This is a genomic window from Micromonospora sp. NPDC051300, from assembly GCF_044455315.1.
Lineage (GTDB): Bacteria > Actinomycetota > Actinomycetes > Mycobacteriales > Micromonosporaceae > Micromonospora > Micromonospora robiginosa.
The window spans coordinates 333280-443920 of record NZ_JBITEP010000001.1; the positions used below are offsets into that span (position 1 = coordinate 333280).

Consider the following 110641-nt stretch of genomic DNA (forward strand, 5'->3'; position numbering starts at 1 on the left):
CGCCGCTGCGCGTTGCTGCTGGCGGACCGCGGCGGCGTCTACGGCGCCCGCGTGCTGGTGCTTGTCGGCTCCGGTGACAACGGCGGCGACGCGCTCTACGCGGGGGCCCGCCTGGCCGGCCGCGGCGCGGCTGTCGACGCCCTGCTCCTCACCCCGGAGCGGGCGCACGCCGAGGGTCTGGCCGCGCTGCGCGCCGCCGGCGGGCGGGTGGTCGACCGGCCGGCCGGCGTGGTCGACCTGGTGCTCGACGGCATCGTGGGCATCGGCGGCGCCGGCGGGCTGCGGGAGACCGCCGACCAGCTCGCCGCGAGCCTGACCGGTCGCCTCGGCCGGGACGGCGCCCGGGCGACGGTGGTCGCGGTCGACGTACCGAGCGGCGTCGAGGTGGACACCGGCCACGTCCCGCTGACCGACTCCGGGCGGCCCCGCGCGGTCCGGGCCGACGTGACTGTCGCCTTCGGCGCGCTCAAGCCGGCCCTGGTGGTCGGTCCGGCCGCCGAGCTGGCCGGGCAGGTCGACCTGGTCGACATCGGGCTGACGCCGTGGCTGCGCGGCTCGCCGGCCGTGCGCGTGACCGAGTGGTCCGATCTGGTCGACTGGTGGCCGGCGCTCGGCGCCTCGTCGGAGAAATACTCCCGGGGCGTCGTCGGGGTGGCCACCGGCTCGGCGACCTACCCCGGGGCCGCGGTGCTCTCCGTCGGTGGCGCGCTGGCCGGCCCCACCGGCCTGGTCCGCTACGCCGGCGGCGCGCGGGCCGAGGTGGTTCACCAGCACCCGTCGGTGATCGCCACCGGCGGGGTCGCGGACGCCGGCCGGGTGCAGGCCTGGGTGTGCGGCTCGGGGCTGGGCACCGGTGACGAGTCCGCCGCCGAGCTGCGCGCGGTGCTGGCCGCGCCGGTGCCGGTGGTGCTCGACGCCGACGCGCTGACGCTGCTCGTCGACGGCAAGCTCGCCGACCGGCTGCGCGGGCGCGACGCCCCGATCGTGGTGACCCCGCACGACCGGGAGTTCGCCCGGCTCTGCGGCGAGACGCCGGGCGAGGACCGGGTCGCGGCGGCCCTGCGACTGGCCGCCTGGATGAACGCGGTGGTGCTGCTGAAGGGCGACCGGACGATCGTCGGCACGCCCGACGGCCGGGCCTTCGTCAACCCGACCGGCACTCCGGCCCTGGCCACCGGTGGCACCGGCGACGTGCTGGCCGGGCTGCTCGGCTCGCTGCTCGCCGCCGGGCTGGCCCCCGAGCGGGCGGCCGCCGCGGCGGCGTACCTGCACGGGCTGGCCGGGCGGGAGGCGGCGCGCGGCGGTCCGGTGACCGCGCCCGACGTGGCCGCCGCGCTGCGTCCGGTGCTGGCCGGTCTGGGCTGATCGGGGTCCGGCCCGCGGGCCCGGCCGGGCGGCTCACGGCCACGATGATCACCGGCGGAAGTAGGCTGGGGGCATGTGGCAGTCGGAGGTGCGTGTCGATCTCGACGCGATCCGGGAGAACGTGGCCCGGCTCAAGGCCGGCACCAGCGCCGAGCTGATGGCGGTGGTGAAGGCCGACGGTTACGGGCACGGCATGGTGCCGGCGGCCCGCGCGGCGCTCGACGCCGGCGCGGACCAGCTCGGTGTCTGCACCCTCGACGAGGCGCTCCGGCTGCGTCAGGAGGGGATCACCGCCCCGGTGCTGGCATGGCTGCTCGATCCGGGCCTGCCGCTGCACGACGGGATCGCGGTCGGGGTCGACCTCGGCTGCGCCAGCCTGACCCAGCTCGACGAGATGATCGAGGCGAGCCGCCGGGCCGGTCGGCCGGCCCGGCTGCACCTCAAGATCGACACCGGGCTGTCCCGGGGCGGCGCCACGGTCGCCGACTGGCCGGCGTTGCTGGACGCCGCCGCGAAGGCCCAGGCCGACGGCCTGGTCGAGGTGGTCGGCGTGTGGAGCCACTTCGTGTACGCGGACTCGCCCGGCCACCCCACGACGGACCGTCAGCTCGCGATCTTCCACGAGGGGCTGGAGATGGTGACGCGGGCCGGCCTGCGGCCCCGCTACCGGCACCTGGCCAACTCGGCGGCCACGCTGACCCGGCCGGACACCCACTTCGACCTGGTCCGTCCCGGGATCGCGGTCTACGGGCTGTCGCCGATCGAGGGTGAGCGGTTCGGGCTGCGCCCGGCGATGACCGCCCGGGCCCGGGTGATGCTGACCAAGCGGGTCCCGGCCGGCACCGGCGTCTCCTACGGCCACACCTACCTGACCGACGCCGAGAGCAACCTGGCGGTGGTGCCGCTCGGCTACGCCGACGGGGTTCCCCGACACGCCTCGAACACCGGCCCGGTGCTGCTCGGCGGCGAGCGGCGGACCATCTCCGGCCGGGTCTGCATGGACCAGTTCGTGGTCGACTGCGGCGACGACGAGGTGGCCGCCGGCGACGTGGCGACGCTGTTCGGCAGCGGCGCGGACGGCGAACCCACCGCCGACGACTGGGCGGAGGCGGTCGGCACCATCAACTACGAGATCGTCACCCGGTTCGGCGGCGTGCGGGTGCCGCGCGTCTACGACGGCGAGCGGGCATGAGTCCCCGGGTGCCACGTCCACGGGGTGCCGCCGGCAAGGTCGCCGGGCTGGTCGGCGCCGCCGTCGGGGTGGCCGCCGCCGGGCTCGCGGCGGGCGTGGTCAGCGAGCGGGTGCTGGTCCGCCGGCTCAAGAACGACCCCGCCGACCGGTACGCCCACGAGGTCTTCGGCCAGCAGCGCCACGACGAGGCGTACCGGCTGGAGATGCCGGACGGCACCGACATCCACGTGGAGGTGGTCGAGCCGACCCGGCCGGTGGCCGGGCACCCGACAGTGGTGCTGGTGCACGGCTTCTGCCTGGACATGGGGACGTTCCACTTCCAGCGCGAGATGCTCGCCGAGCGGGGCGACTACCGGGTGGTCGCGTACGACCAGCCGGGGCACGGCCGGTCCGGGCGGCTGGAGACCGGCGAGTACGACCTGACCGCGCTGGGCCGCACGTTGCGCCGGGTGCTCGACGAGGTGGTCCCGGAGGGGCCGCTGGTGCTCATCGGGCACTCGATGGGCGGCATGACGATCATGGCGTTGGCCGAGCTGTACCCGGAGCTGTTCGGTGACCGGGTGGTCGGCACCGTGCTGATGGCCACCTCGGGCGGCCTGGCGGCGGAGACCAAGCTGGTGGCGCCGGCGCTGCTCGGCCGGGTCGGCGCGCCGGTGCTCTACATGATGAGCAACGCCACCCGCTACGGCGGCACGGTGATCGACAAGGCTCGCAAGTCGACCTCGAACGTGGCCTGGCTGCTCACCCGCAAGTACGGCTTCGGCACCCCGAAACCCAGCCCGGCCCTGGTGTCGTACGTGGAGATGATGAACTCCCGCACGTCGGCCGACACGGTCACCCGCTACCTGCGGACGCTCGCCACCCACTCGCGGTTCCCGGCGCTGGCCGCGTTGGCCGGCACGCCGGTGCTGGTGATCGTGGGGGACAAGGACATGATCACGCCGGTGACCCACTCGGAGGAGATCGTCCGGCGGCTGCCGGAGGCCGAGTTCGTGAAGATCCACGACAGCGGGCACGTGGTGATGCTGGAGCACGCCGACGAGGTCAACGCGGCGTTGGCACGGTTCCTGGAGTCCCTGTGAAGGTGGAGCTGAGGACCGTCGAGGACACCCACGCGTTCGGCAGGCGGCTGGCCGGCGTGCTGCGCGCCGGGGACCTGCTGCTGCTCAGTGGCCCGCTGGGCGCCGGCAAGACCGCGTTGACCCAGGGCGTCGGCGCGGGTCTCGGCGTACGCGGTGACATCACCTCGCCGACGTTCGTCATCGCCCGGGTGCACCGGCCGGACCCGGCGCGGGGCGGCCGGGTGACGCTCGTGCACGCCGACGCGTACCGCCTGGGGGAGTCCGCCGACCCGCGGGCCGAGATCGACGACCTCGACCTGGACGCCTCGGTGGACGACGCGGTCACCGTGGTGGAGTGGGGCGAGGGGATGGTCGAGCAACTCGTCGACACCCACCTGCGGGTGCGTATCGACAGGCACGACGACGACACCCGGGTGGTGACGCTGGAGCCGGTCGGCGGCGACTGGTCCGCCCGGCTGGCGACCCTCGACTGAGCGCTGTCGTACCCGCTGCCTAGAGTCCCGGGGACGACTGCGAAAGGTTGCCGATGCCCGACGACGCCCCCGCCCTCGACCTGTTGGCGCTCCTGCCCGAGCCGTGGCGGGAGGTCCTCGCCCCGCACCTCGACCCGGCCCGCACCGCGGCGCTCGCCGAGTTCGTCGCCGGGGAATACGCGACCGCCACGGTCTTCCCGCCGCTGGCGGACCTGTTCTCCGCCTACCGGCTGTGTGGGCCGGCGGAGACCCGGGTGCTCATCCTCGGGCAGGACCCCTATCACAAGGCCGGGCAGGCGCACGGGCTGAGCTTCAGCGTGCGTGAGGGCGTGTCGGTGCCGCCGTCGCTGCGCAACGTCTTCAAGGAGCTGGAGGCGGACCTGGGCGTGCCGAAGCCGCGCAGCGGCAACCTGGACGGCTGGGCGGCCCAAGGCGTCCTGCTGCTCAACTCGGTGCTGACGGTCCGCCAGGCCACGCCCGGCTCGCACGCCAACCGGGGCTGGGAGGAGTTCACCGACGCCACCATCAAGGCGCTCGACGCACTCGACCAGCGGGTGGTCTTCCTGCTCTGGGGTGGCTACGCGCGCAAGAAGGCGGCGCTGGTCACCAACCCGCGGCACGTGGTGCTGGAGGCCGGGCACCCCAGCCCGATGAACCCGAAGGGCTTCCTCGGCAGCCGACCGTTCAGCGCGGCCGACAAGGCGCTCGCCGACGCGGGCCTGCCCCCGGTGGACTGGTCCCGCTCAGCCGGCTGACCCGCCGGCGGCGTCCGCCGCCAGACGTTGCCGGTGCCGGCGCAGCAGATCGGCCGCACGTCGGTCGGTCACCTCGACCTGGACCAGCGGCTCGACCGGATAGGTCCGCCCGCCCAGTCGCACCTCGATCGGCGCGGGCAGTTCCTCGACCATCCGGGCCCGCAGCTCACCGTGGCGGGTCCGCCAGCGGTGCGCGCCCGGCTCCTCGGGCTCGTGGCGCACGCCGCCCCACTCCTCCCAGCGGGCGTTCCACCGTTGCGCGTGGGTTCGTTCCAGGAACGCGGCGAACGCCGGGGAGTCCCGCCAACGCGCCGCGATCTCGACCGCCTCCACCGGAATCGGCGCGCCCTGCAACACCGCCGCCGTGCTCCCGGTCAGCACGTACGGCAGGTCGCCGAGCGCGGTCAGCAGGCGGTCGAGCCCGAGATGGTCGAGCCGCTCGGCCAGGTCGACCCCGGCCGTCTCGTCGAGCGCCGCGTCGAGGTGGCTGTCCAGTGGCTCGACCTCGACGCGGAGCTGACGGTCGAGCGCGGTGAGCAGGCGCTCCGCGGTGGTCAGGCTGGGCAGCCGGTCGCCTCGCTCGATCCGGGCGATGGCGGCCTGGCTGAGCCCGGCGCGGGCGGCCAGCGCCTGCTGGGTGAGTCCGGCCCGTTCGCGCTCGTGCCGTAGGGCGTGGGCGAACTGCCGAACCAGGCGACTCTCCGTCATCCCCGCAGAATGGCAGTTCACTTTCGAGCGGTATACCTCTGGGTCATAATTATGACCCAGAGGTATACCGCTGAAAGGCGATGTCTTCCCCAGCGGCGCTACCGAGCGTGACGGCATGGGGCAGGAGAGGCCGGTCGGAGCGGCGGCTAGGCTGGTTCACCGTGCTCGTACTGGTGGTTGACTCCTCGACGCCCGCGGTGACCGCGGCGCTGGTCGAGGTCTCGGCGGTGGGCGTCGCGCTCCGCGCGTCCCGGTGCACCGTCGACGCCCGGGCCCACGGCGAGTTGCTCGCGCCGCAGGTCGACGCCGTGCTCGCCGACGTCGGCGCGCGCCCGGCCGACCTGGCCGCGATCGTCGCCGGGCTCGGCCCCGGCCCGTTCACCGGGCTGCGGGTCGGCCTGGTCACCGCCGCCACCATGGGCCAGGTGCTCGGCGTCCCGACGTACGGCGTCTGCTCCCTGGACGGCCTCGGCCGGCCGGCGGAGGACGGCGACGAGACGGTGCTGGTGGCGAGCGACGCGCGGCGGCGCGAGGTCTACTGGGCCGTCTACGACGGCGCCGGCCGGCGTGTCGCCGGGCCGGACGTGGCGGCCCCGGCGGTCGTCGCCGAGCGGGCCCGCGAGATGGCGGTCACCGTCGCGGTGGGCGACGGCGCGCACCGGTACGCCGACGTGCTCGGGCTGCTGGTGCGGGACGAGCCGCGCTACCCCGACCCGCTGGCGCTGGCCGGGCTCGCCGCGTCGCGGATCCGCGCGGGCGGGCCCGGCGAGGCGCTCACCCCGCTCTACCTGCGCCGCCCGGACGCGGTGGCGGCCACCGGCCACAAGCCGGTCCTGCGATGAGGCTGGGCCGGTTCCGCTGGTGGCACGTCGAGGAGGTGCTGCCCATCGAGGCGGACCTGTTCGGCGCCGAGCAGTGGACCCCTGGCATGTTCTGGAACGAGCTCGCCAACGGGCACTTCTACCTGGTCGCCACCGACGACGACGGCAGTGTGGCCGGCTACGCCGGGCTGGCCGTCGCCCCGCCGGACGAGGCGTGGGTGCAGAACATCGCGGTCCGCCGGGACGCCCAGCGCCTGGGGATCGGCCGGCTGCTGCTGGAGGCGCTGCTCGCCGAGGCGGCCCGGCGGGGCGTCCGCAGCACACTGCTGGAGGTCGCGGCGGACAACGCCCCGGCGCAGCGGCTCTACGCCACCCACGGCTTCGAGCCGATCGGGGTACGGCGCGGCTACTACCAACCGAGCAACACCGACGCGCTGGTCATGCAGCGCACCGAGGACTGACGGGCATGGCTGACGAACCACTGGTCCTCGGCATCGAGACCTCCTGCGACGAGACCGGCGTGGGCATCGTGCGCGGGCACACGCTGCTCGCCGACGCGCTGGCCTCCAGCGTCGAGGAACACGCCCGGTTCGGCGGCGTGGTGCCCGAGGTGGCCAGCCGGGCCCACCTGGAGGCGATCGTGCCGACCATGGACCGGGCGCTGCGCGAAGCAGGCGTCACCATCGCCGACATCGACGCCATCGCGGTGACCTCCGGACCGGGCCTGGCCGGGGCGCTGCTCGTCGGCGTCGCCGCCGCCAAGGGGTACGCGGTGGCCGCCGAGAAACCGGTCTACGGCGTGAACCACCTCGCCGCGCACGTGGCCGTGGACACGCTGGAGCACGGGCCGCTGCCCGAGCCGGCGATCGCGCTGCTGGTCTCCGGTGGGCACTCCTCGCTGCTGCGCGTCGACGACCTGGCCCGCGAGGTCGTCCCGCTCGGCGCCACCATCGACGACGCGGCCGGGGAGGCGTTCGACAAGGTGGCCCGGCTGCTCGGGCTGCCGTTCCCCGGCGGGCCGTACATCGACCGGGAGGCGCGGGCCGGCGACCCGGCGTCGATCGTGTTCCCGCGCGGCCTGACCGCCGCGAAGGACCTGGCCGCCCACCGGTACGACTTCTCCTTCTCCGGCCTGAAGACGGCGGTGGCCCGCTGGGTGGAGGCGCGGCAGCGGGCCGGCGAGCCGGTGCCGGTGGCCGACGTGGCGGCCTCGTTCCAGGAGGCGGTCTGCGACGTGCTGGTCGGCAAGGCGCTGGACGCCTGCCGCAGCAGCGGGATCGACACGCTGGTGATCGGCGGCGGGGTGGCGGCCAACTCGCGACTCCGGGCGATGGCCGAGCAGCGGGCCGCCAAGCACGGCGTCCGGGTGCGTACGCCCCGGCCGAAGCTCTGCACGGACAACGGCGCGATGGTGGCGGCGCTCGGTTCGCACCTGGTCGCCGCGGGGGTCGCCCCGAGCCGGCTGGACCTGCCGGCCGACTCGGCGATGCCGCTGACCGTGGTCAGCGTCTGACCGGGGAGGAAACCGACATGATCGTCCGGATGTGGGAGGCGAAGGCCGAGCCGTACGGCTTCGCCGACCTGATCACCTGGGTCTGCGAGACCGCGCTGCCCGAGTTCGAGCACGACCCGATGCACGTGGCCAGCGAGGTGTTCTCCTCCACCGACCACCGGCTGGTGGTGATCTCCAAGTGGCGGAACAACCCGCGCGACCTCCCCGAGCCGCCCATGCGGCTGGTCGCCCGCCCGCCGCACAGCTGGGACTTCACCGAGGTCGACCGCTAGAGCTGTCCCGCGGGGCGGGCCGGCGCGGCGGCCCGGAATTGGTTGGCGTCCTGGACGGACCGCCACCTAGCGTCGGTGGGTCATGCGCTTCTCACCGGCCGGCGATCCCGGCACCCCCGACGCGCGGTCCGCCACCCGCTACCTGGTGTGGCTCGCCGGGCGACATCCCGTCTACTTCGGCGGCGGCATCACGCTGGGCGTGATCTGGATGCTGGCCCAGGCCCTGGTGCCGGCCGCGATCGGGCGGGCGGTGGAGGCCGGGCTGGCCCAACGCGACCCGGACGCGCTGCTGCGCTGGGCCCTCGCCCTGCTCGGGCTGGGCCTGGTCCAGGCCGGCGCCGGCATCCTGCGGCACCGCTGCGCGGTGCACAACTGGCTCGGCGCCGCCTACCGCACGGTCCAGGTCACCGTGGACGCCACCAACCGGCTCGGCGCGGCGCTGCCCCGCCGGGTCGCCGCCGGCGAGGTGGTGAGCATCGGCACCTCCGACATCGAGCACATCGGCGGCGCGATCGACATCACCGCCCGGGGTGCCGGGTCCGTGGTCGGCATCGTCACCGTCGCGGTGATCCTGCTCGACGCGTCCCTGCCGCTCGGTCTCGTGGTGGTGCTCGGCGTGCCGTTGCTGATGGCGCTGGTCGGGTTGCTGATCCGGCCGCTGCACCACAAGCAGGCGGCCTACCGGGAGTCGACCGGCCGGCTCACCGCCCGGGCCGCGGACATCGTCTCCGGCCTGCGGGTGCTGCGCGGGGTGGGCGGGGAGCCGGTGCTGGCCGCTCGCTACCGGGAACGGTCCCAGGCGTTGCGCGCGGACGGCCTGCGGGTGGCCCGGGTGGAGTCGCTGCTCCAGGCCGCGCAGATCCTGCTGCCCGGCGTCTTCGTGGTGCTGGTGACCTGGCTCGGCGCCCGGTTCGCGCTGCGCGGCGAGATCACCGCCGGCCAGCTCGTGTCGTTCTACGGCTACACCGCGTTCCTGGTCAGCCCGCTGCGTAACCTCACCGAGGCGGCCGACAAGCTGACCCGGGGGCACGTCGCGGCCCGCCGGGTGGTCCGGCTGCTGCGGCTCGCGCCGGAGTTCACCGACCCGGCGCGCCCGGTGCCGGTGCCGGCCGGCCCCGGTGAGCTGGTGGACGTGCGCTCCGGGCTGGTGCTGCGGCCGGGCCGGCTCACCGCGCTCGCCGCCACCGCGCCGCAGGACGCCGCCGAGATCGCCGACCGGCTCGGCCGGTACGTCGACGGCGACGTGACGCTGCACGGCGTACCGCTGCGGGACGTGGCGCTGGCGACGGTGCGCGAGCGGATCCTGGTGGCCGACAACGACGCGCAACTGTTCAGCGGCGTGCTCCGCGCGGAGCTGGACCCGCACGACCGGGCCGATCGGGCCACGGTCGAGGCGGCCCTGGTCGCGGCGAGCGCGACAGACGTCGTCGAGGCGTTGCCCGGCGGCCTGGACGGCGCGGTCGCCGAGCGCGGCCGGGAGTTCTCCGGCGGGCAGCGGCAGCGGTTGCGGCTGGCCCGTGCGCTTGTCGCCGACCCGGAGACGCTGATCCTCGTCGAGCCGACGAGCGCGGTGGACGCGCACACCGAGGCGCAGGTCGCCGACCGGTTGGGCGCGGCCCGGCCCGGTCGCACCACGCTCGTCTGCACCACCAGCCCGCTGGTGCTCGGCCGGGCCGAGCACGTGGTCTTCGTGGAGGACGGCAAGGTCGTCGCCGAGGGCCGGCACGAGGATCTGCTCGCCACCGAGCCCCGGTACGCGGCCACGGTGAGCCGGGAGGAGGACCGATGAGCAACGCGCTGCCCGTCGCCGACGGCGCGCGGGTCCGCCGGTACGTACGGGAGCTGGTCCGCCGGCACCCGCGCGGCCTGGCCACCGTGCTCGGCCTGCACGCGCTGGCCGCGGCGGCCGGGCTGGTCACCCCGCGCCTGCTCGGCGACCTGGTCGAGGGCATCTCCCGGGGTGTCGCGGCGACCACGGTCGACCGGGTGGTGGCCGCCATCGCCGTGTTCGTGGTGGTGCAGTCGGTGCTGGTCCGCTTCGCGCACCTGGCCTCCGCCCGGCTCGGCGAGCGGGTCCTCGCCGAGCTGCGCGAGGAGTTCGTCGACCGGGTGCTCGCGCTGCCGCTGTCCACCGTCGAACGGGCCGGCACCGGTGACCTGCTCACCCGCACCTCGCGGGACGTCTCCGCGCTGTCCCGGACGGTCCGCTTCGCCGGGCCGGAGACGCTCATCGCGGCGCTGACCGTCCTGTTGATCCTCGGCGCGCTGGTGCTGACCGGGCCGCTGCTGGTGCTGCCCAGCCTGCTCGCGGTGCCGGTGCTCGTCGCCGGCACCCGGTGGTACCTGCGCCGCGCACCGCAGGGCTACCTGCGGGAGAACGCCGCCTACTCGGACATCACCGACGGGATCAGCGAGACGGTCGAGGGGGCGCGGACCACCGAGGCGCTGCGCCAGGCCGTCCGCCGCCGGGCCCGGGGCGACGCGGACATCGAGCGGTCGTACGCGGCCGAGCGCTACACGTTGTTCCTGCGCACCGTCTTCTGGCCGGTGGCGGAGTTCGGCTATCTGGTGCCGATGGTGGCCACCCTGCTCATCGGCGGCTGGTTCCACCTCAAGGGCTGGGCCAGCCTGGGTCAGGTCACCGCCGCCACGCTCTACGCCCAGCAGCTCACCGACCCGATCGAGCGGTTGCTCGGCTGGCTGGACGAGTTCCAGGTGGGTGGCGCCTCGCTGGCCCGGCTGCTCGGTGTGGCCGTCGAGCCGGACGACCGGCCCGCGGCGCTCACCCGCCCGGGCCGGCGGGACGTCGACGGTCGGCTGGCCGCGCACGACGTCCGGTACGCGTACCGGCCCGGCCACGACGTGCTGCACGGCGTGACGCTGGTGCCCCGGCCGGGGGAGCGGCTGGCCATGGTGGGTCCGTCCGGCGCGGGCAAGTCGACGCTGGGCCGGCTGCTGGCCGGCGTGCACACCCCGAGCGCCGGCACGGTGACCGTCGACGGTCGACCCCTCGCCGACCTGCCCCTGGACGGGCTGCGGACCCATGTCGCGCTGGTCAGCCAGGAGCACCACGTGTTCATCGGCACGCTCGCCGACAACGTGGCGATGGTCCGCCCGGCGGCCGACCCGACCGAGGTGCGTGCCGCGTTGGCGGCCGTCGACGCGCTGGACTGGGCGCGGGCGCTGCCGGCGGGGCTGGACACGGTCGTGGGCGCGGGCGGGCACCCGCTCACGCCGGCGCAGGCGCAGCAGCTCGCGCTGGCCCGGCTGGTGCTGGCCGACCCGCACACGCTGGTGCTGGACGAGGCCACCTCGCTGATCGACCCGCGGGCCGCCCGGGCCCTGGAGCGGTCGCTGGCCGGGGTGCTGCACGGGCGGACCGTCATCGCCATCGCGCACCGGCTCTTCTCCGCGCACGACGCGGACCGGGTAGCGGTGGTGTCCGACGGCCGGATCGTGGAGCTGGGGTCGCACGACGAACTGGTCGCCGCCGACGGCTCCTACGCCGCCCTCTGGCGCTCCTGGCACGGCTGAGGGGTAAGGAGGGGCCCCTTCCTAACGCCTGGCGTAGAGGAAGGGGCCCCGCTTGACACCGCTTGCTCACGAGCGACGCATCAGCCGCCAGGTCGTGTACCCGCCGGTGCCCAGCGCGATCAGGAAGACCGCCCACACGATCCCGGTGCTCACCTGGAGGCCGCCGCCGCTGGAGGCGTTGGCCTGGGCGGCGGCGACGAGCGAGTCGCTCTGCGCCGCCGGAATCGCGGGCGGCGGGAGCTGCTGCCAGCGGACCAGTCCGGTGCTCTCCAGCATGGTCATGTGGTCGTTGACGAACTTGTTGGCGTCCTCGGCGAGCTTGCGCACGACCGGGTCCTTGGTGCTGGCCCGGACCGCCCCGATCACCGGGAAGATGTTGCCGTGGGCGACCCGGAGCCGGGTGACGAAGATCTGGTCGAACTGGGCGCCGTTGGCGTTCTGCATCTCCGTCAGCCACCCCTTCTGCTGGGTCGTCGGCTCCGCCGGCAGCACCGCGCCCAGCTTGTTGGCCGCCTCGACCACCAGTTGGTCCAGCACGCCGTGCTGGCGGGCGATCTCCGCGCCGACCTCCCGGACCCGGGGGGACTTGCCCTTCTCGGCGGCCATCGTCCCGGCCGGCATCTCCCAGAGCCCGGCCAGCCGGACGCCGTTGAGCAGCGTCATGTCGGCGGCGTTCATCTGCACGCCGGGATTGGGCGCGGCAAGTGCCGCGCCCGGAAGAACGCCGATCCCCGCGCCGATCACGACGAGCAGCAGGGTCACCCGGCGCGCCAGCCGGCGACGTGCGGATTCCAGCGATGCCATGGTTGGGTTGCCTCCTCGGTCCGGACCGCTACGCGGGTCGCGGACGACCGAGCCGACCGGCCGTCCGCACACTGGTACGGATCACCGCGCCGATCAGTTCAGCGGGTCGGCCAGGAGGCGTTCGAAGGCCAGCTCGGCGGCGCCGACCAGCGCCGCGTCGTCGCCGAGTTCCGGGGTACGCAACCGCACGTGCTCCAGGCAGGCGGGCAGGCCGTTGCGGTTGAGCCGGCTGCGCACCTGGGCGGCGGCGGCCAGGTAGAGGTCGCGCATGGTGCCGCCGAAGATGACCATCTCCGGGTTGAAGATGTTGACCAGGTTGGCCACGCCGAAGCCGAGCCAGTCGCCGGCCTGCCGGACCGCGCTCTGCGCCCGCGCGTCGCCCCGGTCGGCCGCGTCGAAGACGCCCAGCAGCGCGTCCCGCCCGCGCGCCTCGGCGTGCCCGGCCGCGCGCAACAGCCCGTACTCGCCGATCTCGGTCTCCCAGCAGCCGCGCCGGCCGCACTCGCAGCGCGCGCCGTCGCGGACCACCACCATGTGGCCGACCTCGCCGCCGTAGCCGCCGTGCCCGGTCAGCCGCCGTCCGCCGGCGATGATGCCGGCGCCGACGCCGACGTCCCCGTACAGGTAGATGACGTTGTCGCAGCCGGTGGCCGCGCCCCGGGCGTGCTCGGCGAAGGCGGCCACGTCGGCCACGTTGCCCACCGTTATCGGCACGTCGATGCCCAGCTCGGCGGCGAGCGCCGCGCCGATCGGCTCGTCCACCCAGCCGGTGGTGGGGCTGAGTCGCACCAGCCCGTCGTCGCGGCGGACCATGCCGCACACCGCGACCCCGGCGCCCACGCACAGCGAGTCCGGCGGCACCCCGTGGTGCATCTCCTTGACCGCGCCGGCCAGCAGCGGGGCGGCCTCCCCGGCGACCAGGTTGCGCGGCCGGTCCAGTTCGCGGCGATCGAGCACCTCGCCGCCGAGACCGACCCGTGCGGCCCGCAGCCGGTCCACCTCGACGCTGTACGCGTACGCGTAGACCCGGCCCGACTCGGGCCGGACGACGAGTGACGGTCGTCCGGCCCGGCCGGTCTCCTTCGGCGTCCCCTCGCTGACCAGACCGGCGCCGGCCAGGTCCGCGGTCAGCGCGCCGATGGTGCTGCGGTTGAGCCCGAGCGCGGTGGTCAGCTCCGCGCGGGTGGTGGCGCCGTGCACGTGCACGTAGCGGAGCAATGCGCCCAGGTTCTGCCGGCGGATCTCGTCCTGGCTGGGACCCGCGCGCATTGCCACTGCCATGGTGTGTCCGTACCCGGGGTCAGCGCACGCCGGTGGCGGCTGCCCGCCGCCTCGACAGCGCGTCGATGGTCGCCGCGGCGAGCAGGACCACGCCGGTGACCACGAACTTGACGCCCGAGCTGTACCCCATCAGTCCCATGCCGTTGTCGATCACCGCGACCACCGCGCCGCCGAGCACGGCGTCGAGGACGCGGCCCTTGCCGCCGAAGAGGCTGGTGCCACCGATCACCGCCGCGCCGACGGCGTAGAGCAGCACGTTGCTGCCGCCGGTGTTGGGGTCGACCGAGTTGGCCCGGCTGGCCGCCACGATGCCGCCGACGGCGGCCATCCCGGAGCAGATGACGAAGACGGAGATGCGGATCCGGTCCACGTTGATGCCGGCCCGGCGGGACGCCTCGGCGTTGCCGCCGACCGCGTAGATGTGCCGGCCGTAGCTGGTGCGCTGGAGCACGAACGTCCAGATCACCAGCAGCAGCGCGATGATCGGCACCACGATCGGCACGCCCTTGAGCGACACCACCAGGACGTTGCGGCTGCGCTCCAGGTTGAGCACGTAGACGGCGACGCCGAGGATGACGGCGAGGCCGCCGATGCGGGCGGCGACCACCGCGATCGGGTCGGTGAGCAGGCCGCGGGCGGACCGGTTGCGGTGGCGCAGCAGTTGCACGGCCGCGTACCCGCCGACGGCCAGCGCGGCCAGCACCCAGCCCAGCACCGGGGAGAGGTTGCGGTTGGCGATCGCGACCAGGGTGTCGTCCCGGACGGCGATGTTGGCGCCCTCGTCCATCAGCGTCAGCACCACGCCCTGGAAGGCGAGGAAGCCGGCGAGGGTGACCACGAAGGAGGGGATGCCGACCTTCGCGACCAGCAGGCCGAGCACGGTGCCGATCACCACGCCGGTGACGACGGCGGCGAGCACCGCGACGTACCAGGGGTAGCCCATCACGGTGACCACGTTGGCCAGGATCGCCGCGCACACGCCGCTGGCGAAGCCGGCGGAGAGGTCGATCTCGCCGAGCAGCAGGACGAAGACCAGGCCCATCGCGATCAGCGTGACGGCCGCGCCCTGGGTGAACAGGTTCGCCAGGTTGCCGGCGGTGAAGAACGACGGGCGGGCGATCGAGAAGCCGACGGCGAGCACGAGCAGCATGACCACCGCGGGCAGCGCGCCGATGTCGCCGCCGCGTACCCGGCGCCAGTAGTTGTTCACGTGGCTGCCCACGGTCGGCGCCGGCGTGACGCCGGCCGGGCCTTCCTTCTTCACGACGGTGGCGGTCATCGGACGGCTCCTGGGGTGGTGTCGGCGGGCGCGGCGCCGGTGCCGTTGCTGCCCGGTTCGCCGGCGAGGCCGAGGTCGCCGGAGCGACCGGCGGTGATCAGCTCGACCACCTGCGAGTGGGTGATGTCGGTGGTCTTCACCTGGGCGACCATCTGGCCGAGGTAGAGCGCGGCGATCCGGTCGGAGACGGCGAAGACGTCGTTCATGTTGTGCGAGATGAGCACCACGGCCAGGCCGTTGTCGGCCAGCCGGCGGACCAGTTCCAGCACCTGGGCGGTCTGCGCGACGCCGAGCGCGGCGGTCGGCTCGTCCAGGATGACCAGCCTGCTGTTCCAGAGCACGGCCTTGGCGATGGCCACCGTCTGCCGCTGGCCGCCGGAGAGGCTGGAGACGTGCTGGCGCAGCGACTTCACGGTGCGCACGCTCAGGCCGGCCAGGGTCTCGGCGGCCATCTGCTCCATGGTCGGCTCGTCGAGCACGATGCCGCTGCGCTTCTCCCGGCCGAGGAACATGTTCTGCACGATGTCGAGGTTGTCGCAGAGCGCCAGGTCCTGGTAGACGACCTCGATCCCGAGCGCGGCGGCGTCCCGGGGGCTGCTGATGCTCACCGGCCTGCCGTCGAAGAGGAACTCGCCGGCGTCGGTGGGGTAGATGCCGCTGATGCACTTGACCAGGGTCGACTTGCCGGCGCCGTTGTCGCCGACAAGCGCGGTCACCTCGCCGGGGTGCGCGGCGAAGGCGACGTCGCGAAGCACCTGGACGGGACCGAAGCTCTTGTCGATCCCGCGTAGCTCCAGCAGGGGGGTTGCGGACACGGGGGTCTCCTTTGGGCGGAGGGAGGTCTCGGATCCCGTCCGGCGTGGGCGCCGCCCGGCACGGGAGTCTTCCCGTACCGGGCGGCGCCGCCTGAGGCGGGGTGGGTCAGCTCACGCCGGCGTCGGTGCAGAGCTTGGCGAAGGCACCGGTGCAGAGCTCGTCCTTGGTGACGTAACCGTCGGCCACGACGTCCTTGACGTTGTCCTTGTAGATGGCCTTCGGCTCCAGCAGCACGGCCGGCACGTCCCGGTTGCCCTCCGGGTCCTTGACGGTCTGGCCGGTGTCCTTCTTCTCGCCCTTGGCGAGCGCGATGGCCAGCTCGGAGGCGGCGTCCGCCTCCTTCTTGACGGCCTTGTAGACGGTCATGCACTGGTCACCGGCGAGGATGTTCTGCAGACCCTCCTTGGTGGCGTCCTGACCGGTCACCGGGACCTTGCCGTTGAGCTTGTTCTTCTTCAGCACCGAGATGGCCGCGTTGCCGAGACCGTCGTTGGCGGCGAGCACACCGTCGATCTTGCCGCCGGCCTTGGTGAGCTGCTGCTCGAAGATCGTGGCGGCCTGGGCGTTGTCCCACGCCGGCACCGAGTCGTCGGCGACCTTGGTGTATTCCTTCGAGTCGAACTTCGGCTTGAGCACCGAGTCGTACCCGTTCTTGAACAGGGTGGCGTTGTTGTCGGTCGGCGAGCCGTTGAGGTACGCGATCGACGGGTTCTTGGCGCCCTTGTCGGTCAGGCACTTGCTCAGGCCCTCGCCCTGGAGCTTGCCGACGGCCTCGTTGTCGAAGCTGACGTAGTACTGGGCGGAGCCGCCCAGGGTCAGCCGGTCGTAGTCGATGGTGGCGACGCCCTGCGACTTGGCCTTGTCGAGCACGGCCTTGCCGGTGCCGGAGTCCAGGTTGACGATCATCAGGACGTTGACGCCGTTGGTGATCATCTGGTCGGCGATGGTCTGGAACGCGGTCTTGTCGTTCTGCGCGTTCTGGATGTCCGACTCGACCCCGGCCTTGTCGAACGCCTCCTTGAGGAACTTGCGGTCCGCGCCCTCCCAGCGGGCGGAGGACTTGCTGTCCGGCAGGATCACGCCGATCTTCGGCTTCTTGTCGTTCGAACCGCCGGCCTGGTCGGAAGAACCGCCGTTGTCACCGCAGGCGGCCATGCTGCCGGTCGCGAGGAGACCGACGGCCGCGAAGGTGAGGAAGCCCTTGCGCATGTGCACGGGTCCTTTCGGGGGGTGGGGGGAGTTGCGTTCGGTTGTTTTGTTGTGTCCGGCAACGTATTCCGCGCTTCCCGGGCTCCGCAAGAGTGCCGAGGTCAGAAGTTTGTTGGCGGCGGTAACAATTCAGCAACGCGGTTGTCACCTCACGGACACCGGCTGCGGAAACGCTCCCAGGTGTCCGGTTCAGCCGGCCGCGATCGGGGCGGTCACGGCACCGGTCAGCGCCACCAGATCGGCCGGCGCGAGCCGCAACTGGAGACCCCGGCGCCCGGCCGAGACGTACACCGCCGGAAACGCCGACGCGGAGGCGTCGACCACCGTCGGCAGCCGCCTCCGCTGCCCCAGCGGGCTGATCCCGCCCCGCACGTACCCGGTGGCCCGCTCGGCCGTGACCCGGTCGGCAAGCGCGGCCCGCTTGCCGCCGACGGCCGCGGCCAGCGCCTTCAGGTCCAGCTCCCCGGTCACCGGCACCACCGCCACGGTCAGCCCGCCGTCCACCTCGGTGACAAGCGACTTGAACACCTGCCCCGGCGGCACCCCGAGTGCGTCGGCGACGAGCGCGCCGTAGTTCGGCGCGTCCGGCGACACGTCGTACGGATGCGTGGTGAACGCGATCTTCCGCCTGGTCAGCAGCGCGGTCGCCGGAGTGCCCTGTCCCGCCATGACCGTCAAGCTAACCCGGCCGCCGGGTCGCGGCGACTCGGAACCGGCGGGCGCCACGGGTCAGCCGGCGGCCGGCACCGGGCGGCAGATCAGCACGGTGGGCGCGCCGGCCACCCGGGTCAGCACCAGACTGGCCGGCTCGTCGCCGGCCAGCCGCAGGTCGCGGCGCAGTTTCTCCGGCTCCAGCGCCGACCCCCGCTTGAGGATCTCCACCCGGCCGACCCGGCGCTCCCGCAGCAGGGCGCGCAGCCGCTTCAGCGAGAACGGCAGCACGTCGGTGATCTCCAGGCAGCGGGCGAACGGGGTCAGGTGTGCCGCGTCCGCGTAGAGGTAGGCGATCGACGGGTCGGCGAGCGTGGCGTCGAGATCGGCGGCCAGCTCCGCGACCAGGTGCGCGCGCACCACCGCCGGGTCCGGGTCGAACAGGAACCGCCGCACCGCGCCCACCGCCGCCTCCTCCGCCCCGCTGCCCGTCAGGTGGTGAGAGGGGGCCCCTTCTCTACCGGAGGCGTTAACAGGGGGCCCCTCCTTGCACCGGAGCACGGTGGCGCGGCGGGGGACGCCGGCGAGCGGGCCGCACCAGAGCGCGGCCTCCACCAGGTCGCCGTCGACGCTCACCCACTCCGCCTCGGCGCCGGCCGGGATCAGCGCGTGGTCCAGGCCCGGCGCCACCTTGACCACCGTTCGCGGCACCCGCGCGGCCAGCCCGGTGACGAAGTCCCACGGCGGGGAGTAGGCGTTCGGGTCGAAGATCCGCCGGCCGGTGCCGGCCCGCCGCCGCGCCGGGTCGCAGAACGCGCCGTCCACCCGGGACACGTCGAACGCGGTGGCGTCGCCGCACTCGACCGTGACCAGGTCGGCCAGCCCGGCCGCCTCGGCGTTCGCGGCGGCCATCGCGGCGGTCACCGGGTCGGCCTCCACGGCGTGCACCCGGAGGCCGGCCCGGGCCGCGGCGAGCGCGTCGGCGCCCAGCCCGCACCCCAGGTCGGCCACTGTCGTCACGCCCGCGGCGCGCAGCCGCTCGGCCCGCCGGTCGGCGACCACCCGGCGGGTGGCCTGTTCCAGCCCGGCCCGGGTGAGGAACATGCCGGCCGCCGCCGGGCCGAACTTGCCGGTCGCCCGGCGGCGCAGCTCCGCCTGGGTCAGCGCCGCCGCGGCGAGCCCGCCCGGGATCCCGGCCGAGCGCAGCGCGGCCGCCGCCGCCAGCGGGTCGCCGCCGGCCACCTCCGCCGCCGCGGCGAGCGCCGCCGACCCCTCGGGGGTACGCAGCGCGGTGAGCTGGTCGAGGTCCACCGGTCCATTCTCCCGACCTCGGGAGGCGACACGGTGGGCGGGGCGCTGGCACTCTCCTTGACGGAGTGCTAGCCGAGGAATAACCTGCGATTAGCACTCTCACCCTGAGGGTGCCAACCTCCGGGCCCTGGTGCCCGAGGGTTGAACGCCAGGCGGACCGGCACCCGCGACGACGGCCCCGCCCGGTGGCATGTGGCAGATTGACGCTGGTCGGCACGCCGACCGGTAACGACACCAAGTACCCCAGGAGGGTATGCCCGTGACTACCGCGACCAAGGTTGCGATCAAGCCGCTCGAGGACCGCATCGTGGTCCAGGCGAACGAGGCCGAGACCACCACCGCCTCGGGCATCGTGATCCCCGACACCGCCAAGGAGAAGCCGCAGGAGGGCACCGTCCTCGCTGTCGGCCCGGGCCGGATCGACGACAAGGGCAACCGCGTGCCGGTCGACGTGAAGGTCGGCGACACCGTTCTCTACTCGAAGTACGGCGGCACCGAGGTCAAGTACGCCGGCGAGGAGTACCTGGTGCTCTCCGCCCGCGACGTCCTCGCGGTCATCGAGAAGTAAGCAACCGATCAGTGTCGTTGCCCCGGTCCGGCTCGCCGGGCCGGGGCAACGTCGCTTCGAAGGGATACCGATGGCAAAGATCCTGAGCTTCTCGGATGACGCCCGGCACCTGCTCGAGCACGGTGTCAACGCCCTGGCGGACGCGGTCAAGGTCACCCTCGGGCCGCGCGGGCGCAACGTCGTCCTGGACAAGAAGTTCGGTGTGCCCACGATCACCAACGACGGCGTGACCATCGCCAAGGAGATCGAGCTCACCAACCCGTACGAGAACCTCGGCGCGCAGCTGGTCAAGGAGGTGGCGACGAAGACCAACGACGTCGCCGGCGACGGGACCACCACCGCGACCGTGCTGGCCCAGGCCATGGTCCGCGAGGGCCTGCGCAACGTGACCGCGGGCACCAACCCGACCGGCCTGAAGCGGGGCATCGACGCGGCCGCCGCCAAGGTCTCCGAGGCGCTGCTCGGCAAGGCCGTCGAGGTCGCCAGCAAGGAGTCGATCGCGCACGTGGCGACCGTCTCCGCGCAGGACGCCACGATCGGCGAGCTGATCGCCGAGGCGATGGAGCGGGTCGGCCGCGACGGTGTCATCACCGTCGAGGAGGGCTCCGCGCTCACCACCGAGCTGGAGGTGACCGAGGGCCTCCAGTTCGACAAGGGCTTCATCTCGCCGAACTTCGTCACCGACGTGGAGGGGCAGGAGGCGGTCCTGGAGGACCCGTACATCCTCATCACCACGCAGAAGATCTCGGCGATCGAGGAGCTGCTGCCGCTGCTGGAGAAGGTCCTCCAGAACAACAAGCCGCTGCTCATCATCGCCGAGGACGTCGAGGGTCAGGCCCTGTCCACGCTCGTGGTCAACGCCATCCGCAAGACCGTCAAGGTCTGCGCGGTGAAGGCCCCCGGCTTCGGCGACCGCCGCAAGGCGATGCTGCAGGACATGGCGGTGCTGACCGGCGCCGAGCTGGTCGCCCCGGAGCTGGGCTACAAGCTCGACCAGGTCGGCCTGGAGGTGCTCGGCACCGCCCGTCGCGTCGTGGTCGACAAGGAGAACACCACCGTCGTCGACGGCGGCGGCCAGTCCGCCGAGGTCAGCGACCGGGTCGCCCAGATCCGCAAGGAGATCGAGGCCTCGGACTCCGAGTGGGACCGCGAGAAGCTCTCCGAGCGGCTGGCGAAGCTCTCCGGCGGCATCGCGGTGATCAAGGTCGGCGCGGCCACCGAGGTCGAGATGAAGGAGCGCAAGCACCGCATCGAGGACGCCATCGCCGCGACCAAGGCCGCGGTCGAGGAGGGTACGGTCCCGGGCGGCGGCGCCGCCCTGGCCCAGATCCTGCCGGTGCTCGACGACGACCTGGGCTTCACCGGCGAGGAGAAGGTAGGCGTCTCGATCGTGCGCAAGGCGCTCGTCGAGCCGCTGCGCTGGATCGCCCAGAACGCCGGCCACGACGGCTACGTGGTGGTGCAGAAGGTCGTCGCCCAGGACTGGGGCACCGGCCTGGACGCGGCCACCGGCGAGTACGTCGACCTGGCCAAGGCCGGCATCCTCGACCCGGTGAAGGTGACCCGCAACGCGGTCTCCAACGCCGCCTCGATCGCCGGCCTGCTGCTCACCACCGAGAGCCTCGTGGTGGAGAAGCCGGCCGAGCCGGAGCCGGCCGCCGCCGGCGGGCACGGCCACTCGCACGGCCACGGCCACCAGCACGGCCCGGGTTTCTGACCCAGGAGCGCGGCCCGACATCAGGGCACACCGCCACCCGGCGGTGTGCCCTGACGCGTATCCGCCTTACGGAATGCTGACGAGATTGGCGGCCGGGCCGACCGGTCGACCACACTGGGCCGGGTGAGCCCGATCTCCCGCCGCCACGCGGCACTGTCCGGTGTCGTCGCCGCCGCGGTGGCGCTCGGTGTCGCCGAGCCGGTGGCCGTCCTGACCGGTCCCCGGTCCGCCCCGCTGATCGCCGTCGGCGGCCTCGTGGTCGACCTGGTGCCCGAGCCGCTCAAGCAGTTCGCCATCGACGTCTTCGGCACCTACGACAAGATCGCGCTGCTGACCGGCACGGCGGTGCTGCTGGCCGGCTTCGCGGCGCTGCTCGGCCTGGCCGCGGCCCGGCGGCTGGCGGTCGGCCTGGCCGGCATCGCCGCGTTCGCCGTGCTCGGCGTCGCCGCGGCGCTGACCCGGCCCGGCGCGGACGCGTTCGACGCGCTGCCCTCGCTTGTCGGCGCCGGCCTCGGCGGACTGACCCTCTGGGCCTTCGTGGCCGGTCCGCTGCGCGCGGACCGCGCCCCGGCCGGCTCCGCGACGTCCTCGGGTGTCACTGCTGCGACGGCGACGCGACCGGGGCCCGCGCCGCACCCGGGCGACCCGGAGCCGGTGTCGCCTCCCGGACCGACGCCGCCGCCGATGGTCGCCGCGCTCGCCCGCGAGGAGGAGAAGCCGGGTGGTTGGGAGCCGTCGGAGAGCGGAGGTGACCAGGAGTCGCGCCGCCGGTTCCTGCGCGGCGCCGGCCTGCTGACCGGCGCGGCGGCGGTGGCCGGCCTCGGCGGGCACTGGCTGGCCGGCCGGCGCGGCGTCTCGGCGGCCCGGCGGGCGGTGACGTTGCCCGCGCCGGCCAATGCCGCCCCGCCGGTGCCGACCGGGGCGGACCTGTCGCTGCCCCGGCTCGCCCCCTACGTCACCCCGAACCGGGAGTTCTACCGGATCGACACCGCGCTTGTGGTCCCGCAGGTGGACCCGGTCACCTGGAAGCTGCGCATCCACGGCCGGGTCCGCAAGCCGATAGAGCTGAGCTTCGACGACCTGCTGGCCCGGCCGATGGTCGAGCGCTACGTGACGCTCGCGTGCGTCTCCAACGAGGTCGGCGGCGACCTGATCGGCAACGCCCGCTGGCTCGGCGTACCGCTCAAGGAGCTGCTCGACGAGGCCGGGCCGGAGGAGGGCGCGGACCAGGTGGTCGGGCGGGCGGCCGACGGCTGGACCTGCGGCGCCCCCACGTCGGCGTTGCGCGACGGGCGGGACGCGCTGCTCGCGGTGGGGATGAACGGCGAGCCGCTGCCGGTGGAGCACGGTTTCCCGGTGCGGATGGTGGTGCCCGGCCTCTACGGGTACGTCTCGGCGTGCAAGTGGCTGACCGAGCTGGAGCTGACCAGTTTCGCCGACTTCGACGCGTACTGGGTGCCGCGCGGCTGGTCCGCCGAGGGCCCGATCAAGACGCAGTCGCGGATCGACACGCCCCGCGCCCGTAGCCGCCCGGCCGCCGGCCCGGTGACGGTCGCCGGCGTGGCGTGGGCGCAGCACCGTGGCGTCCGCCGCGTCGAGGTACGCGTCGACGGCGGTCCGTGGCGGGAGGCGACGCTCGCCCCGGCCGTGTCGTCGGACACCTGGGTCCAGTGGTCGTGGCGCTGGGACGCCACCCCGGGCGAGCACCGCCTCCAGGTGCGCGCCACCGACGCCGCCGGCGAGACGCAGCCGGAGCAGCGCAGCCCGGTCGCCCCGGACGGCGCGACCGGCTGGCACACCGTCACGGTGACCGTGGCCTGACCCACCGACGCGGTCGTCCGCATGCCGCCGCCGTTACCGCTGACCGGCCCGGCCGGCGGAGCGAGGCAGGACGGTCCGGCTTCCGGCAGGGAGGTGGTCGAACCCTGGGCGGCAAGCCCGCACGCGACTGCCTGGCAACTTGATGACGAGAACGGATCGCCGAGATCTGGTACACATCGGCCCGGGCGGAGCGTCCATACCCAGGTCTCGTGTCCAGCAGCATGCGGAGCGGCGAGCTCACGAGGTGGGGGCCCGGTCCGTTGGTCGGATGGGTCTCGTGCGCCTGTCCACCTCGGTCGCGTGCGCACCGGCGCGGAAGGCAGGCAGCCGCGACCCGTGCCGGGCGGCAGCACCGGCCAGGTGCCAGTGGCTCTCGTCGCTTGAATCGTTTCCGTCATCAAGTTGCCAGGCAGTCGCGCGGGGACCTGTCCTCCCTGTCCAGGCGGGCAAGCCCGACCGGCGTTGCGGGGCAGAACGGCACCTACCGGCGGCCGGTTCCGGCGCGGGCGGTTGCCAGGGTTCGCCTCGTGACGACGCGACGCCGCGCCCCGGGGTCCGGGGCACGGCGTCGGGAAGTGAGCGGGTCAGGCGACCTTGCGCTGGTCGGGGACGGCGGTCTTGTGCGCGCGGCCGAGGCGGGCCTCCAGCCGGGCGATGTCCACCCGGGACTGCCGGCGGTCGGCCGCGTCCTCCCAGCCGAGGGCGAGCAGCCGCAGCCGCTCGGACTCGCTGAACCCGCCCCAGACGCCGTACGGCTCGCGGACGGCGAGGGCGTGGGCGGCGCACTCGGCGCGCACCGGGCAGGCACCGCAGACCGTCTTCGCGCCGGTCTCGCGGCGCAGTCGGGACGAGCCACGCTCCCCGTCGGGGTGGAAGAACTGGGCGCTGTCGCGGCCCCGGCACGCGCCGAGCCGCTGCCAGTCCCACAGGTCGACGATGGGTCCAGGCAGCCTACGTACGTTCGACATCAGCACCCCTCCTCCCGCGCGGCACCGCGGAGAATGTTCGTGGCCAGCTACCGGGCGGCGGTCCGCGCGGGATGCCGGTTCCGGATGAACGCTTCGGTACCCGAGCCGTCCCCGGCTCACACATCTGTGATCGAAAAGCTCGGACAGTAGGTGGCATATGCCCCATCTGTCGGAAAAGTTCGGATGATTGCTCGGAACCCCCTCCCGACCCCACTCGCACGTGGTCTGCTCTGAGGCGGAGAGGAGACCACAGTGCGTAGCGTTCTTGTATGCGTACGGACACCATTGGCGGCCCAGCATCTGACCTCCGCGGCGGCGCGGCTCGGGCTGTCCGGCGTCGTCCGGACGGCCGTCTCCGATCCCGAGGTGATGCTGCGGCTCGCCGAGCGCCCGGTCGACGTGGTGCTGGCCGACACCGCCCTCACCCGACCGGACAGCGCCGGCTTCGTGCGCCGGGTGCTCGCCCGCGCGCCGCAGGCCGCGGTGCTGCTGCTCGGCGCCGAGGAGTCGGAGTCGGCGGCGGCCACCATCAGCGCCGGGGCGCGCGGTCTGATCCAGAACGCCGACCACGACCTGACCAGCGCGGTGGCGAAGGCGCTGCTGCTGCTCTCCGCCCCCGGGCGGGCCAACCGGCACCGGGTGGCCGACACCGCCCGGGACGCGGCGGCGGTCGGCGGGCCGACCCGCACGACGGTGCCGGGGCGTACCCCGGGCGGGCCGAACTGGCCGGCGGCGCCGGTGGACGCCGCGGGCCTGCCCACGGTGGTGCCGGTGCAGCGGGGCGAGGACGCCAACGACCCGGAGGGGGCGGAGGCGCCCGCGTCGGGCCCCGGCCAGCGCCCGGCGCGCACCCCGCGCAGCGCGATCGGGCTCACCGAACGTGAGCTTCAGGTGCTGCTCGGCATGGCGGAGGGCAAGAGTAACGCGGAGATCGGGCGGGAGCTGTTCGTCTCCGAGGACACCGTCAAGACGCACGCCCGGCGGCTGTTCCGCAAGCTCGGGGCGCGCGACCGGGCGCACGCGGTGGCGGCCGGTTTCCGGGCCGGCCTGGTCGCCTGACCGGCGGCCGGGTCACTCCTGGGCGGCGTCGTCCGTGCCCTCGGTGAGCGTGTCGTGCACGCCGTCCGCGTAGCCGCGGGCGTAGTCCCAGCTCACGTAGTGGTCGGGGTCGGGGTCGTAGGCCGGCTCGTGCACCCGGGGACGCCCCGAGTTGAGCAGGTGGCGCAAGTTGCCCCGGAGCAGGTCCCAGTCGAAGTAGTGCGGCTCGCGGCAGTCCTCGCACTCGATCACCAGGCCACGCACCCCGATCGGCTGGAGCAGGGCCTGGTAGATCTCCAGATCGGCGAGATCCTCCAGGACGTCCTGCCGCTCGACCTCGGTCAGCGGGTCGAGCGTCTCCTCCTCGCCGGAATCGTGCAGGCCGGCAGCCGGATCGGCCGGGTCGCCGTTGAACGGGTCGATGGGCTCGTCGTGCACCCCCTCACCGTAGACCCCGCGCCGCCGGAAAGCCCGCCCCCGGCCGTGCTGTGGCCCGGCCTACCCCCGGCCCGCCGCTGCCCGGGGGCGGCCGGGCCAGTGGGTACGATGAGGCGACGCGCCGTCACACCGGTGCGCGCCGGTGCCCGCGCGCGCCGCCTCGCTGCAGCCCGTTCGACCAGCTCAGGGGAGCAATCGTGGAGAATTCGCCCAGCACCGAGACCCCGACCGGCCCCGACGGCGGCGAGCTGGGCGGCCATCTGCCCGAGCTGCCTGCCGGTTCCGCCCGGGTGGTGCCGCTCGGGCTGACCTTCGACGACGTGCTCCTGCAGCCGGGCGAGTCGGACGTCGTGCCCAGCCGGGTCAACACCCGCACCCGGCTCACCCGCAACATCGAGCTGACCGTGCCGCTGCTCTCCAGCGCGATGGACACCGTCACCGAGGGTCGGATGGCGATCGCCATGGCCCGCCAGGGCGGCATCGGCGTGCTGCACCGCAACCTCTCCGTGGAGGACCAGGCGCTCCAGGTCGACCTGGTGAAGCGCTCCGAGTCCGGCATGATCACCAACCCGGTGACCGCCAGCCCGGACGACACGCTGCGTGACGTCGACGCGCTCTGCGGCCGCTACCGCATCTCCGGCGTGCCCGTGGTCGACGGGCAGGGGCAGCTCGTCGGCATCGTCACCAACCGCGACATGCGCTTCGTCTCCGACCCCGCCACGCCGGTCCGCGACATCATGACCCGGACCCCGCTGATCACCGCCTCCGTCGGCGTGAGCAAGGACGACGCGCTCGACCTGCTGCGCCGGCACAAGGTCGAGAAGCTGCCGATCGTCGACGAGTCCGGCAAGCTGCGCGGCCTGATCACGGTCAAGGACTTCACCAAGAGCGAGCAGTACCCGAACGCCACCAAGGACGACGCGGGCCGGCTCCGGGTCGCCGCCGCGGTCGGCGTGGGCGAGGACGGCTACAAGCGGGCGCGCACCCTTGTCGACGCCGGCGTCGACGTGGTCATCGTGGACACCGCGCACGGCCACCAGCGGGCCGTGCTGGAGATGGTCGCCCGGCTCAAGCGGGACGTGGCCGTCGACATCGTCGGCGGCAACATCGCCACGTACGCGGGCGCGAAGGCGCTCGTCGAGGCCGGCGCCGACGGCGTCAAGGTGGGCGTCGGCCCGGGCGCCATCTGCACCACCCGGATCGTGGCCGGGGTGGGCGTGCCGCAGGTCACCGCGATCATGGAGGCGGCCCGGGCCGCCCGGCCGGCAGGCGTGCCGGTGATCGGTGACGGCGGCATCCAATACTCCGGCGACATCGCCAAGGCGCTGGTGGCCGGCGCCGACACGGTGATGCTGGGCAGCCTGCTGGCCGGCTGCGAGGAGAGCCCCGGCGAGCTGATCTTCATCAACGGCAAGCAGTACAAGGCGTACCGGGGGATGGGCTCGCTCGGCGCGATGCAGTCGCGCGGCCAGGGCAAGTCGTACTCCAAGGACCGCTACTTCCAGCAGGACGTGATGGCCGAGGACAAGCTGGTCCCCGAGGGCGTCGAGGGGCAGGTGCCCTACCGGGGCCCGCTCGCCCAGGTCGCCCACCAGCTCACCGGCGGCCTGCGTGCCGCCATGGGCTACGTCGGCGCCGAGAGCATCCCCGAGCTGCACCGGCGTGGCCAGCTCATCCGGATCACCGCGGCCGGGCTCAAGGAGAGCCACCCGCACGACATCCAGATGACCGTCGAGGCGCCCAACTACCACTCCCGCTGACCTCTCCCTCCACCCCCGAACACACCTGGAGTCCCCATGCGTGACGTGGTCGAGATCGGGCTGGGCAAGACCGCGCAGCGCGGTTACCACCTGGACGACATCGCCATCGTGCCGAGCCGCCGCACCCGGGACGTCGACGACGTCTCCACCGCGTGGCAGCTCGACGCCTACCCGTTCGGCGTCCCCTGCGTCGCGCACCCCTCGGACGCGACCATGAGCCCCGCCTCCGCGGTGCGCCTCGGCGAGTTGGGCGGCCTCGGCGTGCTCAACGTCGAGGGTCTCTGGACCCGCTACGAGAACCCCACCAAGATCCTGGAGGAGCTGGCCGGCCTGGGCGAGGGCGCCCGGGCGACCAAGCGCCTCCAGGAGGTCTACGCCGAGCCGATCCGGCCCGACCTGATCGCCGAGCGGGTCCGCGAGCTGCGGGCCGGCGGCGGCACGGTGGCCGTCCGGGTCTCGCCGCAGCACACCCTGGCGCTGGCCCCGGTGATCCTCGACGCCGGCGTGGACATCCTGGTCATCCAGGGCACGCTCGTCTCCGCGGAGCACGTCTCAACCACCGACGAGCCGCTGAACCTCAAGGAGTTCATCGCCGACCTCGACCTGCCGGTCATCGTCGGCGGCTGCACCGACTACAAGACGGCGCTGCACCTGATGCGCACCGGCGCCGCAGGCGTGATCGTGGGCATCGGCGGCGACGACTGGTCGACCACCGAGTCGGTGCTCGGCATCCGGGTGCCGATGGCCACCGCCATCGCCGACGCCGCCGCGGCCCGCCGCGACTACCTCGACGAGACCGGCGGCCGGTACGTGCACCTGATCGCCGACGGCGACATGCAGACCTCCGGCGACATCGCCAAGGCGCTCGGCTGCGGCGCGGACGCGGTGATGCTCGGCGAGCCGCTCTCGCTCTGCGAGGAGGCCCCGGCCGGCGGCGCCTGGTGGCACTCCGCGGCCAGCCACCCGTCGCTGCCCCGGGGCGCGTTCGAGGTGGCCGGCGAGCCGATCGGCTCGATGGAGCGGCTGCTGTTCGGCCCGGCCGACGAGCCGGACGGCCAGCTCAACCTCTTCGGCGGCCTGCGCCGGGCGATGGCCAAGTGCGGCTACCGCGACCTCAAGGAGTTCCAGAAGGTCGGCCTGGTCCTGGACCGCTGAGCGGACGCGCACCGTCGGCGCGGGCGCGGGTTCCGGCCCCGCCCGCGCCGACGCGCGTCTAGGCTCGCCGGGTGAGCTGGCGGCGGCGGTGGTGCGGGGCGGCGCTGGCCGTCGCGCTGACGGCGGGCGGGTGCACCGCGTGGCACGACGACCGCGACGGGTTCCATCCTGGTGCGGCGGACGCCGGTGACCCGTACGTGCCGGGGGCCGGCAACGGCGGCTACGACGTCGGGCACTACACGCTGGACGTCCGCTACGAGCCGGCGGACGACCGGCTCACCGGCACCGCCACGCTGACCGTCACCGCCACCCGGGCGCTGTCGCGGTTCCAGCTCGACCTGGCCGGTCTCACCGTGGACCGGGTCCGGGTCGACGGCGAGCCGGCGACGCACCGGCACGACGGCGCGGAACTGGTCGTCACCCCGGCGCGCGGGCTGCCGGCCGGGAAACGGTTCACCGTCGAGGTCGCGTACGGCGGGGTGCCCCGCCCGCTGCCCGTCGCCGAGCTGGGCGACGGCGGGTTCCACCACACGCCGGACGGGGCTGTCGCGCTCGGCCAGCCGGAGTCGGCGAGCACCTGGTACCCGGTCAACGACCACCCGTCGGACAAGGCCACCTACGACGTGGCGGTCACCGTGCCGGACGGGCTCGCCGCCATCTCCAACGGCGTGCCCCAGGGGAGGACCAGCGCCGGCGGCCGGACCACCTGGCGCTGGTCGGAACGCTCGCCGATGGCCAGCTACCTGACCACGCTGGTGATCGGCGACTACCGGGTCACCAGCGGCACGCACGCCGGCAAGCCACTCGTCACCGCCGTCGCCGCGGCGCTGCCCGCGGACGGTCCGGCCGCCGCGTCGGTGGCCCGCACCGGCGAGGTCGCCGACTTCCTGGCCGCGCGCTTCGGGCCGTACCCGTTCGACGCGTACGGCGGCGTGATGGTCGCCGACGACCGGATCCGGTACGCGCTGGAGACCCAGACCCGCCCGGTGTACGGGCCGGGCTTCTTCCGGTCCGGCCGGCCGAACACCGAGGTGGTCGCGCACGAGCTGGCCCACCAGTGGTTCGGCGACAGCGTGTCGGTGGCCCGGTGGAGCGACATCTGGCTCAACGAGGGCTTCGCCACGTACGCCGAATGGCTCTGGGCCGAACACGACGGCGGGCCGAGCGTGGCGCGGACCGTCGCCGACCGCTACGCCGCCACCGACTGGTCGAAGCCGTCGGTGGACCCGGGCCGGGCCGGGATGTTCGGCGACGCGGTCTACCAGCGGGGCGCCCTCGCGGTGCACGCGCTGCGCCGGGCGCTCGGCGACGAGGCGTTCTTCCGCGTCCTGCGCGGGTGGCTGGCCGAGCGCCGCGACGGCAACGCCACGACCGCGGACTTCGTCGGCTACGCGGAGCGGGCCGCCGGCCGGCCGCTGCGCGCGCTGCTCGACGCCTGGCTGATCGGCGCGACGCCGCCGGGTCTGCCGTGACGCCGGTGTGCCCGGACTCGGCGGTCGCCGCGACACCGGGCCGGGCGGCCGGCGGGCGGGCCGGCCGTGACGCGGACGTGATCGACAGTCGGTAGGCTGCCGCGGGCGGAACGGCCCGCGGGCAGGGCCGCCGTTCGGGGCCCCGGGAGGGATCGAGGCGATGGCGCGGCGCGGCGGACGACGACGGCTCGGGCTGCTGGCCTGCGGGACGCTGCTGCTGGCCGGCTGCGGGTCGGCCGAGCCGGACCGGAGCGCGGCGGCGCCCAGCGAGCCCGGACCGACGGCGAGCCGCAGCTTCGCGCCCGGGGCGGCCGGTGCCGGCGACAGCTACTTCCCGAGCTACGGCAACGGCGGCTACGACGTCGCGAACTACACGATCAAGGTGCGCTACGACCCGGCCACCGACAAGCTGACCGGCACCACCACGGTGCGCGCCACCGCGACCGCCGACCTGTCCGCGTTCAACCTGGACCTGGCCGGGCTGACGGTCCGCGCGGTCACCGTGGACGGTGTCGCGGCCCGGCACGCCCGCGCCGACGACGAGCTGGTCGTCACGCCTGCCACCGGCCTCACCTCGGGCAACGGCTTCGTCACCGAGATCCGGTACGACGGCAGGCCGGCGGCCCTGAGCACCGAGGCGCTCGGCGAGGGCGGCTGGCTGCACACCACCGACGGGGCGATCGCGCTCGGCCAGCCGGAGTCGGCGAGCACCTGGTTCCCGGTCAACGACCACCCGTCGGACAAGGCCACCTACGACGTCGAGATCACCGTGCCGAAGGGACTCACCGCGGTCTCCAACGGCGTGCCGAAGGGAAAGTCGACGGCCGGTGACTGGACCACCTGGCGCTGGGCGGAGGGCTCGCCGATGGCCAGCTACCTGAGCATGGTGGCGATCGGGAAGTTCCGGGTCACCACCGCCGAGCACAAGGGACGGCCGGTCTTCAGCGCGGTCGCCGCGGCGCTGCCCGAGGGCGGCGCGCCGGACCGCTCGATCGCCCGCACCGTCGAGGTCGCCGACTACCTGGAGAGCATCTTCGGGCCGTACCCGTTCGACGCGTACGGCGGCGTGGTGGTCGCCGACGACCGGATCCGGTACGCGCTGGAGACGCAGGCCCGCCCGGTCTACGCCGCCAGCTTCTTCCGGCGCGGCGACAACACCGACGTGGTGGCGCACGAGCTGGCCCACCAGTGGTACGGCGACAGCGTCTCGATCCAGCGCTGGCAGGACATCTGGCTGAACGAGGGGCTGGCCACGTACGCGGAGTGGCTCTGGGCCGAGCACACCGGATCGTCGACCGTCCAGCGCACGTTCGAGCAGACGTACGCGGCCGCGTCCGGCCTGGTGTGGCGGACGCCGCCGGGCAAGCCGGGGGTGGAGAACCTCTTCGGCAGGTCCGTCTACGACCGGGGCGGGATGACCGTGCACGCGTTGCGGGTGGCGGTGGGCGACGCCGCGTTCTTCACCATCCTGAAGACGTGGGCGGCGGAGCGGAAGAACGGCAACGCCACCACCGCGGACTTCGTGGCGCTCGCGGAGCGGGTGTCCGGCAAGAAGCTCGACAAGCTCTTCGACGCCTGGCTGTTCGGCACCGAGCGGCCCGCCCTCCCCAAGGCGAAGTAAGGGCAGCTCAGGTCTTGACGCGCAGGGAGGGGTGGGCGGCCAGGTAGGCGTCGACCTTGCCACCGCGCAACGCGGTGAGGAAGTCGCGGCCCGCCTTCTGGAGTTGCTCGCCGCGGTAGGCCCCGCCGCTGCCCACCCCGGAACCGGGGAGCCCGACCAGGGTGATCCGGCCCGCCGGCATACCACCCAGGGCGTACGCGAAGTCGACGAGCTTCCGCCCGCCGCCGACGTACACCAGGGTCCTGCCGAGCGCGGCGACCACCTGCTCGACCCGCTGCGGGTCGCGGGGCGCGCCCTGGCCGAGGAGCTTGCCGGCGAGCGCGCGGATCAACTGCTGCTGGTGCCGCTGCCGGGTGTAGTCGCCGCCCGCGGTGTAGCGCTGCCGGGCGTAGTCGAGCGCCTGCCAGCCGACCAGGTGCCGGTCGCCCTTCTGGTAGACCATCTGCGGCCCGGTGTAGCCGCCGCCGCCCAGCGGTCGCATCTTTCCGTCCGGCCGGCGGTGCCGAGACTCGACCTTCTGGTCGACGTAGAGGTCGACGCCGCCGAGCGTGTCCACCAGCTTGTCGAAGCCGCCGAAGGTGATCACCGCGCCGGCGTCGATGCGCAGTCCGGTGTAGCGGGAGACGGTGGCGCGCAGCAGCTCGTACCCCTGGGCGGTGCTGGGGTGGGCCTTGTCGCCCGGCACCCGGCTGCCGTAGCTCATCGCGTGGGTGAGCTTCGTCTTCCCGCCCGGGTAGCGGGCCTTGGGGAAGGCCGGGATGTCGACCACCAGGTCGCGGGGGAGCGAGAACAGGTACGCGCGGTCCAGCCCGGCGGGCACGTGCAGCACCAGCACGGCGTCGGCGTGCGGTTCCCAGCCGGGGATGCTGACCCGGGTGTCGACGCCGACGAGCATCAGGTTGAGCGGGCCGGTCAGGTCGGCACCGGGCGGCGGGGTGGGGCTGGCGCTTGTCGGCGCCGGGGTGGGCGAGCCGGGTGACGAGGTGGCCGGCGCGGCGGCCCGGGTCGGCGCGTGGTTGCCGACCAGCCGGGTCGTCACCACCGTGCCGCCGGCGACCAGCAGTGCCGCCACCAGGGCGGCCAGGCCGAGCAGGCGTCGTCTCGTCACGCGTTCTTTCCTCTCCCCGTGGTGTTCGACGCGTCCGGGCACCCCGAAGGTTGCACCGGTGGCCGGAGCGCTCTGCATGATCTGCGAAAAACCCGTGCTGGCGCCATAGCTACCCGTCGGTAATGATGCGTTCATGCGCTATGACGTGGTCGTCATCGGGTCGGGCTTCGGCGGCAGCGTCACCGCGCTCCGGCTGGCCGAGAAGGGCTACTCGGTAGGCGTTCTGGAGGCCGGCCGGCGCTTCGCCGACGACGAGTTCCCGAAGACGTCCTGGCAGGCGCGGCGGTTCCTCTGGGCGCCGAAGCTCGGCTGCTTCGGGCTGCAACGGATCACCCTGCTCCGCTCCGCCGACCGGAAGGCCGGCGGCGGGGTGATGGTGCTCTCCGGCGCCGGGGTCGGCGGCGGGTCGCTCGTCTACGCCAACACGCTCTACGAGCCGCTCGACGCGTTCTACGCCGACCCGCAGTGGCGGGACATCACCGACTGGCGCGACGAGCTGGCCCGCCACTACGACCAGGCGAAGCGGATGCTCGGCGTCACCACGTACCCGATCGACACCGGCGCGGACCGGGCCATGCGGGCGGTGGCCGAGCGGATGGGGGTGGCCCACACGTTCCACCCGACGCCTGTCGGCGTGCACATCGGACGGCCGGGGCAGCGGGTGGCGGACCCGTACTTCGGCGGCGTCGGGCCCGACCGCACCGGGTGCAGCCACTGCGGCTCGTGCATGACCGGGTGCCGGCACGGCGCGAAGAACACGCTCGTGAAGAACTACCTCTGGCTCGCCGAACGGCTCGGCGTCCAGGTGCACCCGCTGACCACCGTCACCGCCGTGCGGTCGGAGGAGGCCGGCGGCTACGCGGTGCACACCGAGCGGACCGGGGCCTGGCTGCGCAAGCGCCGCGCGGTGATCCACGCCGACCAGGTGGTCTTCGCGGCCGGCGCGCTCGGCACCCAGCGGCTGCTGCACGAGATGAAGGCGACGGGCGCACTGCCGGCGCTGTCGCCCCGGCTGGGCGAGCTGACCCGGACCAACTCGGAGGCGATCCTCGGCGCGTCGGTCGGGTCGGGCGCGGCCCGGCGGCGCGGCCTGGACTTCTCCGAGGGGGTGGCGATCACCAGCTCGTTCCACCCGGACCCGCAGACCCACATCGAGCCGGTCCGCTACGGCAAGGGCTCCAACGCGATGGGCCTGCTCCAGTCGCTGCTCGTCGACGGCGGGCCGCACCGGGTCCGGCGGTGGCTGGGCAGCATCGTCCGGCAACCGGGGCTGGCCGCGCGGATGCTGTCCGTGCGCGGGTGGTCCGAACGCACCGTCATCGCGCTCGTCATGCAGTCGGTCGACAACTCGCTGACCACCCGCTGGCGGGGGAGCCGACTGGTCTCCGGCCCCGGCCACGGCGCGCCCAACCCGACCTGGATCCCGGCCGGCAACGAAGCGGTCCGGATGCTCGCCGAGGAGATCGACGGCACCCCGGGCGGCGCGGTGACCGAGCCGTTCAACATCCCGATGACCGCGCACATCCTCGGCGGCGCGGTGATCGGCGCCACGCCCGACGACGGCGTGGTCGACCCCTGGCACCGGGTGTACGGCCACCCGGGGCTGCACGTGGTGGACGGCGCGGCGGTCTCGGCCAACCTCGGCGTCAACCCGTCGTTGACGATCACCGCGCAGGCGGAGCGGGCGATGTCGTTCTGGCCCAACAAGGGCGAGCCCGACCCGCGCCCGGCGCCCGGCTCCCCGTACACCCGGGTGGCCCCGGTGCCGCCGCGCACGCCCGCGGTCCCCCCGCACGCTCCCGCCGCGCTGCGGTGAAAGGAGGGGCCCCCTTTTAACGCCTCCGGTAGAGGCGGGGCCCCTTCTTAACACCTGGCGAGCGACGCGCCGCCGGGGCGCGTCCGCGTGGCCGGTGACTGTCGGTAGGCTTTGCGCACATGAGCACGCCTCGCCCCGTCCTCGTGGTGGACTTCGGAGCCCAGTACGCCCAGCTCATCGCGCGCCGCGTACGCGAGGCGAAGGTCTACTCGGAGATCGTCCCGCATTCCATGCCGGTGTCCGAGATGCTGGCGAAGAACCCGGCCGCGATCATCCTGTCCGGCGGCCCGGCCAGCGTCTACGCGCCGGACGCGCCGCAGATCGACGCCGGGATGTTCGACGCCGACGTGCCGGTCTTCGGCATCTGCTACGGCTTCCAGGCGATGGCCCAGGCGCTCGGCGGCACGGTCTCGCGCACCGGCAACCGCGAGTACGGCGGCACCCCGCTGCGCCCGCGCCTGACCGAGCCCGGCGTGCTGCTGCGTGACCTGCCGGCCGACCTGCCGGTCTGGATGAGCCACGGCGACTGCGTGACCGAGGCGCCGGCCGGCTTCACGGTGACCGCCGAGTCGGCGGGCGCCCCGGTCGCCGCGTTCGAGGACCTGGCCGGCCGGCGGGCCGGTGTGCAGTTCCACCCCGAGGTGGGGCACACCGCGCACGGGCAGGAGATGCTGACCCGCTTCCTCTACGACATCGCCGGCGTCGCGCCGACCTGGACGCCCGAGAACATCATCGACGAGCAGGTGGCCCGGATCCGCGAGCAGATCGGCGACAAGGAGGTCATCTGCGGCCTCTCCGGCGGCGTCGACTCGGCGGTCGCGGCGGCGCTGGTGCACCGGGCGGTGGGCGACCAGCTCACCTGCGTCTTCGTCGACCACGGGCTGCTGCGCGCCGGCGAGGCCGAGCAGGTCGAGAAGGACTACGTGGCGGCGACCGGCATCAAGCTCAAGGTGGTCGACGCCCGGGAGCGGTTCCTCGGCGCGCTCGCCGGGGTGACCGATCCGGAACAGAAGCGCAAGATCATCGGCCGGGAGTTCATCCGGGTCTTCGAGGCCGCCGCCCGGGAGGTCGCCGCGCACGGCGACGTCGAGTTCCTGGTGCAGGGCACGCTCTACCCGGACGTGGTGGAGTCCGGCGGCGGCACCGGCACCGCCAACATCAAGAGCCACCACAACGTCGGCGGCCTGCCCGAGGACCTGAAGTTCTCGCTGGTCGAGCCGTTGCGCACGCTGTTCAAGGACGAGGTCCGCACGATCGGCCTGGAGCTGGGGCTCCCCGAGGCGATGGTGTGGCGGCACCCGTTCCCCGGCCCCGGCCTGGCCATCCGCATCATCGGCGCGGTCGACGAGGAGCGCCTCGCCCTGCTCCGCAAGGCCGACCTGATCGCCCGGGAGGAGCTGACCGCGGCCGGCCTGGACCGGGGCGTCTGGCAGTTCCCGGTGGTGCTGCTGGCCGACGTCCGCAGTGTCGGCGTGCAGGGCGACGGGCGCACCTACGGGCACCCCGTGGTGCTGCGCCCGGTCTCCAGCGAGGACGCGATGACCGCCGACTGGTCCCGGCTGCCCTACGAGGTGGTGGCCCGGATCTCCACCCGGATCACCAACGAGGTCGCCGAGGTCAACCGGGTGGTCCTGGACGTGACAAGCAAGCCGCCGGGCACCATCGAGTGGGAGTGACGCCGGGTCAGGCGGCGGGCGGCGGCCCGGCCTGCGGCCCCGGGTCGGCCGGCGGGACCGGCGGCCAGCCGGGCGCGGTGCCCGGCGGGTGCGGCCAGGCGGGCGCGCCGGCCGGCTCCTCGGGCATCAGGAACCACATGATCGGGTACGCGAGCGTGGCGAGCCCGCCGGTGAGCACGGTGGCGGTCGCGAAGACCACCCGGACGAGCGTGGGGTCGAGGGCGAAGTAGCGGCCGAGCCCGCTGGCCACCCCGGCGACGATGCGGTCGCTGACCGGGCGGCGGAGCTGCTTGTACGGCGCCTGCGAGGGGTTCGTGGAGGTCATGTCTCCACGGTCCCGCGCCGGCCGGCGGGTGACCTCGGTGACCGCCCGGAGGCCTACCCTGACCCGCCCCTGAGACGCCAGCGAAGAGTCAGGAATCTGACTCTTTTCGATGGAGGTAACCCGGTCCGGGGAGAATTTGCTTCCGTGACCACCTCGCTGGAGCCGCTGCGCAGGATCGCGGCATACGCAGTTTGTGCTGATTCAAACGGCCGAGTGTTGCTGGTCCGCGCATCGGAGCGCTCCGGCACCCCCGGCACCTGGTCCCTCCCCGGAGGGGCGGTCGACCACGGTGAGGACCCCAAGCACACAGTCGTCCGGGAGACCGCGGCCGAGACCGGGCTCTCGGTGGCCGTCGCCGGCCTGCAGGACGTGCTCGCCGACATGCGGGCGCTGCCCGAGCGACGCATCACCATCCACACCGACCGCCTGCTCTACACCGTCTCGGTGCGCGGCGGGACGCTCACCGAGCGGGTGGACCGCCCCACCGACCTGGCCCGCTGGTTCACCGTCGACGAGGCCCGGAAGCTGCCGCTGCGGTCGTTCACCGCGCGCGCCCTGGGCCTCCCCACCTCCAGCGCCGACATCGTGCCGGAGGAGGTCCCCGAGTTCCCGTCGTTCTACGCCGTCCCCGGCCCGGACGGGCTGCACCGGGCGCAGCGTTTCGCCGCGTACGCGGTGGTGACCGACCCGGAGGAACGGGTGCTGCTGACCCGGGTCTCCGACGGCTATCCGGGCGCCGGGTGCTGGCACCTGCCCGGCGGCGGCACCGACTACGGCGAGCAGCCGGCCGCCGCGCTGATCCGGGAACTGGTGGAGGAGACCGGGCAGACCGGCCGCCTGGTCGAGCTGCTCGGGGTGGCCAGCCACCGCGACGCCGCCTCGCTCGGCCCGGAGGGCTACCCGATCGACTGGCACGGCGTCCGCGCCTTCTACCGGGTGGTGGTCGACCAGCCCGCGCCGCCCACCGTGGCCGACGTCGGCGGCTCCACCTGCGAGGCCCGCTGGTTCCGCCGCGAGGAACTCGGCGCCCTCCCCACCGACCGCCTCACCGAGGTGACGGCCGAGGCCGTCCAGGCCGCCCACCTCCTCTGACCCGCGCCCCCACCGCCCTGGCCCGGCGATCATGAGGTTGACAGGACGAAATGTCCGTCCCGGGACCGCTAACCTCATGATCGACGCAGGGACGGACGGGGAGGCGCGGGGTGGAGCAGCGGCGGCGGGTGGCGGCGTTCGGGGTTCTGCGGGACGTGGGCGGGCGGGTTCTGCTGGCGCGCGGGGGAGCCCGCTGCCCGTACCCGGGGGTGTGGCAGCTTCCCGGCGGCGGGGTCGAGCACGCCGAGCACCCGGCCGACGCGGTGGTCCGTGAGTTCGCCGAGGAGACCGGGCTGACCGTGGCGGTCGTCCGGCTCGCCGACGCGGTCGCCGACGTGGCCGTCGACCAGCCCGGCGGCGTCGCGATGCACACGGATCGGTTGATCTTCCAGGTCGAGGCCCGGGGCGGGCGGCTGCGGCCCGAGCCGGACGGCGGCAGCGACGAGGTGGGCTGGTTCGAAGCCGAGGAGGCGGCGGCCCGCCCGCTGATGCCGTTCACCGCCGAGCTGCTCGGCCTGCCGGTGACGCCGTTGCCTGCCGACCTGCCCCGGGGGCTGCCCGCCGCGCCGACCGGCCCGGCCGCCGACCGCCGGCAGCGCTTCGCCGCGTACGGGCTGGTCACCGACCCGGAGGACCGGGTGCTGCTCACCATGATCGCCGAGGGCTATCCGGGCGCCGGCCGGTGGCACCTGCCCGGGGGCGGCACCGACCACGGCGAGCAGCCGGCCACCGGGCTGCTGCGCGAGCTGGTCGAGGAGGCCGGTCAACTGGGCCGGGTGGTCGACCTGCTGGACGTGGACAGCCGGCACACGCCGGGCGCGCTGGGGCCGGAGGGACGCCCGCTCGACTGGCACGGCATCCGGGTGGTCTACCGGGTTCGGGTGGACGTGCCGACCGAGGCCGTGGTGACCGAGCAGGCCGGCGGCTCCACCGCCCGGGCCGCCTGGTTCACCCGCGAGCAGGTGGGAGGTCTGTCGATGACCGAGGTGGCGGCCCGAGCCGTCCGGCGACGGGTGACGTGAACCGCTCACCGAGCCGCCCTGGGCCACCTCCGGTACAGTCAGGAGTTGGGACAGGCCGATAAAATTGGGCGTTGAGGCCCGAGATGGGAATGATTGAGCGGTTCGCGCGGTTAAGGGAGTTATAAGTACCGCCGGCAGCTATACCCAAGCCCTTGTTCCCTGTGCAATGGTGTACTCCGCAAATGGGCTGCCGGGCCCGAAAGGTCCGGCACGAGACAGCCGGACACCCGCCCCGACGTGGGCGGCCAGTCGATCCGGTGATGGAGGAAACGTGCCGAGAGCCCCATGGCGCCGGCGTCGTACGACTGACAGTCCGCGCCCCGCAGGGCGTCGCTGGGCGGGCCGGTTGCGCCGCAGCAGCACGTTCGCCCGCCAGGTGCTTCTGGTCCGGGTGGGCCGCCGTGACGGCCTGGCCGGTTCCGGGGTCGACCTGGTCACCCCCGACCACCGCTACGCCGACCGCCAGCGCATCCGCTACCCCCGGCTCGACGCCGAGATCGAGGCGATCCGCCCGATCAGCCCGGCGCTGCCGGTGACCGCGCCGGTCGACGACTCGCCGGCGATGTCGATCCCGCTCCTGCCGGGTGAGCGCACCAATGCCCGGCGCGCCAAGTTCGCGCTCGTCAACGCGTGCACCCTGAGCAGCCTCATGCTCGGCATGCTGGCCATCTTCCTGGCCATGCAGGGCGAGGTGCGGCTGGCCGCGGTCTGCCTGATCGCCTGCGTCGCGTTCGACGGGCTCGACGGCGCGCTGGCCCGCAAGCTCGGCGTGGCCAGCCCGTTCGGCGCGCAGATGGACTCGCTCGCCGACATGTGCTCGTTCGGCCTCGCCGCGCCGGTGGTGGTCTACGCCTCACTTGCCGGTTCGGTGCCGCCGGCGGCCGCCGCGGTCGCCTGCGCCCTGGTCGCGGCCTGCGCGGCGATCCGGCTCGCCCGGTTCAACGTCTCGCCGAAGGACGGCCGCTTCTTCTGCGGCGTACCGACCACCATGGCGGCGGCGGTGCTCGCCCTGACCGTGGCGATCGGCGTACCGGTCCCCGGGCTGGTCATGGTCGCCGGCGTGGCGCTGCTCGCCTTCGCCATGGTGTCGAGCTTCCCCTACGCCAAGCTCGCCCGGCTGCTGAAGCTGCCGCCGTGGCTCTGGTTCGTCCCGGTGGTCGGCGCGCTCGTCGACATCCGGCTCACGTTCGCCCTCGTGGTGGTGGGCTACCTGGTCAGCGGCCCGCTGCTCTGGCTGCACCAGCGTCGCGCCGCCTGAGCCGACCGACACGTACGACGCGAAGGGGCGCCGCTCTCGCGAGCGGCGCCCCTTCGTCGTGTGCTCCCGGTGTCAGCGCCAGCGGGCCATGACCGTGGACCCGCCGACCACCTTGTCGCCCGGGCCGACAAGCGGATCCGCGGCGTCGGCCGGCAGGTAGACGTCGGTACGCGAGCCGAACCGGATCAGACCGAACCGCTCACCCTTGGCCAGCAGCGAGCCGACCGGCGCCCGCTGCACGATCCGGCGGGCGATCAGGCCGGTGCGCTGCGCCACGACCACCGTGCCGCGGTCGGTGTCCAGCACCGTGTACGCCGCCACGTTGTGCTCGGCGTCCGGCTTCATGGCGTTGACGAACCCGCCGTCGGCGACGAAGTAGTCGACCACCTTGCCGGCCACCGGCGCGCGGTTGACGTGCACGTCCAGCACCGACAGGAAGACCGCGATCCGGAGCCACTCGCCGTCGCCGAAGCGCTCGTCGGTCAGCCGCTGCACGGACAGCACCTGACCGTCCGCGGAGGCGACCACGGCCGACGGGTCCTCCGGGACGTCCCGCTCCGGGTCGCGGAAGAACGCGGCCACCGGGCCGACGGCCAGCGCCGGCACCAGCCACAGCTTGGACTTCGGCCGGGCGGCCCGGGCCAGGGCGGCCAGGCCGAGCGTGATGCCGGCGGCGGCCACCCCGTTGGAGTCGATGTGCATCTGCCGGGTCACCGGCACGCTCGACGGCCGGTACGCCGGCGAGAGCGACGCGGCCAGCGCGGCCGGCGCCGGGGTGAAGCGCAGGTGGTGTACGCGTACCGGCGGCGAGTTGCGCAGCACCACGTCGGTGCGGACGCCGTGCAGCACGCCCTGCCGGTCCAGCTCGGCGCCGGCGCCCTCGGTGCGGAACAGCGGCGCGGCGACGCTCAGCACCGCGCCCTCGGCGAGATATTTGGACAGCCCGTCCACCGCGGCGCGGGCCTCCTCGGCGGTGCCGGTGAACGGCTCGGCGACGACCACCACCGCGGCGGCGTCCGCCTCGGCGAGCGTGTCGACCACGCGTACCCGGTCGGCGACCCAGCGACCCTGGGCGGTCACGTGCTCGCGCAGCGCCGCCGCCGCGGCCCCCTCGGCCGGCACGACGATCAGCCGGTCGCCCGGGAGCAGCGCCTCGATCGCCGCGGCCAGCACCGCGGACTCCGGCGTCGCGCCGACCAGCAGGCCGGCCTTCGAGTCGTTACGCCGGGCGAACTCGGCGACGAGCGTACGGGCGGCACGCTCGCCGAGGCGGACCGCACCGGACGGACCGGTGACGCGCACGGCGGGGGACTGGGTCATCTCGGATGAACTCCTGACGAGGTAGAGACGGACGGGGGACCGCCGGTGTCGCGACCGGCCGGGACCGGGAACGCCGGGCACGGTCACCGGTGGCACGGACCGGACGGCAGCGGCGAGATCTCCCGCGACCAGCATAGGCCGCGCCGCCGGGCTCCCGCACCGGCGAGGTCAGACCGTCGGCTCCCCGGAGGACCGCCGCCCGGCGGGCGGTTCCCCGGCCCCCGGGTCGACCGGCGGCAGCTCGCGGGTGACCGGGTCGGACCGGTCCCCGGGGTCGAGGACGGGCGGTTCGCCGGCCGGCGGCCACGTCGTCTCCGGGTCGGCGGGCCGGTCCTCCCGCACCGGGACGGGCACGTCCCCCACGGCGTCGGTGGCCCACTCGTCGGCCCCGTCCGGGAGCGTGGCGGCGCCGGTCGAGGTGCCGTCGCGGTACGGCGCGGCCACTGTCGCCTCCGCCTCGCCCGGCTGGTCCGCCTGGTCCGGCCGTGCCGACGGGGTGCGGACCGAACGCAGCGCGCCGACCAGGCCGAGCAGCCCGACCACCACCAGCCCGCCGGCCAGGAACCAGCCGACCGGCGGCACGGCCAGCCCGAGGATCCGGGCCAGCAGCCACCAGAGCGCGAGCCCCAGGAAGACGAGGCCGAAGGCGAACGAGACGATGTCCGTCCGGTGGGCCTTCACCGGGTCACCTCCAGATTTCCGGCGTTCAGGTGGACGTAGAGACGCAGGGCGCCCCCGCCGGCGCCGTCCGCGCCGGTGTCGGTGCTCTCCCAGTGGCGGCCGTCGAGCCCGCCGGTGTGCCGGCCGAAGACGGACGCCTCGCCGGCGTTGACGTCGGCCACCGTGGTCACGTCCACGTCCGGTGGCACGACCACTGTCGCGTTGCCCAGGTTCACCTCGACGGTCACCTGGATGTCCTGCTTGTCGAAGTCGATCCCGCGCAGGTCGAGCACCGCGTCGCCGAAGTTGTTCTCGTACCGGTCGGCGAGGTCGCGTCGGTCGGTCGGGGCCCAGGTGACGTTGCCGTCGATGCCCCGGACCCGGTCGTAGGACTCGGCGACGGTGGCGACGCCGAGCGCCGCGGCGGTCACCAGACCGAGAGCGATCAGCCACCGCGCCCGACCGAACCAGGTGCCCACGAGCAGCCCGAGGCCGATGGTGGCCAGCGCCGCGGCGAAGTAGCCGGCCGCGCCGACCGGGAACACGTCCATCAGGTCGAGCATCGCCACCACGCCCAGCGCCAGGAAGATCAGCGAGAAGGTGATCGCGCCGAGCGGGGAGCGTTCCTTCGGCCGCTTCGGCGGCCGGGGCGGCCGGGCGGGCGGGACGGCGGGGGGCGACCCGGCGTACGGGCCGTGCGGGGCGAACGGCGGTCGGTAGCCGCCCGGCGGCAGCGGGGCGCCGATCGGCGCGGGCGGCGGCACCGCGGCCGGCTCGCCGACCGGGGCGCCGGTGGTCGGCGCGGCGGGCCAGGCCGGCGCGGCGCCGGAGGTCGGCCACGCGCCGGTGTCAGCGGCCGGCGCGGAGACCCCGGGAAGCGCCGCGGTCGCCGGCTCGGACCGGACCGGCCGGGTGCCGGCCGCGGCGGGCCACCCCGGCGCCGGCAGCGGCGTGGCCGGATAGCCGGGCTCGACCGGACCGGACGGCGTGGGCGGGTAGCCGGGCTCGGCCGGGCCGGACGGCGTGGGCGGGTAGCCGGGCTCGGCCCGGCCGTACGGGATGGGCGGATAGCCCGGCTCGGCCTGGACGCCGGACGGTGCGCCGCCGCCGGGCGGGGCGGCGGGCCACCCCGGCGGGGTGACCCCGACCGGCTCGCCGGAGCGGGGGCGGGCGGCGGCGCCGGGCGGCGTCACGTGCCCGCCGGGCCAGGGCGTACCGGCCGGCCCGCCCCAGGGCGGCGTGGCCGGCGGCACCGGGCCCGGCGCGGCGCCGCCCCGGGAGGCGAGGCCGCGCTGCTCGCGGTTGAGCATCAGCGCGCCGCCGATCAGGATCACCGCGCCCAGCAGGATGGCCCGGAAGCCGTCGGTGACGACGTACGCGAAGCCGACCGCGACCACGATGCCGAGCACGATCACGGTGATCGGCGACATGCTGGAGCGGCCCCGGCCGAGCATCGACTCCACCGGCGAGGCGGTGTCCCCCTCGCCCGGGATGATCAGCCAGGCGGCGAGGTAGACGAGCAGCCCGATGCCGCCGAAGAAGCCGAGCACGGCCAGCAGGACGCGCCAGAGCACCGGGTCGGTGTTGGTGGCCCGGCCGACGGCCGCGCACACCCCGGCCAGGTAGCGGCCCTCCCGGGGGCGGACCAGCCCGTAGCGGGTGGTGAAGCCGGCGGCGCCGGGCGGCGGAGCGTACCCACCGGGTGGTGGGTCGGCGAACGGCGCGCCGCCGGGTGGCGGCGGGGCGGTGTCGTCGGCGGTGGGTGCCGCCCCGGGCGGGGGCGGCGGCGGATCGTCCTGTGCTGCCGCCCAGGGACGGGGCGGACGGGCAGCGTCGTCGGTCATGCCTCCGATACTGCGGCCCCGGCCGGCCGGACGACCTCAGGAACCGACCCTGACCCCACCCTGAGATCCGCCGATGGTGAATGTCCGGGGCGTCCCCGTGGTCCGGGGCCTGCCCAGCGTGTGACGATCGGTTCGTCGGCCGCCGCCGGCACCTCCGCGCCGACCCGGGAGCCTGAGATCACCAGCACCGTCACGCCGCACCCCCCACGTCTCTACCGGGCCACCGAGCACCGGTTGGGCGCCGGGGTGGCCGCCGGCATCGCCGAGCACCTGGGCATCCCGGTGCTCCGGGTCCGGGTGGCGTTCATGGTGCTGCTCGGGCTGAGCGGTCTCGGCCTGTTGCTCTACGCCGCCTTCTGGGCGGTGGTCCCGCCCCGGCCCGGCGACACCGCCGTCCCGCCCCGCCGCGATCTCGCCCAGTTGCTGCCGTTCGTGGCGATCGGGCTGGGCGTGCTGCTGCTCCAGGTGGTCGCGTTCGACTCGGTCGGCGCGGCCGGCACCGCCGGTTGGCTGGTGGCGATCATCGCGGTCGGCGCCGGTGTCATCTGGCACCAGTCCGGGCCGGAGCGGCGCCGGCAGTGGGGCGACTCCGCGGTGCCCTGGCTGGGCGCGGTGGTGGAGGAGAGCGACCGGCGGGCGTTCGTGCTCCGCTTCATCGGCGGCGGGGTGCTCGTCGCGGTCGGCATCATCGGCGTGGCCGCGGTCTACTCGCCGGCGCAGAACTTCGACGCGGTGCTCAACGGCGTCATCTTCGCGCTGGTCGGGCTGGCCGGCGTGGGTGTGGTGACCGGCCCGGTGCTCTGGCGCACCTGGAACCAGCTCCGCTCCGAGCGGGAGGGGCGCATCCGCGAGCAGGAGCGGGCCGAGCTGGCCGCGATGGTGCACGACCAGGTGCTGCACACGCTCGCCCTGATCCAGCGCAACGCCAGCGACGTCAAGACGGTGCAACGGCTGGCCCGGGGTCAGGAGCGGTCGCTGCGCAACTGGCTCTACAAGCCGACCGCCTCGCCGACCGAGCGCTTCGCGGCCGCCCTGGAACAGGCCGCCGCCGAGGTGGAGGACACGTTCGCGATCACCGTCGAGGCGGTGGTGGTCGGCGACCGGGAGACCGACGAGCGGGTCGGCGCGCTGGTCGCCGCCGCGCGCGAGGCGCTCGTGAACGCGGCCCGGCACGCCGGGGTGCAGACCGTGTCGCTCTACGCCGAGGTGGAGCCCGAGCAGGTCAGCGCGTTCGTCCGCGACCGGGGCAAGGGCTTCGACCCCGATACCGTGGAGAATCACCGACACGGCGTCCGGGGCTCGATCATCGGACGGATGAAGCGGCACGGCGGCCGGGCGGAGATCCGGTCCGAGCCCGGAGAGGGGACCGAGGTCCGGCTGATCCTGCCGATCAGCGGCTCCGGCTCCACGGCGGAAAGGGACAAATGACCATGTCCGAGCAGGAACCGGTCGAGGGCGCGACGCCGCGCGGGCCGCTGCGGGTGTTCCTCGTCGACGACCACGCGATGTTCCGCGCCGGCGTCCGCGCCGAGCTGGGCACCCGGGTCGAGGTGGTGGGCGAGGCCAGCTCGGTGGCCGAGGCGGTGATCCGGATCGCGGCCACCCAGCCGGACGTGGTGCTGCTCGACGTGCACATGCCCGACGGTGGCGGCCGGGCCGTGCTGGAGGCGATGCGGCGGTCCCACCCGCAGGTGAGGTTCCTGGCGCTGAGCGTGTCGGACGCGGCCGAGGACGTGATCGGGCTGATCCGGGCGGGCGCCCGGGGCTACGTCACCAAGACCATCTCGCCGGACGAGCTGACCGACGCGATCCGCCGGGTGGCCGACGGGGACGCCGTGTTCAGCCCGCGCCTGGCCGGGTTCGTGCTTGACGCGTTCGCGTCCCGGCCGGACGCGCCGGTCGCCGACCCGGAGCTGGACCAGCTCACCAACCGGGAGCGCGAGGTGCTGCGGCTGCTCGCCCGGGGCTACGCGTACAAGGAGATCGCCAAGGAGCTGTTCATCTCGATCAAGACGGTCGAGACGCACGTCTCCAACGTGCTGCGCAAGCTCCAGATGTCGAACCGGTACGAGTTGTCCCGCTGGGCCGCCGACCGCCGGCTGGTCTGAGCCCGCGACTCCCGGGGCTCATCCACCCGGGCGGTGACCCTGTCCGCACAGCCGAAGGTGCCATCGGCCGGACGGGCAGAACTGTCCGTGGCGGAGGCCGGTCCGGGAGGCGTCGTCGCGCGTCTGGGCGTGCTCCCCGCGCCGGAGGTACCGGATGGTGTCGATCGGTGTGGGCACGTCTTACCTGTTCAGGGACGTGCGGTGCGCGACGTTTGTGATCTTTTCTCAAGTATCGGCAACGTGGCGAGCAACTAACGGCTTGATAACGGCACCTTCACGGAAAGGGCCGGTGGGTGTCACAGTGGCAGCACCTCACCCCCCGGTGTGAGGCATCTCGTCGGGCCTGCCGACCACGTGACGCCGCCACCAGCGCCGCCCCGTGGTCGTCGCCCCTGCGCGATGTCCTCGTCGAAGGGTGTGGCGCCCGGCGGATCGGTACCCCTGGGGTGTCCCGATTTCCTCTGCGGTAAACCGGCGTCCTGTGGTTCGGGACGTCGGCGGTGTCACCCCCCACACGTGCGTGAAACCCACGACGGAACCAGGTTAAGAAAGAGGAGGCCCCTCGGAATGAGAGTCTCGAAGCGGGCGAGCGGCGCGCTCGCGGTGGGCGCGGCATTCGCGCTCATCGCGTCCGGCTGCTCCAGCGGGAACAACGACGGTGGCGACGCCGGCGCCAGCTCGGACGGCGCGATCGTCATCGACGGCACCCAGCCGGAGAACCCCCTGGTTCCGGCGAACACCACCGAGACCGGTGGCGGCAAGATCATCGACTGGCTGTGGAGCGGCCTGGTCGAGTACCCCAACAACGGTGGGGCGCCGCAGAACCTGCTGGCCGAGTCGATCGACACGAGCGACTCGAAGGTCTTCAAGATCAAAATCAAGCAGAACACCAAGTTCCACGACGGCACCACCGTCAAGGCCGAGAACTTCGTCAAGGCCTGGAACTGGGCGGCCTACGGCCCGAACGGCGCGCAGAACGCCTCCTTCTTCTCCGACATCCAGGGCTTCGGCGACGTCTACACCGAGGACCCGGACGGCCCGGACGGCCCGAAGAAGGCCCCGGAGCCGAAGGCCAAGGAGATGACCGGTCTCAAGGTCGTCGACGACTGGAACTTCGAGGTCACCCTCGGCGCCCCGACCGCCGTGTTCCCGACCAAGCTCGGCTACAGCGCCTTCATGCCGCTGCCGGACGCGTTCTTCTCCACCACCCCGGCGGAGTTCGGCAAGAAGCCGATCGGCAACGGCCCGGTCAAGCTGACCGCCTGGCAGGACGACGTCGAGATCAAGCTGACTCGTTTCGACGACTACAGCCTGCGCGACAAGATGAAGATCAAGGACGTCACCGTCAAGATCTACCAGGACGACACGGCGGCGTACAACGACCTGCTCGCCAACAACCTGGACTTCCAGCAGCAGGTCCCGGTCTCGTCGCTGGCCGGCGACAAGTGGAAGACCGACCTGGGCGATCGGGCGATCTCCACGACGATCCCGTCGACCGGCATCATCGCCTTCCCGATCTACGACAAGCGCTTCACCAACGCGAAGCTGCGCAAGGCGATCTCGCTCTCCATCGACCGGCAGGCCATCACCGACAAGATCTTCTTCGGTAACCGCAAGCCGGCCGACAGTTGGGCCAACCCGCTGACCCCGGGCGCCGCGCCCGGCAACTGCACCGCCTGCAAGTTCGACGTGGCGCAGGCCAAGCAGCTCCTCCAGGAGGCCGGTGGCTTCCAGGGCAAGCTGACCCTGTCGTACAACGCGGACGCCAGCCACAAGGAGTGGATGGAGGCCGTCGCCCAGCAGATCAAGACCAACCTGGGCATCGACGCGGTCGCCGTCGGCGTGCCGACCTTCGCGGTCTTCCGCGCCAACATCAACAACTACAAGATGACCGGCATGTACCGCGCCGGTTGGCAGCAGGACTACCCGGACGTGGAGAACTGGATCAACCCGCTCTACGTGACCGGCGGTTCCTCGAACGACGGCAAGTACAGCAACCCGCAGGTGGACGCCCTCGCCAAGGAGGCCTCCGCGGCCCCCAGCATCGAGGAGGCCCACAAGAAGTTCGCCGAGGCCGTCAAGCTCATCGACGAGGACGTCCCGACGATCCCGATCTACTTCAGCGGCGAGCAGTCCGGCCACTCGGAGAAGATCAAGAAGCTGGAGCTGACCAACGTCGGCGAGCTCGACATCACCTCGGTCGAGCTCTGATCCGAACGGTCTGACCCCGGGTCGGGCTCGCCTCACCGGTGAGCCCGGCCCGGGGCCGTTCCGCGAGGGGGTGTACAACAAACCCCTCGCACGTTGTCGTCACCGCGTCGGGTGCCCGGCGCTCCCTGTCTGGAGGACCACCCCATGGGCCGTTATCTCTTGAGACGGCTGCTGCAACTCGTGCCGGTGTTCATCGGCACGACGTTCCTGATCTACTGGCTCGTCTGGTCGGTGCCCGGTGACCCCTTCGCCGGCAAGTGCGGCGACCGTGGCTGCCCGCCGAACTACCGGGCCATGATGACCGAGAAGTACCATCTCGACGACTCGATCTGGGTGCAGTACGCCAGCTACATGAAGAACCTTTTCCAGGGTGACTTCGGTATCACGTTCGGCGGTCGCGAGATCAGCGACATCATCGCCACGTCGTACCCGAACACCCTGAAGCTGGCGGTGGTCGCCCTCGCCATCGAGGCCGTGATCGGTCTCGGCGCGGGCATCCTGACCGGTCTTCGGCGCAACGGCTTCCTGGACAACCTGGTCCTGGTCTCCACCCTCTTCCTGATCGCCCTGCCGGTCTTCGTCATCGGCTTCGTGCTCCAGTGGGTGCTGGGCGTGAAGTGGGGCATCGTCAACCCGACCGTCTCCAACGAGATGCGGTTCAGCGAGCTGATCGTGCCCGGCTTCGTGCTCGGCAGCGCCTCGATGGCCTACATCGCCCGGGTGGCACGGACGAGCATCGCCGAGAACCGGCGGGCCGACTACGTGCGTACCGCGATCGCCAAGGGCCTCCCGATGCGCCGGGTGGTCGGCGTGCACCTGCTGCGCAACTCGCTCATCCCGGTGGTCACGCTGCTCGGCACCGACCTGGGCGCCCTGATGGGCGGCGCGATCGTCACCGAGGGCATCTTCGGCATCAACGGCATCGGCCGGCAGGTGCTCCGCTCGATCGTCACCAAGGAGAGCGCTACCGTTGTCGGCATCGTGGTGGTGCTGGTGGTCGTCTACCTCGTGATGAACCTGCTGGTGGACCTGCTCTACGCCGCCCTCGACCCGAGGATCCGCTATGAGTGACCGGCGCAGCGAACGAATCGTCCCAGCAGTCTGCGCGGGCAACCACGCCCGCGCCGAGCGCAGCGAGGTGCGGGCATGAGTGACCCGAGTACCGCGTCGATCGTGTCGACGCCGCCCGCGACCATGCCCACCGAGGCCGGGTCCGGCGCGCCCACCAACGCCGGCCTGCCGGAGAGCGCCAAGCAGCAGAAGCCCCGCGGCCTGCTCGGCGACGCCTGGATCGACCTGCGGCGCAAGCCGCTGTTCTGGATCTCGGCGGCGTTCATCGTGCTCTTCCTGGTGATGGCCGCGTTCCCGTCGCTGTTCACCTCCGGCGACGCGGTCAACGGCGCGCTGGAGCGCAGCCGGGTCGAACCGTCCTCGTCGGCCTGGTTCGGCTACGACGTGCAGGGCCGCGACGTCTACTCGCGGGTCATCTACGGCGCCCGCGCGTCGATCGTGGTGGCCGTGGTCTCCACGATCCTCACGCTGCTGTTCGGTGGCGCGATGGGCATCATCGCCGGCTACCGCGGCGGCTGGGTCGACGCGGTGCTCTCCCGCGTCGCGGACATCTTCTTCGGCCTGCCGTTCGTGCTCGGCTCGATCGTCATCCTGACCACGTTCAACGGCTCCGGCACCGACAACGGCGAGTGGACGATCATGGGGCTGGTCATCCTGTCCCTGAGCGTGCTGAGCTGGCCGGTCGTGATGCGGCTGATGCGCTCCTCGGTGCTCGCCACCAAGGAGGCCGACTACATCGTCGCGGCCCGCGCCCTGGGCGCCGGCACCGGCCGGATCATCCTGAAGCACCTGCTGCCGAACTGCCTGGCGCCGCTGCTGGTCTACGGCACGATCATGGTCGGCTCGTTCATCGGGGCCGAGGCCACCCTGTCGTTCCTGGGCATCGGCCTGAAGAGCCCGGTGGTCTCCTGGGGCATCATGATCAGCGAAGCCCAGAACTACATCCGGGTCTCGCCGTTCCTGCTGTTCTTCCCCTCCGCGTTCCTCGTCACCGCCGTGCTGAGCTTCGTCATGCTCGGCGAGGCGGTCCGCGAGGCCCTCGACCCGAAGCTCCGATAGGGGAACTGAGTTGTCCGACATTCTCGTGTCCGAGCAGTCCGCGGCGGGCGCCGACGGATCCGGCCGCCCCTCGGGTCGCCTGCTCGAGGTCGACGACCTGCGGGTGGAGTTCCGCACCCGGGACGGCGTCGCCAAGGTCATCAACGGTGTGACGTACCACGTCGACGCGGGGGAGACCCTCGCCGTGCTCGGCGAGTCCGGCTCCGGCAAGAGCGTCACCGCGCAGACCGTCATGGGCATCCTGGACACCCCGCCCGGGTTCGTCACCGGCGGCCAGGTGCGCTTCCACGGCAAGGACATGCTCAAGATGTCCGCCGAGCAGCGGCGACGGATCCGTGGCGAGGGCATCGCCATGATCTTCCAGGACTCGCTCTCGGCCCTCAACCCGGTTTTCACCGTCGGCTTCCAGATCGCCGAGCAGTTCCGCATCCGGCGCGGCCTCAGCCGCTCGGACGCCAAGAAGCGCGCGATCGAGATGCTCGACCAGGTGAAGATCCCCAACGCCAAGGGTCGGTTCAGCAACTACCCGCACCAGTTCTCCGGCGGTATGCGGCAGCGCGCGATGATCGCCATGTCGCTGGCGCTGGACCCCGAGGTGCTGATCGCCGACGAGCCGACCACCGCGCTGGACGTGACCGTGCAGGCCCAGATCATGGACCTGCTCGGCGAACTCCAGCGGGAGCGGCAGATGGGGATGATCCTGATCACCCACGACCTCGGCGTGGTCGCCGACGTCGCGGACCGGATCGCGGTCATGTACGCTGGCCGGATCGTCGAGCACGCCGACGTCTACGAGCTGTACGCCAAGCCGGCGCACCCGTACACGCTCGGCCTGCTCAACTCGATCCCGCGGATGGACGAGAAGGGGCAGGAGCTCCGGACCATCAAGGGCCTGCCGCCGAACCTGATGAACATCCCGCCGGGCTGCGCCTTCAACCCGCGCTGCCCGATGGCGCAGCCGGTGTGCCGGGAGAAGGTCCCGCCGCTGCTGCAGCTGGGCAACGGCCGGGCCAGCGCCTGCCACTTCGCCGAGGAGCTCGTGAACCGTGACTGAGAACATCATCGAGGTTCGTGACCTGGTCAAGCACTACCCGGTGACCCAGGGCATCGTGTTCAAGAAGACCATCGGCCAGGTCAAGGCGGTCGACGGCGTCTCCTTCGACCTCAAGGCCGGCGAGACGCTGGGCGTGGTCGGCGAGTCCGGCTGCGGCAAGTCGACGCTCGCCCGGGTGCTGATGAACCTGGAGAAGCCGACCGCGGGTCAGGTGCTCTACAAGGGCCAGGACATCTCCAAGCTCTCCGGTGGCGCGCTGCGGCGGCTGCGCCGGCAGATCCAGCTGGTGATGCAGGACCCGTACACCTCGCTCAACCCGCGGATGACCGTCGGTGACCTGATCGGCGAGCCGTTCGAGATCCACCCCGAGGTGGCGCCGCGCGGCAGCCGGCGGGGCAAGGTCAAGGAACTGCTCGATCTGGTCGGCCTCAACCCGGAGCACATCAACCGGTACCCGCACCAGTTCTCCGGCGGCCAGCGGCAGCGCATCGGCATCGCCCGGGCGCTGGCCCTGCGGCCCGAGGTGATCGTCTGCGACGAGCCGGTGTCGGCCCTGGACGTGTCCATCCAGGGCCAGGTGATGAACCTGCTGGAGAAGCTCCAGGCCGAGTTCGGCCTGTCGTACGTCTTCATCGCCCACGACCTGTCGGTCGTGCGCCACCTGTCCGACCGGGTCGCCGTGATGTACCTGGGCAAGATGGTGGAGATCGGCACCGAGGACGAGATCTACGAGCGGCCGACCCACCCGTACACCCAGGCGCTGCTGTCGGCGGTGCCGGTGCCGGACCCGACCGTGCGGGACAGCAAGGCGATCATCCGGCTCCAGGGTGACGTCCCCTCGCCGATCAGCCCGCCCTCGGGTTGCCGGTTCCGCACCCGGTGCTGGAAGGCGCAGGACGTCTGCGCCCAGGAGGTCCCGCTGCTGGAGATCCGGCCGGGCTCGGACCACCCGAGCGCCTGCCACTTCGCCGAGAAGCGGGAGATCGTCGTCACCCACGAGGTGGCCTGATCCAGCTCGGACCGCCTGCCGGTGTCACCTCGACGCCGGCAGGCGGTTCGTCGTTTCCGGCGCCGCGCCGGTCCGGTCACAGCGGGCCGCGGCCGGCGCGCAGCAGCAGCAGCGCGAGCTGGGTGCCGTCGGCGCCCAGCTCGGCCCGGAACCGCTCCAGGATCTCCCGCTCCCGGGAGAGCACCAGCCGGGTCCCGCCGGAGGCCATCCGCGTCGCGCCGACCTCCTGGGAGAGCGCGGCCCGTTCCTGCCAGAGCGTGACGAGCGTGCGGTCGATCTCGTCGATGCGTCGCCGGATCTCGCCGATCCGCTCGGCCGCCGCCGAGTCGTCGGTGCCGGTCCGCGACGCCGCGGCGCCGGTCGGGTCGCTGCCGGTCGGCCGGTCGTGCCGCGCCAGGCTGCCGCTGGACTCCACCACGTCAGTCATCATCGTCGTCCCTCTCAGGGCTCGGGCCCGGTACCCGGATCCCGGGACGGAAAAGCCCCGGGCTCTGGGAGCCCGGGGCTTTTTCGTAGGTCTGACGATCAGGCGCGACCCACGGCTGCCGGACTCCCGGAGCCGTAGTAAAAGGAGCGCTGATCGAACACGCCGTCGAGTATGCCGACCGCCGGGGCGGGCGCGCAAGGAAACCGGCCAACAGGTGAGACGCGACGCCGTACGCGGACCGGCGGCGCGGGCGGGGAAGTGTCCGGGCGGCGGCATAGACTCGGACTGCGATGCATCCTCTCTTCGACATTCCCGCGTCCCCGCCCGCGCCGGAGTCCCGGCCGACCCCGCCGCGCCGTTCCGGGGGCGCGCGGTCGGATCCGCAGGCCCTCCTCGACGGCCTGAACGGCCCCCAGCGGGACGCGGTGACCCACGCCGGCTCGCCGCTGCTGATCGTGGCCGGCGCCGGCTCGGGCAAGACCCGGGTGCTGACCAACCGGATCGCCTACCTGCTCGGCGCCCGCGACGTGCACCCGGGCGAGATCATCGCGATCACCTTCACCAACAAGGCCGCCGGCGAGATGAAGGAACGGGTGGCCGCGCTGGTCGGCCCGCGTGCCCGGATGATGTGGGTGTCGACGTTCCACTCGGCCTGCGTCCGCATCCTGCGCGCCGAGCACGAGCACGCCGGCCTCAAGTCGACCTTCTCGATCTACGACGCCGACGACTCCCGGCGGCTGATGCAGCTCGTCGCCCGCGAGCTGGACCTGGACCCGAAGCGCTACCCGGCCCGGGGGCTCGCCGCCCAGGTCTCCAACCTGAAGAACGAGCTGGTCGACCCGGAGGAGTTCGCCGGCCGGGCCAAGGGGCCCAACGAGCGGGCGCTGGCCGAGGCGTACGCGCTCTACCAGCGACGGCTGCGCGAGGCGCACGCGCTGGACTTCGACGACCTGATCATGACCACGGTGCACCTGCTCCAGTCGCATCCGCACGTGGCGGAGAGCTACCGGCGCCGGTTCCGGCACGTGCTGGTGGACGAATACCAGGACACCAACCACGCCCAGTACGTGCTGATCAAGGAGCTGGTCTCCGGCACCGAGGGGATCCCGCCGGCCGAACTGTGCGTGGTGGGTGACGCCGACCAGTCCATCTACGCCTTCCGCGGCGCGACCATCCGCAACATCCTGGAGTTCGAGCGGGACTTCACCGACGCCCGCACCATCCTGCTGGAGCAGAACTACCGCTCCACCCAGACCATCCTCAACGCGGCCAACGCGGTCATCGACCGGAACACGTCGCGCAAGCCCAAGCGGCTGTGGAGCGACGCCGGCGCCGGTGAGCAGATCGTCGGCTACGTGGCCGACACCGAGCACGCCGAGGCGGACTGGGTGGCCCGGGAGATCGACCGGCTGGTCGACGCCGGCGAGACCCGTCCGGGCGACGTGGCCGTCTTCTACCGCACGAACGCCATGTCCCGGGTGTTCGAGGAGGTGTTCATCCGGGTCGGCCTGCCCTACAAGGTGGTCGGCGGGGTGCGCTTCTACGAGCGCAAGGAGGTCCGCGACGCGCTGGCCTACCTGCGTGCCGTGGTGAACGACGACGACACGGTCAGCCTGCGCCGGGTCCTCAACACCCCGCGCCGGGGCATCGGCGAGCGGGCCGAGGCGTGCGTCGAGGCGCTGTCCGCGCGCGACCGCGTCTCCTTCGGCGCCGCGCTGCGCCGGGCCCGGGAGGCGCCGGGCATCTCCACCCGGGCGGCCAACGGCATCGCCGAGTTCGTCGCGCTGCTCGACTCGGCGCGCGAGCTGGCCGCCACCGGCACCCCGGAGGAGGTGCTGGAGGCGGTGCTGACCCGCTCGGGCTACCTGGCCGAGCTGGAGGAGAGCCTCGACCCGCAGGACGCCGGCCGGGTGGACAACCTCCAGGAACTGGTGAGCGTCGCCCGGGAATACACCGAGCGGATCGAGGCGCTGGGCGCCGACGACGAGCGGGCCACCCTGGCCGGGTTCCTGGAGCAGGTGGCGCTGGTCGCCGACGCCGACCAGATCCCCCGTGACGACCCGGACCACCAGGGCGTGGTCACCCTGATGACGCTGCACACCGCCAAGGGGCTGGAGTTCCCGGTGGTCTTCCTGAGCGGCCTGGAGGACGGCGTCTTCCCGCACCTGCGGTCGCTCGGCGACACCCGCGAGCTGGAGGAGGAGCGCCGCCTGGCCTACGTGGGCATCACCCGCGCCCGGCAGCGGCTCTACCTGTCCCGGGCGGTCACCCGGTCGGCGTGGGGCGCCCCGGCCTACAACCCGCCGTCACGGTTCCTGGAGGAGTTGCCGCCGGACCTGCTGCGGTGGGAGCGCACCGAGGGGTCGTACACCTCGTGGGGTGGCGGCGGGGGCGGCGTCGGCGGCCGGGCGGACCGGATGTCGGGCGGCTTCACCGGCGGCACGCCGAAGGCGACCCAGCTCGCCAAGCGGCTTGGGGTGGACGCCAGCCGGTTGGCCACCGCGAGCGAGCTGAAGCAGGCGCCCAAGGTCTCGGCCGGCGACCGGGTCAACCACCAGCGCTACGGCCTGGGCCGGGTGCTGGCGGTGGAGGGCGCCGGGCCGGGCGCCCGCGCCCAGATCGACTTCGGGGACCAGACCATGTGGCTGGTGCTGCGGCACGCCCCGATCGACAAGCTCTGACCGACGAGCGGGGCCCGGTCCGGCAGCGCGCCGGGCCGGGCCCCTCCTCGTGCCGTGGCCGTCAGCAGGCCACGTCGATGCCCCGGGCGCGCAGGAACGGCGCCGGGTCGATCTGGTTCCACATCGCGCCCTTGTGCACCTCGAAGTGCAGGTGCGGTCCGGTGGCGTCGCCGGTGGCGCCCTCGTAGCCGATGACCTGGCCGGCCTTCACCCGGTCGCCGACGTCGACGAGGAGCCGGCTCTGGTGGGCGTAGTGGGTCAGGTAGCCGTTGTGGTGGTCGACGAAGACGGAGTTGCCGTAGCCGTCGCCCACGTCACCGGCCTTGACCACGGTGCCGGCCGCGGCGGCCCGGATCGGGGTGCCGGCGGGCATGGCGAAGTCGATGCCGGCGTGCAGGGTGCCCCACCGCTGCCCGTAGCAGGAGGTGATGTCGGCGCCCTTCATCGGGATGACCCAGCTCGGCTTCGGCGCGGCCTGCTTCTTCGTCGGCTTCGGCTTCGCCGTCTTCCGGGGCTTGGGGCTGGTAGCGCCGGGGCTCGGCGTCGGGCTGGCCGGGGTGGCGGACGGGGTGACCGGGCTGACCGACTCACGGGCCGACCGGTCGGCGCGGGCGGCGGCGTCGGCGCGCGCCCGCGCGTCGAAGTCCACCGCGGCCGGGGTGGGGGCCGGGTCGTCGCCGGTGGCGACCACGACGCCGCCGAGGCCGAGGCCGAGCAGGGCGACCGCGCCGGTCACCAGGTACGCGGTACGCCGGCGGCCGGTGCGGCGGTGCCGGGCGGGGGCGTGGTCCGGGGTGTTGCCGTTCGGGACGGGGCTGCTGTGCTGCACGAGATCCTTCACCGGTCGAGGGGCACGCGGGATCTGGAAATACTGGTGTCGGTCCCGGCCTCGGCGGGTGGCGGGTTCGCGGCCCGGGCGTGGGCCGCGCTGGCGACTGTCCGGCTACGCGTCGGGTGGGCGGTTCCCGACAAGAGTCGATCACGAGGTGATGTGTGGGCGCTCACATCCGTCGGTGTGACGCGCCAGACTTGCCCGGACGCGAAACCGCCCGGATCGCATGATCCGGGCGGTCATCGGGCGGTGCGCAGCGTCAGGAGGCGGCTACGTCGCTGTAAAGTGCCTCGGTTTCGAGCTTGATGTCCACTCCGCGGTCCTGGAGCCACGGCACCGGGTCCAGCGGCTGGCCGTTGACATGCACCTCGAGGTGCAGGTGGGAGCCGTAGGAGTGGCCGGTGTTGCCGACCAGGCCGAGCTGGTCGCCGGCCTTCACCTCCTGGCCCTCCTTGACCGTCACCGCCGAGGAGTGGCCGTAGATGGCCTCGCTGCCGTCGGCGTGCTTGACGACCACCGCGTAGCCGTAGCCGCCGAACCAGCCGGCCTTGGTGACCGTGCCGGAGTGGATGGCCTGGTAGGGCGTGCCCTCCGGGGCGACCAGGTCGACGCCGGTGTGCAGCTTGCCGAAGCGCACGCCGTAGGGCGACTTGAAGTCGTAGCCGTGCAGGGGGAGGAGCCAGGGGTCCTGCTGGGTGGCGGCGGTCTCGTCGCCCGACCGCTCGTCACGGGTGGCGCGGTCGCCGGTGCTCGCCCGGTCGGCGGCGTCCTGGCTGGCGACCGAGGCCTGCCGGAGCTCGTCGAGGACCGAGGGGCTGACGCTCTTGGCGTCGGGGAGGGCGTTCGCGCCGAGGGCGACGATGCCGGCGCCGACGAAGGCGGTGGTGACGACCGCCGCGTAGCGGCTCCGCGGGGGGGTGGGTACGCGGCGACGGCCGCGATATCTATCGGGCTCAGACGACAGGCGCTGGCGCACGCACACCCTCCGTTGTCGGGGATCCGATGCGACCTCGGACCGTTCGGTGAAGCTCGGTCGAACCTCCGGTGTCGCGTCGTCACCCGTCCGTGGACTCGATGACAACCGTGGACACGTTAGCCAACCGCCACTCCTGTCACAAGCCGAAGCGCCGAACCGGCGATTCTTTATGTCCGTTTCCGTCCGAGCTTGTCATAGGTCGTGCCCCCGGACGGATGGCCCGTCGACCGTCCATTCGTCGCGGACGGTGACCATTCGGCGGAGGTTTCCGGCTTCCGGCGCGCGCGATCGGGCGGTAGGGGCCGGGCCGGCTTCCGGCCCACCGTCCGCCCGGGTTACCGTTCGTTCAGGTCAGGAGTGCCGGTGCCGGTGAAAGGTGTACGCGAATGAGCTCTCGTATCCGGGTCGTCGTCGCGAAGCCCGGCCTGGACGGCCACGACCGGGGCGCGAAGGTCGTCGCCCGTGCCCTGCGCGACGCGGGCATGGAGGTCATCTACACCGGCCTGCACCAGACCCCGGAGCAGATCGTCGAGACGGCGATCCAGGAGGACGCGGACGCGGTCGGCCTCTCGGTGCTCTCCGGCGCGCACATGACCCTGTTCAAGCGGGTCCTCGAACTGCTCACCGAGCGCGAGGCGACCGACATCGTGGTCTTCGGCGGCGGCATCATCCCCGAGGGCGACATCCCGGAGCTGCAGCGGCTCGGCGTCGCGAAGATCTTCACCCCGGGCGCCACCACCGGCTCGATCGTCGACTGGGTCCGGGAGAACGTGGCGCAGCCGGTCGGCTGAGCGCCGCCGGAGGCCGATCGCGGGCAGGGGGAGGGGCCGGACGCACCCCTCACACGCCCGGCCCCTCTATGCACGATGCCCCGCCGCCACCCCTCGACCGACAGGGCATCGGCCGCTCCCGTCATCGCGCTTGACCAGCGCTCCGACATCAGACTCAACGACGCCCCCGACGGGGGGTTACGCCCCGGTCCGGAGATCCCCCGGACGGCTGACGCGCGACCCCGGCCCGGACGTGCCGGCACGCGCGGTTCCGTCGACGGCTGTGCATTACCGCACACCACGCACCCGCTCGGTTGCCGCCGGTTCCCATCTCGTTAGGCTGCGGCAAATGGCCTGTCTGTTCTGAAGACAGGCGTCAAACTGATTTTTCCAACGCTGGTGGCGGCGCGACGGCGCGCCGCGGAGACGGGACGGGACGCGCAATCGTGGACCTGTACGAGTACCAGGGGCGGGACCTGTTCGAGCGGCACGGCTTGCCCGTGCTCGCCGGCGGCGTCGCCACTACCCCGGAGGAGGCCCGCGCGATCGCCGAACGCCTCGGCGGCCGGGTGGTCGTCAAGGCGCAGGTGAAGGTCGGTGGCCGCGGCAAGGCCGGCGGCGTGAAGCTGGCCGAGGGCGCGGAGGAGACGGTGGCCCGCGCCACCGACATCCTCGGCATGGACATCAAGGGTCACACCGTCCACAAGGTCATGATCACGGTGACCGCGGACGTGGCCGAGGAGTACTACTTCTCGTACCTGCTCGACCGGGCGAACCGCACCTTCCTCTGCATCGCCAGCGTCGCCGGCGGCATGGACATCGAGGCGGTCGCCGCCGAGACCCCGGAGAAGGTCGTCAAGGCCCCGATCGACGCCAACACCGGCGTGGACGAGGCCAAGGCGCGCGAGATCGTCGACGCGGCCGGCTTCCCGGCCGAGGTCGCCGACCAGATCGTCGAGGTCGCGGTCGGGCTGTGGCAGGCGTTCGTCGCCGAGGACGCCACCCTGGTCGAGGTGAACCCGCTGGCCACCACCAAGGACGGCAAGCTGCTGCTCCTGGACGCCAAGATCACCCTGGACGAGAACGCCGCGTTCCGGCACCCGGACCACGAGGCCCTGGTCGACCAGGCGTCGGTGGACCCGCTGGAGCAGGCCGCCAAGGAGAAGGACCTCAACTACGTCAAGCTCGACGGCGAGGTCGGCATCATCGGCAACGGCGCCGGCCTGGTCATGTCCACGCTCGACGTGGTCGCGTACGCGGGCGAGCGGCACGGCGGCGTCAAGCCGGCCAACTTCCTCGACATCGGCGGCGGCGCGAGCGCCGAGGTGATGGCGAACGGCCTGGAGATCGTCCTCTCCGACCCGTCGGTGAAGAGCGTCTTCGTCAACGTCTTCGGCGGCATCACCGCCTGCGACGCGGTCGCCAACGGCATCGTGCAGGCGCTGGCGCTGCTGGAGCAGCGCGGCGAGAAGGCCACCAAGCCGCTCGTGGTCCGCCTCGACGGCAACAACGCCGAGGCCGGTCGGGCCATCCTCGACGGCGCGGCCAACCCGCTCATCCAGCGGGTCGACACCATGGACGGCGCGGCCGAGCGGGCCGCCGAGCTGGCAGCTGCGGGGGTCTGACAATGGCTATCTGGCTGACCAAGGACTCCAAGGTCATCGTGCAGGGCATGACCGGTTCCGAGGGTTCCAAGCACACCCGGCGGATGCTCGCCGCCGGCACCACGGTCGTCGGCGGCGTGAACCCGCGCAAGGCCGGCACCACAGTCGACTTCGACGGCACCGAGCTGCCCGTCTTCGCCTCCGTCGCGGACGCGATGAAGGAGACCGGGGCGGACGTCACGGTCATCTTCGTGCCGCCGCAGTTCACCAAGGCCGCGGTGGTCGAGGCGATCGACGCCGGCATCGACCTGGCCGTGGTGATCACCGAGGGCGTGCCGGTGCACGACACCGCCGCGTTCTGGGCGTACAACGTGTCCAAGGGCGAGCGGACCCGGATCATCGGCCCCAACTGCCCGGGCATCGCCTCGCCGGGCGCGTCGAACGCCGGCATCATCCCGGCCGACATCACCGGCGCCGGCCGGATCGGCCTGGTCAGCAAGAGCGGCACGCTGACCTACCAGATGATGTACGAGCTGCGCGACATCGGCTTCTCCACCTGCGTCGGCATCGGCGGCGACCCGATCATCGGGACCACCCACATCGACGCGCTCGCCGCGTTCGAGGCGGACCCGGAGACCGAGGCCATCGTGATGATCGGTGAGATCGGCGGCGACGCCGAGGAGCGTGCGGCCGAGTTCATCAAGGCCAACGTCACCAAGCCGGTCGTCGGCTACATCGCCGGCTTCACCGCCCCGCCCGGCAAGACCATGGGGCACGCCGGCGCGATCATCTCCGGTTCGGCGGGCACCGCCGACGCCAAGAAGGCGGCGCTGGAGGCGGTCGGCGTCAAGGTCGGCAAGACCCCGACCGAGACCGCCGAGCTGATGCGGGAGATCATGTCCGGTCGCTGAGCGGCCGCGTGACGTGCCGAGGGGGTCGACCGGTTCTCCGGTCGGCCCCCTCGTCGCTCAGCGGTACCAGTACGGGTAGTAGTAGCTGCCGCGCGCCCGCACGACGGCGCTGGCGATGATGTTGATCACGCCGAACGCGATGGCCAGCCAGCCGAGCAGCTGGGACTTGCCGTTGCGCCGCGCGTCCCGGATCGACAACCAGCCGAAGACGATGCCCAGGATGCCGCAGCAGAACAGGCCGAACACGATGCCGAGGACGCCCCAGAGCGTGGTCCGGTCCCGGCCGGCGGCCGGTGGCGGCGGGGGCGGCGGGTACGGAGCGTTCACGGCTTCCTCCGAGCGGTCGGTGCCGCGACAGGAAAGGTCGCGCCTCAAGCCGAGGCTAGACCGGATCACCGGCGCCGATCCTCGGGTTCGGCGAACTCGCCACCGCCGCGGCCCGGTATCGGACTGCCGTCCTCAGCGCGGCGTGCCAGAGTAGACGGCGATGCCACGTGTCACCCCTGACCAGCCCCGCCGCGCGGCCGCCGGCCCGACCGCCGGCGCCCGGCCGCGCGGCCGTGCCCGCCCCGCCGCGCGGGTGCCCACGCCCCGGGCCGGCGAGCCGTCCCGCAACCGGGCCCCGCTTCCCGTCGCCGCCGGGGTGGCCGCGCTCTGGGCCGCGGTGACCTCCTGGCTGCCGGTCACCGTGGTGCTCGGCCTCGCCCAGCTCAGCGAGGACGCCGGCTCGCTCGCCGGCGCGTTGCGCGCGGGGCTCGCCGGCTGGCTGCTCGGGCACGGGGTGCCGTTACAGACCGCCGCCGGGCCGCTCGGCCTAGCCCCGCTCGCCCTGAGCGCGCTCGTCGTCTGGCGGCTCACCCGCGCCGGGGTGCACGTCAGCCGCGCCGTGGGCGCCCGCGGCGCCGGCTCGCCCCGCCAGGCGCTCACCGTCGCGGTCGCGGTCGGCATCGCGTACGCGCTGCTCGGCGCGCTCGCCGCGCTGGCCGTCAGCGTCGGCGGCCTGCGGGTCTCCCCGGTCACCGCCGCGCTCACGTTCGCCGCGTTCGGCGCCCCGGCCGCCCTGGTCGGCGCGCTGCGCACCACAGGGGTCTGGGCGATGCTGGCGAGGCGCTGCCCCGCGCCCGTGCGCGACGGGCTGCGTGCCGGGCTGGTCGCCGCGCTGCTGCTGTTCGGGGCGAGCGCCGGTGCGGCCGGGCTGTCGGTGGCGACCGGCGGCGGGGACGCGGCCGACATGATCGGGGCGTACCGGACCGGGGTGGCCGGGCAGGCGGGGATCACGCTGGTCAGCCTCGCCTACGCGCCGAACGCGACCGCCTGGTCCGCCAGTTACCTGCTCGGTCCCGGGTTCGCCGTCGGCACCGACACCGCGGTTCGCACCAGCGAGGTGTCGGTCGGCGCGCTGCCGGCCGTACCCCTGCTGGCCGGCCTGCCGCGCGGCCCGGTGGACGGGCTCGGTGCCGGGCTGCTCGCGGTGCCGGTGCTTGTCGCGATGGCGGCCGGCTGGCTGCTCGCCCGCCGGTTGCTGCGCGCCGCGGCCGAGGAACGCGTCGAGGTCGGCTGGCGGGCGCTCCTGGTCCCGGCCGTCCTCGCCGGGCCGGTCGCCGGCGCGTTGCTGGGGCTGGTCGCGGCGGCCTCCGGCGGCCCGCTCGGCGGTGGCCGGCTGGCCGAGGTCGGTCCGTCGCCCTGGCCGGTGTTCGGCGTGGCCACGCTCGTGGTCGGGGTCGGCGCGATGCTCGGCGCCGCCGCCACCCGCACCCTGACCAGGCCGGCCGCGCCGGGCCGCCCGTCCGCCCCGCCGCGCGTCACCCCGGGCCGCCCGTCCACTCCGCCGCGTGTCACCCCGCCCCGCGCCGACCCTGCTCCGCGCTGACGCGGCCCGGGGCTGACCTCGTTCGGCGCTTCCGCCGTGGCCGTGGGCGACAGCACGCCGGAGACGCGCGAGGGGCGTCCGGCGAATCGCCGGACGCCCCTCGTGGGCACCGCTCAGGAACCGAAGTTGCCCATGTTGATCGCGGCGCCGGCGATGGCGCTGATGATGCCGACGACCACGCCGACCCCACCGCAGATCAGGGCGGCCTTGGCCTGGCCGCCGTTGCTGGCCTCGCCGGCCTGGACCTTCTTCTGGCCGAGGACGCCGAGCACCACGCCGGCGATGCCGGCCGGGACGCCCAGCAGCGGGCAGCACAGGCCGAGCACGATCGACGCGATGCCGACGATCATGCCGATCAGGCCCATGGTGTTGTTCTGGCCCTGACCCGCGGCCGGGCCGGTCGGGTATCCGGCGGCCGGGTACTGCGGCGCGGCACCGTAGGGCTGCTGCTGCGCGTACGGGTCCTGGCCGTAGGGCTGGCCGGAGGTGGGCTGGCCGTAGGGCTGGCCGGAGGTCGGCTGCTGCCCGTACTGCGGCTGCTGCCCGTATTCCGGCTGCTGGCCGTACTGCGGGGCCTGCGGCGGCTGGCCGTACGGGTCGTGCGGCTGGGCGGTCGGGTCCTGGTTCGGCTGCTGGCCGTACGGGTCCTGTCCGGGGTAACCGGGCTGCATGTCAGGGAACTCCTCAGATTGGGTCGGCTGTCGGTCAGTTCGTGCCGGTGCTGCCGCCGACGAGACTCGCCAGGCCACCGAACAGGCAACACACCACAATGATGGCGATCCAGACCACGCCGACGATCAGGGCCCACTTGGACCACTTCTTGGACTCGGCGGCGGCGGCCTGGGCGCCGGCGTAGTCGCCCTGCTGGATCAGCGGGTTGACCTTGGAAGCGTTGATGATCGCCGGGATCGCGAGCGGCCAGAACAGGAAGATCGCGACGATCGACATCGTCATGTTGTTGTCGATCTGCTGCGGCGGCTGCTGGGGGTAACCGGGCTGCATGGGGGTGACTCCTCGGTCCGGCGGCACGGGCGACGTGCCGGGTTCTCTTCGGAAGCGGGTCGGCCGTGGGCCGGACACCGGGCGACCGGCAGCGTACCGCGACGCCGCCACCCGGGAGATCATCCGACAAGCCGCCGCCCGACGGCCGGACCGGCCGCCCTGCCCGATAGGGTTGCCGCGTGACCGAGCCCGCGTCCGTCGCCCGCCTCGTCGTCCTCGTCTCCGGTTCCGGGAGCAACCTCCAGGCGCTGCTGGACGCCGCCGCCGACCCCGGCTACGGGGCCCGGGTGGTGGCCGTGGGCGCCGACCGGGACGGGATCGCCGGCCTGGACCGGGCCGCCGCCGCCGGCGTGCCGTCCTTCGTCGAGCGCGTCAAGGACCACCCGACCCGTGGCGACTGGGACAAGGCGCTCACCGCCCGGGTCGCCGAGCACCGGCCCGACCTGGTGGTCAGCGCGGGGTTCCTCAAGCTGGTCGGTCCGGAGTTCCTGGCCTCGTTCGGCGACCGCTACCTCAACACGCACAACACGCTGCTGCCGGCGTTCCCCGGCATCCACGGCCCCCGCGACGCGCTGGCCTACGGCGTGAAGGTCACCGGAGCCACGCTGTTCTTCGTCGACGCCGGGATGGACACCGGCCCGATCGTCGCCCAGGTCGCCGTTCCGGTGCGCGACGACGACGACGTGGAGACGCTCACCGAGCGCATCAAGTCCGCCGAGCGGCGCCAGCTCGTCGAGCAGGTCGGCCGCCTGGTCCGTGAAGGTTGGACGATCACCGGCAGAAAGGTCAGCATTCCGTGAGCACCACTGGGGAAGGACGCCGCCCGATCCGGCGCGCGCTGGTCAGCGTCTACGACAAGGCCGGCCTGGTCGAGCTGGCCCAGGCCCTGCACGAGGCCGGCGTGGAGATCGTGTCGACCGGCAGCACCGCCTCGACGATCGCCGGCGCCGGGGTGCCGGTCACCCCGGTCGAGCAGGTCACCGGCTTCCCGGAGATCCTCGACGGCCGGGTGAAGACGCTGCACCCGAAGATCCACGGTGGTCTCCTGGCCGACCTCCGCAAGGACGCGCACGCCGCCCAGCTCGACGAGCACGGCATCGGCGGCATCGACCTGCTGGTCTCCAACCTCTACCCGTTCCAGGCCACGGTCGCCTCCGGCGCCGACCAGGACGAGTGCGTCGAGCAGATCGACATCGGCGGGCCGGCGATGGTGCGGGCGGCCGCGAAGAACCACGCCTCGGTGGCGGTGGTGACCGACCCGGCCGCGTACCCGGCGGTGGTGGCCGCGCTCGCCGACGGCGGCTTCACGCTGGCCCGGCGGCGCGCGCTCGCGGCCCGGGCGTTCGCCGACATCGCCGACTACGACGTGGCGGTGGCCGACTGGTTCGCCTCCACCGTCGCTCCGGCCGAGGACGGCTGGCCGGAGTTCGCCGGCCTGGCGCTGCGCCGCCAGGCGGTGCTGCGCTACGGCGAGAACCCGCACCAGGCGGCGGCGCTCTACACCGACCCGGGCGCGCCGGCCGGGCTGGCCCAGGCCGAGCAGTTGCACGGCAAGGAGATGTCCTACAACAACTACGTCGACGCGGACGCCGCCTGGCGGGCCGCACACGACTTCCCGGACCAGCCGGCGGTGGCGGTCATCAAGCACGCCAACCCGTGCGGCATCGCGATCGGCGCGGACGTGGCCGAGGCGCACCGCAAGGCGCACGCCTGCGACCCGGTCTCCGCGTTCGGCGGGGTGATCGCGGTGAACCGGCCGGTCAGCGTGGAACTGGCCGGTCAGGTGGCGGAGATCTTCACCGAGGTGCTGGTGGCGCCGGGCTTCGACGACGGCGCGTTGGAACTGCTGCGGGCCAAGAAGAACATCCGGCTGCTGCGGGCGCCCGCGTTCGCGCCGCGGCCGGCGGAGTGGCGGCAGGTCACCGGCGGCGTGCTGGTGCAGGCGCGGGACGCGGTCGACGCGCCCGGAGACGACCCGGCCGGCTGGACGCTCGCCACCGGCGACCCGGCCGACGAGGCGATGCTGCGCGACCTCGCGTTCGCCTGGCGGGCGGTACGCGCGGTGAAGAGCAACGCGATCCTGCTGGCCCGTGACGGCGCCACGGTCGGCGTCGGGATGGGCCAGGTCAACCGCGTCGACTCGGCGCGGTTGGCGGTCAGCCGGGCCGGCGACGAGCGGGCCCGCGGCTCGGTCTGTGCCTCGGACGCGTTCTTCCCGTTCGCCGACGGCCCGCAGATCCTCATCGACGCCGGCGTCCGGGCGATCGTGCAGCCCGGTGGCTCGATTCGCGACGAGGAGACCATCGCGGCCTGCAAGGAGGCCGGCGTGACCATGTACCTCACCGGCACCCGGCACTTCTTCCACTAGGCCGGTTCCGCGCGCCGCGCCGCACCGCCGGTTACCGTGCGTGAGCCCCTCAAAAGGAACAGTCGGATTTGAGCGGTATACCTCAGAGGCATAATTATGCCTCTGAGGTATACCGCTTTCCCCGCTTCAACGTCGCCGGCCCCGACACGCCCGGGGTCGGTGGTCCCCGGCGGCCAAGGCGGCACCCGGACCCGGGTGGGCCTGCCGTTCCGGCGTCCGTCGGGTCGCCGTTGCCGGCCGCCGTGGCCGGTTGCTAGCGTGTGCCCGGCGACGGTCGATCGACCGTCTCCACTGTTCGTGAGCCTCCCGGCAGGTGTGCCATGCGCGTGCGCGACCGGTCGACCACCGTCGTCGTCACGCTGGCGTTCGTCCTGGCCGCGCTCGTCGGCCCGCCCGCCGCCGCACCGCTCGCCGTCCAGCCGAGCGCCGCCGCGCCCCCGGAGACCGCGGCGGACCGGGTCACCGCGCCTGGCGCGCCGCCGGAGACCGCGGCGGACCGGGTCACCGCGCCTGGCGCGCCGCCGGAGACGGGAGCGGACCGGGTCGCGGCGCCGCCCGTACCCGACTCCGGGTGCCGGTCCGGGTCGGAGCCGGTCGTAGCGGTCGGGGCGTACCCGCGACGGCCCTGCGCGGAGCTGTCTCGCGGGTGGTGGGGCGACCGGCGCGGTGGCCTCGCCTACGGCGACGGGCCGGACGAGCCGCTCCCGGCCGCGCCCCCGAGTGTGGCCGGCCCGGTCGTGTCGGCGCGGTCCGCGCCCGCGCACCGGTCGCCGGCCCCGCCGCTGCCGCCGCGCGGCGTACGTGCCGCGCGGGCGCCGCCCACCGCCTGAGCCGCACCGGAGCCCGCCGCGTCGACCCGGCGGTTCCGTCGCGGGCCGTCGTCACCCACGGGGGCGCGCCTCACGTACCCCGTCCGCGTCTGGAGAGGCCTCGTCCCCACTTCCTCCGGGGGACGGGGCCTCAGACGTCCGTGCGTACCTCGGCGAAGTGGCAGGCCGACGGGTGCGGGTCGGCCGCCCGGGGCACGGTCTGCGGGTCCTGGACGGCGCACACCTCCTCCGCCTTCCAGCACCGGGTGCGGAACCGGCAGCCGGACGGCGGGTCGGCCGGGCTGGGCACGTCGCCGCTGAGCCGGATGACGGTCCGCCGGTCGCGGGCCTCCGGGTCGGGCACCGGCACCGCGGAGAGCAGCGCCTGGGTGTACGGGTGGGTGGCGCGCTGGTAGATCTGCTCCTCGGTGCCGATCTCCACGATCCGGCCCAGGTACATCACCGCGACCCGGTCGCAGATGTGCCGGACCACCGACAGGTCGTGCGCGATGAAGATGTAGGAGAGCCCGAACTCGTCCTGGAGCTGCTCCAACAGGTTGATCACCTGGGCCTGGATGGAGACGTCCAGCGCGGACACCGGCTCGTCGCAGACGATGATCTCGGGCCGCAGCGCCAGCGCCCGGGCGATGCCGATGCGCTGCCGTTGGCCGCCGGAGAACTGGTGCGGATAGCGGTTGATGTGCTCCGGGTTGAGTCCGACCACGTCCAGCAGTTCCCGAACCCGCTGCCGGCGGCTGCCCTTCGGCGCGGCGTCGGGGTGGATCACGAACGGCTCGCCGACGATGTCGCCGACGGTCATCCGCGGGTTGAGCGAGGTGTACGGGTCCTGCATCACCATCTGCATGTTCCGCCGCAGCCGGCGCAGTTCCGCACCGGAAGCCCGGAACAGGTCGCGCCCCTCCAGCGTGGCCCGGCCGGAGGTCGGCGTCTCCAGCCGCATGAGCAGCCGGGCCAGCGTGGACTTGCCGCAGCCGGACTCGCCGACCACGCCGAGCGTCTCGCCGCGGCGCAGCTCGAAGCTCACCCCGTCGACCGCCCGCACCGCGCCGATCTGTCGCTTGAACAGCACCCCCTGGGTGATCGGGAAGTGCTTGACCAGGTCGTCGACGGCGAGGACGGTCTCGCCCCGGACCTTTGTGGAGTCAGCCTGCGCGGTCATCGTGGACCTCCTGCGCGAAGTGGCACGCGCTGGTCCGGCCGTCACCGAGGACCAGGTCGTGCGGCACCTCGTCGACGCAGACCTGCCGCGCGTACGGACAGCGGGGGTGGAACGGGCAGCCGGACGGGATCCGCATCAGGTTCGGCGGCAGCCCCCGGATGGTCGACAACGCCTGGCCGCGCACGTCGAGCCGGGGAATCGACTCCAACAACCCCTTGGTGTACGGGTGCGCGGGCGCGCGGTAGAGCGGGCGCACGTCGGCGTGCTCGATGATGCGGCCGGCGTACATGACCGCGATCCGGTCCGCCACGCCGGCCACCACGCCCAGGTCGTGGGTGATCAGGATCAGCGCCATGCCGAGGTCCCGGCGCAGGTCGGCCAGGAGGTCCATGATCTGCGCCTGCACGGTGACGTCGAGCGCCGTGGTGGGCTCGTCGGCGATCAGCACCTTCGGGTCCAGCGCCAGCGCCATGGCGATCATGACGCGTTGCCGCATCCCGCCGGAGAACTGGTGCGGGTAGTCGCCGAGCCGCTTCGCCGCGGCCGGGATCCGGACCAGGTCCATCAGCTCGACGGTGCGCCGGCGCGCGTCGGCCCGGGACATCCCGGCCCGCTCGCGCAGCGACTCGCCGATCTGCCAGCCGACCGGGAAGACCGGGTTCAACGCGGACAGCGCGTCCTGGAAGATCATCGCGATCTCCGCGCCGCGGATCCGCCGGCGCTCCTCCTCGCCGAGCCTGAGCAGGTCTCGCCCCTGGTAGCGGATCTCGCCGGAGCGGACGTGCGCGGGCGGGGTGTCCAGGATGCCCATGATCGCCTGGGCGGTGACCGACTTGCCGGAGCCGGACTCGCCGAGCACGGCGAGCGTCTCGCCGGCGTCCAGGTGGTAGCTCACCCCGTTGATCACCCGGGCCACGCCCTCGCCGGTGCGGAACTCGACGTGCAGGTCCCGTATCTCCAGCAGGTGCCCGTCGGGCGGGGTGGGGGTGGCGGGTGTCGGCATGGGTCTCACCGCAGCTTCGGGTCGAAGGCGTCGCGGATCGCGTCGCCGAGCATGATGAAGGCGAGCACGGTCAGCGCGAGGAAGGTCGACGGGACGATCAGCGGCGTCGCCGACTCGCGCATGTGCACCCGGCCCGCGTCGATGTCGATGCCCCAGGAGATGGTGGGGGCCTTCAGGCCGATGCCGAGGAAGCTCAGCGTGGCCTCGGCCGCGATGAACGACCCGAGCGCGATGGTGAGCACCACGATCGCCGGGGCCAGGGCGTTCGGCAGGATGTGCCGCCACATGATCCGGCCGTTGCCGGCGCCGAGCATCCGTGCGGCGGCCACGTAGTCCTGCTCCCGGGCGGTGATCACCGAGGAGCGCACCACCCGGGCCGCGGTGGTCCAGCCGAGCAGCGCCAGCACCAGGATGACCGCGAACAGGCGTACCGTCTCGCCGCTGGTGCTGACCCGCTTGAGCAGCACGATCGCGGCCAGTAGCAGCGGGATGCCGAGCACGATGTCGATCACCCGGGAGAGCACCGCGTCCACCCAGCCGCCGAAGAAGCCGGCCAGCATCCCGACCAGGAGCGCGATCGCGCCGGTGATCAGCGCCGAGAGCGCGCCCACCAGCAGCGAGGCGCGCGCGCCGTAGACCGCCCGGGCGAACGTGTCGCAGCCCTGGAAGTCGTACCCGAAGATGGCCCCGCCGGACGGCCCGGCGTGTTGCCGGGAGAGCACGCAGTCGCGCGGGTCGTTGGACGTGAACAGCCCGGGGGCGACGGCCATCGCGGCGACCAGCACGACCAGCAGCAGGCTCAGCCAGAAGACCGGATTGCGGCGCAGGTCGCGCCAGGCGTCGCCGGCCAGGCTGCGCGGCCGGCCCGGCTCGCCGGCCCGGTCCGGGGTGCCCGGCTCGCCGGAGACGCCCCGCCGCGCCGACTGGTCCTCGGTCGCGGCGACCGTCTCGAAGTCACTCATATCTGATCCTCGGGTCGAGTACGGCGTAGAGCACGTCCACCACCAGGTTGGACAGCAGGTAGACCACGACGAGCACGCTGACGATGCCGACCACCAGCGGGCCGTCCTCGGTGCGGATGCCGCGGAACAGGTTGAAGCCGACGCCGGGGATGTTGAACACGCCCTCGGTGATGATCGCGCCGCTCATCAGGTTGCCGAGTTCGACGCCGAGGAAGGTGACCACCGGGATGAGCGAGTTGCGTAGCACGTGCACGCCGACGATGCGGCGTCGCACCAGGCCCTTCGCGCGGGCGGTCCGCACGTAGTCGGCGCGCAGGTTCTCCGACACCGACGTCCGGGTCAGCCGCAGCGCGGTGGCCAGCGACAGCGAGCCGAGCACGATGCCGGGCAGCAGCAGCGCCCAGAGCGACGGTTGCGCGCCCGCGGTGGGCGGGAAGATCGGCCAGCGTACGCCGAGGAAGTACTGGGCGAGCGGGGCCAGCACGATGGTCGGGATGCCGAGCACCAGCAGCGTGAGGACGAGCGTCGAGTGGTCGAAGACGCCGGCGCGCCGGATTCCGGCGATCACCCCGGCGGTGACCCCGACCAGGATGGTCACGGCCATCGCGATCAGGGCGAGCTTGACGGTGACCGGCCAGGCGGCGGCGAGGATGTCGCCGATCTGCCGGCCGGTCAGCGACTGGCCGAGGTCGCCCCGGAGCAGGCCGCCCAGGTAGTTGAGGTAGCGGTAGAAGAAGCCGCCGATTCCTGTCGCGTCCAGGTGGTACTTCTCGGTGAGGTAGGCGCGTTGCGCCGCGGTGACAGGTCGTTCCCCGGCGAGCGCCTGGATCGGGTCGCCCTGCCCGGCGAACATCAACGCGTAGACGATCAGCGTGGTCCCGAAGAAGGCGAGGACCATCTGGAGCAGTCGCCGCAGGATGAACCGGAGCATGCTGGCCAGTGTGCCGAAAACGGGCCAAATGCGGGCCAATGCCAGGGCCGGGCCACCCGGTGGGGGTGGCCCGGCCCGTGGGTCGGTCAGGTCAGGCGCGTTCGATCTTCAGCAGGTCCACCCGGTCGAAGAGGTCCACGTGGACGTTCTTGACCTTGGTCGAGTGGCCGAAGTTGTTCTGCCCGAACCGCAGCGGGATCACCGGCATGTCCTGCGCCAGCAGGTCCTCCGCGGCCTGGTACTTCTTGACCGCCTCGTCCTGGGTCGCCGCGCGGGCGCCCTCGGCGAGCAGCTTGTCGAACTCCGGGTTGCTGTAGCCGTAGTAGTTCGACGAGCCGTTGGTGCTGTACAGCGGGCCGAGGTAGTTCTCCATCGACGGGTAGTCCATCACCCAGCCCATCCGGAACAGGCCGACCGACTGCTTCTGCTTGAGCTTGGTCAGCAGGTCCGCGAACTTCGGCTCGGCGGTGCCGACGCACTCCACGCCCAGATTGGTCTTGAGCTGGTTGCAGGTGGCGTCGATCCAGTCCTTGTGGCCGCCGTCGCCGTTGTAGGACAGCTCGATCTTCTTCGGGCCGCCCGCGGCCTCGTACATGGACTTGGCCTTGGCCGGGTCGAACGAGCCGGCGGCGCCGATGGTGTTCTCCCGGTAGCCGGCGACCACCGGCGAGACGAACGAGCGGGCCGGCTGCTGCGAGTCCTTGAAGATCGACTTGGTGATCTCGTCCCGGTCGATCGCCATCGAGATGGCCTTGCGCACCTCGGGCTTGCTGAACTCCTTCTGGAACGTCGGGAACGCCAGCACCTGGAGCGACGAGGCTGGGCTCTGCTGGAACCGGTCGCCGAGGTCGGTGGCGGCGGTCGACAGGTTCTCGGTCGGGATCGTCTTGATCACGTCGAGGTTGTCCGACAGCACGTCCGCGTACGCGGCGGTCGGCTGCTGGTAGATCCGGAACTCGACGCCGCCCACCTTGGGCTGCTGGCCCGGGAACGCGTCGTACTTCTCCACCTCGACCTTGGCGTCGTGCTGCCAGCTCCCCTTCATCTTGAACGGGCCCTGGCCGATCGGCGCCTGCTCGAAGCCCTCGGCCAGCACGCCCGGCGCGGAGAACGCCGCCTTGGGCAGCGGGTAGAAGGCGGTGTAGCCGAGCATCGTCTTGAAGTCCACGTACGGCTCGGTGAGCGTCACGGTGAAGGTCAGGTCGTCGACCTTCTTCAGGCCGCTGAGCGTCTTCGCCTTCGGCGTCTCGCCCTGCAGGTCGTCGTAGCCGGCGATCTTCTCGAAGAAGTAGCTGGAGTTCTGGCCGTTCGGCGCGTACGCGCCGTAGTTCCAGGCGTCGACGTAGTTGTCGGCGGTGACCTTCTCGCCGTTGTGGAAGGTGTAGCCGGGCTTCAGCTTGACCGTCCAGACCTTGTTGTCCGACGACGTCACCGAGTCCGCCGCCACCTCGTGCGGCTTGTTCGCCTCGTCGTAGTCGACGAGCGGGCTGAACAGGGCCGACAGCACCTGCGAGCCACTCGTCTCGTTGGTGTTGGTCGGCACCAGGTGCTGCGGCTCGGCGATCTCGATCCGCACGGCCGCGTCGGGGTCGCTTGCGCCGCCGCTGCCGCCGCCCGAGCCGCAGGCCGCCAGGCCCAGGGTCACCGCGAGCGGGAGCGCGGTCCAGGCCGCGAGCCTACGAACACGCATGGAGTCTCCTCATCTCCTCACGCTGCGCGGTCGGCCCGGCGCTGGGTGACGCTGCGCAACGAGCCGTAACGGTAGGTCGCGATGCGGCGGGTCGACAACGGTTGGGTAACGGAGTGGTGACTCATCGTGCCCGAATGTTCCGTTTCGAGGGATGTCCCGTGACTCTGAGTGACGAAGGCCACGCGTCGACGCGATGTCGGCGGGCGTCGCGGTCCCGCCTCCCGGACGTGAGACGATCACCTGGTGACGGCGACGATCCTGGACGGCAAGGCCACGGCGGCGGAGATCAAGGACGAGCTGCGGGCGCGGGTCAAGGCGCTCGCCGAGCGGGGCATCACCCCCGGCCTCGGCACGGTCCTGGTCGGGGAGGACCCCGGCTCCCAGGCGTACGTCAACGGCAAGCACCGCGACTGCGCCGAGGTCGGCATCGCCTCGCTGCGGGTGGCGCTGCCCGCCGACGCGAGCCAGGAGCGGCTGGACGCGGCGCTGGCCGAGCTGAACGCCGACCCGGCCTGCCACGGCTACATCGTCCAGCTCCCGCTCCCGGCCCACCTGGACACCCAGCGGGCGCTGGAGTCCATCGACCCGGACAAGGACGCCGACGGCCTGCACCCGGTCAACCTGGGTCGGCTGGTGCTCGGCTACGACGCCCCGCTGCCCTGCACCCCGCGCGGCATCGTCGAGCTGCTGCGCCGGCACGACGTGCCACTGCGCGGCGCGAACGTCGCCGTCGTCGGCCGGGGCAACACGGTCGGCCGGCCGCTCGGCCTGCTGCTCACCCGGCGCAGCGAGAACGCCACCGTCACGCTCTGCCACACCGGCACCCTGGACCTCGCCTCGCACACCCGGGCCGCCGAGGTGGTGATCGTCGCCGCCGGGGTGCCCGGGCTGCTCACCGCCGACATGGTCGCCCCCGGCGCGACGGTGGTGGACGTCGGCATCACCCGGGTGATCGGCGACGACGGCAAGGGCCGCTACACCGGCGACGTCGACCCGGAGGTGGCCGAGGTGGCCGGCCGGATCGTGCCGATGCCGGGCGGCGTCGGTCCGATGACCCGGGCCATGCTGCTGACCAACGTGGTCGAGCGGGCCGAACGGGACAGCTGACCACCCAGACAGGTCATAACCGTCCGCCCCTCGCCCGTTCGGTGCCAGGATGGCTGATACGGTCCGGGAAACCGACTGGTATCAGGGAGTGGGACGACCATGGGTAAGAAGGTCACTGTCGTCGGGGCCGGCTTCTACGGCTCCACCACCGCACAGCGTCTGGCCGAGTACGACGTCTTCGACACCGTCGTCATCACCGACATCGTGGAGGGCAAGCCGGCGGGTCTCGCGCTGGACCTCAACCAGTCGCGGCCGGTCGAGGGCTTCGAGACCACGATCGTCGGCGTCACCACCGGCCCGAACGGCGAGGGCTACGAGGCCATCGAGGGCTCGGACGTCGTCGTCATCACCGCCGGCCTGCCCCGCAAGCCGGGGATGAGCCGGATGGACCTGCTGGAGACCAACGCCAAGATCGTGCGCCAGGTCTCCGAGAACGTCGCCAAGTACGCCCCGAACGCCGTCGTCATCGTGGTGTCGAACCCGCTCGACGAGATGACCGCGCTGGCCCAGCTCGCCACCCAGTTCCCGAAGAACCGGGTGCTCGGCCAGGCCGGCATGCTGGACACCGCCCGGTTCACCAACTTCGTCGCCGAGGCGCTGAGCGTACCGGTGAAGTCGGTGCGGACCCTGACCCTCGGCTCGCACGGCGACACCATGGTCCCGGTGCCGTCGAAGAGCACCGTGAACGGCAAGCCGCTGCGCGACGTCATGCCGGCCGAGCAGATCGAGGAGCTGGTCGTCAAGACCCGCAACGGTGGCGCCGAGGTCGTCGCGCTGCTCAAGACCGGCTCGGCGTACTACGCCCCGTCCGCCGCCGCCGCGCGGATGGCGAAGGCCGTGGCCGAGGACTCCGGCGACGTCATGCCGGTCTGCGCCTGGGTCGACGGCGAGTACGGCATCTCCGGCGTCTACCTCGGCGTGGAGGCCGAGATCGGCGCCCAGGGCGTGAAGCGGGTCGTCGAGACCGACCTCGACGCCGACGAGCTGGCCGCCCTGAAGGAGGCCGCCGAGGCCGTCCGCGCCAAGCAGAACGACATCTCCTCGCTCTGACCCACCCCAGCACCACCCGCGGAAGGGCGGCCGGCGTCCCGCCGGCCGCCCTTCCGCGTCCCCCGTCCCCGGCCCCTCACCGCGTCGATCATGAAGTTGGCGGCGTTCTCGATCTCCGAAGCTGCCGCCAACTTCATGATCAACGGGGGCGGGCGGGGAAGGCGGGGGGAGGGGGTCGGAGGACCTGCTCGACGGGTGCGGCGGGCCCGGGGTGGGTTCTCGACCACCCGGAGCCGGCCGGCGGCGCGTAACGGCCGTGCTGTCGACCAGCGCGGTGATCGTGATAGACCCGAGCGTGTGCGTCGACGGCATCCGGGAAGGATGCCACCGCGAGGCCGGCTGGGGCACCCCGGTCGGTTTCCAGTACGCTCGTACTGCTTGAGCACGTGTCCCCCGAGAGGAGCGCCGGCCGATGGCGAAGATCAAGGTAAACAACCCGGTCGTGGAAATCGACGGCGACGAGATGACCCGGATCATCTGGAAGCAGATCCGGGAGCAGCTGATCCTGCCCTACCTCGACGTCGACCTGCACTACTACGACCTGTCGATCCAGTACCGCGACGAGACCGACGACCAGGTCACCGTCGACGCCGCCAACGCCATCAAGGAGCACGGCGTCGGCGTCAAGTGCGCCACCATCACCCCGGACGAGGCCCGGGTGGAGGAGTTCGGCCTGAAGAAGATGTGGCGGTCGCCGAACGGCACCATCCGCAACATCCTCGGCGGCGTGGTCTTCCGCGAGCCGATCATCATGTCGAACGTGCCGCGGCTCGTCCCCGGCTGGACCAAGCCGATCATCATCGGCCGGCACGCGCACGGCGACCAGTACAAGGCCACCGACTTCGTCGTCCCCGGTCCGGGCAAGGTCACCATCACCTACACCCCGACCGACGGCTCGGCGCCGATGGAGATGGAGGTCGCCAACTTCCCCGGCGGCGGCATCGCCATGGGCATGTACAACTACGACGAGTCGATCCGGGACTTCGCCCGTGCCTCGTTCCGGTACGGCCTGGACCGCAACTACCCGGTCTACATGTCGACCAAGAACACCATCCTCAAGGCGTACGACGGCCGGTTCAAGGACATCTTCGCCGAGGTGTTCGAGGCCGAGTTCAAGGCCGAGTTCGACGCCGCCGGCCTCACCTACGAGCACCGGCTGATCGACGACATGGTCGCCGCCGCGCTCAAGTGGGAGGGCGGGTACGTCTGGGCCTGCAAGAACTACGACGGTGACGTGCAGTCCGACACCGTCGCGCAGGGCTTCGGCTCGCTCGGCCTGATGACCTCGGTGCTGCTCTCCCCGGACGGCCGCACCGTCGAGGCCGAGGCCGCGCACGGCACGGTCACCCGGCACTACCGGCAGTACCAGAAGGGCGAGAAGACCTCGACCAACCCGATCGCCTCGATCTACGCCTGGACCCGGGGCCTGGCCCACCGGGGCAAGCTGGACGGCACCCCGGCGGTCACCGAGTTCGCCGACACGCTGGAGAAGGTCATCGTGGAGACCGTCGAGGGCGGCCAGATGACCAAGGACCTCGCGCTGCTCATCTCGCGGGACGCCCCGTGGCTGACCACCGACGAGTTCATGAACGCGCTCGACGAGAACCTGGCCCGCAAGCTCGGGGCCTGATCCTCTTCGACCACCACGGAGCCCGCCGGCACGCGCCGGCGGGCTCCGTCGTGTCCCGGGGCGGGCGTCACCCGGGCCCGGCCGGACTCGTTGTGCCAGGTGGACGCGATGCCAGTCGGCGTCCAGCTGTCCCTTCCCTGCGGGGGCCCGGTCTCCGGGCCCCCGCGCCCTGTTTCCGGGGTGCGGGGACAAGCGCTGTTCCCGGGCGCGGGACGCGCGTTAAGAAGGGGCCCCGCCTCTACCGCAGGCGTTAAGAAGGGGCCCCGCCTTTCACGCCGCGCGGAGCAGTTCGGCGGCGCGCTCCGGGGCGATGTCGTTGATGAACACGCCCATCCCGGACTCGGAACCGGCCAGGTACTTCAGCTTGTCCTTGGCCCGCCGGACGGTGAACAACTGCAGGTGCAGGTGACCCAGCTCGCGGTCGACGCGCACCGGCGCCTGGTGCCAGGCCGCGATGTAGGGCATCGGCATGTCGAACAGCCCGTCGAAGCGGCGCAGCAGGTCCAGGTAGAGCGGACCGAAGGCGTCCCGCTCGGCGTCGTCGAGCGCCGGGATGTCCGGCACCGGGCGGTGCGGCGCCACGTGCACCTCGAACGGCCAGCGGGCCGCCGCCGGCACGTACGCGGTCCAGTGCTCGTTGCTCGCCACCACCCGGTCGCCGGCCGCCCGCTCGGCGGCCAGCACGTCGGCGTAGAGGTTGCCCCCGGTGCGCTCGGCGTGCCGCCGGGCGGCGGCCAGCAGGCTCCGGGTCCGCGGCGTGACGAACGGGTACGCGTAGATCTGGCCGTGCGGGTGGTGCAGCGTCACCCCGATCTCCACCCCCCGGTTCTCGAACGGGAACACCTGCTCCACGCCGGGCAGCTCGCTCAGCGCGGTGGTGCGGTCGGCGAGCGCGTCCAGCACGGTCCGCACCCGCAGCGGGGAGAGCCGGGCGAACGAGGCGTTGTGGTCGTCGGTGAAGCAGACCACCTCGCAGCGGCCGAGCCCGGGGCGTACCGGGGTGAACGGCGTGATCTCGGCCGGCTCGTCGGCCGGGCGTTGGCTCAGCGACGGGAACCGGTTCTCGAAGACCACCACGTCGTAGTCCGGCGCGGGGATCTCGCTGTGCCGGTCGCCCCGGGACGGGCAGAGCGGGCACTGGTCGGCCGGGGGCAGGAAGGTGCGGGTCTGCCGGTGCACCGCCACCGCCACCCACTCGTCGGTGAGCGGGTCGTACCGCAGTTGCGAGGCGGGTGGCGGCGGGGGCAGGTCCCGCCGGTCCGGCTGGTCCCGCACCGCGTCGTCCCGCTCGTCGAAGTAGATCAGCTCGCGGCCGTCGGCCAACTCGATCTGCGTACGCTTCACTCCGCCCCCTTCGTCGCCGGCACCGTCACCAGCTCGCCCACCCTGTCCTCGAGTACCCGCCGTGCGTCGGGTGCCAACCGGTCGTCGGTGACCAGCACGTCCGCGGCCTCCAGGCCGACGATCGACGAGATGCCGACCGTGCCCCACTTGGTGTGGTCGGCGAGCACCACGAGCGCGTCGGCGGCCGCCACCAGCGCCCGGTTCGTGTCCGCCTCCATCAGGTTGGGCGTGGTGAACCCGGCCCGCTCGCTGATCCCGTGCACGCCGAGGAAGAGCAGGTCGAGGTGGAGCGCGGCGACGGCGGCCACGGCCAGCGGACCGACAAGCGCGTCGGACGGGGTGCGGACCCCGCCGGTGAGCACCACGGTCTGGTCCGGGCGTCCGCCGACGTGCAGGATCTCGGCCACCGGCAGCGAGTTGGTGACCACCGTGAGGGCGGGCACGTCGACCAGGCGGCGGGCCAGCTCGGCGGTGGTGGTGCCGGCGGAGAGCGCGATCGCCGCGCCGGGACGGACCAGACCCGCGGCGTGCGCGGCGATGGCCGCCTTCTCGGCGGACTGGCGGACGGACTTGGCCCGGAAGCCGGGTTCGTCGGTCGAGCCGGGCCCGGCCAGCGTCGCCCCGCCGTGCACCTTGGCCAGCAGCCCCTGCTCGTGCAGCGTCTCCAGGTCCCGCCGGATGGTCATGTCGGACACGCCGAACTCGGCGGCCAGCTCGGTGACCCGCACCCCACCGGCGGCGCGGACCCGGTCCAGGATGGCCGTCTGCCGCTGTCGCGCCAGCATCCCGCGTCGCCTCCCGAGCGTCACCGACCGAGCGAACGCGGTCGAACGTGTTCCAACAAAGACGAACACTACCGCGCAGGAGAAGGGGACGCGAGGTGGGACGACGACGCCGACGGGTCGGCGACGAGAAAGGTCAGGCCGGCTGGAGGCGGGGCTCCACCCAACCGGTCTCGCCGAGGTGCTCCATCACCCGCTGGACCGCCTCGTCGACGGTCAGGTCCGAGGTGTCCACCATTAGATCGGCGTCGGTGGGCTCCTCGTACGGGTCGTCGATGCCGGTCATGCCGGTGATCAGGCCGGCCCGGGCGCGGGCGTAGAGGCCCTTGCGGTCGCGCTGCTCGCAGACCGCCAGCGGGGTCGCCACGTGCACCAGCAGGAAGCCCGCCCCGGCCGCCTGGGCCATCTCCCGGGCGGTCGCCCGCGCCGCCGCGTACGGCGCGATCGGGCAGCAGATGCCGACGCCCCGGTGCCGGGCGATCTCGGCCGCCACCCAGCCGATCCGGCGCACGTTGAGATCGCGGTCGGCCTTGCTGAAGCCCAGCCCGGCGGAGAGCTCCCGCCGCACCACGTCACCGTCGAGCAGCGTGATGCTCCGGTCACCCTGCTCCCGCAGCGCGTCCGCGAGACCCCGGGCGATCGTCGACTTGCCGGAGCCGGACAGCCCGGTCAGGAAGATCACCAGACCGCGGTGCCGCCGGGGCGGGCGGGCCCGCGCCAGCTCTCGGGCCACCGCCGGCGGGGTGTGCCACTCGGGCAGCGGGAAGCCCCGGTCGAGCAGGTCGTCGATCTCGTCCTGGCTGAGCGCCAACCGGCGGTTGCGCGGCGGGATGTCCTCGCGCCAGCGCCACTGGCCGTCCCGGTTGTCGTAGGCCAGCTCCCGGGGCACCAGCACCCGCAGGCCCGCGCCGGAGAGCATGCCCTCGGTGGAGAGCAGGTGGCTCACGCCGTAGGCGGCGGCGACCCGCGCCCGCAGCAACGCGTCGCTGATCTCGTCGGACCGGCGGGCCAGCGGCACCGCCACGAGCGTCGCCGGGGGCATCCGGTCGCGTGCGGCGAACACGCTGCGCACCAGCGCCTCGGCCGGCAGGCCGCCTGTCGACTCCTCGCCCACCGGGATCAGCACCAGCAGGTGCGCGCCGAGCGTGCGGGCCGCGTGCGCGATCTGGGCCAACTGCGGGCGGTGCAGCGGGCGGTCGGCGAACACGCCGAGCACCCGGCCCGGCGGCAGCAGCCCGCGCACCTCGTCCGGGCTGCGTCGCAGCCGCTGGAACGGACCGTGGCCGCCGTCGCCCAGCCGGCGGACCGCGCCGCCCACGCCCGCCGTGCCCTCGCGCGCCGGCCAGACGTCGGTCACGTCCATCGCCGCCACCGGGGCGCCCTCGCCGTCGGTGAGCACCAGCGCCCGGCGGGCCGGGTCGGCCGGCTCCAGGCCGTCGGCGAGCGCCGCCGGCACCTGGAGGGTCACCGGCACCGGCCACGGCGTGCCGTCGGCGAGCCGACCACGCCGGCCGAGCGCCGCCAGGTCCGCCCGGGTCATGAAACCGGTCAACGGCGCGTACGCCCCGGTCAGCAACAACTCGAGATCGGCCAGCTCAGTGGGTCTGGGCGCGTACGACGGCGCATCCCGCAGCACATCCTCGGGCAGGATCCACCCGTTGCTCATCGAACCCCCAACTCGCCGGCCGGCACACAGTTTCGCAGCCCACCGGCGATCGGTCGAGAGCGCCACTCCACCTCGCGGCCACCGGCCGGTCGACCGGGTGTCGCCGGCCGCTCAGCCGGCGGGCGCCAGCGCCGCCGCGCCGAACGAGACGGCGAACCGCTCGCACCAGATCGAGACGCTGGTCAGGCCGGCGAGATCGGTGCCGGCGGGAATCGCGTACGCCTGATCGCCCCGGTTGCCCTTGAGCGCGCCGAGCGCCACATGCCGGCCGTCGTCGAACACGTGCCACCCGGACGGCCCGGTCCGAACCGGCTGGTCGGTCAGCCAGACCTGAAGATCCGGACCGTTCGAGGTGTCCAGCCCGACCAGTTCCAGCCGGTGCCGCCCGTCGGCGGTGCGGACGATCCGGGCGGCGCCGCGGGTGTCGTGCTCGTGGCTGACGAACTCGCCGCCGGCGAGCAGCACCGGGCCGGCCGGCGTCGAGGCGGGCGCGGTCGAGGCGGGCGCGGCCGACGGCGACGGGGCCGGCGCGGTGACGGACGGCACCGCCGCCAACTCCTCGTGCACCTCGGTGTCGGTGACCAGCTTCCAGGGCTGGAACCAGTAGAGCGCGGTCGCCGCGCCGAGCGCGAGGACGGCGACGGCGACCCAGGTCAGCGGGGCGCAGGAGACGCATCGGCATGTGTCGAGTCTGCCGGGGCCGGGCCGGGCGGTCACCGGCCCGGCCGGTTACGGAAGCCTTACCGGTGCGTCCGGGCGGAATCAGGGACAACCCCGAGCGTTTCCCGGTGCACCGGCGGGCCCCCGCTTCCTACGCTGGCAGCGTGACACTGCTCGCGACCGAGTCGCTGACCAAGACGTACGGAGGCCGGGTCACCGCGTTGGCCGACCTCACCGTGTCGGTCGAGCCCGGGATCATCGGTCTGGTCGGCGCGAACGGCGCCGGCAAGTCCACCCTGATCAAGATCCTGCTGGGCCTGCTCCCGCCGACCACCGGCCGGGTGCGGGTGCTCGGCCTCGACCCCACCACCGACCCGGCCGCGGTCCGCGCCCGGGTCGGCTACATGCCCGAGCACGACGCCCTCCCGCCGGACCTCTCCGCCGCCGAGCTGGTCACCCACCTGGGCCGGATGAGCGGCCTGCCGCGCACCGTCGCCCGGGAACGGGCCTCCGAGGCGCTGCGCCACGTCGGCCTGCACGAGGAGCGGCACCGGGCCGTCGGCGGCTACTCCACCGGCATGAAGCAGCGGGTCAAGCTCGCCCAGGCCCTGGTGCACGACCCCGACCTGCTGCTGCTCGACGAGCCCACCAACGGCCTCGACCCGGCCGGCCGGGACGCCATGCTCGCCCTGGTGCACCGGATCGGCACCGAGTTCGGCATCTCCGTGGTGGTCTGCTCGCACCTGCTCGGCGAGGTGGAACGGATCTGCGACACGCTCGTCGCGATCGACGGCGGCCGGCTGCTGCGCGCCGACCGGGTCGCCGCGATGACCACCGCCACGGACGTGCTCGCCGTCGAGGTGAGCGAGGGCACGGACGAGTTGGCCGCCCGGCTGGCCGCGCTCGACCTGGCCGTGTCCCGGGACGGGCGGCTGCTGCTCGTCCCGCTCACCGACGAACACACCTACGACCTGATCCTCGGTGCGGTCGCCGAGCTGGACCTGCCCCTGCACCGGCTGGACCAGCGGCGGCACCGGGTGGCCGAACTCTTCGCCCCGAGGGAGCCCAGCCATGCCTGAAGCCACCGGCGTCATCCACGACATCGGCTACCAGCGCTACACCGGCCCGCGGCTCGGCCGCCGGCAGGTCTTCGGCGCGCTGTACGGCCACGGCGTGCGTACCGTCTTCGGGCTGGGCCGCAGCGCCAAGTCGAAGATCTTCCCGTGGCTGGTGGTCGCCGTGGTCACCGTGGTGGCCGCCGGGCTGACCGCGGTACGCAGCCAGATCGGCCAGGTGGTGATGACGTACGCCCAGTTCGCCGACGCGATGAGCTGGCTGGTCATCTTCTTCGCCGCGGTGGCCGCGCCCGAGCTGGTCTCCCGCGACCTGCGCAGCGGCGTGCTGCCGCTCTACTTCTCCCGGCCGCTGCCGCGCGGAGACTACGCGCTGGCGAAGCTGCTGGCGCTCGTCACGTCGCTCTGGCTGCTGCTCGGCGGCCCGCAACTGGTGATGTTCCTGGGCGCCGCGTTCACCACCTCCCGGGGCATGCGCGGGGTGTGGGACGAGCTGCTCGACCTGCTGCCCGGGCTGCTCTACGCCGGCTTGTGGGCGGTGGTCTTCGCCTCGATCGCGCTGCTCGTCGCCTCGCTCACCGGCAAGCGCGCCTTCGCCGCCGGTGGCATCGTGGCGGTGTTCCTGATGACCACACCGGTGGTCGGCGTGCTGAACATCATGCCCTCCCGGACGGTGAACGAGCTGTCCTTCCTCGCCTCCCCGTCGACGCTCGTCGGCGGCGTGGGCAACTGGGCGCTCGGCGACAAGCTGACCCAGGGGCGCGGCGGCATGCCGATCGGCGACTTCGGCCCGGTCTACGCCGTGGTCGCCGTGCTGCTGGTCGCCGCCTGCGTCAGCCTGCTGCTCCTGCGATACCGGAAGGTGGCCGCCCGATGACGGCGCTGCACACGCAACCGGCGGCCGACGTGCCCGCCGCGACGACGAGCACCCTCGACCTGGCCGGCGTCTCCCGCTGGTACGGCAACGTGGTGGCGGTCAACGACGTCACCATGCGGCTCGGCCCCGGCGTGACCGGCCTGCTCGGCCCGAACGGCGCCGGCAAGACCACGCTGCTGCACATGATGGCCGGGTTCCTCGCCCCGTCCCGGGGCACGGTGACGCTGGACGGGGAGCCGACCTGGCGCAACCCGGGCGTCTACCGGCGGCTGGGCCTGGTCAGCGAGCGGGAGGCGGTGCACACCTTCCTCAGCGCGTACGAGTTCGTGCTGGCCAGCGCGAAGCTGCACAAGCTGCCCGACCCGGAGGCGGCGGCCCGGCGGGCGATCGAGCTGGTCGAGATGGAGAGCGCGCAGGGCCGCCGGATCGGCACCTACTCCAAGGGCATGCGGCAGCGCACCCGGGTGGCCGCCGCGCTGGTGCACGACCCGCAGGTGCTGCTGCTCGACGAGCCGTTCAACGGCATGGACCCCCGGCAGCGGCTGCACATGATGGGGCTGCTGCACCGGCTCGGCGACGCCGGCCGGACCATCCTGTTCAGCTCGCACATCCTGGAGGAGGTCGAGCAGGTCTCCGGCACGGTCCAGGTGATGGTCGCCGGCCGGCTGGCCGCCTCCGGCGACTACCGCACCATCCGCCGGCTGATGACCAACCGGCCGCACGTCTTCGCGGTGCGCTCCACCGACGACCGGGCCCTGGCGGTGGCGCTGATGGCGGAGGCCTCGGTCGCCGGCGTCGAGCTGGATCGCACCGGCCTGACCGTGAAGGCCGGCGACTACGGCGCCTTCACCCGCGCGCTGCCCAGGATCGCACTCCGCCACGGCATCCGGGTCCGGCAGTTGCTGCCGGAGGACGAGTCGCTGGAGAGCGTCTTCTCGTATCTGGTGGAGGCCTGATGTCGACAGTTACCTGGATCACCGCCCGCGGCCTGTTCGGCCGGAGCCGGTTCCTCATGCTGCTGCCGTTGCCGTTGATCCTGATCGGCCTGGCGGTGCTCTGCCGGGCGCTCGGGGTGGACCCCGGCCAGTGGGGGCCGCCGGTGCTCGTCGGTCTCGGCCTGGCGGTGGTGCTGCCGGTGGTCGCCCTGATCGTGGGCACCGGCGTGCTCGGCGCCGAGATCGACGACGGCACCGTGGTGCACATCCTCACCAAGCCGCTGCCCCGCTGGCAGATCGTGCTGCCGAAGCTCGCGGTGGCGGCCCTGGTCAGCGCCGTCACCGTCGGCATCCCGCTCTACGTCGCGGGCGTGCTCGCCGACTCGGTACGCCTCGGGCTGGCCCTGGTCGCCGCGTCCGCGGCGGGCGCGCTCGCCTACTCGGCGCTGTTCCTGGCGCTCAGCCTGGTGAGCCGGCGGCCGGTGCTGCTCGGCCTGGTCTACGTGCTGATCTGGGAGGGTCTGCTCGGCCGGTTCGTCAACGGCACCAAGGTGCTGTCGGTCCAGCAGTGGGTGATCGCGCTGGCCGACCGGATGGCGCCCACGTCGCTGCTCGGCACCACCGTCTCGGTGCCGGTCGCCGCCGTGCTGACCGCCCTGGTGGCGATCGGTTTCACGGTCCTGGCGATCGACCGGCTCCGGTCGTTCAGCGTGGCGGGCGAGACGAGCTGAGTCGCACGGGACCCCGGCTCCGACCGCTCCGGCGGCGGAAAAGGGGTCCCGCCCGGCCCCCGTGGTTCTGTTACCTTGCGGCGGCGACGACACCAGACACGGGGAGAACACATTGCGTCCCGCTCGACCCGCCCTGCTGGCTCCGGCCGCGGTGGCACTGATCATCATGTCCGGCTGCACCACCGACGGTGACGACACGTCGGCGGCCGAACCCGCCGGGGCGTCCGCCCCCGCCGCGTCGACGCCGTCGGCGCCGGCCGCGTCACCCGCCCCGGTGGGCCTCGACGAGGCCACCAGGACCACCTGCGCCGCCGCCCAGAAGGACATCACGGCCGCGCTCAAGGAGGTCGCCGCGGCGGAGAAGATCGGCCCGCCGGCCGGGCACTCCGCGGTGAGCGCGCAATACTCCGCCGGCGCGGCGACCCTGTACACGCACGCGTTCACCAGCAGCGACGAGGTCAACGGCGCGGTGAAGGCGGTCGCCACCGAGATGGGCGACCTGGCCGACACCTGGGCCAAGGCGCCGAAGAAGTCGCCCAGCAAGGCGGACCTCACCGCCGCGCAGGGCAAGCTCAAGGCGACCTGCGCGGCCGGCTAGCACACCGGGACGGGGCGGTCGGCGTCCGCCGGCCGCCCCGTCCCGTGCTCAGAACGCGCAGGCGACGACCAGCTCCGCGGTGCGGTCCGGCAGCAGGTCGAGCTTCGCGATCCGGCCCGCCGCCTTCAGGTCATCGGCCACGGTGGTGAGCTGGTCGAGCAGGGCCGCCGGTCCGAGCGCCTCGGCCAGCGGCACGTCCGCCTTCATCGACAGCTTCCGTTCCGACTTGGCCCGGCGCACCTGCCCCAACGCGTCGGCGGCCAGCCGCAGCAGCTCCGGGTCACCGGGCGCGGCCATCGCGCGGCCCACCTCGTAGGTGGTCGGCCACGTCGAGCGGTGCACCGAGCCGTACCGCCACCACGACCAGACCTCCTCGGTGACGAACGGCAGCACCGGGGCGAACAGCCGCAACTGCACCGACAGCGCGGTGGCCAGCGCCGCCCGGGCCGAGTCGGCCGCCGGCCCGGACCCGTAGGCGCGCTCCTTCACCAGCTCGATGTAGTCGTCGCAGAACCGCCAGAAGAACGCCTCCGTGGCCATCAGGGCGGCCGTGTGGTCGTACCCGTCGAAGGCGGTGGTCGCGGTGGCGACCACGCCGGACAGCTCGGCGAGCATCGCGGTGTCCAACGGTTGGGTCACCGGGGCCCGCAGCGCGTCGGCGGCGCCCAGCCCGAGCGCGAACCGGGACGCGTTGAGCACCTTCGTGGCCAGCCGGCGGCCCACCTTGACCTGGGCCGGGTCGAAGGCCAGGTCCATGCCCGGCTTGCCGTTGGCGGCCCAGTAGCGCACCGCGTCGGAGCCGTGCTGCTCCAGCAGCCCCATCGGGGTGACCACGTTCCCCTTGGACTTCGACATCTTCTTCCGGTCCGGGTCGAGGATCCAGCCGGAGAGCACCGCCGTGCGCCAGGGCAGCACGCCGTGCTCCAGATGGGCCCGGACCACGGTGGCGAACAGCCAGGTGCGGATGATGTCGTGCCCCTGCGGGCGCAGGTCCATCGGGAAGACCCGGCGGTGCAGGTCCGGATCGGTCTCCCAGCCGCCGACGATCTGCGGGGTCAGCGACGAGGTGGCCCAGGTGTCCAGCACGTCCGGATCCCCGGTGAAGCCACCGGGGACGCCGCGCTGCGCCTCCTGGTGGCCGGGCGGCGGCTCGCTCGTCGGATCGATCGGCAACATCGCCTCGTCCGGTGTGAGAGGGTGGGTCCAGTCCGGTTCGCCAGCGTCGTCGAGCCGGTACCACACCGGCACCGGCACGCCGAAGAACCGCTGCCGGCTGACCAGCCAGTCACCGGTGAGGCCGCCCACCCAGTGCTCGTAGCGGTGCCGCATGTGCTCCGGCACCCAGCGCAGCTCGCGCCCCCGGGCCAGCAGCTCCTCGCGCAGGTCGGCGTCCCGGCCGCCGTTGCGCAGATACCACTGCCGGGTCGACACGATCTCCAGCGGCCGGTCGCCGCGCTCGTAGAACTTCACCGGATGGGTGATCGGGCGCGGCTCGCCGACCAGGTCACCGGCGTCGGCCAGCAACTCCACCAGGGTCCGCCGGGCGCCGTTGACGGTCTGGCCGGCCAGCGCCGCGTAGGGCCCGGCCGGCACCCCGGCCGGCGGCTCCGGCAGCAGCCGGCCGTCCCGGCCGATCACCACCCGGGTGTCCAGCCGCAGCTCCCGCCACCAGGTCACGTCCGCCAGGTCGCCGAACGTGCAGACCATCGCGATGCCGGTGCCCTTGGCCGGGTCCGCCAGCGGGTGCGCGCGCACCGGCACCTCCACCCCGAAGACCGGGGTACGCGCCGACGCGCCGACCAGATCGGCGTACCTCTCGTCGTCCGGGTGGCAGACCAGCGCCACGCAGGCCGGCAGCAGCTCCGGCCGGGTGGTGTCGATCAGCACCTCGCGCCCGTCCGGCCCGGTGAACCGCAGCCGGTGGTAGGCGCCCGGCCGCTCCCGGTCCTCCAGCTCGGCCTGGGCGACCGCGGTGCCGAAGCCGACGTCCCAGAGCGTCGGCGCCTCCGCCTGGTAGGCCTCGCCCCGGGCCAGGTTGCGCAGGAACGCGCGCTGGCTGGCCGCGCGGGCCGCCCGCCCGATCGTGGTGTAGGTCAGCGACCAGTCCACCGACAGGCCCAACCGGCGCCACAGTGCCTCGAAGACCTTCTCGTCCTCCACCGTCAGCGTCTCGCACAGCTCGATGAAGTTGCGCCGGGAGATCGCCGTCGGGTTCTTCCGGGCGTCGTCGCCCACCGGGGCGGGCGGCGGTCGCCAGTCCCTGTCGTACGGCAGCGCCGGGTCGGGGCGCACCCCGTAGACGTTCTGCACCCGGCGTTCGGTCGGCAGCCCGTTGTCGTCCCAGCCCATCGGGTAGAACACGGTCCGCCCGCGCATCCGCTGGAACCGCGCCACCGTGTCGGTGTGCGTGTAGGAGAAGACGTGCCCCATGTGCAGCTCGCCCGACACGGTCGGCGGCGGGGTGTCGATCGAGTAGACGTCCGCGCGTTCCTTCGAACGGTCGAACGCGTACGTGCCGTCGGACTGCCAGCGGTGGGCCCAGGTCGCTTCGAGGCCGTCCAGGCTCGGACGCTCGGGGACGCCGGCGCGGGCCGTCCTCGTCGTGTCGGTCATCTGCCGATGGTAGGCGGGCGCGTCCGGCCGCTCCACGGCTTTGGTCGGTCACGGGCCGCGCCACGGCCGTGCGTGGACCGACCCGGCCGGTCACCCGTGCCTCGTGCCTCAGAGCAGCGAGTCGCGCCACTGGCGGTGCAGCGCGGCGTAGCGGCCGCCGGCGGCGGCCAGGTCGGCCGGCGAGCCGTCCTCGACGATCCCGCCGGCGTCCAGCACCAGCACCCGGTCGGCGGTCTCCACGGTGGAGAGCCGGTGCGCGATCACCAGCGCGGTGCGGTCGCGCAGCACGCTCCGCAGCGCCCGCTGCACCAGGCGCTCGGTGGGCACGTCGAGCGACGAGGTGGCCTCGTCGAGGATCAGCACCCGGGGGTCGGCCAGGAACGCCCGGGCGAACGCGACGAGCTGCCGCTGGCCGGCGGAGAGCCGGCCGCCGCGCCGGTGCACGTCGGTGGCGTACCCGTCGGGCAGCGCGGCGACGAACTCGTGCGCGCCGATGGCCCGCGCGGCGGCGACCACCGCGGCGTCGTCGGCGTCCGGCCGGCCGAACCGGATGTTCTCCGCCACCGAGCCGCTGAACAGGTGGGTCTCCTGGGTGACCAGCACCACCGCCCGGCGCAGCTCGGCGTCGGCCAGGTCCCGCAGGTCGACCCCGTCCAGGCGGACCGACCCGGCGTCCGGGTCGTGGAACCGGGCCAGCAGCTTGGCCACCGTGGACTTGCCCGCGCCGGTCGGACCGATCAACGCGACCGTCTGCCCGGCCGGCACGGTCAGCTCCAGGCCGGACAGGATCGGCGTCTCCGGCCGGTAGCCGAAGGAGACCGAGCGGAAGGTCACCGCGCCACGGGGTGGCCCGGCGGGCAGCGGCACCGGGCGGGCCGGTTCGGCCACCGCCGGACGCTCGTCCAGCACCCCGGCCAGCTTCTCCAGGGCCGCCGTCGCCGACTGGAGTGAGTTGTAGAACTGGCTCAGGTCCTCCATCGGCTCGAAGAACCGGCGCAGGTAGAGCAGGAACGCGGCGAGCACGCCGACCTCGGTGTGGCCGCCCAGCACGCGCCAACCCCCGTACGCGAGCACCGTCGCCGCGGTGAGGTTGCCGATCAGCCGGATGCCGGGGGAGTAGATCGCGATCAGCCGGAACGCCCGCAGGCTGGCCGCCCGGTAGTCGTCGTTGACCGCGGCGAAGATGCGCTGGTTGCGGGCCTCCCGGCGGAACGCCTGCACCGCCCGGATCCCGCGCAGCGACTCGACGAAGTGCACGATGACCAGCGCCACCGCCTCCCGGGTCCGCCGGTAGGCCCCGGCCGAGGCCCTGGCGAACCAGCGGGACAGCCAGAACAGGAACGGGAAGGCGACCAGGGTGACCGTGGCCAGCGGCAGGTCCAGCCAGAGCAGGATGCCCGCCACGGACAGCACCGACAGCACGGCCATCACCAACCGGTCGATCCCGCCGTCGACCAGCTCGCCGATCGACTCCAGGTCGCTCGTCAGCCGGGACACCATCCGGCCCGAGGTGTAGCGCTCGTGGAAGCCGACGTCGAGGCGGAGGAAGTGCGCGTACACGCGGCGTCGCAGGTCGAGCAGGACGGCCTGGCCGATCCGCGCGGCGAGGGCGAGGAACGCGCGCCGGGCCGCGTACTCGGTGGCGGTGGCCACGACGAACACGGCGGCCACCGCGATCAACGGGCCGGCGTCGCCGGCCCGCAGCGGGCCGATGCCCCGGTCGATGCCGAGCATGACCAGGTACGGGCCGGCCATCGCGGCCGCGTTCTGCACCAGCAGCAACGCCACGGCCAGACCGAGCGGGCGCCGGTGCGGGCGGAGCAGGCGCCGCAGCAGCAACCGGCTGCGGGCGCGGAGCCGGGCGACCGCAGCCGGTGACGAGTCCTCGGCGCGGCTGCGGTCGGCGTCCGGGTCGGTGGCCCGGCCCCGCCACCTGTCGAGATCGGCGTCGGCGTCGCCCTCCGGGGCGTCGCGCCCGGTGGCGGCGCGCCCGGTCACGACCGCACCAGACGGACGCCGTCGGGACGGCGTTCCGGCTCGGCGGAGAGCACCGCCCGGTAGGCCGGCACCTCGGCCAGCATCCGGGAGTGGGTGCCGACCGCGACGATCCGGCCGCCCTCCATCAGCGCCACCCGGTCGGCAAGCGCCACCGTGGAGGGCCGGTGCACCACAAGCAGCGCGGTGGTGTCCCGCAGCACCCGGCGCAGCGCCGCCTCGACGAGCGCCTCGGTGTGCACGTCGAGCGCGGAGAGGGGGTCGTCGAGCACCAGCAGGGCGGGTCGGCCGAGCACGGCCCGGGCCAGCGCCAGCCGCTGCCGCTGCCCGCCGGAGAGCGACAGCCCCTGCTCGCCGATCCGGGTGGCCAACCCCCACGGCAGGTCGTACGCGAAGTCCGCCTGCGCCATCGCCAGCGCGGCCCGGACCTCCTCGTCCCCGGCGTCCGGCCGGCCCAGGGTGAGGTTCTCCCGCACCGACATGGAGAACAGGGTCGGCTCCTCGAAGGCCACCCCGACCAGCCGGCGCAGCGAGCCGAGCCGCAGGTCACGCAGGTCGTGCCCGTCGAGCGTGATCCGGCCCCCGGTCACCTCGTGCAGCCGGGGGACCAGCGAGAGCAGCGTGCTCTTGCCGCAGCCGGTGGCGCCGACAAGCGCGAGCGTCTCACCCGGCTCGACGGTGAGGTCCACCTCGCGCAGCACCGGGGCGGGCGCGCCCGGGTAGTGGAAACTCACCCGCTCGAACCGGAGCCGGCCGCCGACCTCGGTGCGGCGCAGCGAGCGGGCGTGCGGGGCGTCCACGATGGTCGGCGGCGTGTCGAGCACCTCCTGTATCCGGTCGGCGGCGGTGGCGGCCTCCTGCCCGTTCGCGATGATCCAGCCGAGGGACTGCACCGGCCAGATCAGCATGAGCTGGAGGCTGACGAAGGCGACCAACTGCCCGATGGTGAGCGCGCCGTCGGCCACGGCGGCGGCGCCGGCCACCAGGACCGCGCCGAGCGTCAGGTTGGGCACCAGGTCGAACAACGCGGACGTGCGGGCGAGCAGCCGCGCCTTGTCGATGCCGGTGTCGTGCAGCCGGTGCGCGCCGGTGGCGAACCGGGCGGCCAACTCCGGACCCCGCCCGTACGCCCGCATGGTGCGCAGCCCCTGCGCCGTCTCCTCGACAAGCGTGGCGATGTCTCCCTGCTGGTCCTGCATCCGGCGGGAGGCCGCGTGGTAGTGCCGGGCGAACCGTCGGCTGATCAGGAACAGCGGCACGGCGCTGGCCGCCACCAGCAGCCCCAGCCAGGGGTGCAGCCGGATCAGCAGCACCACCACGGCGGCGTAGGTGATCAGGTTGAGCACCAGGAAGAGCAGGCCGAAGGAGAGGAACCGGCGGATCACCGAGAGGTCGCTGGTGACCCGGGAGAGCAACTGGCCGGACTGCCAGCGGTCGTGGAAGCCGGCCGGCAGCCGTTGCAGGTGTGCGTAGATGTCGGCCCGGATGGCCGCCTCCATGCCGACCGACGACGACGACTGCGTCCACCGTCGGATGAAGATCAGCGCCGCCTCGGCGAGCCCGAGCAGCAGCGCGAGCGCGCCGAGGCGGAACAGACCGGCCTCGTCGTGCCGGGCCACCGGCCCGTCCACCACCCGCTGCACCACCAGCGGGACGGCCAGGCTCGCCGCGGTCGCGGCCAGCGCCGCGACCAGCAGCCAGGCGAACTCCGCCGCATATGGGCGCAGGTAGGGGCGCAGCCGCCAGAGGTTGCGCAGCGGCTGGGACCGGGCGCCGGGATGCGCCGCGGGATTGCCATCGCTGGGCGCGGGCACCAGCCGACGGTAGCGGCCGGGTGTGACGGTGCGGGGTCAGCTAGCCGTCACCCGTCCCTCATGCCCGAGAAGCCACTTCTTCACGTCCAGCCCCCAGCGGTAGCCGCCGAGCGCGCCGTCGGTGCGCAGCACCCGGTGGCAGGGGACGAAGAGCGCGGCGGCGTTGCGCGCGCAGGCCGCCGCGGCGGCGCGGACCGCGGCCGGTCGCCCGGCCAGCGCGGCGAAGCCGGTGTAGGTCACCGGGTCGCCCGGTTTGACGTCGCGCAGCACCCGCCAGGCGTGCGCCAGGAAGACGCCGTCGGTGTGCTGCTCCACCTCGACCGCGTCGATCGCGGTCAGGTCGCCGTCGAGGTAGGCCCGGACCGCGGCGGTCACCGGACCGAGGTCGGCCCGCTCCCGCAGGTCGCCGCGCAGGCTGAGGTGCGTCAGCGGCACCAGCGTCGCCGGGTCGGCGGTGAAGCCGGCGGCGCGTACCGCCCCGCCGGGGCCGGCGAGCACGCTCAGCGGGCCGGCGGGGGTGTCGATGACGGTGCTGTCCACCATGGTCATGCCGCTCTCCAGAGTCGAATCGTCGCGTAGGACCGCCAGGGGCGCCAGCGGTCGGCGTAGGCGTGCAGGGTCTTCGGGTCGTCGGGCAGGCCGAGCGCTGCTGCGCCACGGCGTACGCCCAGGTCGGTGGCGAGGATGACGTCGGGATCGCCGAGCGCGCGCATGGCCAGGTAGCCGGCGGTCCACGGCCCGACGCCGGGCAGCGCGGTCAACTGCCGCACCGCCTCCTCCCGGTCGCCGCCCGGCTCCAGGTCCAGCTCCCCGTCGGCGACGGCCCGGGCGAGCGCCCGGATCGTCTCCCGCCGGGCCGCCGGCATCCGGAACGCCGGATCCGGCGCCGTCAGCACCTCGGCCGCGCTCGGGAACGCCCGCGGGCCGCCCGGCGCCAGGTCGGCGGCCGACTCGTCGGCACGCCGGACGGCGGTGAGCAGGTGGGTGAGCGTGGTCCGGGCCGAGCGCAGCGAGACCTGCTGGGTGGTGACGGCCCGGACGGCCATCTCGAAGCCGTCCACCGCGTGCGGCAGCCGGACCCCCGGCTCGGCGTCGACCGCCGGGGCCAGGGCCGGGTCGCCGGCGAGGGTGGCGTCCACCGCGACCGGGTCCGCGTCGAGGTCGAGCAGGCGGCGGCACCGCGCCACCGCGGGCGCCAGGTCACGCATGTCGGCCAGCCGGAGCGTGGCCGCCACGTGCCCGTCGGCCGGGGCCAGCGCCACCGTGGCGGGACCGTGCGGCAGCCGCAGGCCGCGGTGGTAGACCCCGTCGCGGACCTCTTCGACGCCGGGCAGCGCGCGCAGCGCGAGGAAGTCCAGCAGCGCGCCGACGTGCAGCGGCGGGCGGTGGGCCAGGCGCAGCGTGATGGTGCCCGCTCCGCCGGCCGGCCCCCGGGTGCTCCGGCCGGCCCGGAGCTCGGACGGGGTGACGCCGTAGACCTCGCGGACCGTCTCGTTGAACTGCCGCACGCTGCCGAACCCGGCGGCGAAGGCCACCTCGGCGAGGCCGAGCCCGGTGGTCTCGACCAGGATGCGGGCGGTCTGCGCGCGTTGCGCCCGGGCCAGCGCCAGCGGGCCGGCGCCCAACTCCTCCCGGAGCATCCGGTGCAGGTGCCGCTCGGTGTAGCCGAGCCGGGTGGCCAGGCCGGGCACGCCGTCCCGGTCGACCACGCCGTCGGCGATCAGCCGCATCGCGCGGCCCACCAGGTCGGCCCGGACGTCCCACTGCGGCGAGCCCGGCGCGGCGTCGGGCCGGCACCGGCGGCAGGCCCGCAGCCCGGCGCCCTGGGCGGCGGCGGCGGACGGGAAGAACCGGACGTTCTGCCGCTTCGGCGTCATCGCCGGGCAGGACGGCCGGCAGTAGATGCCGGTCGAGGTGACACCGGTGTAGAACCAGCCGTCGAACCGCGGGTCGCGGCTGTCGACGGCCCGGTAGCACCGCTCGAAGTCCAACTCCATGACACCGATCCTGCCTTGCAGGTCGGACGCTCGGCTGGCGGGATTCGGACATGACGTGCGGCAGTCGCGCCAGCTCGGCGAGGTGGCGGTATCCCGGCCCTCCGGATGCCGCCACCTCGGCGAGGTGGCGTGGATCTTGTCAGCGGGTCCGGGAAACTGTCGTAAGTGGTCGGTACCGTCCCGCCACCAACTCCAGAAAAGGTGCGAGGCATGGCGAGCGTGGCCGGGCGGGGTGTCCGCTGATGCGATCGGGGCGAGCGCGCATCGACGCCGCGGTGGTGCAGGGCTTCTACGACCGGATGCGCGCGGTGGCGCCGGCTGCCTACGGCGCGATCGAGCGGGACCGGGCCGGCGACCCGGAGCGGGCCTTCGCGGACACCGCCTGCGGCCGGCTCGTCGCGTCGCTCGACCCGGCCGGGCTGCGGGCGCTCGGCATGTGGGCGCATCACTGGTGCATGCGCTTCTACGACGACGACACCCGGGTCGGGGTGCGGCTGGTCCGGGAGATCGCCGCCCGGCCCGGCCTCGGCTGGACCGCGGACGAGGTGCGCTGGCTGCTCGACCGGTCGTACGAGGCCGGGTCCGCCGCCGCGCACCGGTTCACCCTGCCGCTCGCCGCCGCCGGGGAGCTGCCGGCCGGCACGCTGCCCGAGGGCGTCGCGATCGACACGCTGCCGGCGGACTGGCGGCGGCTGCGGGCCGGCTGACCGGGCCGTGCGTCGAGCGCGGTCGGAGTCGGCCGGCCCGGGAGCTGGCCGAGCACCATGGCGGCGACCGCCACCGCGAAACCGGCGAGTTGGAGCGGGCCGAGCGCCTGGCCGAGCACCAGCCAGCCGAGCGCCGCGGCGGTCAGCGGGCTGAGCGCGCCGAGCATCGACACCTGCGCCACCGGCAGCCGGGCCGCGCCCCGGAACCACAGCACGTAGGCCAGCGCGGTGCCGACCAGCCCGAGCCACGCGTACCCGAGCAGGGCCGGCCCGTCCGGCGCGGGCGGCGCGCCCTCGACGGCGGCGGCGACCGGCAGGATCAGCACGCCGCCGGCGACGAGCTGCCAACTCGTGGCCGCGAGCGTGCCCACCCCCGGCGGCCGTCCCCAGCGGCGGGTGAGCACCAGGCCGGTGGCCATGGCCGCGGTGCCGGCGAGGCCGGCGGCGACGCCGAGCGGGTCGAGCCCGGCGTCCGGCCGCAGCACGACGAGCGCGACGCCGGCCGGGGCGGCCACGGCGGCGAACAGGGCCGGTCGGGCCGGCCGGTCCCGGAGCAGGGCCACGGTGAGCACCGCGACGAGCAGCGGCTGGGTGGCGCCGAGCACGGCCGCGGTGCCGCCGGGCAGCCGGTAGGCGGCGAGGAAGAGCAGCGGAAAGAACGCGCCGATGTTGAGCGTGCCGAGCACGGCGGCCCGGGCCCACCAGATGCCGTGCGGGCGCCGGCGGGTCAGGGCCAGCAGCAGCAGGCCGGCCGGCAGGGCGCGGATCGCTCCGGCCCAGAGCGGCCGGTCGGCGGGCAGCAGCTCGGCGGTCACCAGATAGGTGGTGCCCCAGGTGGCGGGCGCGAGCGCGGTGAGCGCGACGTCGGTCCGACGGGTCATTCCGGCCTCTTTCCATGGCACTAAGTATCTTAGCTCTAAGCTACTTGGTGTCGAGTGAAAGCGGAAGGGTGCGGTGCGGCACAATCGACAGCCGTGGCAACGGACGGGGTCGACGCGATCGTCGAGCAGTGGCGCCGGGAACGGGCCGGCATGCGGCCCGAGCCGATGGCGGTCTTCGGTCGCATCTACCGGCTGGCCCGGCTGGTCGGCGACCGCCAGGAGAAGGTGTACGCCGGCTGGGGCATCGGTCGGGGCGAGTTCGACGTGCTCGCCGCGCTGCGCCGCTCCGGCGCGCCGTACACCCTCGCGCCGAAGGCGCTCACCGCCACGCTGATGCTCACCTCCGGCGGGATGACCGGCCGGCTCGACCGGCTGGAGCGCGCCGGGCTGGTGCGCCGCGCCCCCGACCCGGCCGACCGGCGGGCACTGCGGGTCAGCCTCACCGACGCCGGCCGCCGGGTGGTGGAGGAGTCCGCGGAGGCCGGGCTGGAGGTGCAGCGCCGGATCCTCGACGCGTTGCCGGCCGCCGACCAGGACCGGCTGGCCGACCTCTTACGGACGCTGCTCGCCGCCGCCGAGGCGGCGGAACCGGCCCCGGACGGGGCACAATGATCACGACCGCCACCGGCCGGAAGGATCTCCATGCCCGCCTCTGAACCGACTATCGTCGCCACCAGCATGGGCTACTTCAGCCGGCGGCGGGGCCCGTGGGACGCCCGGCCCAGCCAGCTCTTCGACCACATGGCCGAGCTGGCGCAGGCCGGCGACGCGCCGAAGGTCTGCTACCTCGGCCAGGCCGTCGGTGACCAGCCCACCGGCCTCACCGTGTTCTACGGCGCGTTCGCGAACACCCGGTACCGCGCGTCGCACCTGGCGCTCTTCCCGATGCCGAACGTCGACGACATCCGCGCCCACCTGCTCGCCCAGGACATCGTATGGGTCGGCGGCGGCAGCGTGGCGAACCTGTGCGCGGTGTGGCGGGTACACGGCCTGCCGGAGATCCTGCACGAGTGCTGGCAGGCCGGCGTGGTGCTCGGCGGCGTCTCCGCCGGTTCGATCTGCTGGCACACCGGCGGCGCCACCGACAGTTACGGCCCGGAGCTGCGGGCCTTCACCGACGGGCTGGGCTGGCTCCCGTACGGCAACGGCGTGCACTACGACAGCGAGGAGCAGCGCCGGCCGCTGATGCACCGGCTGGTCGCCGACGGGACGCTGCCGACCAGCCACTGCACCGACGACGGCGTCGGGTTGATCTACCGGGGCACCCGGCTTGCCGAGGCGGTGGCCGACCGGCCCGACGTGGCCGCGTACGAGCTGGTGCGCGCCGACGACGGCACGGTGCGGGAGACCCGGATCGAGCCCCGGCTGCTGCCCGCCGGGCCAGACGGCCGGTAGACCGCGTAAGCTGGCTCGTCGTGAGTCTCACCATCGGCATCGTCGGCCTGCCCAACGTGGGCAAGAGCACCCTGTTCAACGCGCTGACCAAGAACGACGTGCTCGCCGCGAACTACCCGTTCGCCACCATCGAGCCGAACGTCGGCGTGGTCGGGCTCCCCGACGAGCGGCTCGGCAAGCTGGCCGAGATCTTCTCCTCGCAGAAGGTGCTTCCGGCGCCGGTCTCGTTCGTCGACATCGCCGGCCTGGTCCGGGGCGCCTCCAAGGGGCAGGGCCGGGGCAACGCGTTCCTGGCCAACATCCGCGACGCCTCGGCGATCTGCCAGGTGGTGCGCGCCTTCTCCGACCCGAACGTGGTGCACGTCGACGGCAAGGTCTCCCCGGCCGACGACATCGAGACGATCAACACCGAGCTGATCCTGGCCGACCTCCAGACGCTGGAGAAGGCGCTGCCCCGGCTGGAGAAGGAGGCCAAGCTCCGTAAGGACCGGGCCGCCGCGGTCGAGGCCGCGAAGAAGGCCGCCGAGGTGCTCGACCAGGGCGTCACGCTGTACGCGGGCGCCGCCGCCGCCAAGGTCGAGCTGGAACACCTGCGTGAGCTGCACCTGCTCACCACCAAGCCGTTCCTCTACGTCTTCAACGTCGACGAGGCCGAGCTGGGCAACGCCGAGTTCCTGGACGAGCTGCGCGGCCTGGTCGCGCCCGCCGAGGCGGTCTTCATGGACGCCAAGATCGAGTCCGAGCTGGTGGACCTGCCCGAGGACGAGGCCCGCGAGCTGCTGGAGTCGATCGGGCAGTCCGAGCCGGGGCTGAACCAGCTGGTCCGGGTGGGCTTCCGGACGCTCGGGCTCCAGACGTACCTCACCGCCGGCCCCAAGGAGGCGCGGGCCTGGACCGTCCCGGTCGGGGCGACCGCGCCGGAGGCCGCCGGGGTGATCCACAGCGACTTCCAGCGCGGCTTCATCAAGGCCGAGGTGGTCTCCTACGACGACCTGGTCACGGCCGGATCGATGGCGGCGGCGAAGGCCGCCGGCAGGGTTCGGATCGAGGGCAAGGAGTACGTCATGCAGGACGGCGACGTGGTGGAGTTCCGCTTCAACGTCTGAGCCCGGCCCATTTCCGCATTCCTGCGAGCCGCCGCTAGCGTGTGCTCCGTGAATCTCACGATCGACGAGCGCAGCCGCCAGGTACGGGATTTCCACTGCCCGTGCTGCGACGCGCAGGCGAACCGCACCTGGGCCAATGTGTACGACGGTGACACCGCGCTGGCCGTCTACTTCGCGAGCTGCTACCACCACGGCGGGGTTCACGAGGTCTGGATCGATGCCATCCTGGGAAGTTGGGGCCACGATCGCTTCGACGACCACCTCACCTTCGGCTGCCGGGTCGGCCCGGTGACCGGCTCTCCGGTGCCCGCCGCGACGCTCGTCAACGGTGGCGAGGTCGCCGGCGACAACCCGATCTTCGGTCGCAAGCTCAGCCGGGAAGAGGGGCTGGGTCACCCTCGGCTCGCCGAGTTCTGGCACGTCGTCGACCTGGTCCTGGAGCAGGACGACCTCGTGCACCGGCACCTGTACGGGCCGGTGGCGGAGTAGCCACGCGATCAGCTCTTGCGGCCTGGCACCAGCCTGGTCAGCTCAATCGTGATCGGGAACGGCGCCGCTGTGTGTAGCTCGTGTCGATGGATCCCGGTCGGCACGTACGAGCGAGTGGGCTCGTCCATCTCGTACGCGTAAACCACCGGTGAACCGTCCTCGTCCTCGACCCGCCAATAGTTGGCGTAGGGAGATCCTGGACCGGCATGCCAGCACCGGAGAGGTCGGCGGTGGTCGTTACTTCTGGTGTGCGGATCAGGTGATCGTGCCCGAGGCCGGTGTCGCTGCCATGGTGGCCGCCGTCGACGAGTTGATCCGGTCCGGCGACATCGAGCTGGTGTGCGGCCGGGTCGGCGAGGAGTCCTAGGCGGTCCGGGGCCGAACGGAGATCTTGGTACGAACGCGCCCTCCCGGGGGCCGGTGCGTACCAAGATCTGCTGAGTCGTTGTCGACATCAGGTCGACAGGCGCACCGACGGCGAGCCCGCGCCGGCCTTACTCCAGCGAAAGAGGCGGATGGCATCACGGTGGCGGCGGGCCATAACTCCTGCTGAGGCAGGATCTATGCAAGATGCCGCCGCAACTTGGTGCCATGGTGATGCCAAAGAGGCTTGCGGTGGTGCCAGAGGTGTGCCAGAGTAGTGCCATGGACTTGACCTCGTATGTGAGCAACCTCGGGCGGGAGTTCGCCGCGCTCGCCGAAGCTGGCGGTGAAGAATCACGTGCGCTGGTCGAGCGCCTGACCGGGCCGCTGGAATCGGCGATCCGGATGACCCTGCTGGACGCACTGTCGGCAGCCGCCGACGAGATCACCCGCGAGATGGCCCCCGGCTCGGTGGAGCTGCGCCTGCGCGGTCGCGACCCGGACTTCGTCGTCGCGGTGCCGACCGCCGAGCCGTCCCACGCCGCGCCCGAGGCGGCCACCGCGCCGGACGTCGACCTGCCGGTCACCGAGGACGGCCCGGTCGCCCGGATCAACGTCCGCATGCCCGAGCAGCTCAAGGCCGCGGTCGAGGAGGCCGCCGCCGCCGAGGGGCGGTCGGTGAACGCCTGGCTGGTCCGGGCCGCCGCCGCCGGCCTGCGCGGCGGCGACCGGGAGCCTCGTCCCGACCCGCCGCACGTCGGCAAGCGGTCCCAGCAGCGGTTCACCGGCTGGGTGCACTGACCGCACCCCGCCGCGCCACTCTTCCTCTCCCGTCCCCCTGACCTGCGGGGACGACCCACCCACCCGAGATGCGGGGACAACCATGCCTGTTTTCGACACTCCCGAATCGATCACCGTCACGATGGAGCTCGGCGTCGCCTCGGTGCGGATCGCGGCGAGCGACCGCGCCGACACCGTGGTCGAGGTCCGCCCGAGCAACGCCGACGACGAGTCCGACGTGCAGGCCGCGGCGCAGGTACGCGTCGACTTCACCGACGGCACGCTCCAGGTCACCGGCCCGAGGCGCGCCTTCGACTTCTCGAAGAAGACCCGGTCGGTGGAGGTCACCGTCGAGCTGCCGAGCGACTCCCGGCTCTCCGCGCACCTGCTGATGGGTGACGTCAGCGCCGCCGGCCGGCTCGGTGAGACCCGGGTCAAGACCACAGGCAACGTCCGGTTGGCGCAGACCGGACCGCTGCGCCTGCACACCGGCGTCGGCCGGGTGACCGTCGACGGTGTCACCGGCGACGCGGAGATCTCCACCGGCTCCGGCACCGTCCAGGTCGGCCGGGTCGAGGGTGCCCTGGCGGTCAAGAACTCCAACGGCGACACCACGATCGACACGGCCACCGGCGACGTGCGGGTACGCAACGCCAACGGCGCCATCGAGGTGGCGCGCGCCGGCGCGGGCGTCGACGCCAAGACCTCCAACGGCGGCATCCGGATCGCCGAGGTGGTGCGTGGCGCCGTCGTGCTCGGCACGGCGATGGGCGACCTGGACATCGGCGTCGCCCAGGGCACCGCCGCCTGGCTGGAGGTCAACACCGGCTTCGGCCAGGTGCGCAACCTGCTGGAGAGCACCGCCCGGCCCGACGGCGCCGAGCGGACCGTCGAGGTGCGCGGCCGCACCTCCTACGGCGACATCACCGTCCGCCGGTCCTGAGGGAGAGCGACCATGACCACGAACCAGATCGCCGTCACCGGGCTCCGGAAGTCGTTCGGCGACCACGTCGTGCTCGACGGCATCGACCTGCGCGTACCCGAGGGGACGGTCTTCTCGCTGCTCGGCGCGAACGGCGCGGGAAAGACCACCACCGTGCGGATCCTCTCCACCCTGCTCGCCGCCGACGCGGGTGAGGTCCGGGTCGCCGGGCACGACCTGGCCCGGGAGCCGGACGCGGTCCGCGCCGCTATCGGCGTCACCGGGCAGTTCTCCGCGGTGGACAAGCTGCTCACCGGCGCGGAGAACCTGCGGCTGATGGCGGACCTGCACCACCTGCCCCGGGAGGAGGGCCGGCGGCGCACGTCCGGGCTGCTCGAACGGTTCGGCCTCACCGAGGCGGCCGGCAAGCCGGCATCCACCTACTCGGGCGGCATGCTGCGGCGGCTGGACCTGGCGATGACCCTGGTCGGCAACCCACGCGTGATCTTCCTGGACGAGCCGACCACCGGGCTCGACCCGCGCAGCCGCCGCGACATGTGGCAGATCGTCCGCGACCTGGTGGCCGGTGGCATCACCATCTTCCTCACCACCCAGTACCTGGAGGAGGCGGACGAGCTGGCCGACCGGATCGCGGTCCTGGACCGCGGCCGGGTCGTCGCCGAGGGCACGCCCGAGGAGTTGAAGCGCCGCGTCCCCGGCGGGCACGTCCGGTTGCGGTTCGCCGACCCGCGGGCTCTCGACGCGGCGGTACGGGTGCTCGACCGGGCCACCCGCGACGGCGACGCGCTCGCCCTGCGGGTGCCGGGCGACGGCAGCCTGCGCTCGTTGCGGGCGCTGATCGGCCGGCTCGACGACCGGGGCGTCGAGGTCGACGAGTTGTCCGTGCACACCCCCGACCTGGACGACGTCTTCCTCGCCCTCACCGGCGGCCCCACCGACCGGAAGGTGACCACGCCATGACCGTCTCCGCCCACGCCGACCTGCGCTTCCACCCGCTGCGCGACTCGGTGACGATGCTGCGCCGCAACCTGAAGCGCATGCTGCGCTACCCGTCGATGACCGTGATGCTGGTCGGGATGCCGGTGGTGTTCCTGCTGCTCTTCGTCTACGTGCTGGGCGGCACGCTGGGTGCCGGGTTGGCCAGCGGCGGCGGGCGCGCCGAGTACGCCAACTACGTGGCGCCGGCGATCATCCTGATGACCGTGGCGGCCACCGTCCAGGGGACCGCGATCTCGATCGCCATGGACATGACCGAGGGCATCATCGCCCGGTTCCGCACCATGCACATCGCCCGGGTGTCGGTGCTGACCGGGCACGTGCTCGGCAGCATGATCCAGGCGGCGATCAGCCTGGCCGTGGTGATCGGGGTGGCGCTGCTGGTCGGCTTCCGGCCCACCGCCGGGCCGGCCGGCTGGCTGGGCGCCGTCGGCCTGCTCGCCGCCGTGACGTTCGCGCTGGTCTGGCTGGCCGTCGCGCTCGGCCAGGTGAGCGAGAGCGTGGAGACCGCGAGCAACCTGCCGATGCCGCTGATTCTGCTGCCGTTCCTCGGCAGCGGCTTCGTGCCCACCGACTCGATGCCCGCCGGCCTGCGCTGGTTCGCCGAGTACCAGCCGTTCACGCCGATCATCGAGAGCCTGCGAGCCCTGCTGATGGCGGAGCCGCTCGGCGACGACGGCTGGATCGCGCTCGGCTGGTGCGCGGCGATCGCGCTCGGCGGGTACCTCTGGTCCCGGCGGTTGTTCAACCGCGAGTCGCGCTGAACCCGGTGTGCGCCCCCGGTCCGCGTCAGCGGAGCCGGGGGCTGCGCCGTTCGATGAGCGTGACGTCCCGCCAGACGCCGTGGTGGCGCCCGATCCGCTCCCGGGTGCCGACGACCCGGAACCCGCGCGTCGCGTGCAGGGCCAGGCTCGCGGTGTTCTCCGGGAACACGCCGGACTGGATCGTCCAGACGCCGGCCGCCTCGGTCGACTCGATCAACGCGTCCAGCAGCGCCCCGCCGACGCCGCGTCCCCGCGCCTCGGGGTGCACGTAGACGGAGTGCTCGACCACACCGGCATAGACGCAGCGGTCGGAGACCGCCGAGCAGGCCACCCAGCCGAGCACCCGCCGCGCCGGGTCCAGCGCCACCCACCGGTGGCCGGGCAGCCGACCGGCGGTGAACCGGCCCCAGCCGGGCGGCTCGGTCTCGAACGTGGCGTGCCCCTCGTCGATGCCGAGGCGGTAGATCTCCAACACGGCGTCGGCGTGCGTGTCGTCCATCGCGGCAATGGTCACGGTCATCGCCGGGAACGCTACCCGAGGCGGTAGACGGAGATGTGCGTTCGGCTGTCCGCGTCGAACGGCGTCCGGTCCCAGTCGGCGTACCGCTCGGCGAGGCGCAGGCCGGCCCGCTCCGCCATCTCGTCGATCTGCTCCGGCCAGGCGTAGCGCATGGCGAACGGGTGCAGGTGCACGCCGTCGGCGTCGAACGTGATCGTCTGCCGCACGAACGTCTGCGCCGTCCGGTCGTACCGGTGCATGCGGATGGTCGCGGAGTCCTCGGTCACCTCACGGACCTGGACCTGCTCGTCCCGGTCGAAGCTCGCGGGGTCCGGCACGAACGTCTCGATCACGAATGCGCCGCCGGGGGCGAGCACCCGGGCGACGTTGCGGAAGCACGCCGCCTGGCGCTCCGCGTCGACCAGGTTGAACAGCGTGTTGAACACCAGGAAGACCAGACGGTACGGCCCGGACACCGGAACGTCCGCCATGTCGCCGATGGTGACAGGCATCCGTTCGCCGCCCGGTTTGGCGCGCAGCTTCGCCACCATCTCCGGGGACGCCTCCACGCCCTCCACGGTCAGCCCGCGGGCGGCCAGCGGCAGGGCCACCCGGCCGGTCCCGACGGCCAGTTCGAGCGCCGGGCCGCCGTCGGCCAGGGGCGCGAGGAAGTCGACCGCCGGTGCGGGGTCGGGATTGCCAGGGCTGTCGTAGGTCGCGGCCCAGAGCCGGCCGAAGTGGCCGGGATCGTCGAAGACTGACATCACGCCAGCAGACCAGCGACAGTCCCCGGTGGACAACCGGATTACCGTGCCCGCAGGGCGTCGTCCACAGCGGTCTCGTGGCGGCCGAGGTGCACCGGGTCACGTCCGGAGAGCACGTCCACCGCCGCCTTCACGCCGGCGCCGTACTCCCGGGTGCTGCTGATCCGCCACTGTCGGGCGAACCGGCGGACGGTGTCGTCACCGACGCCGTTGGTCTCGATGCCCAGTTCCCGGCAGAGCGCCACCGCGCGCGGCAGGTGGAACGACTGGGTGACCACGGTGGCCCGCCGCACACCGAAGATGCGCCGGGCGCGGGCGCACGAGTCGTAGGTGTCGAAGCCGGCGTGGTCGAGCACCACCTTCTCCGTCGGCACGCCCCGCTCGACCAGCCACCGGCGCATCGCGTCCGGCTCGTCGTAGTCCCAGTCCATGTGGTCGCCGGAGACCAGCACCACCTCGACCTTGCCGGCGGCGAACAACTGCCTGGCGATCTCCAGCCGGGCGGCCAGGAACGGCGACGGCGTGCCGTCGCCCTCCACCTGGGCGCCGAGCACCAGCGCCACCGGCGCGTCCGGCACGTCGGCGACGGTGAACACGTGCCCGCGGGCGTCGCCGCGGATCCAGACCGCGCTCGCCACGGTCACCACGGCCAGCAGCACCACGCCGGCCGCGGCGACCAGGACGAGCCGGCGGAGCAGGCGTACGGCCCGCCGGTGCTCGGCGCGCCAGGCGCGCCCGCGTGCGATCAACCCCCGCATGGCGGCGATTGTGTCAGGCCGGTCAGGAGATGTGGTGCAGGATCACGTTGTGCACGTGGTGGCTCTTGTCGGCGCCCCGGAACTCCACCTCGTAGCTGTGCGTGCCGACGTGCACGGCGATCGCCCCGGTGGAGAAGAACGAGCCGCCCCAGGACTTGTTGCTCACCACGCTCACGCTGGTGATCTTCGAGTACGGGATGCTCGTGATGGCGTACTTCTTGCCGACGAACGAGCGGTCCTGGACGATCACCCGCCGGTCGGTGAGGCCGATGAAGCCGGTGCCGGTGCCGATCGCGTCGTAGACGGCGATGATCTGCTCACCGGGCAGCAGGCCGCTCTGGATCTGCTGGAACTGTTCCTTGCGGTCGTACGTCGGGCCAGACATGACCTCGACGGTAGGACAGTGGCGCCAGCGCTCAGTGCTCGGTGACCGCCCGGACCGCGTCCTCGATGCGCGCCGCGAGCAGCACCTCACCCTCGGTGAGTGGCTCGCCGTCGTCGTGGCCCAGCCGGATCTGCGTCCGGTCGGCCCGCCGGCTGATCTCGGGGCGCAGCCGTAGCGCGTCGGCCACCACGGCCACCCGCTCGGTGAGCGCGGCGTGCTGGGTGTCGTCGAGCACCAGCGTGCGGCGGATCTGCTCACCCTCGCGCGTCCACCCGGACAGCAGAGCGAGCGCGTCGCTGAGGTAGTCGTGCTTCGCCCGGCTGCTGAACAGCACGCGCATCACCGCACCTCCCAGGCGTCGTTGCCGGCTTGTGGCCAAATCGTCGCCATCCCGTGTCCCAGTCGACGCCCTCTAGTCTGTCGTCGCACAGAAGGTGTGTCCACGCCCACACTTCCGTGTTCTGCTGGCCTGATGGCCGACTCAGTTACCCGAACCGCCGATTGATCTGGCACGCTGGTGGCCCGTGCGGACCGAACGGTTTAGCGGGAGTGGGCAGGCCGACCGGCGCGAGCCGAAGGTGGTCGTCGGAGCGGCGATCATCGTGGGCGGGCGGGTCCTGGCCTGCGAACGCTCCGCGCCCCCGGAGGTGGCGGGGCGCTGGGAGTTCCCCGGCGGCAAGGTCGAGCCGGGGGAGACCGAGCCCGACGCGCTGGCCCGCGAGTGCGCCGAGGAACTGGGCGTCCGCGTGGCGATCGGCGACCGGGTCGGCCGGGACGTACGGATGGCCCACGGTCGGTCCGTCCTGCGGGTCTACGCGGCCCGCCTGCTCCACGGCGACCAGCCGACCGCCCTGGAACACGGCGACCTGCGCTGGCTCTCCGCGACCGAGCTGGACAGCGTCGACTGGCTGCCGGCCGACGTGCCGATCGTCGCCGCGCTGCGCCCGCTGCTCGCCGACTCCTGAGCCGGGCCGGTCCGGCTCCGCGCCCCCACGCCGCGCCGGGCCGACGCCGAACCGGACGACGGGTCGGAAACGGGACGGGGGCCGGCGGCGTGTGCCGCTGGCCCCCGTCATCGTCGTGCCGCTGCTCAGTGCTTCGGCTCGTCCTGCTGCGGGTGGGCGAAGTTGAGGTGCTCGGCCGGCAGCGGGAACTCCACGTCGTCGCCGAACGGCGACGGCGCGGCGGCCCGGTCGAAGGTCAGCTCGGTCAGCGGCAGCTTGCCGCTGGCGTCGACCGCCGGCGCCGTCGGGTGCGGCACCTCGCGCTGCCAGTTGACGCCCTGCTGGGCCTGGCGCTCGGCGCCGCTGTCGTGCGAGCCGCCGGCGTGCGAGTGCACCCCGGCGTGGGCCGCGCCGCTGGTCACCGCACCGCTGGAATGCCCGCTGGTCGCGCTGGTCTGAGGCACCTGACCCCTCCGGAAGATCTTGTTACCGAGCCACACAAGGGGATCGTACCTGCGGTCGACGACCCGCTCCTTCATGGGGATGATCCCGTTGTCGGTGATCTTGATGTGCTCGGGACAGACCTCGGTGCAGCACTTGGTGATGTTGCAGAAGCCGAGCCCCATCTCGGACTGCGCGTACTCCTTGCGGTCGGTGCGCGCGTCGAGCGGGTGCATGTCCAGCTCCGACGCCCGGATGAAGAACCGGGGACCGGAGAACGCCGGCTTGTTCTCGTCGTGGTCACGGATCACGTGGCAGACGTTCTGGCACAGGAAGCACTCGATGCACTTGCGGAACTCCTGCGACCGCTCCACGTCGATCTGCTGCATCCGGTAGTCGCCGGGCGCCACGTCGGCCGGCGGCGCGAACGCCGGGGTCTCCCGGGCCTTCTCGTAGTTGAACGAGACGTCGGTGACCAGGTCCCGGATCACCGGGAAGGTGCGCAGCGGGGTGACCGTGACGGTCTCCGCCTCCTCGAACGTCGACATCCGCGTCATGCAGCCCAGCCGCGGCTTGCCGTTGATCTCCATGGAGCAGGAGCCGCACTTGCCGGCCTTGCAGTTCCACCGGCACGCCAGGTCCGGCGCCTCGGTGGCCTGGAGGCGGTGGATGACGTCGAGGACGACCTCGCCCTCGTTCACCTCGACCGTGTAGTCCTGCAGGTCGCCGCCGGTCTCGTCGCCCCGCCAGATGCGGAACTGCCGCTTGCTTCCCATCAGTTGCTCGCCTCCTCGGTGAGGGCGTCGAACTCGGCGAGCTCCTCGTCGGTCAGGTACTTGGACAGCTCGGTCCGGTCGAAGAGCCCGATCAGCTCCGGGCGCATCGTCGGCAACGGCTTGTGGGTCAGCCGGACGGCGTCGCCGTCGAGCGCGCAGACCAGGTTGACCCGCCGCCACGTCGGGTCCATCGCCGGGTAGTCCTCCCGGGTGTGCCCGCCGCGCGACTCCTGCCGCTCCAGCGCCGCCTTCGCGGTGCACTCCGAGACCACAAGCATGTTGCGCAGGTCGAGCGCCAGGTGCCAGCCCGGGTTGTAGCGCCGTCCGCCCACCGCGCTCACCTTCGCCACCCGCTCCCGCAACTCGGCCAGCCGGCCGAGCGCGTCGGCCAGCTCGCCCTCCCGGCGGATGATCCCGACCAGGTCCCCCATCACCACCTGGAGGTCCTGCTGGAGCTGGTAGGGGCTCTCCCCGGTGTCGCGCTGCAACGGCGCCAGCGCCGTCTCCACCGCGGCCTCCACCGCCGCCACCGACACCGCCGGGCGCCCGCCGAGCTGATCGGTGTACGTCGCGGCGTGGCCGCCCGCCCGCTTGCCGAAGACCAGCAGGTCGGACAGGGAGTTGCCGCCGAGCCGGTTGGAGCCGTGCATGCCGCCGGAGACCTCGCCCGCGGCGAACAGCCCGCGGACCGTGCCCGCCGCCGCGCCGGTGTCCGGGTCCACCTCGACGCCGCCCATCACGTAGTGACAGGTCGGGCCGACCTCCATCGGCTCCTTGGTGATGTCGACGTCGGCCAGCTCCTTGAACTGGTGGTACATCGAGGGCAGCCGGCGACGGATCTCCTCCGCCGACCTCCGGGACGCGATGTCCAGGTAGACGCCGCCGGCCGGCGTACCCCGACCGGCCTTGACCTCGCTGTTGATCGCCCGGGCGACCTCGTCGCGGGGCAGCAGCTCCGGCGGACGCCTGTTGTTGTCCGGGTCGGTGTACCAGCGGTCCGCCTCCTCCTCCGTCTCCGCGTACTGCTTGCGGAAGACGTCGGGGACGTAGTCGAACATGAACCGCTTGCCGTCGGAGTTCTTCAGCACGCCGCCGTCGCCGCGCACCGACTCGGTGACCAGGATGCCCTTCACCGAGGGCGGCCAGACCATGCCGGTCGGGTGGAACTGGAGGAACTCCATGTTGATCAGCGTGGCCCCGGCGCGCAGCGCCAGCGCGTGACCGTCCCCGGTGTACTCCCAGGAGTTCGAGGTGACCTTGTAGGACCGGCCGACGCCGCCGGTGGCCAGCACCACGGCCGGCGCTTCGAAGAGGATGAACTCGCCGGACTCCCGGTAGTAGCCGAACGCCCCGGCCACCCGGTCGCCGTCCAGCAGCAGCTCGGTGATCGTGGTCTCGGAGAACACCCGGATCCGCGCGTCGTAGCTGCCGAACTCGCGCTTGTCCTCCTGCTGGAGGGAGACGATCTTCTGCTGGAGCGTGCGGATCAGCTCCAGGCCGGTCCGGTCGCCGACGTGCGCCAGGCGCGGGTACTCGTGGCCACCGAAGTTGCGCTGCGAGATCTTGCCGTCCTTGGTCCGGTCGAAGAGCGCGCCGTACGTCTCCAGCTCCCAGATCCGCTGCGGCGACTCCTTCGCGTGCAGCTCGGCCATCCGGAAGTTGTTGAGGAACTTGCCGCCGCGCATGGTGTCCCGGAAGTGCACCTGCCAGTTGTCCCGCGAGTTCACGTTGCCCATCGCGGCCGCGGCCCCACCCTCGGCCATCACCGTGTGCGCCTTGCCGAACAGCGACTTCGAGATGATCGCGGTCTTCTTGCCGGCCAGCCGGGCCTCGATCGCCGCGCGCAGGCCGGCGCCACCGGCCCCGATCACGACGACGTCGTAGTGGTGTCGTTCGATTCGAGTCTCAGTCATGTCCAGGCCCTCAGTTGATGAACCGCAGGTCGTTGAACCAGCCGGCGGCCACCGCCATCACGTAGAAGTCGGTGAACGCCAGGGTGCCCAGGGTGATCCAGGCGAGCTGCATGTGCCGGACGTTCAGCCAGGACACCCCGGTCCACGCCTTGTACCGCACCGGATGCTTGGAGAAGTGCTTCAGCCGGCCGCCGATGATGTGCCGGCAGGAGTGGCAGGAGATCGTGTACGCCCAGAGCATCACCACGTTGACCAGCAGGACGATGTTGCCCAGGCCGAAGCCGAAGCCCTCGGGGGAGTGGAAGGCGAGGACGGCGTCCCAGGTGTTGATCAGCGAGATGATCGCGGCGGCGTAGAAGAAGTAGCGGTGCAGGTTCTGCCCGAGCAGCGGGAACCGGGTCTCCCCGCTGTAGGTCTGGTGCCCGTCCGGCACCGCGCAGGCCGGCGGCGACAGCCAGAACGACCGGTAGTAGGCCTTGCGGTAGTAGTAGCAGGTCAGCCGGAACAGCAGCAGGAACGGCAGGGTCAGCGCCGCGTCCGGGATGATCCACCAGCCGGGCAGGAAGCTGCCGAAGTGCGAGGAGCCCTCCACGCACCGCTCGGTCACACAGGGGGAGTAGAACGGCGTCAGGTAGTGGTATTGGTCGACCCAGTACCACTTGTGCATGAACACCCGGACGGTCGCGTAGATGACCCAGGCGCTGAGCCCGACCACGGTCACCAGCGGCGCGAGCCACCAGCGGTCGGTCCGCAACGTCTTCGCCGCGATCGCGGCACGCGCCCGCGCTCCCCGCGGCCTCGTCGCCGTTGATGTCATTCGAGTCTCCCTGACGTCACTGCCCCGTCATTGCGCACGCACGACCACGCCGCGAACCGGCGCGGCTAAGTGACACACGTTACGCCGATCTTCACGGCCCGGCCGCGCAACGCAGTGTCCCGTGTGTCCCGCCTGTTGGAAAGACCCGGATCATGATCAATATGCGTGGCGTCGCGCGTGGCGCGCCCACCGGTCACCGGCGCGGGCCGACCGGTCAGCCGGACGCGCCGCCGGTGAAGTTCCACGAGGACAGTCGCACCGCCGGCGCCTCCCACCAGGCCCCGTCGGACCGGTCCGGCTGACGCACCGGCGACCGGCCCAGGCCGAGCACCCGCCCCGGGCCCAACGCGCGCGGATAGGACTCGGTGAACCGGAAGTCGCGCACCGCCCGGACGGGCACCCCGTCCTCGATCAGCCAGACGCCGTTGCGGGTCAGCCCGGTGACCACCAACTGCTTCGGATCCAGCACCCGCGTGTACCAGAAGTCGCTGACCAGCAGCCCCCGCCGCACACCGGCGACCAGGGCCGCCGTGTCGGGGTCACCGACCGCCCCGGTCACCCCCGCGGCCGGACCGCCGCCGGTCGCGCCCGCCACCCCGTCCGCCGGCAGCAGACGCAGGTTGTGCGGGATCGGGCCGAAGGTCGACCCGCCGGGCATGCCGTGCCCGGTCGATCCCGTGCCCGCCTCCGCGCCGCTGCGCCTGTCGTACGCCAACGCGCCGGTGGTGCCGGCCGTCACCAGCGGCAGCGCCCGCCGGGGCGTGCCCTCCAGGTCGAACGGCAGCGTCGACGCGTGCAACGGGTCGTCAACAAGCGTCACCGCCGGATCGAACTGGGCCGTGCCCGGCTCGGCGAAGGCCAGGCGTTCGGCGTGCCGCTTGCCGTTGAAGCCGTACCAGGCGAGGTTCTGCAGCAGGTCGGCCACGGCGGCCGGTTCGAGCACCACCTCGTAGCGCCCCGGCGGCAGCTCCACCGGGTCGGCGGCGGCGCGCGCCTTGGCCGCCGCGCGGGCGCCGAGCACGGCACCGTCCAGGTCGGCGAGGCGGTCGGCGCAGAGCCGGGCGACCCCGTCCGCGCCGCCGGCCCGGGCGATGCCGTCCATCGCCGCCTCGGCGGCGCGCCCCACCGCCGACTGGCCGGCCGAGTTGACGAACGCGCCGGACCGGTAGGACGTGCGGCAGTAACCGGCCGCCTCCAAACCCTCGACCGCCTCCACGAACGCGCGCACCCGGGCGGCCCGCTCGTCGGGCGACGCGAACGCGGTCGACTCGTCCACGCCCCGGCCGGACGGCACCGGAACCGGCGCGGTAAGCCCCGGCCAGGCCGGGTCCGGCGGGACCAGCCGGGCCGCCGCCCGGGTCCGCTCGACGAGCGCGGCCAGCCCGTCCGGATCGACCCGGCTGCCGCCACCCGCGGCGGTCCGGCCGTCCACGTGCAGCCGAAGCTGCACGGCGGTGCCGGTCTCGGCCACGTTCTGGTGGACGAACGAGTTGGCGAACCGGGTGAGGGCCAGGTCGGTGCGGGTCACCAGCACCTCCGCCTCGGCGGTCGGCCCGGCCACCCGCCGGACCAGCTCCACGACCTGGGCGGCAAGATCCCGTTCTTCGCTCATGCCGTGCTGGCCGGGCATGCGCTCACGGCCCTCGCTGCGCTCGGTGCGTTCGCTCATGCCGTGCCGGCCGGGCATGCGCTCACGGCCCTCGCTGCGCTCGGTGCGTTCGCTCATGCCGTGCCGGCCGGGCATGCGCTCACGGCCCTCGCTGCGCTCGGTGCGT

Annotated in this window: 98 protein-coding genes and 5 pseudogenes (1 of these 103 cut by a window edge); 58 read left to right on the forward strand and 45 right to left on the reverse strand. The window is 73.1% G+C overall.

Annotation, left to right across the window (positions count from 1 at the left end):
* The 5 genes from ACIA5A_RS01700 to ung form a co-directional block, all read left to right on the forward strand.
* Positions 1-1365, forward strand: partial view of an NAD(P)H-hydrate dehydratase gene (locus tag ACIA5A_RS01700; protein ID WP_396755352.1) — the 3' portion only. It extends 105 nt beyond the left edge of the window; 1365 of the gene's 1470 nt are visible here — the last part of the coding sequence; its start codon lies off the left edge, out of view; it ends in the stop codon at positions 1363-1365.
* 73 nt (positions 1366-1438) lie between these two features.
* Positions 1439-2557, forward strand: a complete 1119-nt coding sequence (gene alr, locus ACIA5A_RS01705) for an alanine racemase (RefSeq protein WP_396755354.1) — start codon at positions 1439-1441, stop codon at positions 2555-2557.
* The gene (locus ACIA5A_RS01710) at positions 2554-3639 is read left to right on the forward strand and encodes an alpha/beta fold hydrolase (RefSeq protein ID WP_396755356.1); all 1086 of its coding nucleotides are present in this window, start codon (positions 2554-2556) and stop codon (positions 3637-3639) included. Before alr ends, ACIA5A_RS01710 begins: the two co-directional genes overlap by 4 nt.
* 2 nt (positions 3640-3641) lie before the next feature.
* On the forward strand, positions 3642-4112 hold the full coding sequence (gene tsaE, locus ACIA5A_RS01715) for a tRNA (adenosine(37)-N6)-threonylcarbamoyltransferase complex ATPase subunit type 1 TsaE (RefSeq protein ID WP_396755358.1): 471 nt from the start codon (positions 3642-3644) through the stop codon (positions 4110-4112).
* Between the two features lie 53 nt (positions 4113-4165).
* Positions 4166-4867, forward strand: a complete 702-nt coding sequence (gene ung, locus ACIA5A_RS01720; RefSeq protein ID WP_396755360.1) for a uracil-DNA glycosylase — start codon at positions 4166-4168, stop codon at positions 4865-4867.
* Here the strand turns inward: ung and ACIA5A_RS01725 are convergent.
* A complete protein-coding gene (locus ACIA5A_RS01725) occupies positions 4856-5575 on the reverse strand; it encodes a helix-turn-helix domain-containing protein (RefSeq protein ID WP_396755362.1) in 720 nt (239 codons plus the stop codon). The genes ung and ACIA5A_RS01725 overlap by 12 nt on opposite strands.
* 161 nt (positions 5576-5736) lie before the next feature.
* Between ACIA5A_RS01725 and tsaB the strand changes: the two genes are divergently transcribed.
* The 6 genes and pseudogenes from tsaB to ACIA5A_RS01755 all read left to right on the forward strand — a co-directional run bounded on the left by tsaB (position 5737) and on the right by ACIA5A_RS01755 (position 11715).
* Positions 5737-6417 (forward strand): tRNA (adenosine(37)-N6)-threonylcarbamoyltransferase complex dimerization subunit type 1 TsaB, encoded by a 681-nt coding sequence (gene tsaB, locus ACIA5A_RS01730; protein WP_396755364.1) that lies wholly within the window; start codon positions 5737-5739, stop codon positions 6415-6417.
* Complete coding sequence (gene rimI, locus ACIA5A_RS01735) at positions 6414-6857, forward strand: ribosomal protein S18-alanine N-acetyltransferase (protein ID WP_396755366.1); 444 nt, start codon at positions 6414-6416, stop codon at positions 6855-6857. The genes tsaB and rimI overlap by 4 nt, the downstream gene beginning before the upstream one ends.
* Positions 6858-6862: 5 nt before the next feature.
* Positions 6863-7926, forward strand: a pseudogene (tsaD, locus tag ACIA5A_RS01740) (tRNA (adenosine(37)-N6)-threonylcarbamoyltransferase complex transferase subunit TsaD); the annotation flags it as partial.
* Positions 7927-8181, forward strand: coding sequence for a hypothetical protein (locus ACIA5A_RS01745; protein ID WP_181570278.1), 255 nt, complete (start codon positions 7927-7929; stop codon positions 8179-8181).
* 82 nt (positions 8182-8263) lie between these two features.
* Complete coding sequence (locus ACIA5A_RS01750) at positions 8264-9970, forward strand: ABC transporter ATP-binding protein (protein ID WP_396755368.1); 1707 nt, start codon at positions 8264-8266, stop codon at positions 9968-9970.
* Complete coding sequence (locus ACIA5A_RS01755) at positions 9967-11715, forward strand: ABC transporter ATP-binding protein (protein ID WP_396755370.1); 1749 nt, start codon at positions 9967-9969, stop codon at positions 11713-11715. Before ACIA5A_RS01750 ends, ACIA5A_RS01755 begins: the two co-directional genes overlap by 4 nt.
* A 66-nt stretch (positions 11716-11781) precedes the next feature.
* On the opposite strand, the gene ACIA5A_RS01760 is transcribed toward ACIA5A_RS01755, so the two are convergent.
* The 7 genes from ACIA5A_RS01760 to ACIA5A_RS01790 form a co-directional block, all read right to left on the reverse strand.
* Positions 11782-12519, reverse strand: a complete 738-nt coding sequence (locus ACIA5A_RS01760; protein ID WP_396755372.1) for a DUF4142 domain-containing protein — start codon at positions 12517-12519, stop codon at positions 11782-11784.
* A gap of 93 nt (positions 12520-12612) precedes the next feature.
* The gene (locus ACIA5A_RS01765) at positions 12613-13788 is read right to left on the reverse strand and encodes an ROK family protein (protein WP_396755831.1); all 1176 of its coding nucleotides are present in this window, start codon (positions 13786-13788) and stop codon (positions 12613-12615) included.
* Between the two features lie 31 nt (positions 13789-13819).
* On the reverse strand, positions 13820-15079 hold the full coding sequence (locus ACIA5A_RS01770) for a sugar ABC transporter permease (RefSeq protein WP_396755374.1): 1260 nt from the start codon (positions 15077-15079) through the stop codon (positions 13820-13822).
* Positions 15076-15894, reverse strand: a complete 819-nt coding sequence (locus tag ACIA5A_RS01775; RefSeq protein WP_396755376.1) for an ATP-binding cassette domain-containing protein — start codon at positions 15892-15894, stop codon at positions 15076-15078. The genes ACIA5A_RS01770 and ACIA5A_RS01775 overlap by 4 nt, the downstream gene beginning before the upstream one ends.
* 106 nt (positions 15895-16000) lie before the next feature.
* On the reverse strand, positions 16001-17104 hold the full coding sequence (locus ACIA5A_RS01780; protein WP_396755378.1) for a sugar ABC transporter substrate-binding protein: 1104 nt from the start codon (positions 17102-17104) through the stop codon (positions 16001-16003).
* A gap of 189 nt (positions 17105-17293) precedes the next feature.
* Entirely contained in the window at positions 17294-17773 is a 480-nt protein-coding gene (ybaK, locus tag ACIA5A_RS01785; protein ID WP_396755380.1) for a Cys-tRNA(Pro) deacylase, read from the reverse strand.
* Positions 17774-17833: 60 nt separating this feature from the next.
* On the reverse strand, positions 17834-19066 hold the full coding sequence (locus ACIA5A_RS01790) for a methyltransferase domain-containing protein (RefSeq protein ID WP_396755382.1): 1233 nt from the start codon (positions 19064-19066) through the stop codon (positions 17834-17836).
* A 253-nt stretch (positions 19067-19319) separates the two neighbouring features.
* Between ACIA5A_RS01790 and groES the strand changes: the two genes are divergently transcribed.
* The 4 genes and pseudogenes from groES to ACIA5A_RS01810 form a co-directional block, all read left to right on the forward strand.
* Entirely contained in the window at positions 19320-19634 is a 315-nt protein-coding gene (gene groES / locus ACIA5A_RS01795; protein ID WP_088998427.1) for a co-chaperone GroES, read from the forward strand.
* A 70-nt stretch (positions 19635-19704) separates the two neighbouring features.
* The gene (gene groL / locus ACIA5A_RS01800) at positions 19705-21351 is read left to right on the forward strand and encodes a chaperonin GroEL (protein ID WP_396755384.1); all 1647 of its coding nucleotides are present in this window, start codon (positions 19705-19707) and stop codon (positions 21349-21351) included.
* Positions 21352-21474: 123 nt separating this feature from the next.
* Positions 21475-21913: pseudogene (locus ACIA5A_RS01805) on the forward strand (molybdopterin-binding oxidoreductase); the annotation flags it as partial.
* A gap of 191 nt (positions 21914-22104) precedes the next feature.
* Positions 22105-23172, forward strand: a pseudogene (locus tag ACIA5A_RS01810) (molybdopterin-dependent oxidoreductase); the annotation flags it as partial.
* Between the two features lie 584 nt (positions 23173-23756).
* Here the strand turns inward: ACIA5A_RS01810 and ACIA5A_RS01815 are convergent.
* Positions 23757-24140, reverse strand: a complete 384-nt coding sequence (locus ACIA5A_RS01815; protein ID WP_396755386.1) for a WhiB family transcriptional regulator — start codon at positions 24138-24140, stop codon at positions 23757-23759.
* Between the two features lie 252 nt (positions 24141-24392).
* On the opposite strand from ACIA5A_RS01815, the gene ACIA5A_RS01820 reads away from it, so the two are divergent.
* Positions 24393-25199 carry a LuxR C-terminal-related transcriptional regulator gene (locus ACIA5A_RS01820; protein ID WP_396755388.1) on the forward strand — a complete coding sequence of 269 codons (807 nt, stop codon included), beginning with the start codon at positions 24393-24395 and terminating at the stop codon, positions 25197-25199.
* A gap of 12 nt (positions 25200-25211) precedes the next feature.
* On the opposite strand, the gene ACIA5A_RS01825 is transcribed toward ACIA5A_RS01820, so the two are convergent.
* On the reverse strand, positions 25212-25616 hold the full coding sequence (locus ACIA5A_RS01825; protein WP_181570264.1) for a DUF5319 domain-containing protein: 405 nt from the start codon (positions 25614-25616) through the stop codon (positions 25212-25214).
* Positions 25617-25813: 197 nt separating this feature from the next.
* Here ACIA5A_RS01825 and guaB point away from each other — a divergent pair, with 197 nt between their 5' ends.
* The 4 genes from guaB to ACIA5A_RS01845 all read left to right on the forward strand — a co-directional run bounded on the left by guaB (position 25814) and on the right by ACIA5A_RS01845 (position 31624).
* Positions 25814-27376 carry an IMP dehydrogenase gene (guaB, locus tag ACIA5A_RS01830; RefSeq protein ID WP_396755390.1) on the forward strand — a complete coding sequence of 521 codons (1563 nt, stop codon included), beginning with the start codon at positions 25814-25816 and terminating at the stop codon, positions 27374-27376.
* A gap of 36 nt (positions 27377-27412) precedes the next feature.
* Positions 27413-28531 carry a GuaB3 family IMP dehydrogenase-related protein gene (locus ACIA5A_RS01835; protein WP_396755392.1) on the forward strand — a complete coding sequence of 373 codons (1119 nt, stop codon included), beginning with the start codon at positions 27413-27415 and terminating at the stop codon, positions 28529-28531.
* A gap of 71 nt (positions 28532-28602) precedes the next feature.
* Positions 28603-30003 carry a M1 family metallopeptidase gene (locus ACIA5A_RS01840; RefSeq protein WP_396755394.1) on the forward strand — a complete coding sequence of 467 codons (1401 nt, stop codon included), beginning with the start codon at positions 28603-28605 and terminating at the stop codon, positions 30001-30003.
* A 160-nt stretch (positions 30004-30163) separates the two neighbouring features.
* Positions 30164-31624: a M1 family metallopeptidase gene (locus ACIA5A_RS01845; protein WP_396755396.1), complete on the forward strand. Its 1461-nt coding sequence runs from the start codon at positions 30164-30166 to the stop codon at positions 31622-31624.
* A gap of 7 nt (positions 31625-31631) precedes the next feature.
* On the opposite strand, the gene ACIA5A_RS01850 is transcribed toward ACIA5A_RS01845, so the two are convergent.
* On the reverse strand, positions 31632-32732 hold the full coding sequence (locus ACIA5A_RS01850; protein WP_396755398.1) for an LCP family protein: 1101 nt from the start codon (positions 32730-32732) through the stop codon (positions 31632-31634).
* Positions 32733-32865: 133 nt separating this feature from the next.
* Between ACIA5A_RS01850 and ACIA5A_RS01855 the strand changes: the two genes are divergently transcribed.
* Together ACIA5A_RS01855 and guaA are read left to right on the forward strand one after the other, a co-directional pair.
* Complete coding sequence (locus ACIA5A_RS01855; RefSeq protein ID WP_396755400.1) at positions 32866-34548, forward strand: FAD-dependent oxidoreductase; 1683 nt, start codon at positions 32866-32868, stop codon at positions 34546-34548.
* 119 nt (positions 34549-34667) lie between these two features.
* Positions 34668-36224, forward strand: a complete 1557-nt coding sequence (guaA, locus tag ACIA5A_RS01860; protein ID WP_396755402.1) for a glutamine-hydrolyzing GMP synthase — start codon at positions 34668-34670, stop codon at positions 36222-36224.
* A gap of 7 nt (positions 36225-36231) precedes the next feature.
* Here guaA and ACIA5A_RS01865 read toward each other — a convergent pair whose 3' ends face one another.
* Entirely contained in the window at positions 36232-36549 is a 318-nt protein-coding gene (locus tag ACIA5A_RS01865) for a PspC domain-containing protein (RefSeq protein ID WP_396755404.1), read from the reverse strand.
* A gap of 144 nt (positions 36550-36693) precedes the next feature.
* Between ACIA5A_RS01865 and ACIA5A_RS01870 the strand changes: the two genes are divergently transcribed.
* The 3 genes from ACIA5A_RS01870 (at position 36694) to ACIA5A_RS01880 (ending at position 39921) form a co-directional block, all read left to right on the forward strand.
* Positions 36694-37641: an NUDIX hydrolase gene (locus ACIA5A_RS01870; protein ID WP_396755406.1), complete on the forward strand. Its 948-nt coding sequence runs from the start codon at positions 36694-36696 to the stop codon at positions 37639-37641.
* Between the two features lie 110 nt (positions 37642-37751).
* Positions 37752-38663 carry an NUDIX hydrolase gene (locus ACIA5A_RS01875; RefSeq protein WP_396755408.1) on the forward strand — a complete coding sequence of 304 codons (912 nt, stop codon included), beginning with the start codon at positions 37752-37754 and terminating at the stop codon, positions 38661-38663.
* 346 nt (positions 38664-39009) lie between these two features.
* A complete protein-coding gene (locus tag ACIA5A_RS01880) occupies positions 39010-39921 on the forward strand; it encodes a CDP-alcohol phosphatidyltransferase family protein (protein ID WP_396755410.1) in 912 nt (303 codons plus the stop codon).
* A gap of 72 nt (positions 39922-39993) precedes the next feature.
* On the opposite strand, the gene ACIA5A_RS01885 is transcribed toward ACIA5A_RS01880, so the two are convergent.
* From ACIA5A_RS01885 to ACIA5A_RS01895, 3 genes and pseudogenes are all read right to left on the reverse strand, one after another.
* A complete protein-coding gene (locus ACIA5A_RS01885) occupies positions 39994-41241 on the reverse strand; it encodes a phosphatidylserine decarboxylase (RefSeq protein WP_396755412.1) in 1248 nt (415 codons plus the stop codon).
* Positions 41242-41735: 494 nt separating this feature from the next.
* Positions 41736-41922 (reverse strand): annotated as a pseudogene (locus ACIA5A_RS01890) (hypothetical protein); the annotation flags it as partial.
* Positions 41919-43745 (reverse strand): PspC domain-containing protein, encoded by a 1827-nt coding sequence (locus ACIA5A_RS01895; protein ID WP_396755414.1) that lies wholly within the window; start codon positions 43743-43745, stop codon positions 41919-41921. The pseudogene ACIA5A_RS01890 and the gene ACIA5A_RS01895, both read right to left, overlap by 4 nt.
* Positions 43746-43922: 177 nt before the next feature.
* Here ACIA5A_RS01895 and ACIA5A_RS01900 point away from each other — a divergent pair, with 177 nt between their 5' ends.
* The 7 genes from ACIA5A_RS01900 (at position 43923) to ACIA5A_RS01930 (ending at position 52257) form a co-directional block, all read left to right on the forward strand.
* On the forward strand, positions 43923-45173 hold the full coding sequence (locus ACIA5A_RS01900) for a PspC domain-containing protein (protein WP_396755833.1): 1251 nt from the start codon (positions 43923-43925) through the stop codon (positions 45171-45173).
* Between the two features lie 2 nt (positions 45174-45175).
* Complete coding sequence (locus ACIA5A_RS01905) at positions 45176-45853, forward strand: response regulator (protein ID WP_396755416.1); 678 nt, start codon at positions 45176-45178, stop codon at positions 45851-45853.
* Between the two features lie 567 nt (positions 45854-46420).
* Positions 46421-48064: an ABC transporter substrate-binding protein gene (locus ACIA5A_RS01910; RefSeq protein ID WP_396755418.1), complete on the forward strand. Its 1644-nt coding sequence runs from the start codon at positions 46421-46423 to the stop codon at positions 48062-48064.
* A gap of 144 nt (positions 48065-48208) precedes the next feature.
* Complete coding sequence (locus ACIA5A_RS01915; RefSeq protein WP_181570247.1) at positions 48209-49135, forward strand: ABC transporter permease; 927 nt, start codon at positions 48209-48211, stop codon at positions 49133-49135.
* A 75-nt stretch (positions 49136-49210) separates the two neighbouring features.
* Positions 49211-50194 carry an ABC transporter permease gene (locus tag ACIA5A_RS01920; protein ID WP_396755421.1) on the forward strand — a complete coding sequence of 328 codons (984 nt, stop codon included), beginning with the start codon at positions 49211-49213 and terminating at the stop codon, positions 50192-50194.
* A gap of 25 nt (positions 50195-50219) precedes the next feature.
* Positions 50220-51248: an ABC transporter ATP-binding protein gene (locus ACIA5A_RS01925; protein WP_396755835.1), complete on the forward strand. Its 1029-nt coding sequence runs from the start codon at positions 50220-50222 to the stop codon at positions 51246-51248.
* Complete coding sequence (locus tag ACIA5A_RS01930) at positions 51241-52257, forward strand: ABC transporter ATP-binding protein (RefSeq protein ID WP_396755423.1); 1017 nt, start codon at positions 51241-51243, stop codon at positions 52255-52257. The genes ACIA5A_RS01925 and ACIA5A_RS01930 overlap by 8 nt, the downstream gene beginning before the upstream one ends.
* 76 nt (positions 52258-52333) lie before the next feature.
* Here ACIA5A_RS01930 and ACIA5A_RS01935 read toward each other — a convergent pair whose 3' ends face one another.
* Positions 52334-52687: a chorismate mutase gene (locus tag ACIA5A_RS01935; protein WP_181570244.1), complete on the reverse strand. Its 354-nt coding sequence runs from the start codon at positions 52685-52687 to the stop codon at positions 52334-52336.
* Positions 52688-52974: 287 nt separating this feature from the next.
* On the opposite strand from ACIA5A_RS01935, the gene pcrA reads away from it, so the two are divergent.
* Positions 52975-55365 carry a DNA helicase PcrA gene (gene pcrA / locus ACIA5A_RS01940; protein WP_396755425.1) on the forward strand — a complete coding sequence of 797 codons (2391 nt, stop codon included), beginning with the start codon at positions 52975-52977 and terminating at the stop codon, positions 55363-55365.
* 61 nt (positions 55366-55426) lie between these two features.
* Here the strand turns inward: pcrA and ACIA5A_RS01945 are convergent, their stop codons facing one another.
* Positions 55427-56194 carry a M23 family metallopeptidase gene (locus ACIA5A_RS01945; RefSeq protein ID WP_396755427.1) on the reverse strand — a complete coding sequence of 256 codons (768 nt, stop codon included), beginning with the start codon at positions 56192-56194 and terminating at the stop codon, positions 55427-55429.
* 262 nt (positions 56195-56456) lie between these two features.
* Positions 56457-57173, reverse strand: a complete 717-nt coding sequence (locus ACIA5A_RS01950; protein ID WP_396755429.1) for a M23 family metallopeptidase — start codon at positions 57171-57173, stop codon at positions 56457-56459.
* Between the two features lie 386 nt (positions 57174-57559).
* Between ACIA5A_RS01950 and ACIA5A_RS01955 the strand changes: the two genes are divergently transcribed.
* The 3 genes from ACIA5A_RS01955 to sucD all read left to right on the forward strand — a co-directional run bounded on the left by ACIA5A_RS01955 (position 57560) and on the right by sucD (position 60458).
* A complete protein-coding gene (locus ACIA5A_RS01955) occupies positions 57560-57964 on the forward strand; it encodes a cobalamin B12-binding domain-containing protein (protein ID WP_181570240.1) in 405 nt (134 codons plus the stop codon).
* Between the two features lie 425 nt (positions 57965-58389).
* Entirely contained in the window at positions 58390-59568 is a 1179-nt protein-coding gene (gene sucC / locus ACIA5A_RS01960; protein ID WP_396755431.1) for an ADP-forming succinate--CoA ligase subunit beta, read from the forward strand.
* 2 nt (positions 59569-59570) lie between these two features.
* Complete coding sequence (gene sucD, locus ACIA5A_RS01965; RefSeq protein ID WP_396755433.1) at positions 59571-60458, forward strand: succinate--CoA ligase subunit alpha; 888 nt, start codon at positions 59571-59573, stop codon at positions 60456-60458.
* Between the two features lie 57 nt (positions 60459-60515).
* Here sucD and ACIA5A_RS01970 read toward each other — a convergent pair whose 3' ends face one another.
* On the reverse strand, positions 60516-60785 hold the full coding sequence (locus ACIA5A_RS01970; RefSeq protein WP_396755435.1) for a DUF4190 domain-containing protein: 270 nt from the start codon (positions 60783-60785) through the stop codon (positions 60516-60518).
* 160 nt (positions 60786-60945) lie between these two features.
* Here ACIA5A_RS01970 and ACIA5A_RS01975 point away from each other — a divergent pair, with 160 nt between their 5' ends.
* Entirely contained in the window at positions 60946-62328 is a 1383-nt protein-coding gene (locus tag ACIA5A_RS01975) for a DUF6350 family protein (RefSeq protein WP_396755437.1), read from the forward strand.
* A gap of 113 nt (positions 62329-62441) precedes the next feature.
* On the opposite strand, the gene ACIA5A_RS01980 is transcribed toward ACIA5A_RS01975, so the two are convergent.
* Together ACIA5A_RS01980 and ACIA5A_RS01985 are read right to left on the reverse strand one after the other, a co-directional pair.
* Positions 62442-62999: a DUF4190 domain-containing protein gene (locus ACIA5A_RS01980; RefSeq protein WP_396755439.1), complete on the reverse strand. Its 558-nt coding sequence runs from the start codon at positions 62997-62999 to the stop codon at positions 62442-62444.
* Positions 63000-63033: 34 nt separating this feature from the next.
* Positions 63034-63330, reverse strand: a complete 297-nt coding sequence (locus ACIA5A_RS01985) for a CD225/dispanin family protein (protein ID WP_396755441.1) — start codon at positions 63328-63330, stop codon at positions 63034-63036.
* A 179-nt stretch (positions 63331-63509) separates the two neighbouring features.
* On the opposite strand from ACIA5A_RS01985, the gene purN reads away from it, so the two are divergent.
* The 3 genes from purN to ACIA5A_RS02000 all read left to right on the forward strand — a co-directional run bounded on the left by purN (position 63510) and on the right by ACIA5A_RS02000 (position 66528).
* The gene (gene purN, locus ACIA5A_RS01990) at positions 63510-64130 is read left to right on the forward strand and encodes a phosphoribosylglycinamide formyltransferase (RefSeq protein ID WP_396755443.1); all 621 of its coding nucleotides are present in this window, start codon (positions 63510-63512) and stop codon (positions 64128-64130) included.
* A complete protein-coding gene (gene purH / locus ACIA5A_RS01995; RefSeq protein ID WP_396755445.1) occupies positions 64127-65698 on the forward strand; it encodes a bifunctional phosphoribosylaminoimidazolecarboxamide formyltransferase/IMP cyclohydrolase in 1572 nt (523 codons plus the stop codon). The genes purN and purH overlap by 4 nt, the downstream gene beginning before the upstream one ends.
* A gap of 320 nt (positions 65699-66018) precedes the next feature.
* The gene (locus tag ACIA5A_RS02000; RefSeq protein ID WP_396755447.1) at positions 66019-66528 is read left to right on the forward strand and encodes a hypothetical protein; all 510 of its coding nucleotides are present in this window, start codon (positions 66019-66021) and stop codon (positions 66526-66528) included.
* Between the two features lie 130 nt (positions 66529-66658).
* On the opposite strand, the gene ACIA5A_RS02005 is transcribed toward ACIA5A_RS02000, so the two are convergent.
* From ACIA5A_RS02005 to ACIA5A_RS02025, 5 genes are all read right to left on the reverse strand, one after another.
* Positions 66659-67687: an ABC transporter ATP-binding protein gene (locus ACIA5A_RS02005; RefSeq protein WP_396755449.1), complete on the reverse strand. Its 1029-nt coding sequence runs from the start codon at positions 67685-67687 to the stop codon at positions 66659-66661.
* Positions 67671-68690, reverse strand: a complete 1020-nt coding sequence (locus ACIA5A_RS02010; RefSeq protein WP_396755451.1) for an ABC transporter ATP-binding protein — start codon at positions 68688-68690, stop codon at positions 67671-67673. The genes ACIA5A_RS02005 and ACIA5A_RS02010 overlap by 17 nt, the downstream gene beginning before the upstream one ends.
* Before the next feature lie 5 nt (positions 68691-68695).
* Entirely contained in the window at positions 68696-69652 is a 957-nt protein-coding gene (locus tag ACIA5A_RS02015) for an ABC transporter permease (RefSeq protein ID WP_396755453.1), read from the reverse strand.
* Entirely contained in the window at positions 69645-70583 is a 939-nt protein-coding gene (locus ACIA5A_RS02020; RefSeq protein WP_396755455.1) for an ABC transporter permease, read from the reverse strand. The genes ACIA5A_RS02015 and ACIA5A_RS02020 overlap by 8 nt, the downstream gene beginning before the upstream one ends.
* A gap of 91 nt (positions 70584-70674) precedes the next feature.
* A complete protein-coding gene (locus tag ACIA5A_RS02025; protein ID WP_396755457.1) occupies positions 70675-72273 on the reverse strand; it encodes an ABC transporter substrate-binding protein in 1599 nt (532 codons plus the stop codon).
* Positions 72274-72516: 243 nt separating this feature from the next.
* Between ACIA5A_RS02025 and ACIA5A_RS02030 the strand changes: the two genes are divergently transcribed.
* The 3 genes from ACIA5A_RS02030 to ACIA5A_RS02040 all read left to right on the forward strand — a co-directional run bounded on the left by ACIA5A_RS02030 (position 72517) and on the right by ACIA5A_RS02040 (position 76060).
* Complete coding sequence (locus ACIA5A_RS02030) at positions 72517-73380, forward strand: bifunctional methylenetetrahydrofolate dehydrogenase/methenyltetrahydrofolate cyclohydrolase (protein ID WP_396755459.1); 864 nt, start codon at positions 72517-72519, stop codon at positions 73378-73380.
* A gap of 99 nt (positions 73381-73479) precedes the next feature.
* Positions 73480-74430, forward strand: a complete 951-nt coding sequence (gene mdh, locus ACIA5A_RS02035; RefSeq protein ID WP_396755461.1) for a malate dehydrogenase — start codon at positions 73480-73482, stop codon at positions 74428-74430.
* A 412-nt stretch (positions 74431-74842) separates the two neighbouring features.
* On the forward strand, positions 74843-76060 hold the full coding sequence (locus ACIA5A_RS02040) for an NADP-dependent isocitrate dehydrogenase (protein ID WP_396755463.1): 1218 nt from the start codon (positions 74843-74845) through the stop codon (positions 76058-76060).
* A 270-nt stretch (positions 76061-76330) separates the two neighbouring features.
* Here ACIA5A_RS02040 and galT read toward each other — a convergent pair whose 3' ends face one another.
* The 4 genes from galT to ACIA5A_RS02060 form a co-directional block, all read right to left on the reverse strand.
* Positions 76331-77404 (reverse strand): galactose-1-phosphate uridylyltransferase, encoded by a 1074-nt coding sequence (gene galT / locus ACIA5A_RS02045; RefSeq protein WP_396755465.1) that lies wholly within the window; start codon positions 77402-77404, stop codon positions 76331-76333.
* Positions 77401-78189: a DeoR/GlpR family DNA-binding transcription regulator gene (locus ACIA5A_RS02050; protein WP_396755467.1), complete on the reverse strand. Its 789-nt coding sequence runs from the start codon at positions 78187-78189 to the stop codon at positions 77401-77403. Before ACIA5A_RS02050 ends, galT begins: the two co-directional genes overlap by 4 nt.
* A 133-nt stretch (positions 78190-78322) precedes the next feature.
* The gene (cysC, locus tag ACIA5A_RS02055; protein WP_396755469.1) at positions 78323-79852 is read right to left on the reverse strand and encodes an adenylyl-sulfate kinase; all 1530 of its coding nucleotides are present in this window, start codon (positions 79850-79852) and stop codon (positions 78323-78325) included.
* Between the two features lie 111 nt (positions 79853-79963).
* Positions 79964-80569: a DM13 domain-containing protein gene (locus ACIA5A_RS02060; RefSeq protein WP_396755471.1), complete on the reverse strand. Its 606-nt coding sequence runs from the start codon at positions 80567-80569 to the stop codon at positions 79964-79966.
* Positions 80570-80676: 107 nt separating this feature from the next.
* On the opposite strand from ACIA5A_RS02060, the gene ACIA5A_RS02065 reads away from it, so the two are divergent.
* The 5 genes from ACIA5A_RS02065 to ACIA5A_RS02085 all read left to right on the forward strand — a co-directional run bounded on the left by ACIA5A_RS02065 (position 80677) and on the right by ACIA5A_RS02085 (position 84726).
* Positions 80677-81591, forward strand: a complete 915-nt coding sequence (locus tag ACIA5A_RS02065) for an ABC transporter ATP-binding protein (protein WP_396755473.1) — start codon at positions 80677-80679, stop codon at positions 81589-81591.
* Positions 81584-82462: an ABC transporter permease gene (locus tag ACIA5A_RS02070; protein WP_396755475.1), complete on the forward strand. Its 879-nt coding sequence runs from the start codon at positions 81584-81586 to the stop codon at positions 82460-82462. Before ACIA5A_RS02065 ends, ACIA5A_RS02070 begins: the two co-directional genes overlap by 8 nt.
* On the forward strand, positions 82459-83418 hold the full coding sequence (locus ACIA5A_RS02075) for an ABC transporter ATP-binding protein (protein ID WP_396755477.1): 960 nt from the start codon (positions 82459-82461) through the stop codon (positions 83416-83418). Before ACIA5A_RS02070 ends, ACIA5A_RS02075 begins: the two co-directional genes overlap by 4 nt.
* Positions 83418-84128, forward strand: a complete 711-nt coding sequence (locus ACIA5A_RS02080) for an ABC transporter permease subunit (protein WP_396755479.1) — start codon at positions 83418-83420, stop codon at positions 84126-84128. The genes ACIA5A_RS02075 and ACIA5A_RS02080 overlap by 1 nt, the downstream gene beginning before the upstream one ends.
* Before the next feature lie 112 nt (positions 84129-84240).
* Entirely contained in the window at positions 84241-84726 is a 486-nt protein-coding gene (locus ACIA5A_RS02085; protein ID WP_396755481.1) for a hypothetical protein, read from the forward strand.
* Positions 84727-84774: 48 nt separating this feature from the next.
* Here ACIA5A_RS02085 and valS read toward each other — a convergent pair whose 3' ends face one another.
* The 5 genes from valS to ACIA5A_RS02110 form a co-directional block, all read right to left on the reverse strand.
* Positions 84775-87339 (reverse strand): valine--tRNA ligase, encoded by a 2565-nt coding sequence (gene valS, locus ACIA5A_RS02090; RefSeq protein WP_396755483.1) that lies wholly within the window; start codon positions 87337-87339, stop codon positions 84775-84777.
* A gap of 108 nt (positions 87340-87447) precedes the next feature.
* On the reverse strand, positions 87448-89337 hold the full coding sequence (locus ACIA5A_RS02095) for an ABC transporter ATP-binding protein (RefSeq protein WP_396755485.1): 1890 nt from the start codon (positions 89335-89337) through the stop codon (positions 87448-87450).
* Positions 89334-91148, reverse strand: coding sequence for an ABC transporter ATP-binding protein (locus ACIA5A_RS02100; RefSeq protein WP_396755487.1), 1815 nt, complete (start codon positions 91146-91148; stop codon positions 89334-89336). The genes ACIA5A_RS02095 and ACIA5A_RS02100 overlap by 4 nt, the downstream gene beginning before the upstream one ends.
* A gap of 36 nt (positions 91149-91184) precedes the next feature.
* Positions 91185-91697 (reverse strand): methylated-DNA--[protein]-cysteine S-methyltransferase, encoded by a 513-nt coding sequence (locus ACIA5A_RS02105; RefSeq protein WP_396755489.1) that lies wholly within the window; start codon positions 91695-91697, stop codon positions 91185-91187.
* Positions 91694-93145, reverse strand: a complete 1452-nt coding sequence (locus ACIA5A_RS02110; protein ID WP_396755491.1) for an AlkA N-terminal domain-containing protein — start codon at positions 93143-93145, stop codon at positions 91694-91696. Before ACIA5A_RS02110 ends, ACIA5A_RS02105 begins: the two co-directional genes overlap by 4 nt.
* A gap of 242 nt (positions 93146-93387) precedes the next feature.
* Between ACIA5A_RS02110 and ACIA5A_RS02115 the strand changes: the two genes are divergently transcribed.
* Complete coding sequence (locus ACIA5A_RS02115) at positions 93388-93852, forward strand: hypothetical protein (RefSeq protein WP_396755493.1); 465 nt, start codon at positions 93388-93390, stop codon at positions 93850-93852.
* 62 nt (positions 93853-93914) lie between these two features.
* Here the strand turns inward: ACIA5A_RS02115 and ACIA5A_RS02120 are convergent.
* A pseudogene (locus tag ACIA5A_RS02120) lies at positions 93915-94733 on the reverse strand (EamA family transporter); the annotation flags it as partial.
* Positions 94734-94826: 93 nt separating this feature from the next.
* Between ACIA5A_RS02120 and ACIA5A_RS02125 the strand changes: the two are divergent.
* The 8 genes from ACIA5A_RS02125 to ACIA5A_RS02160 all read left to right on the forward strand — a co-directional run bounded on the left by ACIA5A_RS02125 (position 94827) and on the right by ACIA5A_RS02160 (position 101569).
* Complete coding sequence (locus ACIA5A_RS02125; protein ID WP_396755495.1) at positions 94827-95345, forward strand: MarR family winged helix-turn-helix transcriptional regulator; 519 nt, start codon at positions 94827-94829, stop codon at positions 95343-95345.
* A gap of 30 nt (positions 95346-95375) precedes the next feature.
* Complete coding sequence (locus ACIA5A_RS02130) at positions 95376-96128, forward strand: Type 1 glutamine amidotransferase-like domain-containing protein (protein ID WP_396755497.1); 753 nt, start codon at positions 95376-95378, stop codon at positions 96126-96128.
* Between the two features lie 20 nt (positions 96129-96148).
* Positions 96149-97234, forward strand: a complete 1086-nt coding sequence (ychF, locus tag ACIA5A_RS02135; protein ID WP_396755499.1) for a redox-regulated ATPase YchF — start codon at positions 96149-96151, stop codon at positions 97232-97234.
* Between the two features lie 48 nt (positions 97235-97282).
* On the forward strand, positions 97283-97723 hold the full coding sequence (locus tag ACIA5A_RS02140; protein ID WP_396755501.1) for a hypothetical protein: 441 nt from the start codon (positions 97283-97285) through the stop codon (positions 97721-97723).
* 645 nt (positions 97724-98368) lie between these two features.
* Positions 98369-98887, forward strand: coding sequence for a ribbon-helix-helix protein, CopG family (locus tag ACIA5A_RS02145; protein ID WP_396755503.1), 519 nt, complete (start codon positions 98369-98371; stop codon positions 98885-98887).
* Between the two features lie 121 nt (positions 98888-99008).
* A complete protein-coding gene (locus tag ACIA5A_RS02150; protein WP_396755505.1) occupies positions 99009-99809 on the forward strand; it encodes a DUF4097 family beta strand repeat-containing protein in 801 nt (266 codons plus the stop codon).
* A 12-nt stretch (positions 99810-99821) separates the two neighbouring features.
* Complete coding sequence (locus ACIA5A_RS02155; protein ID WP_396755507.1) at positions 99822-100769, forward strand: ATP-binding cassette domain-containing protein; 948 nt, start codon at positions 99822-99824, stop codon at positions 100767-100769.
* Positions 100766-101569 carry an ABC transporter permease gene (locus ACIA5A_RS02160; RefSeq protein WP_396755509.1) on the forward strand — a complete coding sequence of 268 codons (804 nt, stop codon included), beginning with the start codon at positions 100766-100768 and terminating at the stop codon, positions 101567-101569. The genes ACIA5A_RS02155 and ACIA5A_RS02160 overlap by 4 nt, the downstream gene beginning before the upstream one ends.
* Positions 101570-101594: 25 nt before the next feature.
* On the opposite strand, the gene ACIA5A_RS02165 is transcribed toward ACIA5A_RS02160, so the two are convergent.
* The 5 genes from ACIA5A_RS02165 to ACIA5A_RS02185 are packed head-to-tail and all read right to left on the reverse strand — an operon-like array spanning position 101595 to position 104315.
* On the reverse strand, positions 101595-102089 hold the full coding sequence (locus ACIA5A_RS02165) for a GNAT family N-acetyltransferase (protein ID WP_396755511.1): 495 nt from the start codon (positions 102087-102089) through the stop codon (positions 101595-101597).
* Positions 102090-102100: 11 nt separating this feature from the next.
* Entirely contained in the window at positions 102101-102832 is a 732-nt protein-coding gene (locus tag ACIA5A_RS02170; protein ID WP_396755513.1) for a class I SAM-dependent methyltransferase, read from the reverse strand.
* Between the two features lie 41 nt (positions 102833-102873).
* Positions 102874-103590 carry a vancomycin high temperature exclusion protein gene (locus tag ACIA5A_RS02175; protein ID WP_396755515.1) on the reverse strand — a complete coding sequence of 239 codons (717 nt, stop codon included), beginning with the start codon at positions 103588-103590 and terminating at the stop codon, positions 102874-102876.
* A gap of 22 nt (positions 103591-103612) precedes the next feature.
* The gene (locus ACIA5A_RS02180) at positions 103613-103975 is read right to left on the reverse strand and encodes a PH domain-containing protein (RefSeq protein WP_181570197.1); all 363 of its coding nucleotides are present in this window, start codon (positions 103973-103975) and stop codon (positions 103613-103615) included.
* Between the two features lie 31 nt (positions 103976-104006).
* A complete protein-coding gene (locus ACIA5A_RS02185; protein WP_091071967.1) occupies positions 104007-104315 on the reverse strand; it encodes a 4a-hydroxytetrahydrobiopterin dehydratase in 309 nt (102 codons plus the stop codon).
* A gap of 184 nt (positions 104316-104499) precedes the next feature.
* Between ACIA5A_RS02185 and ACIA5A_RS02190 the strand changes: the two genes are divergently transcribed.
* Complete coding sequence (locus tag ACIA5A_RS02190) at positions 104500-104940, forward strand: (deoxy)nucleoside triphosphate pyrophosphohydrolase (protein ID WP_396755518.1); 441 nt, start codon at positions 104500-104502, stop codon at positions 104938-104940.
* A gap of 125 nt (positions 104941-105065) precedes the next feature.
* Here ACIA5A_RS02190 and ACIA5A_RS02195 read toward each other — a convergent pair whose 3' ends face one another.
* The 4 genes from ACIA5A_RS02195 to ACIA5A_RS02210 form a co-directional block, all read right to left on the reverse strand.
* A complete protein-coding gene (locus ACIA5A_RS02195; protein WP_396755520.1) occupies positions 105066-106136 on the reverse strand; it encodes a succinate dehydrogenase/fumarate reductase iron-sulfur subunit in 1071 nt (356 codons plus the stop codon).
* A complete protein-coding gene (locus tag ACIA5A_RS02200) occupies positions 106136-108049 on the reverse strand; it encodes a fumarate reductase/succinate dehydrogenase flavoprotein subunit (RefSeq protein WP_396755522.1) in 1914 nt (637 codons plus the stop codon). The genes ACIA5A_RS02195 and ACIA5A_RS02200 overlap by 1 nt, the downstream gene beginning before the upstream one ends.
* Positions 108050-108059: 10 nt before the next feature.
* Complete coding sequence (locus tag ACIA5A_RS02205) at positions 108060-108866, reverse strand: hypothetical protein (RefSeq protein ID WP_396755524.1); 807 nt, start codon at positions 108864-108866, stop codon at positions 108060-108062.
* Between the two features lie 214 nt (positions 108867-109080).
* On the reverse strand, positions 109081-110496 hold the full coding sequence (locus ACIA5A_RS02210) for a TldD/PmbA family protein (RefSeq protein ID WP_396755837.1): 1416 nt from the start codon (positions 110494-110496) through the stop codon (positions 109081-109083).
* Between the last annotated feature and the right edge of the window lie 145 nt (positions 110497-110641).

Coding starts and splice junctions, on each gene's coding strand:
- alr (WP_396755354.1), top strand. CDS start 1,439: ATGTGGCAGTCGGAGGTGCGTGTCGATCTCGACGCGATCCGGGAGAAC.
- ACIA5A_RS01710 (WP_396755356.1), top strand. CDS start 2,554: ATGAGTCCCCGGGTGCCACGTCCACGGGGTGCCGCCGGCAAGGTCGCC.
- ung (WP_396755360.1), top strand. CDS start 4,166: ATGCCCGACGACGCCCCCGCCCTCGACCTGTTGGCGCTCCTGCCCGAG.
- ACIA5A_RS01725 (WP_396755362.1), bottom strand. CDS start 5,575: ATGACGGAGAGTCGCCTGGTTCGGCAGTTCGCCCACGCCCTACGGCAC.
- rimI (WP_396755366.1), top strand. CDS start 6,414: ATGAGGCTGGGCCGGTTCCGCTGGTGGCACGTCGAGGAGGTGCTGCCC.
- ACIA5A_RS01745 (WP_181570278.1), top strand. CDS start 7,927: ATGATCGTCCGGATGTGGGAGGCGAAGGCCGAGCCGTACGGCTTCGCC.
- ACIA5A_RS01750 (WP_396755368.1), top strand. CDS start 8,264: ATGCGCTTCTCACCGGCCGGCGATCCCGGCACCCCCGACGCGCGGTCC.
- ACIA5A_RS01755 (WP_396755370.1), top strand. CDS start 9,967: ATGAGCAACGCGCTGCCCGTCGCCGACGGCGCGCGGGTCCGCCGGTAC.
- ACIA5A_RS01760 (WP_396755372.1), bottom strand. CDS start 12,519: ATGGCATCGCTGGAATCCGCACGTCGCCGGCTGGCGCGCCGGGTGACC.
- ACIA5A_RS01765 (WP_396755831.1), bottom strand. CDS start 13,788: ATGCGCGCGGGTCCCAGCCAGGACGAGATCCGCCGGCAGAACCTGGGC.
- ACIA5A_RS01770 (WP_396755374.1), bottom strand. CDS start 15,079: ATGACCGCCACCGTCGTGAAGAAGGAAGGCCCGGCCGGCGTCACGCCG.
- ACIA5A_RS01780 (WP_396755378.1), bottom strand. CDS start 17,104: ATGCGCAAGGGCTTCCTCACCTTCGCGGCCGTCGGTCTCCTCGCGACC.
- ybaK (WP_396755380.1), bottom strand. CDS start 17,773: ATGGCGGGACAGGGCACTCCGGCGACCGCGCTGCTGACCAGGCGGAAG.
- groES (WP_088998427.1), top strand. CDS start 19,320: ATGCCCGTGACTACCGCGACCAAGGTTGCGATCAAGCCGCTCGAGGAC.
- groL (WP_396755384.1), top strand. CDS start 19,705: ATGGCAAAGATCCTGAGCTTCTCGGATGACGCCCGGCACCTGCTCGAG.
- ACIA5A_RS01815 (WP_396755386.1), bottom strand. CDS start 24,140: ATGTCGAACGTACGTAGGCTGCCTGGACCCATCGTCGACCTGTGGGAC.
- ACIA5A_RS01835 (WP_396755392.1), top strand. CDS start 27,413: ATGCGTGACGTGGTCGAGATCGGGCTGGGCAAGACCGCGCAGCGCGGT.
- ACIA5A_RS01845 (WP_396755396.1), top strand. CDS start 30,164: ATGGCGCGGCGCGGCGGACGACGACGGCTCGGGCTGCTGGCCTGCGGG.
- ACIA5A_RS01855 (WP_396755400.1), top strand. CDS start 32,866: ATGCGCTATGACGTGGTCGTCATCGGGTCGGGCTTCGGCGGCAGCGTC.
- guaA (WP_396755402.1), top strand. CDS start 34,668: ATGAGCACGCCTCGCCCCGTCCTCGTGGTGGACTTCGGAGCCCAGTAC.
- ACIA5A_RS01865 (WP_396755404.1), bottom strand. CDS start 36,549: ATGACCTCCACGAACCCCTCGCAGGCGCCGTACAAGCAGCTCCGCCGC.
- ACIA5A_RS01885 (WP_396755412.1), bottom strand. CDS start 41,241: ATGACCCAGTCCCCCGCCGTGCGCGTCACCGGTCCGTCCGGTGCGGTC.
- ACIA5A_RS01895 (WP_396755414.1), bottom strand. CDS start 43,745: ATGACCGACGACGCTGCCCGTCCGCCCCGTCCCTGGGCGGCAGCACAG.
- ACIA5A_RS01905 (WP_396755416.1), top strand. CDS start 45,176: ATGTCCGAGCAGGAACCGGTCGAGGGCGCGACGCCGCGCGGGCCGCTG.
- ACIA5A_RS01910 (WP_396755418.1), top strand. CDS start 46,421: ATGAGAGTCTCGAAGCGGGCGAGCGGCGCGCTCGCGGTGGGCGCGGCA.
- ACIA5A_RS01915 (WP_181570247.1), top strand. CDS start 48,209: ATGGGCCGTTATCTCTTGAGACGGCTGCTGCAACTCGTGCCGGTGTTC.
- ACIA5A_RS01920 (WP_396755421.1), top strand. CDS start 49,211: ATGAGTGACCCGAGTACCGCGTCGATCGTGTCGACGCCGCCCGCGACC.
- ACIA5A_RS01935 (WP_181570244.1), bottom strand. CDS start 52,687: ATGATGACTGACGTGGTGGAGTCCAGCGGCAGCCTGGCGCGGCACGAC.
- pcrA (WP_396755425.1), top strand. CDS start 52,975: ATGCATCCTCTCTTCGACATTCCCGCGTCCCCGCCCGCGCCGGAGTCC.
- ACIA5A_RS01955 (WP_181570240.1), top strand. CDS start 57,560: ATGAGCTCTCGTATCCGGGTCGTCGTCGCGAAGCCCGGCCTGGACGGC.
- sucD (WP_396755433.1), top strand. CDS start 59,571: ATGGCTATCTGGCTGACCAAGGACTCCAAGGTCATCGTGCAGGGCATG.
- ACIA5A_RS01975 (WP_396755437.1), top strand. CDS start 60,946: ATGCCACGTGTCACCCCTGACCAGCCCCGCCGCGCGGCCGCCGGCCCG.
- ACIA5A_RS01980 (WP_396755439.1), bottom strand. CDS start 62,999: ATGCAGCCCGGTTACCCCGGACAGGACCCGTACGGCCAGCAGCCGAAC.
- ACIA5A_RS01985 (WP_396755441.1), bottom strand. CDS start 63,330: ATGCAGCCCGGTTACCCCCAGCAGCCGCCGCAGCAGATCGACAACAAC.
- ACIA5A_RS02000 (WP_396755447.1), top strand. CDS start 66,019: ATGCGCGTGCGCGACCGGTCGACCACCGTCGTCGTCACGCTGGCGTTC.
- ACIA5A_RS02005 (WP_396755449.1), bottom strand. CDS start 67,687: ATGACCGCGCAGGCTGACTCCACAAAGGTCCGGGGCGAGACCGTCCTC.
- ACIA5A_RS02010 (WP_396755451.1), bottom strand. CDS start 68,690: ATGCCGACACCCGCCACCCCCACCCCGCCCGACGGGCACCTGCTGGAG.
- ACIA5A_RS02015 (WP_396755453.1), bottom strand. CDS start 69,652: ATGAGTGACTTCGAGACGGTCGCCGCGACCGAGGACCAGTCGGCGCGG.
- ACIA5A_RS02020 (WP_396755455.1), bottom strand. CDS start 70,583: ATGCTCCGGTTCATCCTGCGGCGACTGCTCCAGATGGTCCTCGCCTTC.
- ACIA5A_RS02025 (WP_396755457.1), bottom strand. CDS start 72,273: ATGCGTGTTCGTAGGCTCGCGGCCTGGACCGCGCTCCCGCTCGCGGTG.
- mdh (WP_396755461.1), top strand. CDS start 73,480: ATGGGTAAGAAGGTCACTGTCGTCGGGGCCGGCTTCTACGGCTCCACC.
- ACIA5A_RS02040 (WP_396755463.1), top strand. CDS start 74,843: ATGGCGAAGATCAAGGTAAACAACCCGGTCGTGGAAATCGACGGCGAC.
- ACIA5A_RS02050 (WP_396755467.1), bottom strand. CDS start 78,189: ATGCTGGCGCGACAGCGGCAGACGGCCATCCTGGACCGGGTCCGCGCC.
- cysC (WP_396755469.1), bottom strand. CDS start 79,852: ATGAGCAACGGGTGGATCCTGCCCGAGGATGTGCTGCGGGATGCGCCG.
- ACIA5A_RS02070 (WP_396755475.1), top strand. CDS start 81,584: ATGCCTGAAGCCACCGGCGTCATCCACGACATCGGCTACCAGCGCTAC.
- ACIA5A_RS02075 (WP_396755477.1), top strand. CDS start 82,459: ATGACGGCGCTGCACACGCAACCGGCGGCCGACGTGCCCGCCGCGACG.
- ACIA5A_RS02080 (WP_396755479.1), top strand. CDS start 83,418: ATGTCGACAGTTACCTGGATCACCGCCCGCGGCCTGTTCGGCCGGAGC.
- valS (WP_396755483.1), bottom strand. CDS start 87,339: ATGACCGACACGACGAGGACGGCCCGCGCCGGCGTCCCCGAGCGTCCG.
- ACIA5A_RS02105 (WP_396755489.1), bottom strand. CDS start 91,697: ATGACCATGGTGGACAGCACCGTCATCGACACCCCCGCCGGCCCGCTG.
- ACIA5A_RS02110 (WP_396755491.1), bottom strand. CDS start 93,145: ATGGAGTTGGACTTCGAGCGGTGCTACCGGGCCGTCGACAGCCGCGAC.
- ACIA5A_RS02115 (WP_396755493.1), top strand. CDS start 93,388: ATGCGATCGGGGCGAGCGCGCATCGACGCCGCGGTGGTGCAGGGCTTC.
- ACIA5A_RS02130 (WP_396755497.1), top strand. CDS start 95,376: ATGCCCGCCTCTGAACCGACTATCGTCGCCACCAGCATGGGCTACTTC.
- ACIA5A_RS02145 (WP_396755503.1), top strand. CDS start 98,369: ATGGACTTGACCTCGTATGTGAGCAACCTCGGGCGGGAGTTCGCCGCG.
- ACIA5A_RS02150 (WP_396755505.1), top strand. CDS start 99,009: ATGGAGCTCGGCGTCGCCTCGGTGCGGATCGCGGCGAGCGACCGCGCC.
- ACIA5A_RS02155 (WP_396755507.1), top strand. CDS start 99,822: ATGACCACGAACCAGATCGCCGTCACCGGGCTCCGGAAGTCGTTCGGC.
- ACIA5A_RS02160 (WP_396755509.1), top strand. CDS start 100,766: ATGACCGTCTCCGCCCACGCCGACCTGCGCTTCCACCCGCTGCGCGAC.
- ACIA5A_RS02165 (WP_396755511.1), bottom strand. CDS start 102,089: ATGACCGTGACCATTGCCGCGATGGACGACACGCACGCCGACGCCGTG.
- ACIA5A_RS02170 (WP_396755513.1), bottom strand. CDS start 102,832: ATGTCAGTCTTCGACGATCCCGGCCACTTCGGCCGGCTCTGGGCCGCG.
- ACIA5A_RS02175 (WP_396755515.1), bottom strand. CDS start 103,590: ATGCGGGGGTTGATCGCACGCGGGCGCGCCTGGCGCGCCGAGCACCGG.
- ACIA5A_RS02180 (WP_181570197.1), bottom strand. CDS start 103,975: ATGTCTGGCCCGACGTACGACCGCAAGGAACAGTTCCAGCAGATCCAG.
- ACIA5A_RS02185 (WP_091071967.1), bottom strand. CDS start 104,315: ATGCGCGTGCTGTTCAGCAGCCGGGCGAAGCACGACTACCTCAGCGAC.
- ACIA5A_RS02195 (WP_396755520.1), bottom strand. CDS start 106,136: ATGGGAAGCAAGCGGCAGTTCCGCATCTGGCGGGGCGACGAGACCGGC.
- ACIA5A_RS02200 (WP_396755522.1), bottom strand. CDS start 108,049: ATGACTGAGACTCGAATCGAACGACACCACTACGACGTCGTCGTGATC.
- ACIA5A_RS02205 (WP_396755524.1), bottom strand. CDS start 108,866: ATGACATCAACGGCGACGAGGCCGCGGGGAGCGCGGGCGCGTGCCGCG.
- ACIA5A_RS02210 (WP_396755837.1), bottom strand. CDS start 110,496: ATGCCCGGCCAGCACGGCATGAGCGAAGAACGGGATCTTGCCGCCCAG.